Annotated in this window: 101 protein-coding genes and 4 pseudogenes (1 of these 105 running past the window's edge); 73 read left to right on the forward strand and 32 right to left on the reverse strand. The window is 71.7% G+C overall.

Annotated elements, in window-relative coordinates:
* Nucleotides 1-88: 88 nt before the first annotated feature.
* From AF335_RS22045 to AF335_RS22075, 7 genes are all read left to right on the forward strand, one after another.
* Nucleotides 89-733 (forward strand): HAD family hydrolase, encoded by a 645-nt coding sequence (locus tag AF335_RS22045; protein ID WP_102920204.1) that lies wholly within the window; start codon nt 89-91, stop codon nt 731-733.
* 246 nt (nt 734-979) lie between these two features.
* Nucleotides 980-2,152 carry an acetoin utilization protein AcuC gene (locus AF335_RS22050; RefSeq protein ID WP_102920205.1) on the forward strand — a complete coding sequence of 391 codons (1,173 nt, stop codon included), beginning with the start codon at nt 980-982 and terminating at the stop codon, nt 2,150-2,152.
* Nucleotides 2,153-2,385: 233 nt separating this feature from the next.
* On the forward strand, nt 2,386-3,201 hold the full coding sequence (locus tag AF335_RS22055) for a phosphatase (protein WP_102920206.1): 816 nt from the start codon (nt 2,386-2,388) through the stop codon (nt 3,199-3,201).
* Between the two features lie 128 nt (nt 3,202-3,329).
* Complete coding sequence (locus AF335_RS22060) at nt 3,330-3,539, forward strand: helix-turn-helix domain-containing protein (RefSeq protein ID WP_031145511.1); 210 nt, start codon at nt 3,330-3,332, stop codon at nt 3,537-3,539.
* 110 nt (nt 3,540-3,649) lie between these two features.
* Nucleotides 3,650-3,748, forward strand: a complete 99-nt coding sequence (locus AF335_RS22065; RefSeq protein ID WP_003948845.1) for a 30S ribosomal protein bS22 — start codon at nt 3,650-3,652, stop codon at nt 3,746-3,748.
* Nucleotides 3,749-3,988: 240 nt separating this feature from the next.
* On the forward strand, nt 3,989-5,035 hold the full coding sequence (locus tag AF335_RS22070; RefSeq protein ID WP_184743976.1) for an NAD-dependent epimerase/dehydratase family protein: 1,047 nt from the start codon (nt 3,989-3,991) through the stop codon (nt 5,033-5,035).
* Nucleotides 5,036-5,048: 13 nt separating this feature from the next.
* On the forward strand, nt 5,049-6,113 hold the full coding sequence (locus AF335_RS22075) for a lysophospholipid acyltransferase family protein (RefSeq protein ID WP_102920207.1): 1,065 nt from the start codon (nt 5,049-5,051) through the stop codon (nt 6,111-6,113).
* A 136-nt stretch (nt 6,114-6,249) separates the two neighbouring features.
* Here AF335_RS22075 and AF335_RS22080 read toward each other — a convergent pair whose 3' ends face one another.
* The 4 genes from AF335_RS22080 to AF335_RS22095 all read right to left on the reverse strand — a co-directional run bounded on the left by AF335_RS22080 (nt 6,250) and on the right by AF335_RS22095 (nt 10,359).
* Entirely contained in the window at nt 6,250-7,455 is a 1,206-nt protein-coding gene (locus tag AF335_RS22080) for a DUF5667 domain-containing protein (RefSeq protein ID WP_102920208.1), read from the reverse strand.
* 204 nt (nt 7,456-7,659) lie between these two features.
* A complete protein-coding gene (locus tag AF335_RS22085; protein WP_102920209.1) occupies nt 7,660-8,466 on the reverse strand; it encodes an ECF subfamily RNA polymerase sigma factor, BldN family in 807 nt (268 codons plus the stop codon).
* A 522-nt stretch (nt 8,467-8,988) separates the two neighbouring features.
* Nucleotides 8,989-9,954, reverse strand: a complete 966-nt coding sequence (locus AF335_RS22090) for an HAD family hydrolase (protein WP_102920210.1) — start codon at nt 9,952-9,954, stop codon at nt 8,989-8,991.
* Nucleotides 9,955-10,080: 126 nt separating this feature from the next.
* Complete coding sequence (locus tag AF335_RS22095; RefSeq protein WP_102920487.1) at nt 10,081-10,359, reverse strand: glutaredoxin family protein; 279 nt, start codon at nt 10,357-10,359, stop codon at nt 10,081-10,083.
* A gap of 374 nt (nt 10,360-10,733) precedes the next feature.
* On the opposite strand from AF335_RS22095, the gene AF335_RS22100 reads away from it, so the two are divergent.
* The 6 genes from AF335_RS22100 (at nt 10,734) to AF335_RS22125 (ending at nt 17,166) form a co-directional block, all read left to right on the forward strand.
* Complete coding sequence (locus AF335_RS22100; RefSeq protein WP_102920211.1) at nt 10,734-11,513, forward strand: redox-sensing transcriptional repressor Rex; 780 nt, start codon at nt 10,734-10,736, stop codon at nt 11,511-11,513.
* The gene (locus AF335_RS22105; protein WP_102920212.1) at nt 11,510-12,919 is read left to right on the forward strand and encodes a glutamyl-tRNA reductase; all 1,410 of its coding nucleotides are present in this window, start codon (nt 11,510-11,512) and stop codon (nt 12,917-12,919) included. Before AF335_RS22100 ends, AF335_RS22105 begins: the two co-directional genes overlap by 4 nt.
* The gene (hemC, locus tag AF335_RS22110) at nt 12,916-13,884 is read left to right on the forward strand and encodes a hydroxymethylbilane synthase (protein ID WP_102920213.1); all 969 of its coding nucleotides are present in this window, start codon (nt 12,916-12,918) and stop codon (nt 13,882-13,884) included. The genes AF335_RS22105 and hemC overlap by 4 nt, the downstream gene beginning before the upstream one ends.
* On the forward strand, nt 13,881-15,533 hold the full coding sequence (locus tag AF335_RS22115; RefSeq protein WP_102920214.1) for a bifunctional uroporphyrinogen-III C-methyltransferase/uroporphyrinogen-III synthase: 1,653 nt from the start codon (nt 13,881-13,883) through the stop codon (nt 15,531-15,533). Before hemC ends, AF335_RS22115 begins: the two co-directional genes overlap by 4 nt.
* The gene (hemB, locus tag AF335_RS22120; protein WP_102920215.1) at nt 15,530-16,528 is read left to right on the forward strand and encodes a porphobilinogen synthase; all 999 of its coding nucleotides are present in this window, start codon (nt 15,530-15,532) and stop codon (nt 16,526-16,528) included. The genes AF335_RS22115 and hemB overlap by 4 nt, the downstream gene beginning before the upstream one ends.
* Before the next feature lie 155 nt (nt 16,529-16,683).
* Nucleotides 16,684-17,166, forward strand: a complete 483-nt coding sequence (locus AF335_RS22125) for an ATP-binding protein (RefSeq protein ID WP_102920216.1) — start codon at nt 16,684-16,686, stop codon at nt 17,164-17,166.
* Between the two features lie 24 nt (nt 17,167-17,190).
* Here the strand turns inward: AF335_RS22125 and argS are convergent, their stop codons facing one another.
* Nucleotides 17,191-18,945, reverse strand: a complete 1,755-nt coding sequence (gene argS / locus AF335_RS22130) for an arginine--tRNA ligase (RefSeq protein WP_102920217.1) — start codon at nt 18,943-18,945, stop codon at nt 17,191-17,193.
* 144 nt (nt 18,946-19,089) lie between these two features.
* Here argS and lysS point away from each other — a divergent pair, with 144 nt between their 5' ends.
* Complete coding sequence (gene lysS / locus AF335_RS22135) at nt 19,090-20,850, forward strand: lysine--tRNA ligase (protein ID WP_221505808.1); 1,761 nt, start codon at nt 19,090-19,092, stop codon at nt 20,848-20,850.
* Nucleotides 20,851-20,923: 73 nt separating this feature from the next.
* On the opposite strand, the gene AF335_RS22140 is transcribed toward lysS, so the two are convergent.
* Both AF335_RS22140 and AF335_RS22145 read right to left on the reverse strand, forming a co-directional pair.
* Complete coding sequence (locus tag AF335_RS22140) at nt 20,924-21,637, reverse strand: DUF3558 domain-containing protein (protein ID WP_102920219.1); 714 nt, start codon at nt 21,635-21,637, stop codon at nt 20,924-20,926.
* A gap of 111 nt (nt 21,638-21,748) precedes the next feature.
* Nucleotides 21,749-22,603, reverse strand: coding sequence for a hypothetical protein (locus AF335_RS22145; protein WP_102920220.1), 855 nt, complete (start codon nt 22,601-22,603; stop codon nt 21,749-21,751).
* 164 nt (nt 22,604-22,767) lie between these two features.
* Here AF335_RS22145 and AF335_RS22150 point away from each other — a divergent pair, with 164 nt between their 5' ends.
* Entirely contained in the window at nt 22,768-23,961 is a 1,194-nt protein-coding gene (locus AF335_RS22150) for an RtcB family protein (RefSeq protein WP_102920221.1), read from the forward strand.
* 72 nt (nt 23,962-24,033) lie between these two features.
* Here AF335_RS22150 and AF335_RS22155 read toward each other — a convergent pair whose 3' ends face one another.
* The 3 genes from AF335_RS22155 to AF335_RS22165 form a co-directional block, all read right to left on the reverse strand.
* Nucleotides 24,034-24,414 carry a VOC family protein gene (locus AF335_RS22155; protein WP_102920222.1) on the reverse strand — a complete coding sequence of 127 codons (381 nt, stop codon included), beginning with the start codon at nt 24,412-24,414 and terminating at the stop codon, nt 24,034-24,036.
* Nucleotides 24,415-24,504: 90 nt separating this feature from the next.
* On the reverse strand, nt 24,505-25,272 hold the full coding sequence (locus tag AF335_RS22160) for an SDR family NAD(P)-dependent oxidoreductase (protein WP_102920223.1): 768 nt from the start codon (nt 25,270-25,272) through the stop codon (nt 24,505-24,507).
* A 413-nt stretch (nt 25,273-25,685) separates the two neighbouring features.
* A complete protein-coding gene (locus AF335_RS22165) occupies nt 25,686-26,021 on the reverse strand; it encodes a YnfA family protein (RefSeq protein ID WP_102920224.1) in 336 nt (111 codons plus the stop codon).
* 519 nt (nt 26,022-26,540) lie between these two features.
* Here AF335_RS22165 and AF335_RS22170 point away from each other — a divergent pair.
* The 3 genes from AF335_RS22170 (at nt 26,541) to AF335_RS22180 (ending at nt 28,460) form a co-directional block, all read left to right on the forward strand.
* A complete protein-coding gene (locus AF335_RS22170) occupies nt 26,541-26,924 on the forward strand; it encodes an STAS domain-containing protein (RefSeq protein ID WP_102920225.1) in 384 nt (127 codons plus the stop codon).
* 68 nt (nt 26,925-26,992) lie between these two features.
* Entirely contained in the window at nt 26,993-27,739 is a 747-nt protein-coding gene (locus tag AF335_RS22175; RefSeq protein WP_244927125.1) for an ANTAR domain-containing protein, read from the forward strand.
* A complete protein-coding gene (locus AF335_RS22180; protein ID WP_311775621.1) occupies nt 27,732-28,460 on the forward strand; it encodes a GAF and ANTAR domain-containing protein in 729 nt (242 codons plus the stop codon). The genes AF335_RS22175 and AF335_RS22180 overlap by 8 nt, the downstream gene beginning before the upstream one ends.
* Before the next feature lie 28 nt (nt 28,461-28,488).
* Here the strand turns inward: AF335_RS22180 and AF335_RS22185 are convergent, their stop codons facing one another.
* Nucleotides 28,489-29,076, reverse strand: a complete 588-nt coding sequence (locus AF335_RS22185) for a hypothetical protein (RefSeq protein ID WP_102920227.1) — start codon at nt 29,074-29,076, stop codon at nt 28,489-28,491.
* A gap of 198 nt (nt 29,077-29,274) precedes the next feature.
* Here AF335_RS22185 and AF335_RS22190 point away from each other — a divergent pair, with 198 nt between their 5' ends.
* The 9 genes from AF335_RS22190 (at nt 29,275) to AF335_RS22230 (ending at nt 39,752) form a co-directional block, all read left to right on the forward strand.
* Complete coding sequence (locus AF335_RS22190; protein ID WP_102920228.1) at nt 29,275-31,089, forward strand: recombinase family protein; 1,815 nt, start codon at nt 29,275-29,277, stop codon at nt 31,087-31,089.
* Nucleotides 31,090-31,283: 194 nt separating this feature from the next.
* A complete protein-coding gene (gene hemL / locus AF335_RS22195; RefSeq protein WP_221505809.1) occupies nt 31,284-32,591 on the forward strand; it encodes a glutamate-1-semialdehyde 2,1-aminomutase in 1,308 nt (435 codons plus the stop codon).
* Between the two features lie 8 nt (nt 32,592-32,599).
* Nucleotides 32,600-33,310, forward strand: coding sequence for a histidine phosphatase family protein (locus AF335_RS22200; protein ID WP_102920489.1), 711 nt, complete (start codon nt 32,600-32,602; stop codon nt 33,308-33,310).
* A gap of 170 nt (nt 33,311-33,480) precedes the next feature.
* Nucleotides 33,481-34,680, forward strand: a complete 1,200-nt coding sequence (locus AF335_RS22205) for a polysaccharide deacetylase family protein (RefSeq protein ID WP_102920230.1) — start codon at nt 33,481-33,483, stop codon at nt 34,678-34,680.
* Nucleotides 34,681-34,847: 167 nt separating this feature from the next.
* Nucleotides 34,848-35,471, forward strand: coding sequence for a TlpA family protein disulfide reductase (locus AF335_RS22210; RefSeq protein WP_102920231.1), 624 nt, complete (start codon nt 34,848-34,850; stop codon nt 35,469-35,471).
* Nucleotides 35,472-35,487: 16 nt separating this feature from the next.
* Complete coding sequence (locus AF335_RS22215) at nt 35,488-36,255, forward strand: cytochrome c biogenesis CcdA family protein (protein WP_102920490.1); 768 nt, start codon at nt 35,488-35,490, stop codon at nt 36,253-36,255.
* 5 nt (nt 36,256-36,260) lie between these two features.
* Nucleotides 36,261-38,003, forward strand: a complete 1,743-nt coding sequence (gene resB, locus AF335_RS22220) for a cytochrome c biogenesis protein ResB (RefSeq protein WP_102920232.1) — start codon at nt 36,261-36,263, stop codon at nt 38,001-38,003.
* Entirely contained in the window at nt 38,003-39,157 is a 1,155-nt protein-coding gene (gene ccsB / locus AF335_RS22225) for a c-type cytochrome biogenesis protein CcsB (RefSeq protein ID WP_102920491.1), read from the forward strand. The genes resB and ccsB overlap by 1 nt, the downstream gene beginning before the upstream one ends.
* Before the next feature lie 70 nt (nt 39,158-39,227).
* Nucleotides 39,228-39,752: an SRPBCC domain-containing protein gene (locus tag AF335_RS22230; RefSeq protein WP_102920233.1), complete on the forward strand. Its 525-nt coding sequence runs from the start codon at nt 39,228-39,230 to the stop codon at nt 39,750-39,752.
* Nucleotides 39,753-39,876: 124 nt separating this feature from the next.
* Here AF335_RS22230 and AF335_RS22235 read toward each other — a convergent pair whose 3' ends face one another.
* Nucleotides 39,877-41,304 carry an alkaline phosphatase family protein gene (locus AF335_RS22235; RefSeq protein WP_102920234.1) on the reverse strand — a complete coding sequence of 476 codons (1,428 nt, stop codon included), beginning with the start codon at nt 41,302-41,304 and terminating at the stop codon, nt 39,877-39,879.
* A 247-nt stretch (nt 41,305-41,551) separates the two neighbouring features.
* Nucleotides 41,552-41,875, reverse strand: coding sequence for a PLD nuclease N-terminal domain-containing protein (locus AF335_RS22240; protein WP_102920235.1), 324 nt, complete (start codon nt 41,873-41,875; stop codon nt 41,552-41,554).
* Between the two features lie 86 nt (nt 41,876-41,961).
* On the opposite strand from AF335_RS22240, the gene AF335_RS22245 reads away from it, so the two are divergent.
* Nucleotides 41,962-43,419 carry a menaquinone biosynthesis decarboxylase gene (locus tag AF335_RS22245; RefSeq protein ID WP_102920236.1) on the forward strand — a complete coding sequence of 486 codons (1,458 nt, stop codon included), beginning with the start codon at nt 41,962-41,964 and terminating at the stop codon, nt 43,417-43,419.
* A gap of 70 nt (nt 43,420-43,489) precedes the next feature.
* The gene (gene mqnP / locus AF335_RS22250; RefSeq protein ID WP_102920237.1) at nt 43,490-44,410 is read left to right on the forward strand and encodes a menaquinone biosynthesis prenyltransferase MqnP; all 921 of its coding nucleotides are present in this window, start codon (nt 43,490-43,492) and stop codon (nt 44,408-44,410) included.
* Between the two features lie 84 nt (nt 44,411-44,494).
* On the opposite strand, the gene AF335_RS22255 is transcribed toward mqnP, so the two are convergent.
* Complete coding sequence (locus AF335_RS22255) at nt 44,495-45,559, reverse strand: hypothetical protein (RefSeq protein WP_102920238.1); 1,065 nt, start codon at nt 45,557-45,559, stop codon at nt 44,495-44,497.
* A gap of 238 nt (nt 45,560-45,797) precedes the next feature.
* Between AF335_RS22255 and AF335_RS22260 the strand changes: the two genes are divergently transcribed.
* A complete protein-coding gene (locus tag AF335_RS22260) occupies nt 45,798-46,454 on the forward strand; it encodes a UbiX family flavin prenyltransferase (protein WP_376697884.1) in 657 nt (218 codons plus the stop codon).
* A gap of 3 nt (nt 46,455-46,457) precedes the next feature.
* On the opposite strand, the gene AF335_RS34780 is transcribed toward AF335_RS22260, so the two are convergent.
* Entirely contained in the window at nt 46,458-46,604 is a 147-nt protein-coding gene (locus AF335_RS34780; protein ID WP_170127783.1) for a hypothetical protein, read from the reverse strand.
* A 132-nt stretch (nt 46,605-46,736) separates the two neighbouring features.
* Here AF335_RS34780 and AF335_RS22265 point away from each other — a divergent pair, with 132 nt between their 5' ends.
* From AF335_RS22265 to AF335_RS22285, 5 genes are all read left to right on the forward strand, one after another.
* A complete protein-coding gene (locus AF335_RS22265; protein ID WP_087927490.1) occupies nt 46,737-47,192 on the forward strand; it encodes an Lrp/AsnC family transcriptional regulator in 456 nt (151 codons plus the stop codon).
* A gap of 90 nt (nt 47,193-47,282) precedes the next feature.
* On the forward strand, nt 47,283-48,446 hold the full coding sequence (gene mqnE / locus AF335_RS22270) for an aminofutalosine synthase MqnE (protein ID WP_087927491.1): 1,164 nt from the start codon (nt 47,283-47,285) through the stop codon (nt 48,444-48,446).
* 77 nt (nt 48,447-48,523) lie between these two features.
* On the forward strand, nt 48,524-48,811 hold the full coding sequence (locus AF335_RS22275; protein ID WP_102920492.1) for a DUF4229 domain-containing protein: 288 nt from the start codon (nt 48,524-48,526) through the stop codon (nt 48,809-48,811).
* A gap of 407 nt (nt 48,812-49,218) precedes the next feature.
* Nucleotides 49,219-50,547, forward strand: a complete 1,329-nt coding sequence (locus AF335_RS22280) for a dicarboxylate/amino acid:cation symporter (protein WP_102920240.1) — start codon at nt 49,219-49,221, stop codon at nt 50,545-50,547.
* A gap of 219 nt (nt 50,548-50,766) precedes the next feature.
* A complete protein-coding gene (locus AF335_RS22285) occupies nt 50,767-51,402 on the forward strand; it encodes a TetR/AcrR family transcriptional regulator (protein ID WP_102920241.1) in 636 nt (211 codons plus the stop codon).
* Nucleotides 51,403-51,492: 90 nt separating this feature from the next.
* Here the strand turns inward: AF335_RS22285 and AF335_RS22290 are convergent, their stop codons facing one another.
* Nucleotides 51,493-52,104 carry a hypothetical protein gene (locus tag AF335_RS22290; RefSeq protein ID WP_102920242.1) on the reverse strand — a complete coding sequence of 204 codons (612 nt, stop codon included), beginning with the start codon at nt 52,102-52,104 and terminating at the stop codon, nt 51,493-51,495.
* Between the two features lie 168 nt (nt 52,105-52,272).
* Entirely contained in the window at nt 52,273-53,613 is a 1,341-nt protein-coding gene (locus tag AF335_RS22295) for an NsdA family TPR-like regulatory protein (RefSeq protein WP_376697885.1), read from the reverse strand.
* A gap of 192 nt (nt 53,614-53,805) precedes the next feature.
* On the opposite strand from AF335_RS22295, the gene AF335_RS22300 reads away from it, so the two are divergent.
* Complete coding sequence (locus AF335_RS22300; RefSeq protein WP_170127784.1) at nt 53,806-54,114, forward strand: hypothetical protein; 309 nt, start codon at nt 53,806-53,808, stop codon at nt 54,112-54,114.
* A 69-nt stretch (nt 54,115-54,183) separates the two neighbouring features.
* Here the strand turns inward: AF335_RS22300 and AF335_RS22305 are convergent, their stop codons facing one another.
* Together AF335_RS22305 and AF335_RS22310 are read right to left on the reverse strand one after the other, a co-directional pair.
* Nucleotides 54,184-55,362, reverse strand: a complete 1,179-nt coding sequence (locus tag AF335_RS22305) for a lipase family protein (protein WP_102920244.1) — start codon at nt 55,360-55,362, stop codon at nt 54,184-54,186.
* 85 nt (nt 55,363-55,447) lie between these two features.
* Nucleotides 55,448-56,494 (reverse strand): AraC family transcriptional regulator, encoded by a 1,047-nt coding sequence (locus tag AF335_RS22310; RefSeq protein WP_102920245.1) that lies wholly within the window; start codon nt 56,492-56,494, stop codon nt 55,448-55,450.
* Between the two features lie 142 nt (nt 56,495-56,636).
* Between AF335_RS22310 and AF335_RS22315 the strand changes: the two genes are divergently transcribed.
* A complete protein-coding gene (locus AF335_RS22315) occupies nt 56,637-58,622 on the forward strand; it encodes an AMP-dependent synthetase/ligase (protein WP_102920246.1) in 1,986 nt (661 codons plus the stop codon).
* A gap of 169 nt (nt 58,623-58,791) precedes the next feature.
* Here AF335_RS22315 and AF335_RS22320 read toward each other — a convergent pair whose 3' ends face one another.
* Nucleotides 58,792-58,995 carry a cold-shock protein gene (locus tag AF335_RS22320; protein WP_087927498.1) on the reverse strand — a complete coding sequence of 68 codons (204 nt, stop codon included), beginning with the start codon at nt 58,993-58,995 and terminating at the stop codon, nt 58,792-58,794.
* A gap of 353 nt (nt 58,996-59,348) precedes the next feature.
* On the opposite strand from AF335_RS22320, the gene AF335_RS22325 reads away from it, so the two are divergent.
* A complete protein-coding gene (locus AF335_RS22325) occupies nt 59,349-60,200 on the forward strand; it encodes a menaquinone biosynthetic enzyme MqnA/MqnD family protein (protein ID WP_102920247.1) in 852 nt (283 codons plus the stop codon).
* Nucleotides 60,201-60,530: 330 nt separating this feature from the next.
* Here the strand turns inward: AF335_RS22325 and AF335_RS22330 are convergent, their stop codons facing one another.
* Nucleotides 60,531-61,559: an alpha/beta hydrolase gene (locus AF335_RS22330; RefSeq protein ID WP_376697888.1), complete on the reverse strand. Its 1,029-nt coding sequence runs from the start codon at nt 61,557-61,559 to the stop codon at nt 60,531-60,533.
* 242 nt (nt 61,560-61,801) lie between these two features.
* Here AF335_RS22330 and AF335_RS22335 point away from each other — a divergent pair, with 242 nt between their 5' ends.
* The 9 genes from AF335_RS22335 to AF335_RS22375 all read left to right on the forward strand — a co-directional run bounded on the left by AF335_RS22335 (nt 61,802) and on the right by AF335_RS22375 (nt 73,077).
* Nucleotides 61,802-63,586, forward strand: a complete 1,785-nt coding sequence (locus tag AF335_RS22335) for a serine/threonine-protein kinase (RefSeq protein WP_102920249.1) — start codon at nt 61,802-61,804, stop codon at nt 63,584-63,586.
* A 77-nt stretch (nt 63,587-63,663) separates the two neighbouring features.
* Nucleotides 63,664-64,860: a cyclic dehypoxanthinyl futalosine synthase gene (gene mqnC, locus AF335_RS22340; RefSeq protein ID WP_102920250.1), complete on the forward strand. Its 1,197-nt coding sequence runs from the start codon at nt 63,664-63,666 to the stop codon at nt 64,858-64,860.
* Between the two features lie 10 nt (nt 64,861-64,870).
* Nucleotides 64,871-65,431, forward strand: coding sequence for an imidazolonepropionase-like domain-containing protein (locus AF335_RS22345; protein ID WP_102920251.1), 561 nt, complete (start codon nt 64,871-64,873; stop codon nt 65,429-65,431).
* 98 nt (nt 65,432-65,529) lie between these two features.
* On the forward strand, nt 65,530-66,144 hold the full coding sequence (locus AF335_RS22350) for a Uma2 family endonuclease (protein WP_102920252.1): 615 nt from the start codon (nt 65,530-65,532) through the stop codon (nt 66,142-66,144).
* 392 nt (nt 66,145-66,536) lie between these two features.
* Nucleotides 66,537-67,235 (forward strand): demethylmenaquinone methyltransferase, encoded by a 699-nt coding sequence (locus tag AF335_RS22355; protein ID WP_102920253.1) that lies wholly within the window; start codon nt 66,537-66,539, stop codon nt 67,233-67,235.
* A gap of 370 nt (nt 67,236-67,605) precedes the next feature.
* Complete coding sequence (locus tag AF335_RS35170; RefSeq protein ID WP_102920254.1) at nt 67,606-69,918, forward strand: hypothetical protein; 2,313 nt, start codon at nt 67,606-67,608, stop codon at nt 69,916-69,918.
* Nucleotides 69,919-70,073: 155 nt separating this feature from the next.
* Nucleotides 70,074-71,357: a geranylgeranyl reductase family protein gene (locus AF335_RS22365; protein WP_102920255.1), complete on the forward strand. Its 1,284-nt coding sequence runs from the start codon at nt 70,074-70,076 to the stop codon at nt 71,355-71,357.
* 156 nt (nt 71,358-71,513) lie between these two features.
* Nucleotides 71,514-72,176 (forward strand): hypothetical protein, encoded by a 663-nt coding sequence (locus AF335_RS22370; protein WP_102920256.1) that lies wholly within the window; start codon nt 71,514-71,516, stop codon nt 72,174-72,176.
* A gap of 268 nt (nt 72,177-72,444) precedes the next feature.
* Nucleotides 72,445-73,077 (forward strand): hypothetical protein, encoded by a 633-nt coding sequence (locus AF335_RS22375; protein ID WP_102920257.1) that lies wholly within the window; start codon nt 72,445-72,447, stop codon nt 73,075-73,077.
* Between the two features lie 91 nt (nt 73,078-73,168).
* Here the strand turns inward: AF335_RS22375 and AF335_RS22380 are convergent, their stop codons facing one another.
* Complete coding sequence (locus tag AF335_RS22380) at nt 73,169-74,020, reverse strand: C40 family peptidase (RefSeq protein WP_102920258.1); 852 nt, start codon at nt 74,018-74,020, stop codon at nt 73,169-73,171.
* A 728-nt stretch (nt 74,021-74,748) separates the two neighbouring features.
* Between AF335_RS22380 and AF335_RS22385 the strand changes: the two genes are divergently transcribed.
* The 16 genes and pseudogenes from AF335_RS22385 to nuoN all read left to right on the forward strand — a co-directional run bounded on the left by AF335_RS22385 (nt 74,749) and on the right by nuoN (nt 90,731).
* Nucleotides 74,749-75,108 carry an NADH-quinone oxidoreductase subunit A gene (locus tag AF335_RS22385; RefSeq protein WP_058047631.1) on the forward strand — a complete coding sequence of 120 codons (360 nt, stop codon included), beginning with the start codon at nt 74,749-74,751 and terminating at the stop codon, nt 75,106-75,108.
* Nucleotides 75,109-75,121: 13 nt separating this feature from the next.
* Nucleotides 75,122-75,676: a NuoB/complex I 20 kDa subunit family protein gene (locus AF335_RS22390; RefSeq protein WP_102920259.1), complete on the forward strand. Its 555-nt coding sequence runs from the start codon at nt 75,122-75,124 to the stop codon at nt 75,674-75,676.
* Nucleotides 75,673-76,434 carry an NADH-quinone oxidoreductase subunit C gene (locus AF335_RS22395; protein WP_102920260.1) on the forward strand — a complete coding sequence of 254 codons (762 nt, stop codon included), beginning with the start codon at nt 75,673-75,675 and terminating at the stop codon, nt 76,432-76,434. Before AF335_RS22390 ends, AF335_RS22395 begins: the two co-directional genes overlap by 4 nt.
* A complete protein-coding gene (locus AF335_RS22400; protein WP_102920261.1) occupies nt 76,434-77,756 on the forward strand; it encodes an NADH-quinone oxidoreductase subunit D in 1,323 nt (440 codons plus the stop codon). Before AF335_RS22395 ends, AF335_RS22400 begins: the two co-directional genes overlap by 1 nt.
* Nucleotides 77,757-77,773: 17 nt before the next feature.
* Nucleotides 77,774-78,597 (forward strand): annotated as a pseudogene (gene nuoE / locus AF335_RS22405) (NADH-quinone oxidoreductase subunit NuoE).
* Complete coding sequence (gene nuoF, locus AF335_RS22410) at nt 78,594-79,982, forward strand: NADH-quinone oxidoreductase subunit NuoF (protein ID WP_102920262.1); 1,389 nt, start codon at nt 78,594-78,596, stop codon at nt 79,980-79,982. Before nuoE ends, nuoF begins: the two are co-directional and overlap by 4 nt.
* A 44-nt stretch (nt 79,983-80,026) precedes the next feature.
* A pseudogene (locus AF335_RS36270) lies at nt 80,027-81,589 on the forward strand (NADH-quinone oxidoreductase subunit G); the annotation flags it as partial.
* Nucleotides 81,523-81,897, forward strand: a pseudogene (locus tag AF335_RS36275) (NADH-quinone oxidoreductase subunit G); the annotation flags it as partial. The pseudogenes AF335_RS36270 and AF335_RS36275, both read left to right, overlap by 67 nt.
* A 262-nt stretch (nt 81,898-82,159) precedes the next feature.
* A complete protein-coding gene (locus AF335_RS36280; protein WP_280524641.1) occupies nt 82,160-82,480 on the forward strand; it encodes a molybdopterin dinucleotide binding domain-containing protein in 321 nt (106 codons plus the stop codon).
* Between the two features lie 35 nt (nt 82,481-82,515).
* Complete coding sequence (nuoH, locus tag AF335_RS22420; RefSeq protein ID WP_221505826.1) at nt 82,516-83,847, forward strand: NADH-quinone oxidoreductase subunit NuoH; 1,332 nt, start codon at nt 82,516-82,518, stop codon at nt 83,845-83,847.
* Nucleotides 83,840-84,424 carry an NADH-quinone oxidoreductase subunit NuoI gene (gene nuoI / locus AF335_RS22425; protein ID WP_244927126.1) on the forward strand — a complete coding sequence of 195 codons (585 nt, stop codon included), beginning with the start codon at nt 83,840-83,842 and terminating at the stop codon, nt 84,422-84,424. Before nuoH ends, nuoI begins: the two co-directional genes overlap by 8 nt.
* Entirely contained in the window at nt 84,421-85,242 is an 822-nt protein-coding gene (locus tag AF335_RS22430; protein WP_102920264.1) for an NADH-quinone oxidoreductase subunit J, read from the forward strand. Before nuoI ends, AF335_RS22430 begins: the two co-directional genes overlap by 4 nt.
* Nucleotides 85,239-85,538, forward strand: a complete 300-nt coding sequence (gene nuoK / locus AF335_RS22435) for an NADH-quinone oxidoreductase subunit NuoK (protein ID WP_102920265.1) — start codon at nt 85,239-85,241, stop codon at nt 85,536-85,538. The genes AF335_RS22430 and nuoK overlap by 4 nt, the downstream gene beginning before the upstream one ends.
* Before the next feature lie 12 nt (nt 85,539-85,550).
* Nucleotides 85,551-87,467, forward strand: coding sequence for an NADH-quinone oxidoreductase subunit L (gene nuoL, locus AF335_RS22440; protein WP_102920266.1), 1,917 nt, complete (start codon nt 85,551-85,553; stop codon nt 87,465-87,467).
* 1 nt (nt 87,468) lies between these two features.
* A complete protein-coding gene (locus tag AF335_RS22445; RefSeq protein WP_102920267.1) occupies nt 87,469-89,082 on the forward strand; it encodes an NADH-quinone oxidoreductase subunit M in 1,614 nt (537 codons plus the stop codon).
* Complete coding sequence (gene nuoN / locus AF335_RS22450; RefSeq protein ID WP_102920268.1) at nt 89,079-90,731, forward strand: NADH-quinone oxidoreductase subunit NuoN; 1,653 nt, start codon at nt 89,079-89,081, stop codon at nt 90,729-90,731. The genes AF335_RS22445 and nuoN overlap by 4 nt, the downstream gene beginning before the upstream one ends.
* 80 nt (nt 90,732-90,811) lie before the next feature.
* Here the strand turns inward: nuoN and AF335_RS22455 are convergent, their stop codons facing one another.
* The 3 genes from AF335_RS22455 to fahA all read right to left on the reverse strand — a co-directional run bounded on the left by AF335_RS22455 (nt 90,812) and on the right by fahA (nt 93,294).
* Entirely contained in the window at nt 90,812-91,312 is a 501-nt protein-coding gene (locus tag AF335_RS22455) for a hypothetical protein (protein WP_102920269.1), read from the reverse strand.
* A 117-nt stretch (nt 91,313-91,429) separates the two neighbouring features.
* The gene (locus AF335_RS22460; protein ID WP_102920270.1) at nt 91,430-92,113 is read right to left on the reverse strand and encodes a GOLPH3/VPS74 family protein; all 684 of its coding nucleotides are present in this window, start codon (nt 92,111-92,113) and stop codon (nt 91,430-91,432) included.
* Entirely contained in the window at nt 92,110-93,294 is a 1,185-nt protein-coding gene (gene fahA / locus AF335_RS22465; RefSeq protein ID WP_102920271.1) for a fumarylacetoacetase, read from the reverse strand. Before fahA ends, AF335_RS22460 begins: the two co-directional genes overlap by 4 nt.
* 352 nt (nt 93,295-93,646) lie before the next feature.
* On the opposite strand from fahA, the gene AF335_RS22470 reads away from it, so the two are divergent.
* The 6 genes from AF335_RS22470 to AF335_RS22495 all read left to right on the forward strand — a co-directional run bounded on the left by AF335_RS22470 (nt 93,647) and on the right by AF335_RS22495 (nt 101,196).
* Nucleotides 93,647-94,906, forward strand: a complete 1,260-nt coding sequence (locus AF335_RS22470; RefSeq protein ID WP_102920272.1) for a carboxylate--amine ligase — start codon at nt 93,647-93,649, stop codon at nt 94,904-94,906.
* 19 nt (nt 94,907-94,925) lie between these two features.
* Nucleotides 94,926-96,128 (forward strand): FAD-dependent oxidoreductase, encoded by a 1,203-nt coding sequence (locus AF335_RS22475; protein ID WP_102920273.1) that lies wholly within the window; start codon nt 94,926-94,928, stop codon nt 96,126-96,128.
* Between the two features lie 422 nt (nt 96,129-96,550).
* Nucleotides 96,551-97,561, forward strand: coding sequence for a polyprenyl synthetase family protein (locus AF335_RS22480; RefSeq protein WP_102920274.1), 1,011 nt, complete (start codon nt 96,551-96,553; stop codon nt 97,559-97,561).
* Nucleotides 97,562-97,894: 333 nt separating this feature from the next.
* On the forward strand, nt 97,895-99,187 hold the full coding sequence (locus AF335_RS22485) for a LolA family protein (protein ID WP_102920275.1): 1,293 nt from the start codon (nt 97,895-97,897) through the stop codon (nt 99,185-99,187).
* Between the two features lie 94 nt (nt 99,188-99,281).
* Nucleotides 99,282-100,322 carry an ABC transporter ATP-binding protein gene (locus tag AF335_RS22490; RefSeq protein ID WP_184743981.1) on the forward strand — a complete coding sequence of 347 codons (1,041 nt, stop codon included), beginning with the start codon at nt 99,282-99,284 and terminating at the stop codon, nt 100,320-100,322.
* Nucleotides 100,309-101,196, forward strand: coding sequence for an ABC transporter permease (locus AF335_RS22495; RefSeq protein WP_102920276.1), 888 nt, complete (start codon nt 100,309-100,311; stop codon nt 101,194-101,196). The genes AF335_RS22490 and AF335_RS22495 overlap by 14 nt, the downstream gene beginning before the upstream one ends.
* Before the next feature lie 208 nt (nt 101,197-101,404).
* Here the strand turns inward: AF335_RS22495 and AF335_RS22500 are convergent, their stop codons facing one another.
* The 7 genes from AF335_RS22500 to AF335_RS22530 form a co-directional block, all read right to left on the reverse strand.
* Complete coding sequence (locus AF335_RS22500) at nt 101,405-102,754, reverse strand: M28 family metallopeptidase (protein WP_102920277.1); 1,350 nt, start codon at nt 102,752-102,754, stop codon at nt 101,405-101,407.
* Nucleotides 102,755-103,048: 294 nt separating this feature from the next.
* Nucleotides 103,049-104,083: an EamA family transporter RarD gene (gene rarD, locus AF335_RS22505; protein ID WP_376697887.1), complete on the reverse strand. Its 1,035-nt coding sequence runs from the start codon at nt 104,081-104,083 to the stop codon at nt 103,049-103,051.
* Between the two features lie 209 nt (nt 104,084-104,292).
* On the reverse strand, nt 104,293-105,342 hold the full coding sequence (locus AF335_RS22510; RefSeq protein ID WP_102920278.1) for a 2-oxoacid:ferredoxin oxidoreductase subunit beta: 1,050 nt from the start codon (nt 105,340-105,342) through the stop codon (nt 104,293-104,295).
* The gene (locus tag AF335_RS22515; RefSeq protein ID WP_102920279.1) at nt 105,335-107,320 is read right to left on the reverse strand and encodes a 2-oxoacid:acceptor oxidoreductase subunit alpha; all 1,986 of its coding nucleotides are present in this window, start codon (nt 107,318-107,320) and stop codon (nt 105,335-105,337) included. Before AF335_RS22515 ends, AF335_RS22510 begins: the two co-directional genes overlap by 8 nt.
* Before the next feature lie 285 nt (nt 107,321-107,605).
* Nucleotides 107,606-108,265, reverse strand: a complete 660-nt coding sequence (locus tag AF335_RS22520) for a response regulator (RefSeq protein WP_280524643.1) — start codon at nt 108,263-108,265, stop codon at nt 107,606-107,608.
* A gap of 205 nt (nt 108,266-108,470) precedes the next feature.
* Nucleotides 108,471-109,790, reverse strand: a complete 1,320-nt coding sequence (locus AF335_RS22525) for a sensor histidine kinase (RefSeq protein ID WP_376697886.1) — start codon at nt 109,788-109,790, stop codon at nt 108,471-108,473.
* Nucleotides 109,791-109,968: 178 nt separating this feature from the next.
* A complete protein-coding gene (locus AF335_RS22530; RefSeq protein ID WP_102920281.1) occupies nt 109,969-111,210 on the reverse strand; it encodes a sensor histidine kinase in 1,242 nt (413 codons plus the stop codon).
* A 138-nt stretch (nt 111,211-111,348) separates the two neighbouring features.
* Here AF335_RS22530 and AF335_RS22535 point away from each other — a divergent pair, with 138 nt between their 5' ends.
* From AF335_RS22535 to AF335_RS35180, 4 genes and pseudogenes are all read left to right on the forward strand, one after another.
* Complete coding sequence (locus tag AF335_RS22535; RefSeq protein ID WP_087927533.1) at nt 111,349-111,744, forward strand: NADH-quinone oxidoreductase subunit A; 396 nt, start codon at nt 111,349-111,351, stop codon at nt 111,742-111,744.
* Nucleotides 111,735-112,406 (forward strand): NADH-quinone oxidoreductase subunit B, encoded by a 672-nt coding sequence (locus tag AF335_RS22540; protein ID WP_102920282.1) that lies wholly within the window; start codon nt 111,735-111,737, stop codon nt 112,404-112,406. Before AF335_RS22535 ends, AF335_RS22540 begins: the two co-directional genes overlap by 10 nt.
* Nucleotides 112,403-112,969: pseudogene (locus AF335_RS35870) on the forward strand (NADH-quinone oxidoreductase subunit C); the annotation flags it as partial. The gene AF335_RS22540 and the pseudogene AF335_RS35870, both read left to right, overlap by 4 nt.
* Nucleotides 112,970-114,685: 1,716 nt before the next feature.
* Nucleotides 114,686-115,343, forward strand: partial view of a complex I subunit 1/NuoH family protein gene (locus tag AF335_RS35180; protein ID WP_146045611.1) — the 5' portion only. The gene runs 308 nt beyond the window's last position; 658 of the gene's 966 nt are visible here — the first part of the coding sequence; its start codon is at nt 114,686-114,688; its stop codon lies off the right edge, out of view.

Raw genomic sequence — 115,343 nt, forward strand, 5'->3', positions numbered from 1 at the left:
GAGAGTAGGACGCCGCCGAACAATTTTTAGCCTCAGGCCCCGAGTTTTCACTCGGGGCCTGAGGCATTTTTGCGTTTAGGGTGACGTCATGCGCTATGACCTCGTCATCTTCGACAACGACGGTGTGCTCGTCGACAGCGAACCGGTCGCGAACACGATCCTCGCCGCATACCTCACGGAGCTGGGTCACCCCACCACCTACGAGGAGTCCCTCCGCGACTACATGGGCGCCGCGGTACACCGCGTCCACGACCTCGTACGGGAGCGGACCGGGCAGGAATTGCCGGCCGACTTCGACCACACGCTGCACTCGCGGACCTTCGCCGCGTTCGAGGAGCACCTCCAGCCGATAAAGGGTGCGGTCGAGGTCCTGGAGCTCCTCGTCGCCGAGGGAGTTCCCTACTGCGTGGCTTCCTCGGGCAGCCATGAGCGGATCCGGGTGGCACACCGGCGCACCGGCATGGACGAGTGGTTCGAAGAGGAATGGATCTTCAGCGCCGACGATGTCGACAAGGGCAAGCCGGCCCCGGACCTCTTCCTCCACGCCGCACGGTCCATGGGCGTCGCCCCCCACCGCTGTGCCGTCGTCGAGGACAGCGCACGGGGCGTCGAGGCCGCGGTGGCCGCGGGAATGGACGTCTTCGCGTTCACCTCCATGACCCCGCGCGACCGGATGCCCGGAGCCACCGCCTACTTCGGCGAGATGTCGGAACTCCCGCGGCTGCTGGCCTGACGGCCCGTTGATCCGTCGGCCTGGGTGGTGACGGCCGCGCGATGTCGATCCGCCGGCCCGGGGAGCGGCGGCCGCGCGATCCGGGTCGCGGAATGCCGGGCGGAAATGCCGGGCGGAAATGCCGAGCGGAATGCCGAGGCGTGCCACGGCGGCCCGCGCAATGGCGGTTCCCCCGGTCCTCGCGCCCGCGATCTTGTCGTACGCCCCCATCCTCCGGCCCCGGGTCCGCCCGCTACGGTGGCGGGCATGAGCGGCCGTGCACAGCTGATGTGGGACGAGGCGGTAACGGGCTACGACTTCGGCCCGGGGCACCCGATGGACCCGGTGCGTCTCGCGCTGACCATGAGGCTGGTCGAGGCGTTCGAGCTCGACCGGGCCCTCCGGGTCACCGCGGCCAGGCCGGCCGGGGAGTCGACGCTCCGGCTCGTCCACCGCGCGGACTACATCGCGGCCGTCCGCGCGGCGTCGGCGCACCCGGAGGCGGCCGATGGGTCGTACGGCCTCGGCACGGAGGACGTGCCGGCGTTCGCCGGGATGCACGACGCGGCCGCGCTGATCGCCGGCCAGTCCGTGGGCGCGGCGGAGGCTGTGTGGCGCGGTGAGGCGCTGCACGCCGTCAACTTCGCGGGCGGGCTGCACCACGCGATGCCCGGTGGCGCGTCCGGCTTCTGCGTCTACAACGACGCCGCCCTGGCCGTGGCCCGGCTGCTGGAGCTGGGGGCCGAACGGGTGGTCTACGTGGACGTCGACGTCCATCACGGCGACGGGGTCCAGGCCGCCTTCTGGGAGGACCCGCGGGTGCTCACGATCTCTCTGCACGAGCACCCTCGCACGCTCTTCCCGCAGACCGGGTGGCCCGAGGAGACGGGCGCCCCGGGGGCCGAGGGCAGCGCGGTGAACGTGGCCCTGCCGGCCGGGACGGGTGACGCCGGGTGGCTGCGGGCCTTCCACGCGGTGGTGCCCGAGCTGGTGGCCGCTTTCCGGCCGCAGGTGCTGGTGACCCAGCACGGTGCCGACACGCACTTCGAGGATCCGTTGGCCCATCTGGCGGTGTCGGTGGACGCCCAGCGGCTGGTCGCCGAGGCGTGCCACGCGCTGGCCCACGAGCACACGGGCGGCCGGTGGGTGGCCCTGGGCGGTGGGGGGTACGCCGTGGTGGACGTCGTGCCGCGGTCGTGGACGCACCTGGTGGCCGTCGCCGCCGGCCGGCCGTTGCCGCCCGGGTCGGCGGTGCCGGAGGAGTGGCGGGCCGAAGTGTTCCGCCGTACGCGGCAGTTGGGCCCGCTGCGGATGACGGACGGCCGGACGCTGGAGTGGCGGGACTTCGACGACCACGGGTACGACCCGGCGGACCGGTTGGACCAGGCGATACTGGCGGCGCGGCGGGCCGTGTTCCCCGCGCACGGGCTGCTGCCGTGAGCCGGCCGGGCCCCGTGGCGCCGGGCTCGCCCATGGGCGCGGGGCCAACGGAGGCCCTGAGGCTCGCTGTGCGCGTGTGACGGGTGTGCCACCCGGATGGACGTACGCCTTGTGTTGCCGGTGCCCTCAGAGTGGCCTGTGGGGCTTGCTTACTTGCCGGTCCGTTAGGCCACGCGTGGGAACTCCGGGGTGAACTTCGGTATGCCGCCCGGGCGTCCGCCAGCATCGGTCCTGTGTTGAGCCCCGGCACCTTGCGTGCCCATCTGCTGGCCGCCCGACTGGCCGGCCCCGTGGCGACGACCCGGGAGCGGAGCCTTTGCCGGTACCGCATGTTCGTGGCCCGGGACCCCCGGGCACTGATCGGTCTGGAGCCCGAACGAGACTGGCTCCTGGGGGATTTGTTACAGCTGATGGGCCGAAGATGCGGGGTTTCGGCCGACCCGAATCATGCTTCGGGGCAGGATGTGATCGACCCCGATCGTACGATCGCGGCACTCGATGCCTTCGCGGACCGGCTCGCGACGGTGGCAGCGACAGGCGCACCGGTGCTGCTCGGCACCGGGCACCCCCACCGACTCCTGGGTTTCTACGCCGGGTTGGCCGCCGGTCTCTCGGCGAAGGGATGCACTGTCCTCACCCCGGCGCAGGGTCGAAGTGTCGACATAACGACCCGGTTCGGGGTACGCACTTACAACCTTGACTACGTTCGAGGCGTCGCGCTGGTGCGTGAACCCGGCGCACGGGGGGCGGGAAGTGAGCCCGGCGCACATACCCATTCGCCGCTCCCGCTTCGTATGGTGCTGGCCGCCGCGATGGACGGCGACGGGCCGCTCCCGGCCCTGGTCGTGGGGGACCACGGATGGGTCTGCGGGGCAGGTCAGCTGGGCATTGAGGCCATTGGGCTGGCGGACTCGGACGACCCCGCGCCGTTCGTCGGGGAGGCCGAGGGGCGGCTGTCCGTCGTGGTTCCGCTTGATGACACTGTGCGGTCTGATTACTACCGACCGCTTACTCGCTATGTACTCAATCGAGCGTGTCTGTCACAGTAGGCGGCCGATGGCTGCTCCTCTTCCCCACTCGCATCACGCGCCCCTAACCTGGGGAGTGAGCGCGCAGCGACGAGGAGTCACCGGAGGGGAAGCCGGTGCGCGTCATGTGCGGAAGGTTCAGGTGTGTCATGGCTGCTGGCGAGAGGCCTCTCAACGAGGTCGTGTTCCTGACCGTGGCGGAAGTCGCCTCGGTGATGCGAGTGTCCAAGATGACCGTGTACCGCTTGGTGCACAGTGGTCATCTGCCGGCGATCCGGGTGGGAAGGTCGTTCCGGGTCCCAGAGCAAGCGGTGCACGAGTACCTCCGGGAGTCCTACGTGGGGGTGGAAACAGCCTGACGGGGACCTCGGATTACGCTGTTCGCCCGGTGCCGGGTAGGCTGGCCCGATGTAGGTCGTGTGGGCTCGGACGCCCCGCACCGAGTGAATCGATGTAAGCGAGGGTAGTCGTGGGCTCTGTTATCAAGAAGCGGCGCAAGCGGATGGCCAAGAAGAAGCACCGCAAGCTGCTCAAGCGCACGCGTGTTCAGCGTCGCAACAAGAAGTAAGCAGCGCCGCTGTGCTCGACCCGCAGCCCTTCCACCGCTCAGGCGGTGGGAGGGCTGCGGTGCGTTGCGGTGCGTAAAGCTTTCGCTACGGCTTGAAATGTAGCTCCGTGCAGCGGCCGGTCATCACAGCGCAACAACGACCCGCTACGGTGGCCGCGGCAGCACCACTCGTGGCGCGACGCGACGGGCCCGAGTGATCCGAGCAAGCCGGGGCATGGGCGGGGAAGGAAGGCGCTGATCTTGGGCAAGGTCGTGCTCGTCACCGGAGTCGCACGGCAGCTGGGGGGCCGCTTCGTCCGCCGCATCCAGCGCGAGCCCGACGTGGACCGGGTCATCGGGGTGGACGCGATGCCACCCGAGCACCATCTCGGCGGGGCCGATTTCCTACGGGCGGACATCCGCCATCCCACGATCGGCAGACTTCTGGCCGAACACCGTGTCGACACCGTCGTCCATATGGACGTGAACGGCACCCCTCTGGGCAAGCGCGGCAGCCGGGCCACGGTCAAGGAGACCAACGTCATCGGCACCATGCAGCTGCTCGGCGCCTGCCAGAAGACCCCGTCCGTGAAGCGGCTCGTGGTGAAGTCCAGCACCAACGTCTACGGGTCCGCGCCCCGCGACCCCGCGATCTTCACCGAGACCACCCCGCCCAAGTCGCTGCCCAGCGGAGGCTTCGCCAAGGACGCCGTCGAGGTCGAGGGCTATGTGCGCGGGTTCGCGCGCCGCCGGCCCGACGTGGCCGTGTGCGTGCTGCGCTTCGCCAACATCCTCGGGCCCCGCGCCGACTCCCCGCTCACCCAGTACTTCGGGCTGCCCGCGCTGCCCACGGTGCTGGGCTTCGACCCGCGGCTGCAGTTCGTCCACGAGGACGACGTCATCGAGGTGCTGCGGACAGCCGCCGGCGAGCCGCGCCGTGGCACATTGAACAGCGGCACCTTCAACATCGCGGGCGACGGGGTGCTGCTGCTCTCCCAGGCCGCCCGGCGCCTCGGACGGCCCACCCTGCCGTTCTTCCTGCCGACCGTCACCTGGGTCGGCTCCGCACTGCGTTCGGCCGGCATGACGGACTTCTCGCCCGAGCAGATCCGGCTCCTCACCCATGGCCGTGTCGTCCGGACCACCCAGATGCGCGAGACGCTGGGCTTTGAACCCCGCTACACCACCGCGGGAGCCTTCGAGGACTACGCGCGCAGCCGGGGCCCGGGGCTGCTGCCACCCGCCACCCTCGCCCGTACCGTCGACCGGATCGCCGCGGCCCTGCCTGCCGGCCGTGGCCAGAACTGAGGAGCGCACCACGATGGCGGACGCGAAGGTCATCCCGTTCGGTGAGGAGCCGCGGGCCAAGCGGAAGGGCAAGCGGGTGGCCCGGGCCCGTACGGACCGCACATCGGCCCTCGCGCCCGTCGGGAGGGTCCTGACGCAGGCCGCGCCCGAGCCGGACACCGAGGCGCCCACGGTCCCCGCGCAGGCGGGCCCGGCGGAGAGCGGCCGGGGCGGGGCCGGGTCGCCGGAGCGGGACGGCGGGGGATGGGACCGCAAGCTGGCCCACGGGCTGAGCTTCCTGCGCCGGCGGATCACCGGCGAGTACGAGGTGGACGACTTCGGCTACGACCAGGAGCTCACCGACCAGGTCGTGATGTCCGCGCTCCGCCCGCTGTACGAGAAGTACTTCCGGGTCGAGGTGAAGGGCGTCGAGAACATCCCGGAGAAGGGCGCCGCGCTGATCGTCGCCAACCACTCCGGCACGCTGCCCGTCGACGGGCTGATGCTCCAGGTCGCGGTGCACGACCACCACCCGGCGGGGCGGCACCTCCGGATGCTGGCGGCGGACCTGGTCTTCGTCCTGCCGGTGGTCAACGAGATCGCCCGCAAGCTCGGGCACACCCTCGCCTGCGCGGAGGACGCGCAGGAGCTGCTGGAGCGCGGCGAGGTGGTCGGGGTGATGCCGGAGGGGTTCAAGGGGATCGGGAAGCCGTTCTCGGAGCGGTACAAGCTGCAGCGCTTCGGGCGGGGCGGCTTCGTCCAGACGGCACTGCGTGCCGGGGCGCCGATCGTGCCCTGCTCGATCGTGGGCGCCGAGGAGATCTACCCGATGGTGGGCAACTCCCGGACCCTCGCCCGGCTGCTCGGGATCCCCTACTTCCCGCTGACGCCCACCTTCCCCTGGCTGGGGCCGATGGGCGTGGTGCCGCTGCCGACGAAGTGGACGATCCAGTTCGGTGAGCCGATCCCCACGGACGGGTATCCGCCGGAGGCGGCGGACGATCCGATGCTGATGTTCAACCTCACGGACCAGGTGCGAGAAACGATTCAGCACACGCTCTACAAGCTGCTGGTCCAGCGGCGGTCGGTGTTCTTCTGACCGGGGTTCCGATCGGGTTCTCCCGATCGATCGGCCATGACCGGCCCTGAGCGGTGGTCGGTGCGCGGCGGCCGGTGTTCTTCCGGAGTCCGAGGGAAGAACACCGACCGCCGGGGCGGCGGCCGGTGGCGCTGCCCTATTTCTCTTCGTCGCCCTGGATGCCGAGGCCCGGAAGGATGTCCGGGAGGAGCGGCGGGATGGTGATGTCCGGCTGCTTGGACTGCTTGCCGTCCTTGCCGCCGTGCGTCGGCCCGGACGAGGTGGGGCCGACGGGGCTGGGCGGGGGCTGGAGCAGCCCCGTACCCCCGATGAGGCCCTCGTGGTCCTCATGGCCGCCGGGGGGCGCGCCGCGCCGCTGGCCGTGGCCGCCGGGGCCCTTGCCGTCGGACTCCGCGGCCGTCTGGGACGGCGGGGCGGAGTGGCCGGCCCGGCCCGAGGTGCCGTGGGAGGACGCGCCGGGGCGGGGCTCGGAGGCGTGCTTGCCCGGGGCGGTGGGCAGCAGCGACCGCAGCGGGCCGACCTCATGGTCTATGGCCGCCATCAGCGAGCTGACGTCGTCGCCGACGTCGGACAGCTGGACCGGGAGCTTGTCGCGCAGCTGGCTCCAGCCCTCGCGGTGCAGCGCCGTGAAGGACGAGAGGCGCTGGATGGGGGCGAGGGAGCGGTCCCGCTTGTACGCCTGGTGGAGCAGGCGGTGGCCCTCCGAGACGTCGTGGCGCATCCCGGAGAGGGTCTTGCGGATCTCGCCCAGGGCCTCGTGGTCGAGGGGGCCCGAGCGGCCGCGCTCCAGGAGGCGGCGGGCCTCCTGGAGGCGGGTGGCCGCCTGGTCGAGCAGCATCCCGCCGCGGTCGGAGTCGTCGTCGGCGAGGCCGAGGCGGAAGTCCTCCATGCCGCGCTTGAGTGGATAGAGGTGATCGCCCGGCAGCGCGCTGGAGCTCGCGGCGGCGACGCCGCCGAAGGCGCCGGCCGCCACGCCGACCGTGAGCCCGCCGGCCGCGAGCCCCTTGGACCAGCGGGAGCGCGGCTTGAGGCGGTTGAGCGCGCGGTGCGCGCCACGCTTCGACGAGCGGCCCGAGCGAGGCTCGGGGATCCCGGCGGACCCCTCGGCGAACTGGGTTTCCATGGCGGCGATCAGCCGCGCCCGCTGGACGGTTCTGGTCTCGGGGTCGAGCTCGGGCGCGGGCAGGCCGCCGAGCTCTCCCACCAGTGCCAGCAGCTTGCCCTTCTCGGTGTCGTCCACCGATGGGCCGGGCTGTGTGGCCGCCGCGCCCTGGAGTTCCTGGTCCTCCAGGGCCTGGGCGAAGGCGTTCGCCCGCCGGTGCGCCGAAACGTTCGCGATCACAGGCGGCACCTCCTCTCGTCATGACGGTCGACTCCCCTGAAAACCTGGAGGGTTGCACGCCATGAGCGCATCCACTCCTTCGAGTGAGTGGCTACGGGCATGGCGTGACCGCAGGGAGTCTGCATCCCGCACAACGAGCGGCGCGGCGGCCGGGTTACGCGCGCTGGGAGATGTGACCGCCGGTGAGTGAACGGGCGCACCGGGTCAGCGCGCGTCGTCCGGGAGGAGGCGGGCCAGCGTGCGCACCGCGCGGTACTGGAGGGTCTTGATGGCGCCTTCGTTCTTCCCCATGACGCGGGCGGTCTCGGCGACCGAGAGGCCCTGGAGGAAGCGCAGGGTGACGCACTCCTGCTGCTGGGGATTGAGCTTGCGCACCGCTTCCAGGAGTGCGGCGTTGGACAGGGATTCCAGGACGGAGTCCTCGGGGCTGCGCTCGACCTCGTTGGCGTCGAGCATCTCGCCGGTGGTCACCTCGAGCCGGAATCTCGAGGACTTGAAGTGGTCGGCGACCAGGTTGCGGGCGATGGTCACGAGCCAGGCGCCGAAGTCGCGGCCCTGCCAGGTGAAGGTGCCGATGCGGCGCAGGGCGCGCAGGAACGTCTCACTCGTGAGGTCCTCGGCCGTGGCCCGGCCGCCCACGCGGTAGTAGATGTAGCGGTAGACCGTGTCGGCGTACTGGTCGTAGAGCCGGCCGAAGGCTTCGGCCTCGCCGGCCTGGGCCCGCTCGACCAGGTCGAGCATGCGGGCGCTGTCGCTGTCGGCGCTCGGGCGGCGGGTGGTCGTGGGCGCCGTGGACGTACCGGAGCCGGCGCCCCGGCGGGCGCGTCTGCCGACCGCGGCACCGCTCTCGGCGAGGGCGTAGCAGGGCCCGGCGTAGCGGGGACCGGCGGGGACGGGTGTGGCGAAGGCAGGGACGGCGTACGCGGTGGGGACGAAGCCGCGCAGACGGTCGAGGACCGTTGCGCGCAGCGTAGCCAGGCCCGAGGCGTCAACCCCGACGTGTGGGTACACGGGACTCCCAGAGGCAGAGCTTCCATCACGTGCAGTACGGGACCGTTCACTCGTCGTAGGGACAAGGGGGTACCGGTTTGCGTCTGAGGAGAATAACGCTTCGTACAGGCAGCACTACACCGAGTTGCTCAAATCACCGTTTCCGTTCGATCTCTTACCTCTTGGTGACCGATCAAATATCGAACTATGAAAGGAAGTTGACCAGATTTGGCAAGGGTGTGGCCGAATGGGCAGCGTGTTGTGGCAATCCGGGCAGGGGATGACTGAGGGGGGCCGTGTGAGGGTATGAAGACAGGATTGCCTGAGAGTGACGGGTGATTACGCACCGTGTTCGATGGGCCGGGTGGCCGTCGCTCTTCGGTGGCGCGATGTGAGTGTTCCGCGTTGACGCCCGTCAGTGCGGGCCGGAGCCCGTCGGGCGCCCTCCCGGGGGCCGCCCGCGTTCCCGCCCCTGGCCCCGCCCCCGGTCCCGTCGAAGGCCCGGAGGGCGCGCCGGTCCGGCCGCGCTCCCGGGCCCGGTCGTCAGCGCCGGCGGCGGTGCAGGGCGATCGCCGCGGCGGCGCCGCCCGCGAGCGCGCCGACGCCGGCCGCGGCCGGGATGCCGACCTTGGCCGCCTTGCGGCCCGTACGGTAGTCGCGCAGCCGCCAGCCGTGCTCGCGCGCGTGCTTGCGCAGCCGGCCGTCGGGGTTGACGGCGTAGGGGTAGCCGACGAGCGACAGCATCGGGATGTCGTTGGCCGAGTCGCTGTACGCCGCGCAGCGGGCCAGCTCCAGGCCCTCGGCCGCGGCCAGCGCCCGGACGGCCTCGGCCTTCGCGGGGCCGTGCAGCGGCTCGCCGACGAGCTTGCCGGTGTAGACGCCGCCGATGGACTCGGCGACCGTGCCCAGCGCGCCGGTCAGGCCCAGCCGGCGGGCGATGATCGTCGCGGTCTCGATGGGCGCGGCGGTGACCAGCCAGACCTTCTGGCCCGCGTCCAGGTGGGCCTGGGCGAGCGCCCGGGTGCCCGGCCAGATCCGCTCGGCCATGTACTCGTCGTAGATCTCCTCGCCGATGGACATCAGCTCGGAGACGCGGTGGCCCTGGACGATGGACAGGGCGCTGTCGCGCGCGTCCTGCATGTGCTCGGGGTCCTCGACGCCCGCGAGCCGGAACCACGCCTGCTGCCACGCGAAGCGCGCCAGCTCGCGCTTGCGGAAGAAGTGCCGCTTGTAGAGGCCGCGGCCGAAGTGGAACAGCGCGGCGCCCTGCATGACCGTGTTGTCGAGGTCGAAGAAGGCGGCCGCCCGTACGTCACCGACGACGGGGAACTCGGGCTCGGCGGGGGCCCCGGCCTCCGCGGTCTCCTCCGCGGCGCGCGCGGCGGCCTCCGCGGCCTCCTCGTTCTCCTGCGCGGACTTGCGGGCTGCCTCCGCCGCGGCCTCGCCGGCCAGCACGCTGCGTGCCGTGGCGGAGCGCCTGCGCGGAGTGATCCATCCCAGTGCGGCCATATGGGGAGCATAGCCAGTGTGTTCGGGGTAACCGGAGCCGGGACGACTCGGCGGTGTGAACATCCTGCGACGGTCCCGTCACTCCCCGCGCGCCGGAGGGGCCGGTGCGCCCCGCCGCCCCGCGGGTCAGCCGCCCAGCGCGCGCCGCAGCCGTGCCGGGTCGACCCGCCAGAAGTCGTGCTGCGCGCCGTCGACCAGGATCACCGGGATCTGCTCCCAGTACTTGCGGTGAAGTTCCTCGTCCCGGGTGATGTCCTTCTTCTCCCAGCGGGCGCCCAGCTCGCCGCAGACCTCGGTGATGACGGCCTCGGCGGCGTCGCAGAGATGACAACCGGGCTTGCCGATCAGGGTGACCGTGCTGTCGGCGGGGTTCTTACGGGCGCGGCGGCCCAGCAGCGGAGTCATGGCGGTCATTGTGCCGCGCCCGTCCGCCGAGGATCGAAACGTCCCGAATGGGTGCCTGAGTCGACTACCATCATGTGTCGATTTGTCGGTGAGTGGGTCAGGGAGACGGGGAGTGTGGGCGCGTGTTCCCGTCGGTGCACCCCGGGTGTCGGGCCCGCTCGCGCGGCTCCCTCGAACGCGGCCTTCCGCTTGGTCGCGGGGGTGCGGCCGATGGTTCCCGGATCCGGTCGAAACTCCGCGTGACGCCGGTCACTTTGCCCGGACAAAGCGGACACCATCTTTGTGCACGCGTTCACAAAGGCATAGCCTGCGTTCGACGGGGCGGTCCTGGGACGAGGTGCCGCCCGCAGCCCCGCTCTACCCGCAGGAGCACCGTGGCAACTGGCCGAACTCACCGACCGGCGACCCGAAGCCGAGGGATTCCCGAGGCCACCGTCGCCCGGCTACCGCTGTATCTGCGTGCACTGACGGCGCTCTCCGAGCGCTCGGTGCCCACGGTCTCCTCCGAGGAACTCGCGACCGCTGCGGGCGTCAATTCCGCCAAGCTCCGCAAGGACTTCAGCTACCTCGGCTCGTACGGCACCCGCGGTGTCGGCTACGACGTCGAGTACCTCGTCTACCAGATCTCCCGTGAGCTCGGCCTGACCCAGGACTGGCCGGTCGTCATCGTCGGCATCGGCAACCTCGGCGCCGCGCTCGCCAACTACGGCGGCTTCGCCTCGCGCGGGTTCCGTGTCGCGGCCCTGATCGACGCGGACCCGGCCATGGCCGGCAAGCCGGTCGCCGGGCTGCCCGTGCGCCACACCGACGAGCTCGAAGCGATCATCAGCGACAACGGCGTGTCGATCGGCGTCATCGCCACCCCCGCCGGCGCCGCCCAGCAGGTCTGCGACCGGCTCGTCGCCGCCGGGGTCACCTCGATCCTCAACTTCGCGCCCACCGTCCTCTCCGTCCCGGAGGGCGTGGACGTCCGTAAGGTCGACCTCTCCATCGAGCTGCAGATCCTCGCCTTCCACGAGCAGCGCAAGGCCGGCGAGGACAGCGCGTCCGCCGCCGCGACGGCGTCGGCCGCCCGCTCGGGTGCGGGCGGCGTCCGCTCCTCGGCGAGCCGGAAGGGCCCGGACGGGGATGTCCCCGCCGTGATGCCGGCATGAGCCTGCTGGTCGTCGGACTGAGCCACCGCAGTGCGCCGGTGAGCGTGCTGGAGCGCGCCGCCCTCACGCGTGACGCGCAGGCCAAGCTGGTCCAGGACACCCTCGCGGCGGAGCCCGCCACCGAGGCGACGGTCCTGGCCACCTGCAACCGCATCGAGCTCTACGCCGACGTGGACAAGTTCCACGCGGGCGTCGCCGAGCTGTCCACGCTGCTCGCCCAGCACACGGGCGTCGGACTGGACGAGCTCACTCCGTATCTTTACGTGCACTACGAGGACCGGGCCGTCCACCACCTCTTCTCGGTGGCCTGCGGGCTGGACTCCATGGTCGTCGGCGAGGGCCAGATCCTCGGCCAGATCAAGGACGCCCTCGCGCTCGGCCAGGAGCTGCACACCGCGGGCCGGCTGCTGAACGACCTCTTCCAGCAGGCCCTGCGGGTCGGCAAGCGCGCCCACAGCGAGACCGGCATCGACCGGGCCGGGCAGTCCCTGGTCACCTTCGGGCTGGAGCAGCTCGCGGCCGGCGGCGCCGTGCCCGAGTGGGCTCTGGGCAAGCGCGCCCTCGTCATCGGCGCGGGTTCGATGTCCTCCCTCGCGGCGGCCACGCTCGCGCGCGCGGGCGTGGCGCACGTGGCCATCGCCAACCGCACCGCCGAGCGGGCCCGCCGGCTGGCCGCGATCCTCACCGAGCCCGGCGGCCCCGGAGCCGCCGGCTTCACGGCCGAGGCCGTGGAGATGACCGCCGTCGCCGAGGAGCTCTCCCGCGCCGACGTCGTGGTGTCCTGCACGGGCGCGACCGGCCTGGTGCTGACCGCCGAGGCCGTCCGGGGCGCCCTCGCGGCCCGTACCGCCGGCGCCGTCGTGCCCCGGCAGAACGGTGACGCGAAGGCCGTGCGCCTCGCGCTGCTCGACCTCGCCATGCCCCGCGACATCGACGCCGCCGCCCACCGCATCGAGGGCACCCGGCTCGTCGACATCGAGTCGCTGGCCGAGGCGTCCGCCGACGCGCCCATGGCCGCCGACGTCGACCAGGTGCGCACCATCGTCTCGGACGAGGTCGCCGCCTTCGGCGCCGCCCAGCGGGCCGCGCACATCACCCCCACCGTGGTCGCCCTGCGCACCATGGCCGCGGACGTCGTCGCGAGCGAGATCGCCCGGCTGGACGGCCGCCTGCCCGACCTCGACGACAAGCAGCGCGCGGAGATCACGCAGACCGTGCGCCGCGTCGTCGACAAGCTCCTGCACGCGCCCACCGTGCGCGTCAAGGAGCTGGCCGCCACCCCCGGCGGCGCCGGCTACGCCGACGCGCTGCGCGAGCTGTTCGACCTGGACCCGCAGGCGGTCGCCGCGGTCAGCCGGGCCGACTCGCGCGCCGACACGCACACCACAGCACGGGAGCCAGCATGACCGACACCTCTACGCGCCCGCTGCGCCTCGGCACCCGCCGGAGCAAGCTCGCCATGGCCCAGTCCGGGCAGGTGGCGGAGACCGTGCGGCAGCTGACCGGCCGCCCCGTGGAACTGGTCGAGATCACCACCTACGGCGATGTCTCGCGTGAGTCCCTCGCGCAGATCGGCGGCACCGGGGTCTTCGTCTCCGCGCTGCGCGACGCGCTGCTCGCGGGCGAGATCGACCTCGCGGTGCACTCGCTGAAGGACCTGCCGACCGCGCAGCCGGACGACCTCGTCCTGGCCGCGATCCCGGTCCGCGAGGACCCGCGCGATGTGCTGATCGCCCGCGACGGGCTGACCTTCGAGCGGCTGCCGAAGGGCGCCCGGATCGGCACCGGTTCGCCGCGCCGCACGGCGCAGCTCAACGCCTGGGCGCGGTCGCTCGGCCTCGACATCGAGACCGTGCCGATCCGCGGCAACATCGACACCCGCGTCGGCTTCGTCACCGACGGAGAGCTGGACGCCGTCGTGCTGGCCGCCGCGGGTCTCGCCCGAATCGGTCGGACCGAGGACATCACCGAGTTCCTCGACCCCGACGCAGTTCTGCCCGCCCCCGGCCAGGGGGCCCTGGCAGTCGAGTGCGCAGCCACCAACGCGCAGCTCGTCGCCCGGCTCGCCGAGCTCGACGACCCGTACACCCGGGTCGCCGTGACCGCCGAGCGATCCCTGCTCGCCGCCCTGGAGGCCGGCTGCTCCGCACCCGTGGGTGCGTTGGCCGACCTGTTGGTTGACGGGCAGGTTGTCACCGAAATGCGCCTGCGCGGCGTCGTCGGCTCGACCGACGGCAAGACGCTGGTGCAGCTGTCCACCACCGGCCCCGTGCCGTCGTCCAGCGAAGAAGCCGTGGCCCTGGGCCGCGAGCTCGCCGCAGCGATGCTCGACAAGGGTGCGGCCGGTCTTATGGGGGAGCGAGCACTTTGAACCCCACCGCCCCGAACCACCCCGTGCACGGGCACGTCACCTTTCTCGGTGCCGGCCCCGGAGACCCGGGACTGCTGACGCTGCGCGCCGTGGAGGCACTCGCGGCAGCGGACGTCCTGATCGCCGATCCGCAGGTGCTCGACGTGGTGCGCGTGCACGCGCGCGCCCATGTGGACATGCCTGCGCAGACGGTTACTGATGAGTCATCAAAAACCGCTGGCGTCCCCGCCCTTAGGGACACCGCCAATCTTGTCATGACGGCCGCGCGCAGCGGCAGGCGGGTCGTCCGTGCCGTCCTCGGCGACCCCGGTCTCGACGGCCACGCGGCCGACGAGATGCTGTCCTGCGCCACCGAGGGCATCACCTTCGAGGTGGTGCCGGGCGTCGCCACGGCCGTCGGCGTGCCCGCCTACGCCGGAGTGCCGCTGCGCGACGGCAAGGGCCGCGCGGACGTCCGCTTCGTCGACGCCCGCACCGCCTCGGCCACCTGCTGGGCCGAGGTCGGCGCGAGCGAGGTCACGGCCGTCGTCTCGACCACCCTCGACTCGGTCGTCGCGGCCGCCGCCGAGCTGGTCTCCGCCGGGCGCAGGCCCGACACCCCGATGACCGTCACCGTCGCCGGCACCACCACCCGCCAGCGCACCTGGACCGCCACCCTGGGCAGCCTCGCCCAGGTCCTCAAGGCGGCGAAGGTCCTGCCGTCCCCGGACGGCGGCCAGCCCGTCATAGCCGTGGTCGGCGAGCGCAGCGCGGCCGCGCAGCGCGACCCGCTCTCGTGGTTCGAGTCCAAGCCGCTGTTCGGCTGGAACGTCCTCGTGCCGCGCACCAAGGAGCAGGCCGCCTCGCTCTCCGACCAGCTCCGTTCGTACGGCGCCGTGCCCAGCGAGGTCCCGACCATCGCGGTCGAGCCGCCGCGCACTCCGCAGCAGATGGAGCGCGCGGTCAAGGGCCTGGTCACCGGCCGCTACGAGTGGATCGCCTTCACCTCCGTCAACGCCGTCAAGGCGGTGCGCGAGAAGTTCGAGGAGTACGGGCTCGACGCGCGCGCCTTCGCCGGCATCAAGGTCGCAGCCGTCGGCGAGCAGACCGCCAGGTCGCTGGTCGAGTTCGGTGTGAAGCCCGACCTGGTGCCCAGCGGCGAGCAGTCGGCCGCCGGTCTCCTGGAGGACTGGCCGCCCTACGACCCGGTCTTCGACCCGATCGACCGCGTCTTCCTGCCGCGCGCCGACATCGCCACCGAGACCCTGGTGGCGGGCCTGATCGAGCTGGGCTGGGAGGTCGACGACGTCACCGCCTACCGGACCGTCCGGGCCTCGCCGCCGCCGGCCGAGACCCGTGAGGCGATCAAGGGCGGTGGCTTCGACGCGGTGCTGTTCACCTCGTCGAGCACCGTGCGGAACTTGGTCGGCATCGCCGGCAAGCCCCACAATGTCACCGTCATCGCCTGCATCGGCCCGGCCACCGCGAAGACCGCGGAGGAGCACGGCCTGCGGGTGGACGTGCTGTCGCCCGAGCCCTCGGTGCACAAGCTCGCCGAGGCGCTCGCGGACTTCGGCGCGGCCCGGCGAGACGCGGCCCTGGAGGCCGGCGACCCGGTCACGCGCCCCAGTGAGCGGCGGCCCGGATCGCGTAGAAGGGCACGGAGTTGAGCACCACTTACGGCACGTTCCCGGGGTCCCGTCCCCGGCGCCTGCGCACCACCCCCGCCATGCGCCGCATGGTGGCGGAGACCCGGCTGCACCCGGCCGACCTGATCCTTCCCGCCTTTGTGCGGGAGGGCGCCCGGGAGCCGGTGCCGATCTCCGCCATGCCCGGGGTCGTCCAGCACACCCGGGACACGCTGCGGAAGGCGGCCGTCGAGGCGCTGGCGGCCGGGGTCGCCGGGATCATGCTCTTCGGCGTGCCCGAGGACGCCAAGAAGGACGCGGCCGGCACCGCCGGCACCGACCCCGACGGCATCCTCCAGGTCGCCATCCGGGACGTGAGGGCCGAGGTCGGCGACGACCTCATCATCATGTCCGACCTGTGCCTGGACGAGTACACCGACCACGGCCACTGCGGGGTCCTCGACGCCGCGGGCCGGGTGGACAACGACGCCACGCTGGAGCGCTACGCCGAGATGGCGCAGGTCCAGGCGGACGCCGGCGTCCATGTGGTCGGCCCCAGCGGCATGATGGACGGTCAGGTCGGCGTCGTCCGCGACGCGCTCGACCAGACCGGCCACGAGGACGTCTCGATCCTCGCCTACACCGTGAAGTACGCCTCCGCGTTCTACGGCCCCTTCCGGGAGGCCGTCGGCTCGTCGCTCCAGGGCGACCGCAAGACGTACCAGCAGGACCCGGCCAACGTCCGGGAGTCGCTGCGCGAGCTCGCGCTCGACCTCGCCGAGGGCGCGGACATGGTCATGGTCAAGCCGGCCCTGCCGTACCTGGACGTCCTCGCCAAGGTCGCGGAGGCCGTCGACGTGCCGGTCGCCGCGTACCAGATCAGCGGCGAGTACGCGATGGTCGAGGCCGCCGCCGCCAACGGCTGGATCGACCGCGACCGGGCGATCATGGAGACCCTCACGGGCGTCAAGCGCGCCGGGGCGAACATGATCCTCACCTACTGGGCGACCGAGGTCGCGCGGCGGCTCGGGGCTTAGGGGCACCGGGCGCCGGAGTCACGGCGAGGAGCCGGGGGCGACCGTATCCGTACGGTCGCCCCCGGCTCCTCCCGTTCCCGGCCCGCTCCCGCCACGGCGGGCGAGCCGATGCTCTACGGTGTGTGCCACGCCACTCACGCAACGGAGGCGCGGGCATGGGCGACGACCCGGAGAACGACTCCGAAAAGGCAGACTCGGAGCAGGGCGGTCCGGGACCGGACGGCCCCGAGGAGGCCGACGACTGGGAGTACACCCTTCAGGTCCCCCGCGACCCACTGGCCCCCTGCATCGCACGGCGCACCCTGCGCACGATCTTCCAGCAGCACGGCTTCGCCGCCGTGGCGGACACCGCCGAGCTGCTGACCTCCGAACTGCTCACCAACGCCTACCGCTACTCCGACGGCCCCGCCTCGGTGCGGGTGCGGGGCGAGGGGGAGCGGGTGCGGGTGAGCGTCTGGGACACCAACCCCAAGCTCCCGGCGCCGGTCCGGGCCGTGCCGCCGGACGGCGAGGCCGAGCAGGGGCGCGGGCTGGGGCTGGTGTCGACGTGCGCCGACAGCTGGGGCGGCTTCGCGCTGCGGGACCAGCCGCAAGGGCTGGTCGGCAAGCTGATGTGGTTCGAACTGGGGGCGGGCTGACCCGCCCGCCCCCGGTGGGGTGCTTCAGAGCTGCTCGGGCGTCCGGATGCCCAGCAGCGTCATGCCCTGGCGCAGAGTGCGGGCCGTCAGGTCGCACAGGAAGAGGCGGTTCTCCACCTGCTCCGGCGTCTCCGCCTTGAGGACCGGGCACTCCGCGTAGAACGTGGTGTAGAGCGAGGCCAGCTGGTAGAGGTAACCGGCCAGCTTGTGCGGCTCGTAGGAGGCCGTGACCTCGGCGAGGAGCTCGCCGAACTGGTCCAGGTGCATGCCCAGCGCACGCTCGGCCGGGGCCAGCGCGAGCTCCGGGTGGGCGGCCGGACGGGCCTCGCCCGCCTTGCGGAGGATCGACTGGATCCGGGCGTAGGCGTACTGGAGGTAGACGCTGGTGTCGCCGTTGAGGGACACCATCTGGTCCAGGTCGAACTTGTAGTCGCGGGAGACGGACGTGGACAGGTCCGCGTACTTCACCGCGCCGATGCCGACCTGGGCGCCGCGCTCGGCGATCTGCTCCTCGGTCAGGTCCTGGGCCTTCTCCCGGACCACGGCCGTGGCGCGGTCGATCGCCTCGTCGAGCAGGTCGACCAGGCGGACCGTCTCGCCCTCACGGGTCTTGAACGGCTTGCCGTCCTTGCCGAGGACCGTGCCGAAGCCGAGCTGGACGGCCTTGACGTCGTCGGTCAGCCAGCCGGCCCGGCGGGCGGTCTCGAAGACCATCTTGAAGTGCAGGGACTGCCGGGCGTCCACCACGTACAGCAGGGTGTCGGCCTTGAGGTTGCCCACCCGGTCGCGGATCGCGGACAGGTCCGTCGCCGCGTAGCCGAAGCCGCCGTCGGACTTCTGGACGATCAGCGGCGAGGGGTTGCCGTCCGGGCCCTTGACGTCGTCGAAGAAGACGCAGAGCGCGCCGTTGGAACGGACGGCGACGCCGGACTCCTCCAGCAGGCGGCAGGTCTCGGCGAGCATGTCGTTGTAGCCGGACTCGCCGACGATGTCCTCGTCGCGGATCTCCACGTCGAGCTTGTCGAAGACCGAGTAGAAGTAGATCTTCGACTCGTCGACGAACCGCTGCCACAGCGCGAGGGTCTCCTCGTCGCCCGCCTGGAGGTCGACGACCCGGCGCCGGGCGCGGGCCTTGAACTCCTCGTCGGAGTCGAAGAGCGTCCGCGACGCCTTGTACAGCCGGTTGAGCGAGGACATGGCCTCCTCGCCGGAGACCTCGCCCTCGTGGTCCAGCTCGTGCGGGTGCTCGATCAGGAACTGGATGAGCATGCCGAACTGGGTGCCCCAGTCGCCGATGTGGTGGCGGCGCACGACCTTCTCGCCGGAGAACTCCAGGATCCGCACGACGGCGTCGCCGATCACGGAGTTCCGCAGGTGGCCGACGTGCATCTCCTTGGCCACGTTCGGCTGGGCGTAGTCGATGACCGTGGTGCCCGGGGCCTCGGCGAACGGCACGCCCAGGCGGTCGTCGGCGGCGCGCGCGGCGAGGGTCCGCACGATCGCCTCGTCGGTGATCGTGATGTTCAGGAAGCCGGGGCCCGAGACCTCGACATCCTTGATCAGGTCACCGGCGGGCAGGCCTTCGACGACCTTCGCCGCCAGCTCGCGGGGGTTGCCCTTCAGCTTCTTGGCCAGCGCCAGCATCCCGTTGGCCTGGAAGTCGGCCCGGTCGCTTCGTCGCAGCAGCGGGTCGGCGGTGCCGGCCTCCGGCAGGGCCGCCGAGAGGGCCTCCGCGAGGCGCTGGTGGAGCGAGGAAGCGAGGGAGGGAACCGAAGCCATGGGGTGGGTGCCATTCCGGTAGGCGGCATGAAGGTCCCCCCGAGTATCCCATGCGTGTACCACGGCCCCCCGGCGATTTCGCCGCACCCCGGGCAACCCCGGGGCCCCGCCTTTCGTCTGGGACAATGGTCATGCCAGGACCGTATGGAAGGAAGTGCCGTGGCTCAGGCTCAGAGCACCGAGGCCGACTGGGTCTCCCGTTTCGCCGACGAGGTCATTGCCGAAGCGGAGCGCCGCGCCCCCGGCAAACCCATCGTCGTGGCCTCCGGGCTCTCCCCCTCCGGCCCCATCCACCTCGGCAACCTCCGCGAGGTCATGACCCCGCACCTGGTCGCCGACGAGATGCGCCGCCGCGGGCACCAGGTCCGCCACCTGATCTCCTGGGACGACTACGACCGCTACCGCAAGGTGCCGAACGGCGTCCCCGGCATCGACGAGTCCTGGGCCGAGCACATCGGCAAGCCGCTGACCTCGGTCCCGGCCCCGGCCGGCTCGGCGTACCCGAACTGGGCCGAGCACTTCAAGGCCGCCATGGTCGAGGCGCTGGCCGAGCTCGGCGTCGAGTACGACCCGATCAGCCAGACCGAGCAGTACACCTCGGGCGTCTACCGCGAGCAGGTCCTGCACGCGATGAAGCACCGCGGTGACATCGACGCCGTCCTCGACCAGTACCGGACGAAGAAGGACCCCGCCGCGGCCGGCAAGAAGCCGCAGCAGAAGCAGCAGAAGCCGGTCGACGAGGCCGAGCTGGAGGCCGCCGAGGGCTCCGGCGCCGCCGCCGAGGACGACGGCAGCGGCTCCGGCGCGGGCTACTTCCCGTACAAGCCGTACTGCGCCGTCTGCGAGCGTGACCTCACCACCGTCACCTCCTACGACGACGAGTCCACCGAGCTCGCCTACACCTGTGTGTGCGGGCACTCCGAGACCGTCCTGCTCAGCGAGTTCAACCGCGGCAAGCTGGTCTGGAAGGTCGACTGGCCGATGCGCTGGGCCTACGAGGGCGTGATCTTCGAGCCCTCCGGTGTGGACCACTCCTCGCCCGGCTCGTCCTTCGTCGTCGGTGGCCAGATCGTCCGCAAGGTCTTCGGCGGCGAGCAGCCGATCGGCCCGATGTACGCCTTCGTCGGCATCAGCGGCATGGCCAAGATGTCCAGCTCCAAGGGCGGCGTCCCCACCCCGGGCGACGCGCTGAAGATCATGGAAGCGCCGCTGCTGCGCTGGCTCTACGCCCGCCGCAGGCCCAACCAGTCCTTCAAGATCGCCTTCGACCAGGAGATCCAGCGGCTCTACGACGAGTGGGACAAGCTGGAGTCCAAGGTCGCCGACGGCACGGTGCTGCCCGCCGACGCCGCCGCGTACGCCCGGGCCGCCCGCACCGCCGCCGGTGAGCTGCCGCGCACCCCGCGCCCGCTGCCGTACCGCACGCTCGCCTCGGTCGTCGACATCACCGGCGGCCACGACGAGCAGACCCTGCGGATCCTCGCCGACCTGGACCCGGCCAACCCGGTCACCTCGCTGGACGAGACCCGGCCCCGGCTCGACCGCGCCGAGCACTGGATCAACACCCAGGTCCCGGCCGAGTCGCGCACGGTCGTCCGCGCCGAGCCCGACGCCGAGGCGCTCGCCGCCCTCGACGACGAGGCCCGCGCGTCGCTGCGGCTGCTGCTCGACGGCCTCGACGACCACTGGTCGCTCGACGGCCTCACCACGCTCGTCTACGGCGTGCCGAAGGTCCTCGCGGGCCTGACGCCCGACGCCAAGCCGACGCCCGAGCTGAAGGTCGCCCAGCGGACCTTCTTCGCCCTGCTCTACCACCTGCTGGTCGGCCGGGACACCGGCCCGCGACTGCCCACGCTGCTCCTCGCCGTGGGCGCGGACCGGGTGCGCAAGCTGCTGGCCGCGTAACACCCCGCGGCAAAGGCGGAGGGCCGCCACCCGGTGTCACCGGGTGGCGGCCCTCCGCCTTTGCGGCCCCGCGCTACTTCTTGTTCGCCTCGGCGACGGCCGTGACGGCCTCCTTCGCCGCGGTCTGCGCGTTCTTCATCAGGCCCTCCGCGTCGGGGTTCTTCGCCCCCTGGTAGCCCGCGCCGCTGTACTTCACGGTGATCACGACATTGGCGGTGCGGGTGACGACGATCGCGTTGCGGTAGTCGTCGTCGCTCTTGCGGTAGTCCGAGGCCACGCTGTTCGCCTCGTCGCCGATGCCGGAGACCTTCTCCGTCTTGGCCTCCTTGGCGCCGTCCTCGGTGGCCGCCTTGGTGGTCCGCTGGGTGACGAACGCCTGGGCGCGCTTCTCGCCCGAGCCCAGGGCCGGGTCGGCGGCGAAGCGCTTCAGGGAGACCGTCAGGGTGCGGAACTGCATGTCCTTGGGGTCCTCGTCGTCGAGGCCGTTCCAGAAGCAGCTCGCCGAGTCGTTGGAGTCGGAGGCGGGGAGCGGGTCCCCCTCCTTCTTCTTCGCCTTCGGCACGATCGAGTCGATCGTCTTCTCGGTGATGGTCTTGCACACCTCGGGCAGCTTGGTGAACGTCGCCTCCTTGACGGACGGCGAGGCGCTGGGCGTCGCCGCCGCGGAGGGCGTGGCCGAGGACTTCTTCTTGTCGCCGGAGTCGTCCGAGCAGCCGGTGGCGACGAGCATCACCGGTACTGCGGCGCAGGCGAGGATTCGGGCGAGTCGCGGGGCTGTTCGGTGCATGGGTCCTTCGCTCGTTCAGGTTCGAGGGCGGGCCGGGCTGCGCCCGGGTCTGGTCGGCACGCTACGCGGCCGACGCACGGCGGTGGTCGAAGTGGGACGTTACTCGCCGGGCTAATTGCCGAAGTGCCCCGCGTCGAGTTCCCGGGCCAGGGCGTGCGCCCTGCCCTGGAGGTCCTCGCTGCTGGGGACGCGCTGCCGGTCGGTCGACCACTGGTCGTAGGCGATGGTCACCAGGACGTTGGCGGACCGGAAGACGATCGCGATGTCGCGGTGCACCCCGGAGCCCGTGGTGCTCAGCTTGTCGTCGACGAACGCCTCGTCGCCGAGGTCGTCGAGGGCGCGCGGGGCCAGCCCGGCGGGGGAGCCGGAGGGCGGGCCGGACGGGGACGGGGAGGCCGTGGTGCTCGGCTTGCCGGACTCCGCGCCGCCCTGCGGGTGCGCGCCGGAGCTCGTGCTCGGGCTGCCGGAGGAGGGGGCCGGGGTGGCGGTCGAGGAGGCCGAGGAGGTCGCGGCCGGGATGTGGGCGGCGGTGGCCTCGCGGGCGTAGAGCTGCCGCGCGCGCTGCTCGTCGCTGACGCCGGGCTGGTACGACACCACGCGCTCGAAGTCGACCGACAGGTGGCGGGTGCCCTCCGGGGTCTCCAGCCGCCAGCGGCAGCCGACGCGGCGGTCGGTGTCGTAGGTGATGGCGGCCTGGCCCTTGTAGACCTTCTCGATCTCGGCCTCGCTCTCGTCCTCGCCGGCGGGGAGCAGGCGGCGGAGCGTGTCGCGGTTGACGTAGCCGCAGGGTTCGGGGAGGCCGCGGTACTTGCCGGGCTCGCCGGCGGGGGCCGAGGAGCCGGGGTGGCCGGGCTTGGAGTCGTCGCCTCCGCCGCCGGCGCCGGAGGCTCCGCTGCACGAGGTGAGGCCCGCGGTGAGCACGGCCGCCACCAGCGCGGCGGCCGGTGCGTACGCCCTTCGCTGCACTGTCCGTGGCCCCTCTCGCCCGAAAACGTGTTGCCGCCGGTCCGGCGGCGGCTGGACAGTATGTCTACCGCACGTGCCGCCGCGTCTGCCGGTTCGCTGTCGTGAATCGTGAGATTTGTCCGGCTTTTGCGTTATCTTTCTTTTATGGGGTAATGGGGAAAATCATGTCCTACACCGAGGTGCCCGGCGCCCGGGTTCCGATCCGCATGTGGGCCGACCCGGCCACGGTCGAGGGCGTCGCCATGCAGCAGCTGCGCAATGTCTCGACCCTGCCGTGGATCGAGGGCCTCGCGGTGATGCCGGACGTCCACTTCGGTAAGGGCGCCACGGTCGGCTCGGTGATCGCGATGCGCGGCGCGGTGTGCCCGGCGGCGGTGGGCGTGGACATCGGCTGCGGGATGTCGGCGGTGAAGACGTCGCTGACCGCGGACGACCTGCCCGCCGACCTGTCGCGGCTGCGCTCCCGGATCGAGCAGGCGATCCCGGTGGGCCGTGGGATGCACGACTCCGCGGTGGACCCGGGTCGGCTGCACGGGCTGGCGACGGCGGGGTGGGACGACTTCTGGGGGCGGTTCGACGGGATCGCGGAAGCGGTCAAGTTCCGTCAGGAGCGGGCCACGAAGCAGATGGGAACGCTTGGATCCGGAAATCACTTCATTGAGTTCTGTCTCGATGAGACGGGTTCGGTCTGGCTGATGCTCCACTCCGGCTCCCGGAACATCGGCAAGGAGCTCGCCGAGTACCACATCGGCCAGGCCCGGAAGCTGCCGCACAACCAGGGCCTGATCGACCGCGACCTCGCGGTCTTCGTCGCGGACACCCCGCAGATGGCGGCCTACCGGCACGACCTGTTCTGGGCGCAGGAGTACGCCAAGCACAACCGCGAGCTGATGATGGCGCTCTTCAAGAACGTGGTCCGCAAGGAGTTCGCCAAGGCCGCGCCGACCTTCGAGCAGGTCATCTCCTGCCACCACAACTATGTGGCGGAGGAGCGCTACGAGGGCATGGACCTGCTCGTCACCCGTAAGGGCGCGATCCGCGCCGGCAGCGGGGAGTTCGGCATCATCCCGGGCTCGATGGGCACCGGCTCGTACATCGTGAAGGGCCTCGGCAACACGGCCTCCTTCAACTCCGCGTCCCACGGCGCCGGCCGCAGGATGAGCCGCAACGCCGCGAAGAAGCGCTTCACCACGCGGGACCTGGAGGAGCAGACGCGCGGCGTGGAGTGCCGTAAGGACGCCGGCGTGGTCGACGAGATCCCCGGCGCGTACAAGCCGATCGAGAAGGTCATGGAGCAGCAGCGGGACCTCGTCGAGGTCGTCGCGAAGCTGAAGCAGGTCGTCTGCGTCAAGGGCTGACGCACGGGAAGGGGCCCGGCATCCGCGGTGGGTGCCGGGCCCCTTGCGCGTGGGCCGCGCGGGCCGGGTGTGTCAGGCGTCCTGCTGGTACCAGCGCAGCTCGACCGTGTTGCCGTCCGGGTCCTGGACGTAGAGGGACTGGCCGTCGCCGCGGGCGCCGAAGCGGGAGCCGGGGCCGTCGGTGACCGTGAAGGTGCCGGAGTCGATCACGGTCTGCCAGTCGAGGGGCTCGACGACCAGGCAGATGTGGTCGACGTTGGACTCGCCGCGGTCGCGGGCGAACAGGTCGATGATGGTCGTGGGCGAGACGCGGACCGAGGGGAAGGGCACCTTGCCCGCACGCCACTCGTCCACCCGGACCGGCTCCAGGCCGAGCGGGCCGGTGTAGAAGGCCAGCGCCCGCTCGACGTCGGTGACGTTGAGCACCAGGTGGTCGAAGCCGGTTACGCGCATGGGATTCCCCTTTCCTAGGGATTCACGGGGCCGTCCCCCCAGGACGGCCGCCGCATGAACGTAACCCTTAATGATCTTCTGCGCGAGGGTTTACAGCTCGCGGTGGACCTTGCGGTTGGCGGCCTGGGCGCGCGGGCGGACCACCAGGAGGTCGACGTTGACGTGCGGCGGGCGGGTGACGGCCCAGGCGACGGTGTCGGCGATGTCCTCGGCGGTCAGCGGCTCGGCCACGCCCGCGTAGACGGCGGCGGCCTTCTCCTCGTCGCCCCGGAAGCGGGTGACGGCGAAGCCCTCGGTCTTCACCATGCCGGGCGCGATCTCCACCACGCGCACGGGCTCGCCGCACAGCTCCAGGCGGAGGGTCTCGGCCATCGCGTGGGCGCCGTACTTGGCCGCGACGTAGCCGCCGCCGCCCTCGTAGGTGGCGAGGCCGGCGGTGGAGGAGACGATCAGGACGGTGCCGCCGTCGGGGGCGGTGCGCAGGCGGGGGAGCAGGGCCTGGGTGACGTTGAGCGTGCCGAGGACGTTGACCTCGTACATCGTCCGCCAGTCGGTGGGGTCGGCGGTCGCGACGGGGTCGGCGCCGAGGGCGCCGCCGGCGTTGTTGATCAGGACGTCGACGGCCGGGAAGGCGTCGAGGAAGGCGCCGAAGGCGGTGACGGCGGCGCGGTCGGTGACGTCGAGCTCATGGGCGACGGCCTTGTGACCCGCGGCGGTGAGCTCGGCGGCGAGCGCCTCGATCCGGTCGCCGCGCCGGGCGGTGAGCACGACGCGGTAGCCCTCGGCGGCCAGCCGGCGGGCGGTGGCGGCGCCGATTCCGCTGCTCGCGCCGGTGATGACTGCGGTGCGGGTGCTCATGAGGGGCCTCCTGGGGCGCAAGCGACGTGGCAGATCCGTGCGCAGGATATGCGGCGGGTGTGCCGGGGGCGGCGGCCGCCCGTGGTGTTCCGGCCGGGGCGCCCGGGGTGTCCGTGGCGGCCGTACGCGGGGGCCCTGGCGGTCGTAAGAGGGGCCCTGGCGGTCGTACGCCGGTGCCTCGGCGGTCGTACGTGGGTGTCCGGGGACGGTCGTGTCTCGGGCCGGGGGTCCGTGGCGGCCGTACGCGGGGGTCCTGGCGGTCGTACGCCGGGGCCTTGACGGTCGTACGTGGGTGTCCGGGGACGGTCGTGTCTCGGGCCGGGGGTCCGTAGCGGCCGTACGCCGGGGCCTCGACGGCCGTTATGCCGGTGTCCGGGGAACGGCCGTACCTCCGTGTCCGCGGCGGGCGTCCGTCAGCGGTCGCGGGGGACGTACATGATGATCGCGACGCCGATCAGGCAGACGAGCGCGCCGAGGACGTCGTAGCGGTCCGGGCGGTAGCCGTCCGCGACCATGCCCCAGGCCAGCGAGCCCGCGACGAAGACCCCGCCGTACGCGGCGAGGATGCGGCCGAAGTCGGCGTCGGGCTGGAGCGTGGCGACGAAGCCGTAGGCGCCCAGGGCCACGATCCCGGCGCCGATCCACGCCCAGCCCCGGTGCTCGCGGACGCCCTGCCAGACGAGCCAGGCGCCGCCGATCTCCAGCAGCGCGGCGAGGACGAAGAGGGCGACGGAACGCAGGGGGAGCATGGCAGAAGGCTACGACCGGCCCGGGACCGGCAGGGGCGGGAGGCGGGCCGGGGAGCGAACGGACCGGCCGGAGGCCCACCCTCCCCTGGCGGGGACACCGGCCGGTCCTTCCTCGACCGCGGAGGGACCGGCAGGGGCGGGAGGCACCCGGAGCGTCCGCGGGAGGGTGCGGCCGGGGGCCGGGGCCACGGGCGTCACCCTAGGGCACGGGCGGGCCCTCCGGAAGGCGGCCCGGGCCCGGCGGCGAGAGTCTCGGCCAACCCCCGACGGGGGCCGCGCCGACGGGGGGCCGCGCGGAAACATGCGTAGGGCGGACCTCGTCACCCAACCACGGATCGCCCCCGGGCACGGTCGAATTCCGACGTTTTTCATACCTTCAGGGGCCTGGAGGCATGGCCCCTTCTGAGGAAAGACCGTGGGCCATACCTTTGCAGGAGCCACCCCGGACCCTGGTGGCGGCGGTGCCCGAGGAGCTGGCTCCCGGGGCCGTCCGGCCTGGTCCGAGCGGGGGAAATCGTCATGACGGAGTGGCAGGGCGCGGCCAGGATCCGTGTGGTCGGCCGGTGGGGCGTGCTGGAGCTGGCGGGTGAGGCCGATGTGGCGGCCGTGCCGGAGATGGAGGCACTGCTCCTCCGGCTCGTGGCGCTGGGCAAGCCCGTCGTCGTGGTCGACCTGCGGCAGGTGACCTTCTTCGACTGCGCCGTCCTGGGCGCGCTGTACCGGGCCCGGGGCGGGGTGCTCGCGGCGGGCGGCGCCTTCGAGGTGCTGTGCACCCGGCCGTGGGCGCTGAAGGTCATGCGCGTGGCCGGCCTCCTGGAGGTCTTCCGGCCCGTCGCCTCGCTGACGGATCTGGCCGATCTGGAGGACCTCGACGGCAGCCCCCGCAAGGGCACCCGGGCGTAGGGTGAAGACGGCGGGCCGCTCGTTCCGGGCGGCACGTATCGGACAGGCCCGGGAAGCAGGTGCCGGCGGTGGCGACCAGCACGGGCATGGCCCGGGTGCTGCGCGAGCTGTCCTCGCGGTCGGGCCCGGGACCGATCTGCGGGGATCCGCTGGAGTGCGCCCGCGTCCTGGGCGTGGACGGCGTGGCCGTCTCCCTCGTCACGAGCGGTGCCCTGAGCGAGCTGGTGTGGTCGTCCCCGGGGGCCAGCGAACGCCTTGAGGACGAGCAGTACACGCTGGGCGAGGGCCCGGGGGTGGACTCCGTCAGCTCCTGCGCGGTGGTCGTGGAGCCGGATCTGGCGCGGGTCCGCCCCGACCGGTGGCCGGTGCTGCTGCCCGCGCTGGCCGGGCTCGGTGTGGGCGCCGTCTTCTGCTTCCCGTTGCGCATCGGCGGTGTGTGCCTGGGCGTGCTGACCGCGCAGCGGGCCGTGCCGGGCCCGCTGACGGCGGCCGCGATGGACGACGCCCTGATCCTGTCCGCCGCGGTGACCGCGGTGGTGCTGGACGGCGGTGCGCGGGCGGAGACGCTCGCCACGGCCGAGTCCGGGGCCCCGCTGCACCGGGCCGCGGTCCACCAGGCCAGCGGCATGATCAGCGTCCAGGCGGGGGTGACCGTCGCCCAGGCCCTGATCCTGCTGCGGGCCCACGCCTACCGCCATGAGACGCCTCTGCTACGGGTCGCCGAGGACGTGGTCGCCCGCCGTCTGCGCTTCCGACACACTGGTGACGGGCCGGACCCGTCTTCGAGAAGAAAAGGGGATGATGGCCATGGCTAGCCAGCAACGCACGCTGGAGATCCTGGTCGAGGCCGTGGACTCGCTCATCGACGACTTCGACTTGATCGACTTCCTGCACAGGCTCGCCGCCCGCTGTGTCGAACTGCTCGACATCGACGCGGTCGGCGTGATGATCGTCGACCCCTTCGGCGAGCTCCAGGTCATCGCCGCCTCCGACGAGCACACCCGGCTGCTGGAGCTGTTCGCCCTCCAGCACGACCAGGGGCCGTGTGTGGAGTGCTACCGCACCGGGCACGCCCAGCTCGACATCGATCTGGAATCCCCCCGGGTCACAGCCGAATTCGGGCCCTTCGCCGCCCGCGCCCGGGAGGCCGGCTTCCGGACCACCCACGCCATCCCCATGCGGCTGCGCCACCAGATCATCGGTGCGGTGAACCTCTTCCACTCCCGCGCCGAGAAGCTCTCCGAGTCCGACGCCCAGCTGGCCCAGGCGCTGGCGGACGTGGCGACGATCGCCATCCTTCAGCAGCGCACCATCGAGCAGGGCAATGTCGACAAGGCGCAGTTGCAGGCCGCGCTGCACAGCCGGGTGGTCATCGAGCAGGCCAAGGGAGTGCTGGCCGAGCGCTGGCAGATCGGCCTGGACGCGGCGTTCGAGGCCCTGCGGAGCTATGCCCGTCCCCGCCGGCTGCGGCTGGCGGACCTCGCCCAGCAGGTGGTCCAGGGCACGCTGGACACCGCGGAGCTCGCGCCGCGCTGAGCCGCCGGGGCCCCGGGTCCGGCCGGGATCAGGGCCAGACGAGGCAGTAGGGCTGGTGGCCGTTCTCGTGCAGGCGGCGGGAGAAGTCCTGCCACTCGCGGAGGAGCTGGTAGACGGTGAACGCGTCACGCGGGCCGCCGCGGTCGGGGACCGTGGACCAGATGAAGGCCGCGGCGCCCACCGCCTCCTCGCCGACCCCGCGCAGTGGGTCGACCACGGTCATGGGGAGTTTGACGACCGCGTAGTCGGGGTGGAGGACGACCAGTTCGAGCGGGGGGACCTTGTGCAGGGGTATGCCCTCGATGCCGGTGAGCACCATGGCGGCGACCGTTTCCGGCTTGATCCTGGTGAACATGCCGCCCATGCCGAGCTCGTCGCCGCCGAGTTCCTCCGGGCGCATGGAGATCGGGACGCTGGCCGCGGCCGCACTGTTGGGTGCCCCGAAGTATTTGTAGGTCACCCCCACCCGGCCACCACTCCTGCTGATCTCCGTGCCGTCCACGCCGGGCGTGCCGTCTTCTTCGCGCCGGCCCCTGTGGCGCCCCCTGCGGGACCTCTGGGCTCGCTCGGGGCCCAGGTCATCGGTGCCCTCGCCCAGTCCGCCACCGCGATGCATATCTCCACCCGACCGCTTTTTTACGCAGGGCAGCCCCCGCCGCGCAACCCGATCATCGTCTCAGAGACCTCCCCCGTGAAGAGCGCGCGAAACGCCCGAGGGCGAGTCCCCGGCAGGCTCTGAGACCATGGCTAGCGTGAGCTACCCATATGATGCCCAAGCTTCGCATGGTTGAGGTAGTTGGGGTAGTGTCCCAACATGCCGGCAAACTCGAAAGCTGGGCACCCGGAGCACGTCTCTACCGCGCTCCGGGTAGCAGCAGGGTATACCCGTCAGTCGAAGAAGAAGACCGACAAGTCGGAAGCCAGTCCGCAAACGCAGGACCAGGCCACGGAAAGAAAAGCGCGAGACCGGGGCTGTAGTTTCGCGGGGCATTATCGCGATATCGGCGTATCCGGTTACGATCCGGGCGCGAAGCGAAAGAATTACGAGCGGCTGCTCAATGATTGCCGCACCGGGAAAATCCAAGAAATCGTCGTATTCAACGTCACTCGGTTCTCCCGCCGGGAGCCGAAGGATGCGATTCCTGTCGTCCTTGAGCTGTTTTCGCTCGGGGTCACCATCACTTCCGTCTCCGAAGGATCCTTCTCCTCTGCCAGCACGATGGAACTCATCATGCTGATCATGAGGTTGGACGCTGCCCATCAGGACAGCAAGAACAAGAGCGAAGCCATATCCGGCGCCAAGCGTCTGGCGAAGAATCTGGGTGGCTGGACGGGCGGAACTCCCCCGTACGGCATGGAGAGTTATCCCGAATCCGTGACTCGGATGGTGGACGGGAAGCCCGTGACCGTCACGATTCGATCGCTCCGCCCTGTGGCGCGGAAACCGGACGGAACGGACCCTGCCAGCGTGGTCCTGCGTGTCGTGGATCGGATCTTCGACTTCAAGAGTCGCCCATGGGCCGGAAAGAAGAACGCTCACCCCGCTTCCCCCGGAGGTATCGGCACCTGGCTGAACCGGACCGGTGTGCCGAGCCGGAAGGGCACCGGGTGGCGGAACCCCACCGTGAACCGGATGCTCGCCGACCCTCGATTGGCCGGGTTCGCGGCCGAGCCCCTGTATCGGAAGGACAAGGACGGGAACCCGACGCGGACGCTGGACGGCTACAGGATTCTCCGTGACGAGGAAACGGGTGATCCGATCGTCATCGGAGAAGCGCTCATCCCGCCCGCCCGCTGGTTTGAATTGCAAGAATGGCTGTCCGAGAAGGAATGGTTGTCCGGGCGCACCAGTGCCGCCGATACGTCACGGTCGGAATATCTGCTGACTGCCATGGACGTACTCAAATGCGAGTGCGTTCGCCCCCTCACGGGGTCGCCGGGCATCTATAAGTGCTCCCGGGCCAAGGGCGTGCAGGTGCCCGGTGAGCATGTGGGCGGTCTCACCATCAACCAGAAGGAAGTGGACGAGCACGTTGCCCGCCGGATCATGGCCGTCCTCATGGCGGCGCAGGATGATCCGGAGCCCGAGATTCTCGACATCCTGGAGGAAGCGGCGCGCCGTCTCGCCCAGGTGCGGGAACAGCCGGAAAGGCGGGGCGAACGCGCTGCGCTCATGGGGGAGCGCACGGACGTCACCAACGCCATCAAACAGCTCTACGACGATCTGGACTCGGGCATCTATGCCGGCCGGATCGGCCGGGCCCGCTTCCTGAGCGACAAGGAGCGTCTCGAAGGCCGTTTGGAGGCCATCGAGCGTCGTATCGGCGAGGTGGGAGGTCCGGAGCGGCCGGCGCTGCCCATCGAGCAGTGGACGGCGAGTGAGGACGGCGACCCCTTGGGCCCGGGATCTTGGTGGGAGACAGCGGCCGTCGCCGACCGTCGGCTGTTGGTCCGACTGTTCGTCGACGAGGTCCGGGTGGCCAAGGCGACGTACCGGGGTGGGACCAAGCGTGTGTGCCGGGCGGCGGAGCGCGTGACGGTACGGATGGCCCGGCGGCAGCGGAAGGACTGCGTGAGACCCGGCAGCGGCGGCCCCATGCCGACCGTGCCGTATGAGGCAGGGACGTAACCTGTCGGCATGGCGAATCAGTACGTAGCAGGGGCTCCGGAGGGCCCGCCCGGGGTCGGCCTGACCACCCTGCCGGCGGCGGTCCGGGCCGCGGCTCGCGCGTGCGGCCAGCAGGTCCTTCGGGACGTGAGTCAGAGCAAGTCGTGGGCGAACGGAGCGCACCAGTGAATGAAAAGCCGCAGGTCAGGCCCGAATTGCCCTATGCGTATGAAGCGCCGGTCTCGCAGAGCCTCTTCGACCGCGCGTCTGCCGTGACACCCGGTGGCGTGAACTCTCCGGTGCGCGCGTTCCGGGCCGTGGGCGGTACGCCCCGGTTCATGGTGTCCGGTAAGGGTCCGTACCTCACGGACGCCGACGGCCGGGAGTATGTGGACCTCGTGTGCTCCTGGGGTCCGATGATCCTCGGGCACGCGCGTCCCGAGGTGATCGCGGCCGTTCAGGAGGCCGTGGCCCGCGGTACGTCCTTCGGCACGCCCGGCGAGGGCGAGGTCGCGCTGGCCGAGGAGATCGTCGCCCGGGTCGAGCCCGTGGAGCAGGTGCGCCTGGTGTCGTCGGGCACCGAGGCGACCATGTCGGCGATCCGTCTCGCGCGGGGCTTCACCGGCCGGGCCAAGGTGATCAAGTTCGCCGGCTGCTACCACGGCCATGTGGACGCGCTGCTGGCCGCGGCCGGCTCCGGCGTGGCGACGTTCGGGCTGCCGGACACGCCCGGGGTGACCGGCGCGTCCGCCGCCGACACGATCGTGCTGCCGTACAACGACCTGGAGGCCGTGCACGAGGCGTTCCACGCGCACCCGGGCGAGATCGCCTGTGTGATCACGGAGGCGTCGCCGGGCAACATGGGCGTGGTGCCGCCGCGCCCGGGGTTCAACGAGGGCCTGAAGACAGCCTGTGCGAAGAACGGCGCGCTGTTCATCTCCGACGAGGTGATGACGGGCTTCCGCACCAGCAAGGCCGGCTGGTACGGCGTCGACGGGGTGAAGCCGGACCTGCTGACCTTCGGCAAGGTCATGGGCGGCGGCTTCCCGGCGGCGGCGTTCGGCGGCCGGGCCGATGTGATGGGCCACCTGGCCCCGGCGGGCCCGGTCTACCAGGCGGGCACGCTCTCGGGTAACCCGGTGGCGACGGCGGCGGGCCTGGCCCAGCTGCGGCTGCTGGACGACGCGGCGTACGAGAAGGTGGACGCGGTCTCCGCGGAGATCCGGGGGCTGGTGACCGAGGCCCTGACCAAGGAGGGCGTGGCGCACCGCCTCCAGGTGGCGTCCAACATGTTCTCGGTGTTCTTCACCGACCGCGAGGTGCTGGACTACGAGCAGGCGAAGGCGCAGCAGGCGTTCCGCTTCAATGCGTTCTTCCACTCGATGCTGGCGCAGGGCGTGTATCTGCCGCCCTCCGCGTTCGAATCCTGGTTTGTGTCGACGGCGCACGACGGCGCCGCGATCGAGCGGATCGCGGTGGCGCTGCCGGCCGCGGCCCGGGCGGCTGCCGAGGCGACGGAATGATGGACGGTATGACCAGCGATGTGAACGGGGCCCGGAGGGCCAAGGGCGACGAGCTGACCGTCGTCCATCTGATGCGGCACGGCGAGGTGCACAACCCGGAGGGTGTGCTTTACGGGCGCCGGCCCGGGTACCACCTGTCGGAGCTCGGGCTGCGGATGGCGGACCGGGTGGCGGAGCACCTGGCGGGGCGGGACATCACCCATGTGGTGGCGTCGCCGCTGGAGCGGGCGCAGGAGACGGCGCTGCCGATCGCCAAGGCGCACGCGCTGGACCTGGCGACGGACGAGCGGCTGATCGAGGCGGAGAACGTCTTCGAGGGCAAGACGTTCGGCGTCGGTGACGGCGCGCTGAAGAAGCCGGCCAACTGGAAGTACCTGACGAATCCTTTCCGCCCTTCGTGGGGCGAGCCGTACGTCGAGCAGGTCGTGCGGATGATGGGTGCGCTGGGTGCGGCGCGCGATGCCGCGCGTGGTCACGAGGCCGTCTGTGTGAGCCATCAGCTGCCGATCTGGATCGTGCGGAGTTTCGCGGAGCGGCGCCGGCTCTGGCACGACCCGCGTAAACGTCAGTGCACGCTGGCGAGCCTGACGACGTTCACCTTTAGGGGGGACAAAATCGTGTCGGTGGGCTACAGCGAGCCGGCCCGGGATCTGGTTCCCGCGCACCTTCTCGCGGGCGCGAAGCCGGTAAAGGGCGGGGCCAAGGCGTTCGGCGCCTGAGAGTAAGGCATGGGCCGGAGTTTCGCGGCTTGAAGCATAAAGTCCGGTAAGTCTCCGTAAAGACCGGCAAAAACGCGCAACCGCTCTGCTCGGCGCGCCCTCTCACGCAATGTCGTTTTATATGGACGACAAGATGCGTAGGGGGCACGTCGAGCAGGGACGGAGACGATATGCGCGACATCAGCCGACGAGGTCTCCTCGGCATGGGTGTGGGAGCGGCCGCCGCGGTGGGCGTCGCGGGGTGCTCCTCCTCCCCGGCCGGCGTCGACGATCCCTCGGCGAAGGCGAGCCAGCGGGCGAAGGCCAGCCCGATCGGCGACGGGTCCACCGCCGACGCCGGAGCCCAGCCCAACCAGCCGCCCAAGCCGGAGCGGCTGGAGCCGGGACAGCGGCCCCCGCAGTTCGTGATCTTCTCCTGGGACGGCGCGGGCGAGGTCGGGAACGGTCTCTTCCCGCGCTTCCGGGAGCTGGCGCGGGACCACGGGGCTCGGATGACGTTCTTCCTGTCCGGGGTCTACTGCCTCCCGGAGTCCAGGAAGAATCTCTACAAGCCGCCCAACAACCCGGTCGGCGCATCGGACATCGGCTATCTGACCGATGCCCACATCAGGTCGACGCTGGAGAACCTGCGCGCGGCGTGGCTGGAGGGGCACGAGGTCGGCACCCACTTCAACGGGCACTTCTGCGCGGGCTCCGGCTCGGTCGGGAACTGGACGCCCGAGGACTGGGAGTCCGAGATCGAGCAGGCCGTCTCGTTTGTCACCGAGTGGCGGACGAACACCGGATTCAAGGATCTGGAGCCGCTCCCGTTCGATTACCGCAAGGAGCTCGTCGGCGCCCGTACGCCATGTCTGCTGGGGCAGGACAATCTGCTGCCGACGGCGGCGAAACTGGGCTGGCGGTACGACGCGAGTTCGCCGGGCGGCCTTCAGATGTGGCCCAAGAAAAGGCAGGGCCTCTGGGATCTGCCGTTGCAGCAGATACCCTTCCCCGGCCATTCGTTCGAAGTCCTCTCGATGGACTACAACATCCTGGCCAATCAGTCGAAGAACACCACCCGGGGACCCCGAGCCAACTATCCGGACTGGCGGCGGCAGGCGACGGATTCGTACATCGCGGGCTTCGATCGCGCGTACGAGACGAACCGGGCGCCCTTCTTCGTGGGCAACCATTTCGAGGAGTGGAACGGTGGCATCTATATGGATGCCGTCGAAGAGGCGTTCAAATACATAGCCGACGACAAGCGCAAGGACGTCCGGGTGGTCTCCTTCCGGCAGTTCGTCGACTGGCTGGACGCCCAGGACCCGGAGGTCCTGCGGGGGCTGCGCAAGCTGGACGTCGGGCAGAAGTGGCGGGCCCGTATCGACTGAGGCGCCGGCGGGGGCGGCAGGGGGCGGCAGGGGTCCTAGGGGGCGAAAGGCGTGAAAGGCGGGCGGAGAGGGGGCGACGGGCCGTCGTACGGCGGCCTCCGACCCGTTCGAGGGGACCCGGAGGGGGGTGCGGAAGATCCCTAAACGGACCATGCGAAACTTTTCACATGAGTGCCTGCCGCGCCTTTCGACGCCCTGTCCCACGCCGGCGTACCACCCTGCCGGCCGTCTTCGCCGCCGTCGCGGCCATGGCCCTGACCGCCTGCGGTTCGGGCGAGAACCCGAAGAGCGGGGGGCAGACGCAGTTTGTGCAGGGCGCGGGCGGCGTCAGCGTCGTCAACGACAAGAGCGCCCGGCAGAGCGCTCCCGGGCTCGACGGCAAGACGCTGGAGGGCAAGGCGCTCGACCTCGGCAAGGAGTACAAGGGCAAGATCGTCGTCCTTAACGTCTGGGGCTCCTGGTGCTCGCCCTGCCGGGCCGAGGCCAAGAACCTCGTCACGGTCGCGGGCGACTACAAGAGCAAGGGCGTGGAGTTCGTCGGGCTCAACACCCGCGACGCCGACCCCGCCCCGGCGCTCAAGTTCGAGAAGGAGTTCGGGGTCCCCTACCCCAGCTTCTACGACTCCGCGGGCGAGCTGCTGCTGCGCTTCCCCAAGGGCAGCCTCAACCCCCAGTTCATCCCCTCGACCGTCTTCATCGACCGCGACGGCAAGATCGCGGCGCGGGCCATCAAGGCACTGAGCGAGGAAGAGCTGCGCAAGACGCTCGACCCGCTGGTCGCGGAGAAGTGACCTCGTGACCCCCGTGATGACCACCCTGGCGGCCAACGCCGGGGACATGAACCAGACCGTCCTCACCGGGGCGCTGCTGCTCGCCCTGCCCATCGCGGTACTGGGCGGGCTCGTCTCCTTCTTCTCGCCGTGCGTCCTGCCGCTCGTACCCGGCTACCTCTCGTACGTCACCGGGGTCGGCGGCACCGACCTCGCCGAGGTCAAGCGCGGCCGGATGGTCGCCGGCGCGTCCCTCTTCGTCCTCGGCTTCAGCGCGGTCTTCGTCTCCGGCGGCGCCCTCTTCGGCAACTTCGGCTACGACCTCCAGCGCTACCAGCACGTCATCAGCAAGGTCCTGGGCGTCCTCACCATCGTGATGGGCCTCGCCTTCATGGGCCTGCTCTCCCGCTTCGGTCAGCGGGAGTTCCGCTTCCACCGCAAGCCGGCGATGGGCCTGGCCGGCGCGCCGCTGCTGGGCGCCATGTTCGGCGTCGGCTGGGCGCCCTGCGTGGGCCCGACGCTCGCCTCCGTGAACCTGCTGGCGATGAACCAGGGCAGCGCCGGGCGCGGCGCGCTGCTGATGTTCGCCTACTGCCTCGGCCTCGGTGTGCCCTTCATACTCGCCGCGGTGGCCTTCCGGCGCGCTCTCGGCGCGTTCGGCTGGGTCAAGCGGCACTATGCGTGGGTCATGCGGACCGGCGGTGTCATGCTCGTCGCGGTCGGTGTGCTGCTCCTCACCGGCGCCTGGGACCACATCATCGGCCAGCTGCAGGTGTGGTCCAACTCCTTCGTCCCCGAGGTCTGATCACCATGGCCAAGACAGAGACAACGCCCCCCGCCGAGGACAAGGACGTGGGCGCCGCGGGCTCCCGGCTGTCCACGGCCCCGGCCGAGGAGGCGGGGCAGTCGGTCCCCGGCTCGTTCGGCGGCGTCCGCAAGCCCGGCGCGCTGGGCATGCTCGCCTGGTCCGGCCGCGAGGCCGTCGGCTGGGTGCGCTGGATCTGGCGGCAGCTGACCTCGATGCGGGTCGCCCTGATCCTGCTGTTCCTGCTGTCGCTGGCCACCATCCCCGGCTCGCTGATCCCGCAGACCAGCATCGACGCGGTCAAGGCCGAGAACTGGCGGAAGGCCCACGAGACCCTCGCGCCGGTCTACGACAAGCTCGGGCTGTTCCACGTCTACAGCTCGGTGTGGTTCTCGGCGATCTACATCCTGCTGTTCACCTCCCTGATCGGCTGCATCGTCCCGCGCACCTGGCAGTTCGTCGGCCAGCTCCGCGGCCGCCCGCCGGGTGCGCCGCGCCGGCTGAACCGGCTGCCCGCGTACACCACCTGGCGGACCGAGGCCGAGGCCGGGCAGGTGCTGGCGGCGGCGGAGAAGCTGCTCAAGCGGCGGCGCTTCCGCGTCGAGCGCTCCGGTGACTCCGTCGGCTCCGAGAAGGGCTATCTGCGCGAGGCCGGAAACCTCCTCTTCCACATCTCCCTGATCGTGATGCTGGTGGCCTTCGCCTCCGGCCAGCTGTGGAAGTCCGAGGGCCAGTCGCTGATCGTCGAGGGCAAGGGCTTCTCGAACAAGCTGGCGCAGTACGACGACTTCAAGTCCGGCTCGCTCTTCGACTCGGACGACCTGGAGCCCTTCAGCTTCTGGCTGGACGGCTTCGAGGCGACGTACGAGCGCACCGGCCCCCAGCGCGGCACGCCCCGGACCTACGAGGCGCACGTCAGCTACCGGGAGCGCCCGGGCGCCCCGCTGCGCAAGCAGACGATCAAGGTGAACGAGCCGCTGGAGGTGGCCGGCTCCAAGGTCTTCCTCATCGGCCACGGCTATGCGCCGGTCGTCACCGTCAAGGACGGTCAGGGCGACATCGCCTTCCGGGGCCCGGTGCCCTCGCTGCCGCTGGACGGCAACATCACCGAGACCGCGGTCATCAAGGTGCCGGACTACCGGGACAAGGACAACAAGCCGGACGACTTGGGCTTCCAGGGCTCCTTCGTGCCCACCCTCGACCTGTCGACCGAGTCGATGAACTCGCAGTTCCCCGCCCTGGACAACCCGCACCTGGTGCTGACCGCCTACCACGGCAGCCTGGGCCTGGACTCGGGGCTGCCGCAGAGCGTCTACCGCCTCGACGTGTCCAAGATGAAGCAGTTCAAGAAGCCGGACGGCCGTCCCTTCGCGCAGGCCCTCAAGGTCGGCGACAAGATGACCCTGCCGAACGGCGCGGGCACCCTGGAGTTCGACGGCATCAAGCCGTGGGCCACCTTCCAGGTCTCCCAGCAGCCCGGCAACGAGGCCGCGCTCGGCGGCGCCGTCGCCGCGCTCGTGGGCGTGGCCGCCTCGCTGTTCATCCAGCGCCGCCGGGTCTGGGTGCGGGCCGTGGCCGGCCCCGACGGGCAGACCGTCGTCGAGGTCGCGGGCCTCGGCCGCAGCGAGTCCGCGCGGCTCCCCGAGGAGCTCGCCGACCTCGCCGTCGCCCTCTACCCCGACGCCCCGCCCGTCACCACGCCCGACCCCGCAGATTCCGCTGATCCCTCCGAAGGAGCGCGCGCGTGATCCCCATCGCTGCCGCAGCCAACGAGAACATGGCGAACCTCAGCAATGTGCTGGTGTACTCCGCCATGGCCGTCTACACCCTGGCCTTCCTCGCGCACATCGCGGAGTGGGTGTTCGGCAGCCGCAGCGCGGTCGCCCGGACCGCCGCCGCGATCACCACCGAGGCGAAGGCCGCCACCGCGTCCGCCGCGGGCGCCCAGGGGGGCGGCGGCACGGCGGTCCTGGACCGTCCCAAGGTCGTCACCCGCGCCGTCGCCGGCGGCCGGGACGTCCCGGACGGGCCGGGCGCCGCGGGCACCAGCGAGAAGGGCGACGTCTACGGCCGGATCGCGGTCTCGCTGACCGTCCTCGGCTTCCTCCTCCACGCGGGCGGCGTGGCCACCCGCGCGCTCTCCGTGGAGCGGGCGCCGTGGGGCAACATGTACGAGTTCTCCACCACCTTCGGCATGGTCGTGGTCGCCGTCTACCTCGGTCTGCTGATCGCCGGGAAGAACGTGCGCTGGCTCGGCCTGCCGCTGGTCACCACCATCCTGCTCGACCTGGGCCTGGCCGTCTCGGTGCTCTACACCGACAGCGACCAGCTGGTGCCGGCCCTGCACTCGTACTGGCTGTGGATCCACGTCTCCTGCGCGATCATCTCGGGTGCCTCCCTGTGGGTGGGCGCGGCCTCGACGCTCTTCTACCTCTTCCGCAACGGCTACGAGGAGCGCCTGGAGCAGGGCTACGTCGGCACCGACGGCCTGAACCGCCTGCTGGCGGAGCTCCCGGCCAAGGGCCGCGGGATCCTCCGCTTCAAGGCGAAGGTCGCCAAGGGCACGGACACCTTCGTGATGCGCCTGCCGTCGGCGGCCACCCTCGACAAGTTCGCCTACCGCATCAACGCGACCGTCTTCCCGCTGTGGACGTTCACGATCATCGCGGGCGCGATCTGGGCCGAGGCCGCCTGGGGCCGCTACTGGGGCTGGGACCCCAAGGAGGTCTGGTCCTTCATCACCTGGGTCGCCTACGCCTGCTACCTGCACGCGCGCGCCACCGCGGGCTGGAAGGGCCGCAAGGCCGCCTACATCGCGCTGTTCGCCTTCGCCACGTACATCTTCAACTACTACGGCGTAAACATCTTCGTCACCGGCAAGCACTCCTACGCCGGCGTCTGAGCCCCCCGTACCGCCCAGAGGCCCGTCTCCCGCCGCGCGGGAGGCGGGCCTCGGTGGTAGAGCTGGACCCATGGAGATCCCCTCCCTGTACGGCAGGTCGGAGAAGCGGAACGCCGACGACCACCTGCTCCGCTACGAGCTGTCGCTGTCCTTCCCGGTGGCGGAGGTCTGGCAGGCCGTCGCGACCCCCGAGGGCCTGCCGACCTGGCTGGCCGCCGCCGACCCCTTCGACCAGCGTGAGGGCGGCGCGATCACGCTGCGCTGGCTCAACACCGACCCCGAGGGCCACGCCACGGTCGCACCCGGCCGGGTGACCGCGTGGCGGCCCCAGCGGGTCGCCGAGTACACCGTCGAAACCCACGGCCGGATCCGCTTCGAGCTGGAGCCCGCGCCGTCGAGCGTCGGCGGGACGCTGCTGCACTTCACCAATGAGCTGAACTGCTCCGAGAGCGTCCGCCTGGACTGCCTGGCGGGCTGGCACCACCACTTCGAATACCTGCTGGAGGCGCTGGCGGGCCGCCCCGCGGACTGGTCGGGCTGGACGCTGGAACGCTGGCGCAAACTACGGGCGGAGTACGAGCTGAGGGGGTCGTAGGGCGCGCCGCCTGGGGGAGCCCGAGGACCGGGGTCCGGGGCGGAGCCCCGGTTACGGGAAGGGGCGGGTAGGGGAAAACCGCCGGAGGCGCCCCTGCCGCACCCGCCCCCCCGCCCACCCGGGGTCACCTCCGCGGCCGCGACCCCGCCTCCTGCACCGGGAACTCCTGCGCCGCCCCCGGCAGCTTCGGCTTCGGCAGATTCGCGACGTCCCACCGCGCCTGTTCGAGCCGGGCCTCCGTGTCCCGGGGCAGCGCGGGCGGCGTCGCCCCGGCGCCGGAGAAGCCGAAGGCCGAGGTCAGGTCGCCGAAGGCGGAGCGCCGCCAGTCGCTGATGTTGGGCTCCTCGACGCCCGTCCAGCGCTCCAGGAAGCGGAGCACGGAGGTGTGGTCGAAGGGGTCGCCGGCGGCCCAGCCACCGACCGTCCACGGCGAGACGATCAGGCACGGCACCCGGAAGCCGCCGCCGATCGGCAGCCCCTTGACGAACTCGCCCGCGGTGCCCGCCGGGGGCACCGGCGGCGGCACATGGTCGAAGAGCCCGTCGTTCTCGTCGTAGTTCAGGATGAAGACGGTCTTCCGCCAGACGGCGGGGTTGTCGGCGATGGCCTCGATCTTCTTGGCGACGAAGTCGGCGCCCGCCGCCGGCAGGTACTTCGGGTGCTCGGACTGGGCCGCGGTCGGGATGATCCAGGACACCGCCGGGAGCCGGTCGTTCCGGGCGTCGTCCTCGAAGGTGCCCTCGGGCAGCCGGCGCATGCCCCGCTCGTACAGCGGTTCGCCCGCCTTGGCCTCCTGGAACGCCTCGAACTGCTCCAGCATGTTGCAGCCGTAGTTGTCCTGCTGCTGGTAGACGCGCCAGCTGACGCCCTTGGCCTGGAGCCGTTCGGCGTAGGTGGTCCAGCGGTAGGGCCTGGGGGCGAGGTTGTCGACGACCGGGCCGCCCCGGGTGCCGCCGGGGTCGATGGTGCCGGTCATCCAGTAGAGCCGGTTGGGCCAGGTGGGGCCGAAGACCGAGCAGAAGTAGTTGTCGCAGAGGGTGAACGCCTCGGCGAGGGCGAACTGGAAGGGGATGTCGTCGCGGGTGTGGTAGCCCATGACGTACGGACCGTTCGCGCCGTCGGCCTTGCGGTGCGCGGGCATCCAGCGGTCCATCCGGCCGCCGTGCCACGCCTCGTGCTGCACCGACCAGGCGTGGCTGGTGGACGGGATGGCCTGGGCGCTGCTGCGGCGGGTGTCGAGGTGGAACGGGAGCAGATAGCCCGCCGGGTTCCGCTCGTCCGGCTGGTGGAAGACGGAGCGGCCGTCCGGCAGGGTCAGGGCGTCCGGGTCGGAGAAGCCCCGGACGCCCTTGAGGGTGCCGAAGTAGTGGTCGAAGGAGCGGTTCTCCTGCATCAGCAGGACCACGTGTTCGATGTCGCTCAGCGAGCCGCTGCGGGCCGGTCCGGCCGCGACGGCCCGCCGCACGCTCGGCGGCAGCAGCGACAGTGCCGCGGCGCCGCCGACCGCGCCCGCCGCCGTGCCGAGGAGTCTGCGTCGGGTCATGTCAGGCATGCGTGCCCCTCTCCCTGGAGTCGCGTGGGGCCTCAGTCTTGCCCGTAGGACTCTTCCGGCACGCCCGTGCAGGGGGCAGGAGGGGATGCGTGAACGCTGCGCCAAATGGCTGTGGAGGTGCGGTAGTTGGGCCCCTGGCCGAGCGCGACGGGCCCGGCGCCCGCTGTGGAGCTACCCGATCGGGGGACGCCCGGCTACGCCGGACGGCCGTCCGGGGCTCCGGTGCCCGTCCCCCGGACGGTCGCGGTCAGACCGCGGGCGGGGCCTCGCCCCGCGGGCCGCCGGCGCCGCCGTCGTCGTCCCGCTTGAGCGACCTGAGGAACTCGGGGTTGTCGTCGGGCGCGACCCACCGCTGCCCGCCGGCCGTGCCCCGGCCGCCCGCCGCGGCCCGCGGCCGCCCCGCGATCAGCCAGGCGACCGGCCCGATCAGCACCTCGCCGAAGAGCAGGATGACAAACACCCAGGCGATCTTCGGCAGGCCGCGGACGTCCTTCTCGGGGGTGTTCAGGCAGTCGATGAAGGCGTAGATCCACAACGCCAGGATCAGCAGGAACGGCAGATACCTGAGCATGGCGGCGGACTCCCCGGTACGGCGGTACAGGCCGCTGGGCGGCCCCGATACCGGTCCAGGGTAGTCCGTGCCCGATACTGGAACGCATGGCTTACGACGATCTCCGCTCGTTCCTCCGGGCGCTGGAGCGCGACGGCGACCTCAAGCGCATCAAGGCCGAAGTCGACCCGTACCTGGAAATCGGGGAGATCGTCGACAGAGTGAACAAAGCGGGTGGTCCCGCGCTGCTCTTCGAGAACGTCAAGGGCGCGGCCATGCCGCTCGCCATGAACGTCTTCGGCACCGACCGCCGGCTGCTCAAGGCGCTCGGCCTGAAGTCCTACGACGAGATCAGCGAGAAGATCGGCGGCCTGCTCAAGCCCGAGCTGCCGCAGGGCTTCGTCGGCATCCGTGAGGCGTTCGGCAAGCTGGGCTCGATGGTGCACGTACCGCCGAAGAAGGTGAAGTCCGACAGCGCCCCGGTCCAGGAAGTGGTCCTCACCGGCGACGACGTCGACCTCGACCAGCTGCCGGCGCTCTTCACCTGGCCCGAGGACGGCGGCTCCTTCTTCAACCTCGGCCTCACCCACACCAAGCACCCCGAGACCGGCGTCCGCAACCTCGGCCTCTACCGCCTCCAGCGGCACGACAAGCGCACCATCGGGATGCACTGGCAGATCCACAAGGACAGCCGCAACCACTACCAGGTGGCCGCCAAGCGCGGTGAGAAGCTGCCCGTCGCGATCGCCTTCGGCTGCCCCCCGGCCGTCACCTACGCCTCGACCGCCCCGCTCCCCGGCGACATCGACGAGTACCTCTTCGCGGGCTTCCTCTCCGGCAAGCGGATCGAGATGGTCGACTGCAAGACGGTGCCGCTCCAGGTCCCCGCGGGCGCGGAGGTCGTCATCGAGGGCTGGCTGGAGCCCGGCGAGATGCTCCCGGAGGGCCCCTTCGGCGACCACACCGGCTTCTACACCCCGCAGGAGCCCTTCCCGGCCCTGCGCATCGACTGTGTGACGATGCGGCGGCGCCCGCTGCTCCAGTCGATCGTGGTCGGCCGGCCGCCGACGGAGGACGGGCCGCTCGGGCGGGCGACGGAGCGTTTCTTCCTGCCCCTGCTGAAGATCATCGTCCCGGACATCGTGGACTACCACCTGCCCGAGTCCGGCGGCTTCCACAACTGCGCGATCGTCTCGATCGACAAGAAGTACCCCAAGCACGCCCAGAAGGTGATGCACGCCATCTGGGGCGCGCACATGATGTCGCTGACCAAGCTGATCATCGTGGTGGACAGCGACTGCGACGTCCACGACCTCCACGAGGTCTCCTGGCGCGCCCTGGGCAACACGGACTACGCCCGCGACCTCACGGTCGTGGAGGGTCCGGTCGACCACCTCGACCACGCGTCGTACCAGCAGTTCTGGGGCGGCAAGGCGGGCATCGACGCCACGGCGAAGTGGCCCGAGGAGGGCTACACCCGGGACGGCGGCTGGCCGCGGATGGTCGAGTCGGATCCGGAAGTCGCCGATCGGGTGACGAAGCGTTGGAAGGAGTACGGGCTGTGACCCGTGGGCCGATGACAGTGGGGAGCGCGGGATTCCCCCGGCGCCGCCGGAGCGATGCGGGGTGCGGGCTGTGACCTCTGCGGCCGAAGGGGTCCTCGGACCCGGGCCCGCGCCCGCCGGGGGCAAAGTGCGCGCCTTCCTGCGCCTCGTGCTGATCGAGCACTCGATCTTCGCGCTGCCCTTCGCCTACATCGCCTCGTTCACGGCGATGTTCCAGGAGTACGGCGACATCCACTGGACGCGGCTGCTCCTGGTGACCGTCGCCATGGTGGGCCTGCGGACGTTCGCGATGGCCTGCAACCGGATCATCGACCGGGAGATCGACGCCCGTAACCCGCGGACGGCGGGCCGCGAGCTGGTCACCGGCGCCGTCTCGGTGCGCTCGGCCTGGACCGGCGCGCTGATCGCCGTCGTCGTCTTCCTGGGCGCGGCCGCGCTGCTGAACCCGCTGTGCCTGGCGCTGGCCCCGATCGCCGTCGTGCCGATGGTGGTCTACCCGTACGGGAAACGATTCACCGACTTCCCGCACGCGATCCTCGGCCTGGCCCAGGCGATGGGCCCGGTCGGCGCATGGCTGGCGATCACGGGCACGTGGTCGTGGGACGCGGTGATCCTCGGGCTGGCCGTGGGCGTCTGGATCGGCGGCTTCGACCTGATCTTCGCCTGCCAGGACGTGATCGCCGACCGTGCGCACGGGGTGAAGTCCACGCCGGCCCGCTTCGGCGTCCCGGCCGCGCTGTACGGCGCCCGCGCCTGTCACGCGGTCACCACGGCCCTGCTGGTCTGGTACGCGCTGGCCACGGACGCGGGGGCGTTCTTCTGGGTGGGCCTCGCGGTGGTGGCGGTGGCGTTCGTCTATGAGCACACGATCGTCAAGCCGCATGACCTGTCCCGCCTGAACCGGGCATTCTTCAGCGTCAACGGGTTCATCGGAATTGCCCTTTTCGTGTGCGCGCTGCTGGACCTCCTGGTGCGCGGCCTGACCGTCTGACCGGCCCGCGCGCAAGCGAAAGGGCGGCCCGCCACGGAGGCGGGCCGCCCTTTTCGCTGTGCGCAGGGGCTCAGGTCAGGGGGTTCAGATCCCCATGCCCGAGTCCTTGCCGCCGCCCATCTTGTCGCTGAAGAGCAGCATGGCCGCGCCGATCAGGTCCTGCGGCTTGAGCTCCTTGGCGCCGGCCGGGGCCTGGATCTTGCCCGCGCCGCCCTTGATGCCGAGGGTCAGCGGGAGCTCGCCCTTGACCTCGTCGTCGAGCTGCGCGATGTCGACGGTCAGGGTGGAGACCATGCCGTCGCGCACGCCGACGTCGAGGGTGACGTCCTTGTTCTTGAGCTTGTCCAGGTCGCCGTCGACCTTGTCGCCCTTGCCCTTGCTGCCGAGCTTGTCCTGGAGCGGCTTGAGGCTCTTGTTGAGGTCGTCGGCGAACTTCTTCGCCGGAACGGTGACCTTGACGTGGTCGGCGCCGTTCTTCTTGCCCGCGTCCTTGAAGGTCGCGTTGCCGTCGAGGGACTTCTGCAGCGCGTCGAAGAGCTGCTTCTGGTCCTTCGGGTCGAGCTTGGGCTTGTCCTCGGACTTGCCGGACGCCTTGCTGAACGCCTCGAAGGACTTGGTGTCCATCCCGACCCACTCGCCCTTCAGGGCGCCCTTCACGGAGTCCATGGAGGACGGGAGGGTGTCGGCCTTCTTGGCGAGCTCGTCGAAGTCGGGGCGGCTAGAGGACTTGGCCGGGGCCTTCTTGTCGACCTTCGCGGCCAGGTCGCCGATGCCCTTGAGGTCACCGCGGAGGTAGACCTTGCTGGCGCCGATCGCGCGGACCTCGACCAGCGGCTTGCCGTCCTTCATGCCCAGCGCGAACGACCCCTCGCCGTTCTCGTCGTCGGCCTCGACGTCCTTGAGCGGCTTGTCGAAGCTCACGGAGTAGGAGAGGCGCAGATCGGCGAGCATGTCGGCGTGCTCCCGCTTGAAGTCCTTCTGGTCCTTCATCGCGGTGAAGATCTTGTCGGCGCTGGTGTCGAAACCTATCTCGGCGCTGAGCGACTTCTGCCTGCTGAGCTTGTCGAACGCCTGCTTGACCTTGGCGTCCGGGCTGAGGCTGGCGTCCCCGCCGTCGCAGGCCGCCGTACCGGCGGTGAGTGCGGCCACGCAGCCGACAGCGGCGAGAACCTTGCGCTTCCTGTGGATGATGAGCTCCCCGTGTGAGGGCCGTCCGGTGGGACGGCGGAAAAGACAACTGAATACAGTCCGAATAATCATGTCAAAGGACTTTCCGGGCGTGGTCCCGGCCCAGGACTGCGGCGGGGAGTGCCCGGCGGCTGCGACTAGGCTCGGAGCCGTGGAGCCGTACGAACACGTAACGCAACGTCAGGAACGCCGCCCTTGGGTGGTCGGTGTCTCCGGCGCGTCCGGGACGCCGTACGCGGCCGCCGTGCTGCGGGGGCTGCTGGACGCCGGTGAGGCCGTCGACCTGGTGGTCAGCAGGGCCTCGCGGCTGACGCTGCTGGACGAGACCGGGATCGCCTTCCGGGACGCGCACTGGCGCGAGGACCTGCGGAGCTGGCTGGAGCGGGGCGCCGACGGCAAGCCGCACTCCTTCGCCGCGGAGATGGCGGACCCGGCCCTCGCGGACGTGCGGTACTGGCCGGCCGGTGACCTCGCGGCCGGTCCGTCGTCCGGTTCGTACCCCGTCAAGGGGATGCTGATCGTCCCGGCGAGCACGGCCTGTGTGGCCGGGGTGGCGCTGGGGCTGTCGAAGGACCTGCTCCAGCGGGTGGCGAGCGTGACGCTCAAGGAACGCCGCCCCCTGGTGGTCGCGGTGCGGGAGACCCCGCTGAGCGGACAGACGCTCAAGCAGCTGGTGGCGCTGGACGAGGCGGGCGCAGTGGTGCTGCCCGCCTCTCCGGCGTTCTACGCGGGTGCGACGCACATCCAGGACCTCGTGGACTTCGTCGCCGGGCGGGTGCTGGACGCGGCGGGTGTGCCGCACCAGCTCTACCGCCGGTGGAGAGGGGAGCTGGGTGAAGCTCGCTCCCCGGGGTGAGGGTCAGCGCTTGCGGGCGCGGGCGGTGCGGGCCGCCGCCTTGCCCTGCGGGGCCTGGCGCTCGGCGGTGGCGGGCTGGTGGGCACCCGAGCGGTTGGCCAGGTCCTGCAGCTCGCGCATACGGGCGTAGGCCATCTCGATCGTGTACACGGGAAGATCACTCCTGAAGGATCGTCGTTGATCTAGGGATCTGAAGAGAGATTCACAGGTCGTGAACCCCTGTATGCCTTAGATTCTACATGCAAAGCGACGAGTTCGCTGATTATTGAAAGGTGCCAGGTTATGGACGCGGTGGACAGGCAGCTCATCCAGGCCCTGCGGGAGAACGGCCGGGCCTCGTACGCGGAGCTGGGCCGGCTCGTGGGCCTCTCCGGGCCGAGCGTCACGGACCGGATCAACCGCCTGGAGGCGGCCGGGGTGATCACCGGCTACCGCGCGACCGTCAACGCCGCCTCGCTCGGCCTCGGCGTCACGGCGCTCATCGGCATCCAGCTCTCCGACGCGGCCGACCACGAGGACGTGGCGCGGCGGCTGCGCGACCTGGAGGAGATCGAGGACTGCTGGTTCATCGCGGGCGACGACTCGTACATGCTCAAGGTGCGCGTCGGCGACGTGGACGGCCTGGAGCGGACGATCCGCCGGCTGTCGGGGACCAAGGGCGTGAGCCGGACCCGTACGACGATCGTGCTGTCGACCAAGTGGGAGAACCGGGTCGGGGAGCTGCCCGAGGAGGTCTGACCGGGGCGGGGGGTTGGCCGGGGGAACCCGGAGCGCTAGGCGTAGGCTCGACAAGGTTGCAGAAGCGGATGTATGGGAGAGGCGGACGCAATGGACGCTGGGCTCAAGCGTGAGCTGGAGGACAAGGTCTTCGCCGGGGAACGGCTGACCCGTGAGGACGGCATCGCCCTCTACGAGTCCGACGACCTGGCGTGGCTGGGCGGGCTCGCGCACCACGTCCGCACGCGGAAGAACGGTGACGTCGTCCACTTCAACGTCAACCGTCACCTCAATATGACCAACGTGTGCACCGCGTCGTGCGCCTACTGCTCGTTCCAGCGCAAGCCGGGCGAGAAGGACGCGTACACGATGCGCATCGAGGAGGCCGTCCGCCTCGCCAAGGCGATGGAGAACGAGAACCTCACCGAGCTGCACATCGTCAACGGCCTGCACCCCACCCTGCCGTGGCGGTACTACCCGCGCTCGCTGAAGGCCCTCAAGGAGGCGCTGCCGAACGTCTCCCTGAAGGCGTTCACCGCCACCGAGATCCAGCACTTCGAGAAGATCTCCGGGCTGCCCGCCGACGAGATCCTCGACGAGCTGATCGACGCCGGTCTGGAGTCCCTGACCGGCGGTGGCGCCGAGATCTTCGACTGGGAGGTCCGGCAGCACATCGTCGACCACGACACCCACTGGGAGGACTGGTCGCGCATCCACCGCCTCGCGCACAGCAAGGGCCTCAAGGGCCCCTGCACCATGCTCTACGGCCACATCGAGGAGCCGCGCCACCGCGTGGACCACGTGCTGCGCCTGCGTGAGCTCCAGGACGAGACCGGCGGCTTCCACGTCTTCATCCCGCTGCGCTACCAGCACGACTTCGTGGACATGAAGGACGGTAAGGTCCGCAACCGCCTCCAGGCGCGGACCTCGATGGCCACCGGTGCCGAGGCGCTGAAGACCTTCGCGGTCTCCCGGCTGCTCTTCGACAACGTCCCGCACGTCAAGGTCTTCTGGGTGATGCACGGCGTGCAGACCGCTCAGCTCGCCCTCCAGCACGGCGCGGACGACATGGACGGCTCGGTCGTCGAGTACAAGATCACGCACGACGCGGACAACTACGGCACGCCGAACAAGCTGACCCGCGACGACCTGCTGGAGCTCATCCGCGACGCGGGCTTCCGGCCGGTCGAGCGCAACACGCGCTACGAGATCATCCGCGAGTACCCGGGCCCGGACGCCTCCCTGCGCGAATCGCCCCAGGCGATGCGGGTGTGACCGGTGGCCCCGGTCGTGCTTGACTGGAGCCGTCCGTAGTGACCCTTTCGGTTGCCGTTGAGAAGAAGGTCCCGTCCGTGAGCAGCAAGAAGTTCGCCTCGCTCCGCTACACCGCCTCGCGTGTCGCCCTGCTCGCCGCGTGCTTCGCCGTCGTGTGGGTGCTCTGCTACCTGCACGTCGTGCCGCTCGGCGCGAACAACTCGAACCTCGTCTGGATGGTGCTGCTCGCGCTGATCCTCTCCGCGCCGCTCAGCTGGGTCCTGCTGCGCAAGCAGCGTGACGCCATGTCCGAGCAGATCGTGGAGCGCGTCGACCGCGCGAAGGCCCGGATGGCCGCCACCGCCGGCCAGGAGGACGGGGTGTAACCCTCGTCACAACCGCTTCGCCGCCCCGCCCTGGAGTCACCGCTCCACGGCGGGGCTTCGGCGTTTTCCGGCGCCTGCCGGGCCGTTCCGGACCCCAGGAGTCCACATCTGCCCAAAGAAGAGCTTTGAGTCCCTCAAAGTTCGAGTGTTAACGTATTGGACATGAAGACAGCAGCAGCGCAGCGATCCCTCACGAGCCACGTGCTCGTGGCGCGCCTGCACGTCGATCTTTGCCGCTGCGTCTCCGCGGCCTGTTGCCGCCGCTGACCTATGTCGCCCGCGGCCAGAACCTTGGGGGCACCTCCCGGCGAGAGCCGGGTGAGTACGGACCTCCTCACTGGCGCGTTACGCCCTTTTCCTGACTTGATCCCCCAGCCGACGCTGGGCGGTACCCCCCGGAGTTTCCGTTGCCATCTACGCCCACGTCCTCCCCGGCGTCCCTGCGCGGGCGCATACCCAAGGTCCCGTTCTGGGCCCAGATCCTGCTCGGCCTGGTGCTCGGCGCCCTGCTCGGCTGGGCCGCCAAGAGCGGTGACGTCCACTGGCTGGAGGTCACCCTCGACAAGATCGGCAGCATCTTCGTCCAGCTGCTGATGGTCGTGATCGCGCCACTGGTCTTCTTCGCCATCATGGTGTCGATCACCAATCTGCGGAACGTCTCCAACGCCGCCCGGCTGGCCACCCGCACCCTGATGTGGTTCATGATCACCTCGCTGATCGCGGTGGTCATCGGTCTCGCGATCGGCCTGCTCACCGACCCGGGTTCGGGCACCGGCCTTACCGCGGCCGACGGCAAGGAGCCCAAGAAGCACGGCTCGTGGCTGGACTTCCTCACCGGGATCGTCCCCACCGACGTCATCACGCCGTTCACCGAGCTGAACGTCCTCCAGATCGTCTTCATGGCCGCCGCCGCGGGCATCGCCATCCTCCAGGTCGGCGACAAGGCCAAGCCCGTCCTCGACCTCAGCCAGGCCGCCCTGGAGCTGCTCCAGAAGGTCCTGTGGTGGGTCATCCGGCTCGCCCCGCTGGGCAGCCTGGGCCTGGTCGGCACGGCCATCGCCACCTACGGCTGGGACCTGATCGGCAAGTACGCGACCTTCACCGCGGACATCTACGTCGGCTGCGCCATCGTGATGTTCGGCGTCTACCCGCTGCTGCTGGCCACGGTCGCCAAGGTGAACCCGCTGCAGTTCTTCAAGGGCGCCTGGCCCGCCATCCAGCTGGCCTTCGTCTCCCGCTCCTCCGTCGGCACGATGCCGCTGACGCAGAAGGTCACCGAGCGCCTCGGCGTCCCGAAGGAGTACGCCTCCTTCGCGGTGCCCTTCGGCTCCACGACCAAGATGGACGGCTGCGCCTCGATCTACCCGGCGATCGCCGCGATCTTCGTCGCGCAGGTCTTCGACGTGAACCTGGAGATCCGGGACTACGTCCTGATCGCCTTCGTCTCCGTCATCGGCTCCGCCGCCACCGCCGGTCTGACCGGCGCCACGGTGATGCTGACCCTGACGCTCTCCACGCTGGGCCTGCCGATGGCGGGCGTGGGCCTGCTGCTGGCCATCGACCCGATCGTGGACATGATGCGCACCGCGACCAACGTGGCCGGCCAGTCCGTCGTCCCGATCCTGGTCTCGGCCCGCGAGGGCATCCTGGACCGCAAGGCGTACGACGCGGCGACCGCGTCCCCGCTGGAGCCGGTCCCGGGCACGGAGCCGGTCCCGGCCGCCGCGGCGGCCTGACGGGCCTTCGGTACCTCCGGTACGGGCTGGCCTGAATCTTGCGGTCGGGCCGGTTCGGCCTGAACCTCACTCCCGGGCGTCCCTCCTCCCCGTAACATTACCTGCCGGTAATGTAGCGGGGGCGGAGGGACGTTTGTCGTGAATGCTGCACGAACTGACGCTGCTGAGGCCGGGATGACGGCGAAGCCCAGGCCCAGGCCCAAGCCCAGGATCAAGCGCATGCCGCGCGAGGTGCGCGAGCGCCAGATGGTCGACGCGGCCGTGGAGGTCTTCGCGCGCCGGGGCTACCGCACGGCGTCGATGGACGAGATCGCCGAGCTGGCGGGGGCCTCGAAGCCGCTCGTCTATCTGTATCTGAACTCGAAGGAAGACCTCTTCAGCGCCTGCATACGGCGCGAGGCCGAGGCCCTGATCGCCGCCGTCCGGGCGGCCGCCGATCCGGCCGCCCCCGCCGACCGGCGGCTGTGGCACGGGCTGCGCGGCTTCTTCGCCCACACCGCCGCCCACCCCGACGGCTGGGCGGTCCTGTACTGCCAGGCCCGCAGCCACGGGGAGCCGTTCGCGCTGGAGGTGGCCGCGCTGCGGCAGCGGCTCGTCGACGTGGTCACCCAGCTGATCGCCGACACCGCCCGCGACGGCGGCTGCGTGAAGCCCCTGCCCGGCGAGGAGGTCTCGGGCCTCGCCCACGCGCTGGTCGGCGCGGCGGAATCGCTGGCCGGGTGGTCGAACGCGCGCACGGGGTCCGGCGGCCCCGGGCACTCCGACCGGGAGGCCGCCGAGACGCTGATGAACCTCGCGTGGGCGGGGCTGGAGAACCTGGCGAACGGGCGGCGCTGGGCGCCGGCCCGGCCGTAGCCGGAGGCCGGCCCGACACCGGTCCGCCGCCCCTCGGCCTCCCCGGCCCGGCCGCTCCCCGCCGCCCGCGGCCGGGCCACCCCTCGGGCCTCAGCCCTCGGCGCCCTTGCGGCGCCGGGCGGCGAGCAGTCCCGCGCCGCCGAGGACACCGGCCGCGGCGAGCGCCCCGCCGACGAGGCCGGGGTCGGTGTCCGAGTGGGACGCGGGGGCCTCGCCCGCCGCGACGCCGCCCTTGGGCAGCTTCTTGCTGCCGTCGGTCTTCGCGTCGCCCTTCGCGTCGCCCTTCGCGTCGCGCCGCACGGGGGCCGCGGTGCCCTTGGCCGCGTCGCCGCTCCCGCCCCGGTCCTTCTTCTTGTCGTCCGTCTTGCCGTCCTTTTTGTCGTCGCCGCCCTGGGTCCTGGCGGTCACATGCGTGCCGTCGAAGTGGACGTAGATCCCGTCGGTGTAGCTCTGGCCCTTGGAGAGCACCGCGAAGACCTTCCCGGTGCCGATCTCCTTCAGATACGCCTTGCCGTTCTTGATCTCGGCCTCCATGCCGCCGCCGATGTCGACGGTCCGCCCCGCCGGCTGCCCGCTGCCGCCCGCCGGGGCCGGTGCCGGGCTCCCGTCGGTGGCGAACGCCGCGGTGGGTACCGCCACCACGCCGGCGAGGACGGTGGTGGCTACGGCGGTGCGGAGTGCGGTGCGAGTGGTGGTGTTCATGGGGCTCTGCTCTCCTTACGGAGTCCGTGTGTGCCGCCTGTGCGGCGGCCCGACACCACAAAAGTTATTTCGGGCACATCGGTACACGTATCGGTAAAAAGGGCAGAGCGGGGTGGGTCGTAAGGACTAGGTCAGGGCCGGGTTGTCAGCCTGAGGGGCGGAATCCGGTCATACGGCGACGGGGTGCCGCGCGGCCATGGCGCGGTCGTAGAGCTCCCGGGCCTTGGGGTTCTTCAAGTAGGGGCGGAGGGAGGAGCGCATGATCCCGACCCGCTCGTCGCACCGCTGGGACTGGACCAGCGGGTAGTCGTCGAGCACGCGGTGCCAGGTCTCGCAGGCCGCCTCCAGGTGCCCGATCTCCAGTTGCCGCTCGGCGAGGTAGCACTGCTGACGTACCCGCGCCCGGCGGTAGACGCTGTACCGCAACGCGTCCGCCTCCTGCATGGACTTGATCGATCCGCGTACGTCGCCCAGCTCGTACCGCACCTGACTGACGTGGTACTGGAGCGACGACGGGTCGTAGGAGCCGAACGCCTTCTCCTGGGATTCGGCCTTCTCCATGGCGACCTCCGCCTCCCCGATGAACCGCAATGCCTCGGTCCGGTGGCCCGACCGGGCCGCCGCGTGTGCCTGCTGCCCGGTGAGGAACGCCCGCATCCTGGGCCCCGCCTGCGGCGAGGCCGCTGCGGCCGCGTCGGCGAGCCGGCTCGCACGGGGTCCGAAGCCCAGATCCACGGCCTGGACGCTCATGCCCCGGAGTGTGGTGCAGTAGGTCAGGTGGTCGCCTGCCTGGCCCGCCAGTTCGAGGGCCTTGACGTAGTACCGCTGCGCGAGCCCGTGGTGCCCCTCGTCGACGGCCATGTACCCCGTCAGGTAACAGAGGTCGGAGGCCGCCGACAGCATTCCCTTGCGTACGTCCTCGGGTGCGTCGGCACGGAGATAGGCGGCGACGGTGTTGACGGCGAAGGCAGCGGCCATCGGACGGGCGTGCCGCCCCCCGAACTGATCGTCCAGCTCGGAGACCCGCTCGGTCATGGCGACCACCATGTCCACCTCCGGCCACCCGATCCGCGCCGCCCGCCCCGACCGCACGGCCTCGGCCCGGCCGACGACGTCCTGCCAGCCCGGGATCGTCAGCGCCACGGAGAACAGCCCGGCGCCGAGGACGCCCCGCCGGGACGGGTCCATGTCGAGCCGTCCGAGGTCGACGAGCCCCTCGACCGTGTCGCCAGGGGTGGACGGACCTCCTTCCGGCGCGGGCAGCCCCGCCTCGGCATGGGTCACCGGGCGGGCCAGCTTGCGGGACAGGGCCTCCAGGATCAGGGGCCGTACCGCCTTTCTGGGCAGAGTTCCGCCCAGCCAGTGGTGCACGGAGGATTCGTCGTACTTCACGGGGGTGCCGGTCTCGGTCCCCAGCCTGTTGACCGCGAGGGCGAACTGACGGTACGTCCAGCGGCTTTCGGTGAGGAGCCGGGCCAGGCCCTCGTTCTTCCGATCTCCCACGCCGATCAACTCCACGTGTCCTCGCGGGTTTTCAAGGCATTCAAGTCGCGGTGCTCCGTCCAACGGTACCGCTCGGTCACGCCGTGCAGTTTCCTCTGTGTAACCGCAGGTCGGACAGCATCTCGCAGGAGGATCGGCTCCGTGACGTACCGAGTGGGCGCATATGTGGTGGACACGCGGGAGGGCAGAGTGGCCCAAGTGATCGGGCACAGAGGCGGTCGTGTGCAGGTGCGCATGCCCGGCGGCGGGCTCGTATGGGAGGTGCCCCCGTGCGCGCTGCGCCCGGCCCTGGGCGAGGAGCGGGAGGCGATGCGGTTCCTCGCGAACAGCGATGCCGTCCGCCCCTCACCCGAGGGAGTGAAGGGCGGACGGCGCTGCGAGGACTGCGACGCGCTGAGCGCCGCCTGGCGGTCGGCGTCGGTGGCGGGGCAGTACACGGACACGGCCGTGGACGCGCTGATCAGGTTCCGCAACCACTGGCGCCTGGAGCACGGGGCACCGGCCTGAGCCCACGGGCCGGGTGTGCCGCCGCGCGCCGGGTCCGGGTGGATCCGGCGCGCGGCGGCCCGCGGCCGGTCAGGCTCCGCAGTTGCCGTTCGTCGGGCGGTCGGCGAAGCGGTCCGCGAGCCAGTTCGCCGCCGGGATCGACTCGGTGATCACGCCCAGGACGTGTTCGCCGAGGGGGAGGGACTTCCACTGGACGTTCGCGTTCCTGGCGCACCAGTCGGCGCGGAGCTGCTTGCCGACCTCGTACGGGATCAGCTCGTCGACGACGCCGTGGTAGAGGTAGACCGGGCGGTCCGGGGCGTGCCGGCCGAGGTCGGAGGAGCGCAGGACGCGCTGCCAGTCGGGTTCGTAGAGCGGGTTGCGGACGGTGACGTCGGAGATCTTCTTGAAGAGGCCGGCGACCGCGTCGATCGCCACGCACCGCTCGCGCAGCAGCTGGATGAAGTGACGGCCCTTGTCGTTGAGGTAGCGGTCCAGGTCCAGTTCGGGGTAGGCCGCGTCCTGGCCGGCCGCCGCCATGAGGACGAGGCCCGCGCCGATGCCGCCGTTGTTGTAGTCGGCGGTCTTGAGCAGGTCGGCGGGGACGCCACCGGTGGCCGTGCCCTTGACGTTCAGCTCGGGGGCGTAGGAGTCGTGCAGCTCGGCGGCCCAGCTGGTGGCCTGGCCGCCCTGCGAGTAACCCATGATCCCCACCGGGGCGTTCCGGGACAGGCCCGCCTCCGGCAGCCGCAGCGCCGCGCGCGCCGCGTCGAGCACGGCCTGGCCCTCGGCCCGGCCGACGGTGTACGTGTGCTCGCCGGGGGTGCCGAGGCCCTCGTAGTCGGTCACGGCGACCGCCCAGCCGCGCAGCGTGAGCTGCTGGATGAGGTTGGCCTCCAGCGTCGTGCCGTACGGGAAGCCCGCCGACGGCGCGCACTGGTCGCCCAGGCCCACGGTGCCGACGGCGTAGGTGACGAGCGGGCGCGGGCCCGTTCTGCCGTCCTGGGGCACGATCACGGTGCCCGAGACGACGTTCGGGGTGCCCTTGGCGGTGGTGGAGCGGTAGGTGATGTGCCAGGCCCTGGTGTTGGTCGGCTGGCCGGGCAGCGGGTGGAAGGAGGTGGGGGCGGAGCTGACGACGTCCCCGGGGGACTTCGCGGCCTCCGCCCGCCGCTCGGCCGAGGCCGTGGTCGATGCCGTGGCCGTGCCCGCCCCGACCGAGACGGCCAGGGCGGTGACGGCGGTGAGGACGATGGATCGCAAGCGCATACGGCTCTCCCGACTGTCCATGGCGGTGAGTCAGTTGAGGGTGACCGTAGTGACTGCGGCGTCAGCACGGAGTTGACCGGGGAGCTCAGCTTTGCTGACCCGGCCGCCCCCGGCCGGTCTCCTCCAGCAGCCGGTAGGCCCCCGGAGTGGTGCCCGTCCAGCGCCGGAAGGCCCGGTGGAAGGCGGTGTCCTCCGAGAACCCCAGTCGCGCCGCCAGCTCCGCTATCGGCTCCCGGCCCTCCAGCAGGCTGCTGACCGCGGCCTCCTGCCGCACCTGGTCCGTCAGCCGCCGGTAAGAGGTGCCCTCCTCCCGCAGCCTGCGGCGCAGCGTCGCCGGGCTCACCGCGAGCAGCGACGCCAGCTGGGCCACCTCCGGCAGCCGGGCGGCCCGCCTCTCGCGCATCGCCAGAACGAGTGAACGCCGTACCTGCTCCGCGACGGTCGTCCCGTACTCCCGGCGGCTGAGCAACTCGGCGGGCGCCCGCCGCAGCAGCTCCTCCAAGGCCGTCTCGTCCTGGACGAGCGGCGCGGCCAGCCAGCGCGGATCGAAGCCGGTGCCGGTGCGCCGGGCGCCGAAGCGCACCGGGCAGCCGAACAGCTGGTCGTACTCGCTCGCGTACGGGGGCGCCGGATAGGCGAACTCCGCCCAGCGCAGCGGGATCCGCCGGCCGATCAGCCAGCTGGCCAGCCGGTGCCAGATGACGATCAGACACTCGGTGAGGAACCGGCCCTCGGCGAAGCCGCGCAGATCGCTGCGGACGGCGAACACCACTTCGCCCTCGGCGCGTTCGAGGACGAGGTCCGGGCCGCCGGGGAACAGCCCGTAGAAGCGGGTGCCCCGCTCCAGCGCGCCGCCGAGGTCCCGGCAGGCGACGCAGGCGTAACACATCATGGCGAAGGTGCCGGCCCGGCTGGGCGCCGGGCCGAGGCCCAGGAACTCGTCCCCGGTGGCCCGGCGCAGGGCCGTGACCAGCCGGGCGAACTGCTCGGGGGTGACCCGCGCCCGGTCGTCGCCGACGAGCAGCGGGGGTATCCGCGCCCCCTGGAGCAGGGGCACGGTGTCGATGCCGAGGCGGCGGGCGCCGCCGAGGGCGGCTCGCACGTAGTGCACGGTGATCGTGCGACGGCTCATGCGAAGACGTTAGCCCGGTTGAGCGTTGGGGTCAGCGGTGCTGACGGTTCCGGTCATGGTCGAATGTCTGACCGGGTTCCTAGCGTCATGGATGTCCTCAATGGCCGGACAGGCTTGAGTTTCAAGCTTTTTGGGAGGCGTCATGTCGCGGCAACGACCCCGCACGCTCGCTGTCCTCACGGAGTGGGCGGCCGAACGGTACGGCGGGGCACCGGCCTTGCGGTTCCGGTCCCACGACGGGGGTGGCGACGGGGGCGGGGGCGGCGGCTGGACCGACGTCGGCTACACGGCGCTGCGCGAGTCCGTACGGGCGGTGGGGCGCGGTCTCCTGGCGCTGGGGGTACGGCCCGACGACCGGGTGGCGATCCTCGCCGAGACCCGGCCGGAGTGGACCCACGCGTACTACGGCGCGCTGGCCGCCGGGGCGGTGATCGTTCCGGTCTACCCCACGGCGGGGGAGGAGGAACTGGCCTGGGTGCTGGCCGACTCGGCGGCGTCGGTGGTGATCTGCGAGGACGCCGCGCAGGCGGAGCGGGTGGCGGCGGTACGGGCGAAGCTGCCGGAGCTGCGGCATGTGGTGCTGATGGAGGGTGGGGGTGGGGGTGATGCCCCGGCCCCGGGCGAGGGTGGCAGTGATGCTTCGGTCCCGGGTGGGGGTGGCAGTGACGCTTCGACCCAGGGCATGGGTGGCCGTGACGCTTCAGGCCCGCGCGCTTCGGCCCCGCCCGCCGGTGGCGGTGACGCCATCGCCCCCGGCGCCCCCGGCCGGGACACGCTCGTCCTCGGTGCGCTGCCCCGCTCCGTGCCGGCCGAGGAGCTGCTCGCGCGGGCCGCGGCCCGGCGGCCCGAGGACGTCTGCTCCATCGTCTACACCTCCGGCACCACCGGCCCGCCCAAGGGCTGCCGGCTCACCCACGGCAACCACGCCGTCGTCGACGACGCCTCCGCCGAGCTGCTGGGCAGCGAGGAGGGCGACGTCCTCTATCTCTACCTCCCGCTCGCCCATGTCTTCGCCCAGCTCGCCCAGCTGTCGGCGCTCGTCCAGGGCCGTACGCTCTGCTACTTCGGCGGCAGCGTCCAGCGCGTCGTCGCCGAGCTGGCCGAGGTCGCACCGACGCACCTGCCGTCGGTGCCCCGTCTCTTCGAGAAGGTGTACGCCGGGGCGCTGTCGGTGGCCGAGGCCCGGGGGGCCGGGGAGCGGGCCCGCTTCGACGAGGCGATCCGCACCGGCCTGGAGGTCGCCGAGCTGCGCGCCAGGGGCGCGGAGCCCGGCGGCGCGCTGCTCGCGGCCTGGAAGACGGCGGACGAGGAGCTCTTCGGGCACGTCCGGGCGGCCTTCGGCGGCCGGCTGCGGGTGGCGATCACCGGGGCCGCGCCGATCGCCCCGCGCGCCATGGAGTTCCTGCGGGCCTGCGGGATCACGGTCTTCGAGGGCTACGGCATGACGGAGTCCAGCGGGGTGATCACGCTCAGCCACCCGGGCGGGCTGCGGGCCGGGACGGTGGGCAGGCCGGTGGACTGCTGCGAGGTGCGGATCGCGGAGGACGGCGAGGTGCTGGCCCGCGGCCCGGGGATCTTCGCCGGCTACCACGGGGCCCCGGAGGCGACCGCCGAGGTGCTGGACCCGGACGGCTGGCTGCACACCGGCGACGTGGGGGCCTTCGACGGGGACGGCTTCCTGAAGATCACCGGCCGGAAGAAGGACCTGGTGATCACCTCGGGCGGGAAGAACCTCGCCCCGGCACCGGTCGAGTTCGCTCTCCAGCAGTCACGCTGGATCTCCCGCGCGATCATGATCGGAGACAAGCGGCCGTACCCGGTCGCACTGCTCACCCTGGACGCCGAGGAGATCGCGGCCTGGGCGGTGCGCGAGGGCCTGCCGCCCCTGGCCAGACCGGCCCAGCACCCTACCGTACGGGAGCTCTGCCGAGAAGCGGTCGACATGGCGAACGAGCAGCTCTCCGGGCCCGCCCGGATTCGCGCGTTCGCGATTATCGACGACGACTTCACGGTGGCCGACGGATCACTGACACCCACCCTGAAAGTACGTCGCGCGGTGATCGCCGAACGCTACGCGAGCGAGATAGACGCCCTCTATCAACATCATTCGGTCAGAAGTGAAAAATAAGCGTCAGAATTTCACGTTTAAGTGAAAGGCGAGCGAACGTGAGGTGAAAAAAGGCAGGAGCCCTGCCACTTCGCCGGAGAAGGCGAGGACAGGGCTCCTTGGGTACAGCATGCGACCGCGATCGGTCGGTGCGGCAGCACCCTCGGATCATGAAGATCCGGTGGGGTGACTACTGCGGGGTGACGTTCTCCGCCTGCGGGCCCTTCGGACCCTGCGTGACGTCGAAGGTGACCTGCTGGTTCTCCTCGAGGGAGCGGAAGCCAGCGGCGTTGATCGCGGAGTAGTGGACGAAGACGTCGGGGCCCCCGCCGTCCTGGGCGATGAAGCCAAAGCCCTTTTCAGCGTTGAACCACTTCACGGTTCCGGTAGCCATAAAGCCCTCCTTGGGCCAAAGGGTTGCCCTGCTCCAGAACCTGCGAGAAGTCTGAAAACTACAAAAGCCTGCGGGGTCACATGCTCCGCAGGCTCTGTACTGCAAGGGAAACCAAACTGCAACTTGCGGCGAGCCTAGCACGCGAGGTTCTCACTGGGAAAGAGTCGAAGATCACGCTGTCGGATGGTTTTCCCGCTCTCCGGACCGGAAAAGATCGACGGTCGGGCACCGGGCGTGGCGACGGTCCGGCACGGGTCCCGGAGAGGTCCCGGAGAGGTCCCCGCGCCGGTCCGGCGGGCGCGCCGCGTACCCCCGCTCCGGCCGTCCCGGCGCTCCGGGGCTAGCCTCCAGATGTGGACAATTCAGCCTCAGCCCGCCCCCGCGTCGGCCACATCCAGTTCCTCAACTGCCTTCCCCTCTACTGGGGGCTCGCCCGTACCGGCTCGCTGCTCGACCTCGACCTGACCAAGGACACCCCCGAGAAGCTCAGCGAGCAGCTGGTCCGCGGCGATCTGGACATCGGTCCGGTCACCCTGGTCGAGTTCCTGCGGAACGCGGACGAGCTCGTCGCGCTGCCGGACATCGCGGTGGGCTGCGACGGCCCGGTGATGTCCTGCGTGATCGTCTCGCAGCTGCCGCTGGACAAGCTGGACGGGGCGCGGGTCGCCCTCGGCTCCACCTCGCGGACGTCCGTACGGCTGGCGCAGCTGCTGCTCGCCGAGCGGTTCGGCGTGACGCCGGACTACTACACCTGCCCGCCCGACCTGAGCCTGATGATGCAGGAGGCCGACGCCGCCGTGCTCATCGGCGACGCCGCCCTGCGGGCCTCGCTGCACGACGCGCCCCGGCTGGGGCTGGAGGTGCACGACCTGGGCGAGATGTGGAAGGAGTGGACGGGGCTGCCGTTTGTCTTCGCGGTGTGGGCCGTCCGCCGGGACTACCTGGCCCGCGAGCCGCACATCGTCCACAAGGTGCACGAGGCGTTCCTCGCCTCCCGGGACGTCTCCCTGGACGAGGTCGCCAAGGTGGCCGAGCAGGCGGCCCGCTGGGAGGCGTTCGACGCGGAGCTGCTGGAGCGCTACTTCACGACGCTGGACTTCCGCTTCGGGCCGGAGCAGCTGGCGGGCGTGACGGAGTTCGCGCGGCGGACGGGGCCGACGACGGGGTTTCCGGCGGATGTGCGGGTGGAGTTGCTGCGGGCCTGACGGGGTCCTGGCGTGGTCCGGCCGGGGCCCCGGGCGGGCCGGGTACGGGGACGGCGCCGGGCCCGGGGGAACAGGCCGGGGCGGCGCCGTGGGGTTCTGGCGGGTGCGGGTGGGTGCGGGTGGGTGCCGCTGCGCGGGGCCTTTTCCCCTACCCGCCCCTTCCCGGAACCGGGGGCTGCGCCCCCGGGCCCCCTTTTCCGCGCTCCGCGCGGTGTCCTCAATCGCCGGACGGGCTGATTTCAGCCCGTCCGGCGATTGAGGACAATTCGGGAAGGGGCGGGCTGGGGAACAAGCCCCGCGCAGCGGCACCCGCCCGCGTACCGCGTCGCGTCAGGGCGAGACCGGCCCCACCATGTGATCGCTGATCCACTTCATCGAGCTCGCGTCCATCCCCTGGATGTACGTCTTCGCGTTGTGGCTACCCCCCTGGATGACCTCCAGGTTCGTGTGCACCGGCCCCTTGTTGCCGTACGTCGCGATGAACTTGTCCACGTGCGGGATGACGCTGCTCTCCTTCGTCCCGTACTGGAAGGCGAGGTAGACGTCCGGCCCCTTGCGGGCGATGAGGTCCTTCGCCAGCAGCTCGGGGTTGTTCTCGTTCTTCTCCTTCTCGTGGCCCTTCCACAGCGGGGAGTCCGGGACGATGTCCGGGCCGGAGGCGATCACGGCCTTGAACTTGTCCGGGTGCTTCAGGACGGCCTTGAGGCCGGCGAAGGCGCCGGAGGAGGAGCCCATGAAGGCCCAGCCGTCGCGCGACTTGACCGTGCGGAAGTTGGCCTTGATCAGGTCCGGGACGTCCTCGGTGAGCCAGGTGCCCATCTTGGGCTGGCCGGGGATGTCACTGCCGTCCCAGTAGAGGCCGCCGTCGTCCGGCTTGGGGTTGAGGACCGGCATGGCCAGGATGAACGGCTTGCCCTTGCCCTCGTTGTACCACTTGGTGATCGACGACTCGAGGTGCAGACCGCCGTCGTCCATCCAGTAGTTGTTGGGGAAGCCGGGGCCGCCGGGCAGGGCGACCAGGACCGGGAAGCCGCTCTTGGCGAACTGCGGGTCCTTGTACGCCTTGGGGGCCCAGACCCACACCTTGCCCGTGAAGCCGGACTTCTTGCCCTCCAGCTTGGTGACGGCGACCTGGGTGCCGTCGGAGAGCGTGCTGGTGTTCTTGAACTCGGCCGTGGGGCCGGTCGGCATCAGCACCTTGGAGTCCGCGGGCTGCGCACCGTTCGCCCCACCGGCCTGGCCGCCCGCGGCCTGGTCCTGGCCGAAGCTGACCGGCTGGCCCTTGTCCGAGAACGGACCGATCTTGAAGTAGTTCAGGACGCCGGCGGTTATCAGCCCGAGCACGGCTATGGACGCCACGACGATGGTCCATCGTTTGGCGCGGGATGCCCGGCGGTGGCCTTGGGACTGGTAAGCCCCATGGGGATTCGAATGCGTCATCGCGTCGCTCCGGATGATGCTGCTGCCCCGAAGGACATGACGGTTTGTTCCGCCCTTGTGGATGAGTGGAACGGGCCCGGGGGTTCCTGGGACGCCCAGTGAATTGAGTCATAGGCTGAAAATCGGGCCGGGAGGCCCCGACGGGGGAGGCGAAGGTCCCGATGCAGCCATTGCTGGCGGAAGACCCGCAGGTCATCGGCGCGTACCGACTGCTCGGACGGCTCGGTGCGGGCGGTATGGGGCGGGTGTACCTGGGGCGCAGCGCGGGCGGCCGTACGGTCGCCGTCAAGGTCGTGCACCCGCACTACGCCCTCGACGAGCAGTTCCGGGCGCGCTTCCGGCGCGAGGTCCGGGCCGCGCGCCGGGTGGGCGGCTCCTGGACGGCGCCGGTGCTGGACGCCGACCCGGAGGCGGCCGTGCCCTGGGTGGCCACGGGCTATGTGGCCGGGCCCTCGCTCACGGAGGCGGTCCAGGAGACCGGGCCCCAGCCCGAGCCGACCGTACGGGCCCTGGGCGCGGGTCTCGCGGAGGCGCTGGCCGCGGTCCACGCGCTGGGTCTGGTGCACCGTGACGTCAAGCCGGCCAATGTGCTGCTGGCCCTGGACGGCCCCCGGCTGATCGACTTCGGTATCGCGCGGGCCACGGACGCCACGGCCGCGCTCACGGCCACGGGCGCCTCGATCGGCTCGCCCGGCTATATGGCGCCCGAGCAGATCCTCGGCCAGGAGGTCACCGGCGCGGCCGACGTCTTCTCGCTGGGTGCCGTCCTGGCCTACGCGGCCTCCGGGGAGCCCCCCTTCCCCGGCGACAGCTCGGCGGCCCTGCTCTACCGCGTCGTCCACGAGCCGCCGGTGCTCGGCCCCGGTCTGACGGGCGAGCTCCGGGCCCTGGTGGAGGAGTGCCTTGCCAAGGCGCCCGGAGAGCGGCCCGCCCCGGCCGAGCTGGCCGCCCGGCTGGCCCCCGGGGGCGGGGTACGGGCGCTTGTCCGGCACGGCTGGCTGCCCGCGCCGCTCCTGGAGCGGGTGAGCCGGCGGGCCGTGGAGCTGCTGGACCTGGAGGCGGAGGGCCCGCTGCCGGGCGGTACGGGCGCGCCCGGGGGCTTCGGGCCGCAGGGTTCCTCGTACGGGCCGGATTCCTCGTACAGGCCGGATCCCTCGTACGGGCCGGATTCCCCGTACGGGAACGGGGGCGCCGGCACCCCGGGGGCGTCGGGCGTGGTGGGTTTCGGGCCGCCCGACCCGTCGTACGGCAGGGGGCTCGCGGACGCCCCGCCGGTGCCCGCCCGGCCGGAGACTCCGCAGGACGGGAAGCAGGACGGGAAGCAGACCGGGAAGCGGGACGGGCAGGCGGCCGGGAAACGCCTCGCGCTGTCCGCGGCCGCGGGCGGCGGCAAGGCCGGCCGGCACAAGCTGAGCTGCACCGTCGTGGTGTCCGTCGCGGCGGCGCTGGCCTTCGCGACCACGATGGCGTTCGTGTTCGACCTGCTGCCCGGCAGCGGGGGAGGCAAGGACAAGGCGGGGAGCGCCGGGTCGGCGGCGAGCTCCCCCTCCGCCCGCCCGTCGGACGGCGGCCTGGGCGCCGACTCCCCCGCCGCCGACGTGCCGAAGGCGTTCCTCGGCAGCTGGAGCGGTTTGGTCCGCCAGTCCGACGGCACGCCCAACGGCACCCTGGTCGCGGTCATCACCAGCGGCTCCAAGGGCGCCTACGTGGCCCGTACGACCTACTCCGCGCTGGGCGTGGAGTGCCGGAGCAAGGCCAGACTCACCGCTGCCACTGACACCCGGATCACCCTGGAGGAGGTCTCCGACGGCGCGCCCGGACCGGTCTGCACGGGCGACAAGGCGCAGATCACCTTCACCGTCGTGAAGGACGGCGAGCTCGCGTACGCCTCCGAGGACGCCCGGGGCGGGAAGCCCACCGCCACTCTCACCAAGGAGAGCGGCTGACCGGCCGCCCTCAGCTGCCGCACGGGCCTGGCGTAGGCTGAACCGTCGTGTCAAACCCCCTCCGAAGGGACGCCCCGGTGACCGAGAACGCCGACCTCCAGTCCGTCCTCGACCGCGCTGCCGCCGGTGGCCGCATCACCCCCGAAGAGGCGCTCGACCTGTACCGGTCCGCGCCGCTGCACGCGCTGGGCACGGCCGCCGACGCCGTGCGCCGCAAGCGCTACGCGGGTGTCGAGCACATCGCGACGTACATCATCGAGCGCAACATCAACTACACGAACTCCTGCGTCACCGCGTGCAAGTTCTGTGCCTTCTACGCCCCGCCGAAGAGCGACAAGGTCTGGACCCGGCCGCTCGACGACATCCTGCGCCGCTGCGCGGAGACCGTCGAGCTGGGCGGCACGCAGATCATGTTCCAGGGCGGTCACCACCCGGACTACGGCGTGGAGTACTACGAGGAGCACTTCTCGGCGATCAAGAAGGCGTTCCCGCAGCTCGTCATCCACTCCCTGGGCGCCTCCGAGATCGAGCACATGTCGCGGATCTCCGGCGTGAGCGCCGAGGAGGCCATCCGCCGCATCCACGCGGCCGGCCTCGACTCCTTCGCGGGCGCGGGCGCCGAGCTGCTGCCGGAGCGGCCGCGCAAGGCCATCGCGCCGCTGAAGGAGTCCGGCGAGCGCTGGCTGGAGATCATGGAGATCGCCCACAAGCTGGGCGTCGAGTCGACCTCCACCATGCTGATGGGCACCGGCGAGACCAACGCCGAGCGGATCGAGCACCTGCGCATGATCCGTGACGTGCAGGACCGTACGGGCGGCTTCCGCGCCTTCATCCCGTACACCTACCAGCCCGAGAACAACCACCTCAAGGGCCGCACCCAGGCGACGATCTTCGAGTACCTGCGGATCATCGCGGTCGCGCGGCTGTTCCTCGACAACGTCGCCCACATCCAGGGCTCGTGGCTGACCACGGGCAAGGAGATCGGCCAGCTGTCGCTGCACTACGGCGCGGACGACCTCGGGTCGATCATGCTGGAGGAGAACGTGGTCTCCTCCGCGGGTGCCAAGCACCGCTCCAACCGGATGGAGATCATCGACCTCATCCGCAAGGCGGGCCGGGTCCCGGCGCAGCGTGCCACGACCTACGAGCACCTGCTCGTGCACGACGACCCGGCGAACGACCCGGTCGACGACCGCGTGGTGTCGCACCTGTCGTCGACGGCGATCGAGGGCGGCACGGCCCACCCCGAGCTGAAGATCGTCCAGGCGAGCTGACGCGCGGCCGATGTCCACGGTCCACCGCGTCCGCGCCGTCCGGCCGACGGCGGACGGCGAGCTCCTCCGGGCGCCCGGCGGCTACGCCGTCGCCGTCTCCGGCGACCGGATCACGGCCGTCGGCCCGTATGAGCGGGTGCGCGCGGAGGCGGGCGAGCACGCCCGGGTCCGGGAGTGGGACGGCGTCCTCGCGCCGGGCCGCTACGAACCGGAGGCCGCCGCGTATCTGGAGGCCATGTACCACCCGGACCCCCGCGAGGCGGCCGAGCTGGGCACCGAGCCCCTGACCGGGGCCGCGCTGGCGGCCCTGGAGATGACGGACACCCGCTGGGGCCACAGCGCCCGGCGCGGCGTCCAGCGCCTGCTGGCGGCGGGGACGACGGCCCTGTCGGGCCCGTTCACCCGCCCGGCGGTCCGCACGGCCGTCGAGCGCTCCGGCATCCGGGTGCTGCCGGCGGCCCGCCCCATGACGCTGACGGTCCCCGGCCCGGCCGACTTCGCGGTGTTCGCGGAGGACGGCGGGGCGCTGGTGACGGTCCTCGGCGGGCGGCTGGTGTTCCGGCGGCGCTGAGGCGGCGTCGAGACGGCGTGGAGGCCCGTTCATTACTTCGGGTGACGCTACCGTCGTATAGGGGACCGTGATCCGCACCTACGTCCAGACTCACGTCCATGGGAGCAGTGATGACCGGCGAACGGCTGGAGAAGGCCACTCCTGAGAACTGGATGTTCCCGCCCGAAGAGGGCTGGACGGTGGACCAGGTGGAGGACCTGGAGCTGCCGTTCGACTGGGAACTCATGGACGGAGTGATCGCGGTTCGGGGGCGGACGGTCGTATGGCACAACTTCGTGCGGCGAAGGATCGAGAGGCATCTGGAAGATTGCCTGGCTGATCCTTACGCCGTGCTGTCGGAGCAGTGTGTGTTCATCGACAGCAACAACAGTCCGGTTCCCGACGTCGTCGTCTTCGACAAGCGGGGCCTCGACCTCTTCGAGGCGAAGTACGTCCCCGTGGAGAAGGCGGTCCTCCTGGTCGAGGTGGTGTCCACGGGCTCACGCCATGACGACCGCGTCCGTAAGTCCGCCATGTACGCGGCGGCCGGAGTGCGGAACTACTGGCGTGTGGAGCGTGGGGACGACGGCCTCCCCGAGGTGCACGAGTTCTGGCTCCACAAGGAGACGGGCCAGTACATCTCGTCCGTCGACCGCCCTGTGCACCTGGGCAAGCTGGAGACCGACCGCCCCTTTCCCGTCGCCATCGACCTGGCGAGCTTGGTCGACCTCTGACCGGCCCGGCGCGGCAGCCTCATCAGTGATCCGTAAGGACGCCACCTCCACTCGTCAGGACCGCATTAAGAGGAGCCCTTCCTACCGTTTTCGCCCCGCAGGATGGACACCGCGGGGACGGCCGCTTCGGCCGCTTCGCGATGCGAACCGTGGAGGACCCAGGCAACGGACGGACGCCGGGTCGTAAGGGCGCGCACCGTCTGCCGGGGGGTTGGGCGGGTGCCGGGGGGCGGGGGTCCCCGGGACGGCGCAGTCGGCATCGTGAGGCGGCCGCCTCCGGGGGGTGGGAAGCGGCCGGACCTCGTCCAAGGGACCGCCCGGCCGGAGCACCCGCCCGGTGCCCGTGGCGCCCCCGTGCTCCCCGGGGAAGGCGCCGGGTGAACAATGGGGGAGTGACCCGAGCATCCCTGGACAAGCAGCCGCACGAAGTCGCCGCGATGTTCGACGACGTGGCGGCGAAATACGACCTGACCAACGACGTGCTGTCGCTCGGCCGGGCACGCTCCTGGCGGAAGGCCGTCGCGCGGGCCGTCGACGCCCGGCCGGGGGAGAAGGTCCTGGACCTGGCGGCGGGCACGGGCACCTCGTCGATGCCGTTCACCGCGGCCGGCGCGTACGTCGTGCCCTGCGACTTTTCCGTGGGCATGCTGCGCGAGGGCAAGAAGCGCAACCCGTGGCTCCCGCTCACCGCGGGTGACGCCACCCGGCTCCCCTTCGCGGACGGCGTGTTCGACGCCGTCACCATCTCCTTCGGGCTGCGCAACGTCCAGGAGACCGACGCGGCGCTGCGCGAGATGCTGCGGGTGACGAAGCCGGGCGGGCGCGTCGTGATCTGCGAGTTCAGCCAGCCGACATGGGCGCCGTTCCGCACGGTCTACAGCGAGTACCTGATGCGCGCGCTCCCGCCGGTCGCGCGGGCCGTCAGCAGCAACCCCGACGCGTACGTCTACCTCGCCGAGTCGATCCGCGCCTGGCCCGACCAGCCGGCGCTCGCCGCGCGGCTCCAGGACGCCGGCTGGGCGAAGGTCGCGTGGCGCAACCTCACCGGCGGCGTCGTCGCGCTGCACCGGGGTACCAAACTCCCCGCGTGACGCCAGGGGTTCCAGGGCTCCGGCGGTGGCTCCGACGGTTCTGAAGGGGACCGGGCAGGGCTCGGCGGACGGGGCCGGACGGGTCCTGTGAGGCTTGTGGCGGTTTGGAGCGGCTTGCGGGGCGAGGGGCGGTAGCCCTCCGGCGGTTGTCATGGGCAGGGCGCGCCAAGTCGATACGATCATGCTCCCCCCACCGCACGACATTGCCCGAGCCCCGGAGCGCCCTATGCCGTCGTCCTGTCCTGCCTGTGGTGTCGCGTCCACCGCGGACGCGCGCTTCTGTATGAAGTGCGGGCACGAACTCGCGGAACCGGCGACGGCTCCCGCTGCCCAAGGCGCCGCCCGGAGCGCCGCCCAAGCCGCCCCGGCCATGCCCCCCGGCCCCCCGAGACCGGATCAGCCACCCGTACCCGGCGGCCCCCCTCCGTTCACCCCGGGGCACGCGCCCGCGCCCGGGCCCGCCGCGCTCTTCCTGCGGCGCGCCTTCGGCGGCGGCTGGGCCGGTGCGGCACAGGCCGTGCTGTGGCCGACCGGCCTGCTGCTCGTCCTCGCGCTCCTCGCGTCGATCCCGGCCCCCGACTCCTACTCGATGGTGGGGCTGCACACCTGGAGCGACCGCTTCCAGAGCGCGCTCGCGGTCCTGATGCAGGGCCTCGGCGGCACCCTCGACTTCGAGACGAAGCGCGGCGGCGGGCTCGTCACCCTCTTCCTCAAGGGCAACGGCTCGGTGTCCGCGTGGCCCCTGACGGTGACGCTGCTGTGGGCGGCGGCCCTGGCCTTCGGCGCGCGCCGGCTGCGCCGCACCCGCCCGCCGGGCGCCGGCGGCGGCGCGGAGGACACCCTGCGGATCGCGCTGCTGAGCGCGGCGGTGGTGCTCGTACTCGGCCTCATCGGCCAGCCCGACCTCGACGGCCTGTCGGTCTCCACGACCCCGGTCCTCGCCGCCCTGTTCGGCTGCGCGCTGGCGGGCGCGGTGAGCGGCGCGGTGCTCTGCCGCGACGAGCTCGCCGCGCGTCTGGGCGCCGGCGGACAGCTGGTCATGAGGGCGTTCGGCACGGCCCTGCGCGCCCTCGGGCTGTCGGCGGCCCTGGGCGGCCTGGTGTCGTTCGTCGTCCTCGCGGCGCACGCGGACGACGGCGCGGACTGGACCCTGGCGCCCTCGCTGCTGTTCCTGGTCAACATGGGCCTCATGGCCCTCGGTCTGGCGTGGGGCGCCGACCTCGAAGCCACCGTGAGCGACCACGACGCCCGGGAGACCGGCGGCTTCGGCCTCTCCGAGCTCGGGCACGCCGCCGGTGGCTGGGCGCAGGCGGGCGCGCTGGCCGGCGGCGTGGTCTGCGCCCTGATCCTGGCCGCGCTGGTGGCGCGGCGCTCCGCGGACCGGCGCGAACAGGCGCTGGCCGGCGGCTTCTTCCTCGCCTCCTTCTGGCTGCTGGCCTTCGTCGCCGGCTTCTCGATGAACATGTCCGCGGGCACCACCTTCGGCTTCGGCCGCACCCGCTCGATGGACATGGAGTACGGGGCGGACCAGGGCGAGCTGCTGCTCTTCGGGATCCTGTGGACGGCGGGCGCGGTGCTGGCGGCCGCGTTCCTCTTCCGTACGTCCCGGCCCACGGGCCCCGGCGGATTCGCCGGGCTCGCACCCGGGCTCGCGCCCGGCTACTCCGTACCGCCGATACCGCGGTCCTTCCCGGGCACCCCGGCGGCGCAGCCCTTCCCCGGTGCCCCGGCGGCGCCCCCGCTGCCCGTCACGCCCCCGGCGCCGCCCGCGCCGTTCGTACCCTCCGCGCCCCCCGCGCCCGCCACCCCTGCGCCCGGCACGCCCGCCGCGTTCGGCACGGCTCCCACCCCCACGCCCCCGTCGCTGCACCGCACCGGCCCCGGCACCGGCTTCACCACGCTGCCGGCGGCCCCGCCCGCCCCCGGCGGCCGCTCCCTGAAGTGGGTGGCGATCGCCCTGGCGGCCTTCCTGGTCGGCGGCTCGGTGGCCGGCGGCGTCCTGCTCACCCGGGGCAAGGACGGCAAGCACGACAAGGCCGCCACGCAGGAGGACAAGAACCTCGACCCGGCGCCGTTCGAGGCGCCGCCGTCGCCCGCGCCCTCCACCTCCCCCCTCCCGTCGCCTTCGGCGAGCCCCTCCGCGTCGCCCTCCGCGAGCCCTTCCGACAGCCCGTCGGCGAGCCCCTCCGACAGCGCCTCTCCCACGCCCTCCGGCTCCCCCTCCGAACCGGTCGTGCTCCCGGGCGGTTTCGAGAAGGTCAGCGACCCGCAGGGCTTCAGCATGGCGATCCCGGGCGCCTGGCGCCGGGACGACAAGGGCGGCGGCCAGATCGACTACGCGTCCCCCAACGGCGACGCGTTCCTCCGGGTGGGCGTGCTCAAGAGCGGCGGGCAGAGCTCGTACGACCACTTCGGCGAGCTGGAGAAGACCGTCGGGAAGAAGCCGGACTACAAGCGGGTCGCCCTGGACCGGAACACCTTCCAGGGCCGCCCCGGCGCCCGCTGGGAGTTCACCTGGACCGAGAAGGGCACCGGCCGCACGATGCACGCCGTCGACCAGGCGTACGTGACGGAGTCCGGCACCGAGTACGCCGTGTTCTACCAGGGCTACGACGACCGCTGGTCCGGCGGGCGGAAGGTCTTCGACCAGGCCCTGGAGCACTGGTCCGTCGACCACGAGTGACCTGTCGGCGGGTCACGGCCCGGCCGTGACCCACCGGGGCGGGTACGGCATGGGCGACCCTTCTCACTTCGCCGTATCCGCCCCCATAGACTTCTCATGTCCGGTGCCCGGCCTGACCGGCGCACGCACACCGCCGAGCTACGGGAGTCCCCACCGTGACCGAGTCCCCTACCGAACACAGCGCAGATGTGATCGTCGTCGGGGCCGGCCCGGCCGGCTCCACCACCGCCTATTACCTGGCGAAGGCGGGCCTCGACGTCCTGCTGCTGGAGAAGACGGCGTTCCCCCGCGAGAAGGTCTGCGGTGACGGCCTGACGCCGCGCGCCACCAAGCAGCTCGTCGCGATGGGCATCGACATCTCCGAGGAAGCCGGCTGGCTGCGCAACAAGGGCCTGCGCATCATCGGCGGCGGCGTCCGCCTCCAGCTCGACTGGCCGGAGCTCGCCTCCTTCCCGGACTACGGACTGGTCCGCAAGCGCGACGACTTCGACGAGCAGCTCGCCCGGAACGCCGAGAAGGCCGGCGCCCGGCTGTACGAGCGCTGCAACGTGGGCGCGCCGGTCATCGACGACCGCACCGGCCGCGTCACCGGCGTCCACGCGAAGCTCGGCGAGGAGAAGACCCCGGTCACCTTCCACGCCCCGCTCGTCGTGGCCGCCGACGGCAACTCCACGCGGCTGTCGCTCGCCATGGGCCTGCACCGGCGCGACGACCGCCCGATGGGCGTGGCCGTGCGCACGTACTTCACCTCGCCGCGCCACGACGACGACTATCTGGAGTCGTGGCTGGAGCTGTGGGACCGGCGCGGCCCGCAGGACCGGCTGCTGCCCGGCTACGGCTGGATCTTCGGCATGGGCGACGGCACGAGCAACGTCGGGCTCGGCGTCCTCAACACCTCCGACTCCTTCAAGGAGCTGGACTGGCGCGAGGTCCTCAAGGCGTGGTGCGCCTCGATGCCCGAGGACTGGGGCTACACCCCGGAGAACATGACCGGCCCGATCCGCGGCGCCGCCCTGCCGATGGCCTTCAACCGCCAGCCGCACTACACGCGCGGGCTGTTGCTCGTCGGCGACGCGGGCGGCCTGGTCAACCCCTTCAACGGCGAGGGCATCGCGTACGCCATGGAGTCCGGGCAGATCGCCGCGGACGTCATCACCCAGGCGCACGCCCGCGCCTCGTACGCCCAGCGCGAGCTGGCCCTCCAGCGCTACCCGAAGATCCTCAAGGACACCTACGGCGGCTACTACACGCTCGGCCGCGCCTTTGTGAAGCTCATCGGCAACCCGAAGATCATGAAGCTGGCCACCGAGCGCGGTCTGACGCATCCGCTGCTGATGAAGTTCTCGCTGAAGATGCTGGCCAACCTGACCGACCCGACGGGCGGCGACGCGATGGACCGCATCATCAACGGGCTGAGCAAGGTGGCTCCGCGCTCCTGAGAGGCCAGGCCGGAGGGGGCGGCGGGACGTTTCGCCAAGAGATTCACCCTTTCGGGCAACTTTCGTCCTGTTTCGGCGTGTTGGCTTTACGGAAGTAACGAGGTGAGTCCGCTCCCGCTCGGGGCGGGGCGGCTCTCTCGTGAAGGGAATCCGTTCATGCCGCACGCCGCGCACCGTCCTTCCCTCCGTGACTCCCGCCGCCGCGCCGGGCGGCTCGCCGCGGCGGCGGCGCTGTCCCTGTCCGCCGTCGCCCTGGCGACCCCGGCGCACGCGGCGTCGTCCTGCGAGGTCAACGGCGTCACTCAGATGGGCCCGGCCATCAACGGCACCGCGGGCGCCGACGACATCGTCTGCTCGTCCGTCGACGCGGTGACCGTCGTCGACTCCATGGGGGGCGACGACACGTTCATCCTCACCGGGCCGGTGGACGGCCGGATCCGCATGGGCGACGGCAACGACCGCGTCGCGCTGGAGAGCACCGCCGAGCTGACCGACCGCGGCGAGATCGACGGACAGGGGGACCAGGACGGGTTCGACATCAGCGGCAAGGTGCTCGGAGCCGTGCGCGGCGGTCAGGACAAGGACCGCATCCTCGTCTACAAGGGCGCCACCATGGGGTCGAGGACCGACCTCCGCGGCGCCAAGGGCGACGACGTGATCGACGTGGAAAGCTCCGTGGTGGTTCAGGGACTGGTCGAGGGCAACGAGGACAACGACGACATCCGAGTAGGGGACAACGAGGGCACGGTGGACGGCGGCCCGGGCACCGACCACTGCGTCGTGCTCTCGGGCAACCTCCCGGACAACTGCGAGTCCTGATCCCCCTGTCCCGCGCCCCTTCCGGGCTCCATGGACCCCCTGTCGGCCCGACCGGAGAGGAGACCGTTTGCACAGCGGAAGACCGGCGGCTGGCCGCCGCCACATAACCCCGCCCGCCGTGCGAACAGCCCCCGCACGGCGGGCGGTTCCCTGCCCCGGTTCACCCCTTTGTGTGGCGTATATATCGCTTTGAGGGGGCGGCTTCCGGGGAGGCTCCGGGGGCGGCCGGGCCTCCGGGGGCTCCGGAGCCGCTTCCGGGGAGCCGAGGGTGAAGGGGGCGGTGGCCGTGCCGCACGCCAGGAGAGACACCGCACGAGCCGTCAGGGCCGCGCTCCGGCGCGCCGCCCTCGTCGCGGCGCCCGCCCTGACGGCGCTGCTGGCCCTGGCGGTCGCCCCGTCCGCCGCGCCGGCCCCGGCCGGCGGCCCGACGGTCTGCACGGTCGACGGCATCCTCCAGCCGGGGCCCGACGTCCTGGGTACCGAGTCCGCGGACCGGATCGAGTGCTCCTCGGTGGCGGCGGGGCACGTCGTCGACGGGCTCGGCGGCGCCGACGTCCTGACGCTCACCGGGCCCGTGGAGGGCGACGTCCGGGGCGGGCGGGGCGATGACACCCTGCTGGCCCTGCCGGGCGGCGAGGAGGCGCCTCGCGCCGGTCTGCACGGCGACGAAGGGAACGACACCATCCGGTTCGCGGACGGTGTCGAGGTGTCAGGGCTGGTGGACGGCGGCGAGGGGGACGACCGGATCGTCGTCCGCGGCACCCTCACCCGCTCCGGCCAGATCTTCGGCGACGGGGGAGACGACGACATCCACGTCCACAACAACCAGGGCTTCGCCGACGCGCGGCCCGGCGCGCGGGACCTCTGCCTCGCCGACATGGGCAACCCCTGCCCGCGCTGACGGGCCGCCGGGCGCCGCGGCCGGACACACCGGAGGCCGCCGTCCCGAGCGGTGGGAGCGGCGGCCTCCGGTGATGCCGGTGCGGGGTGGGTCACATGACGCGGACGGCACCCGTGGGCGGGGAGTAGCTGAGGTCGCGCTCGACCACGCCGGTGCTGGGGTTCTGCGCGCCGATGAACTTGCCGCCGCCGATGTAGACGCCGACGTGGTACGCGCTGCCCGCGGCGCCCCAGTAGAGGACGTCGCCGACCTGGAGGTTGCTCAGCGAGACCTGGGTGCCCGCGGTCGACTGGTCCTGCGAGACGCGCGGCAGGTCGATGCCGATCTGGCTGTACGCGGCCATGACCAGGCCGGAGCAGTCGTACGAGGACGGGCCGGTGCTGCCCATCACATACGCCTTGCCGACCTGCGCCTGGAGGAAGGAGACCAGGGTCGCGGCGCTGCCGGTGGCGTTCGACGACTTCGAGCCGGTCGACGTGGAGGCGGCCGCGGCGGCGTCCTCGGAGGTGCTCGCGGCGGACTTGGCGCTGAGGCTCTTGCGCTCGGTGGCACGGGAGGCGCGGGCCTCCTCGGCGTCGCGCTTCTCCTGGGCCTCCGCGGCCTTCTTCTCGGCCTCGGCCTTGCGGTCGGCCTCCTGCTTGGCCTTCTTGGCGGCGTCGCGGGCCGTGTCGGCCGCCTTGTCCTGCTCCGCGCGGACCGTGTAGTCGAAGGCGGTCTGCTGGGTGGCCGCCGCGCTCTGCGCGATGGAGGTGGCCAGGGTCGCGTTGACCGCCGGCATCTCCATGGTCGACTCGACGGGCTTCTCGGCGGCGGTGGCGGAACCGGCACCCGCCACGGCCAGAGTGCTGAGGACGCCACCGGCGACACCAGTGCGGACGACCCACGACTGGGTGGCCGTACGACGGGGCTTCCGGTGGCTGGTTATATGCGCGTTGGGGGACATGGAACAACGGACTACCAGTACGCGCTGGTTGAGTTCAACAAAAGTGACGTGCGCCACAATTAGCATGTACGCGCCGAAAATTCGGGCATTTGATCACGGGGACGTCACGGCCCCGGGCGGGTCGCCGATCGTCAACAGGCGCCTCAGCACGGTGTTTGGCCGCCGAAAGGGATCACTGGCCGCTCTATCACTCTTGCGGCTCACGTGTCGAGGCTACCCAGGGAATCCGTCTCCCGAACCTCTTCCCGCGTGGCGCAGCTCACGCCCCGCCCGTCCCTGGAGTGCGCTCGTGAACCGGGTCGCGAACCGGTGCCCGGGAGTGGCCGGCGGCTGTCACCGGCTCAGCGAACGGCCGTTCTTTATCACTTGACGGTCCGTAAGGCGAATTTGTGTGCACGTGGCATCTCTTGATAGGGGCGCACGCCCGCCACCTGCGCCAGAGCCCTGAAATGTCACCTCTGGTGATCACTCGGGCGCTTCGCGTACGAAGATCGCCGCTCATCCGACTTGATGATCGTTCGTCAGGTGGTGGAGATCACAAACACGGTGGCGCACCCCGTGTCGCAGATCACAGGCCGACGGGCATAGGATGCGTGCGACCCGGGCTTGTGAACTGCCTCACATATGGGTGATCTTCGCGACGATCGCCCGCGAGCTCCCAGAGGGCGGTGCGCCCGCCGGGGTCCGGCAAGCCGGCAGTCAGCGTCGACTGGAAGGAGCGAGGAGCGGTGAACGCCTACGCGCCCATCCTCGTACTGGGAGCCCTCGGGGCAGGCTTCGCGATCTTCTCCGTGGTCATGGCCTCGCTCATCGGGCCCAAGCGGTACAACCGCGCCAAGCTCGAAGCCTACGAGTGCGGCATCGAGCCCACCCCGCAGCCCGCCGGCGGCGGGCGCTTCCCGATCAAGTACTACCTGACGGCGATGCTCTTCATCGTCTTCGACATCGAGATCGTCTTCCTCTACCCCTGGGCCGTCACCTTCGACGCCCTGGGGCTCTTCGGGCTCGTGGAGATGCTGCTCTTCGTGCTCACCGTCTTCGTCGCCTACGCCTACGTCTGGCGCCGCGGCGGCCTGGAATGGGACTAGGGGGCACCACTCAATGGGACTCGAGGAGAAACTGCCGAGCGGCTTCGCGCTGACCACGGTCGAACAGGCCGCCGGCTGGGTGCGCAAGTCCTCCGTCTTCCCGGCCACCTTCGGACTGGCCTGCTGCGCCATCGAGATGATGACGACCGGCGCGGGCCGCTACGACCTGGCCCGCTTCGGCATGGAGGTCTTCCGGGGCTCCCCGCGCCAGGCCGATCTGATGATCGTGGCGGGCCGGGTCAGCCAGAAGATGGCGCCCGTGCTGCGGCAGGTCTACGACCAGATGCCCAACCCCAAATGGGTCATCTCCATGGGCGTCTGCGCCTCCAGCGGAGGCATGTTCAACAACTACGCGATCGTCCAGGGCGTCGACCACATCGTGCCGGTCGACATCTATCTGCCCGGCTGCCCGCCGCGCCCCGAGATGCTGATGGACGCGATCCTGAAGCTGCACAGCAAGATCCGGGGCGAGAAGCTCGGCGTGAACCGCGAGGCGGCGGCCCGCGAGGCCGAGGAGGCGGCCCTGGCCGCGCGGCCCCTGATCGAGATGAAGGGCCTGCTGCGGTGAGCGACCCCAAGAGCACCCCGAACGACACCCCGGGGAACGGCCCCGGTCCCGGCGAGGACGTCAACGCCCAGGGCCTGCCCGGCCAGCGCGGCGACCAAGGCGAGGCCATCCGCGTCCAGCACGGCATGTTCGGCGCCCGGAACGGCGGGGACACCTCCGGCTACGGCGGCCTCGTCCGGACCGTAAGGCTGCCGGGCGACACCTCGCGCCCTTACGGCGGCTGGTTCGACGAGGTGGCCGACGAACTGGAGGGCGCCCTGGAGGAGCAGGGCCTCGTCCCGTCGAACGCCGTCGAGAAGACGGTCGTCGACCGCGGTGAGATCACCTTCCACATCGCCCGCGAGCACCTGCCGCGCGTCGCCCGCACCCTCCGCGACGACCCGGCGCTCCGCTTCGAGCTGTGCACGGGCGTCAGCGGAGTGCACTTCCCCGAGGACAAGGGACGCGAGCTGCACGCCGTCTACCACCTGCGCTCGCTCACCCACAACAGGCTGATCAGGCTGGAGGTCGGGGTCCCCGACGCCGATCCGCACCTGCCGTCGGTCGTCGACGTCTACCCCACCAACGACTGGCACGAGCGCGAGACGTACGACTTCTTCGGCATCGTCTTCGACGGCCACCCGGCACTGACGCGGATCATGATGCCGGACGACTGGCAGGGCTTCCCGCAGCGCAAGGACTACCCCCTCGGCGGCATCCCCGTCGAATACAAGGGCGCCCGGATCCCGGCTCCGGACCAGCGGAGGTCGTACACCTGATGAGCACATCCCATGCGAGCCCCCGCGACACCACCGAGGGCACCGTCTACACCGTCACCGGCGGCGACTGGGACGAGATCGCGGCGGCGGCCCAGCGGGCCGACGACGAGCGGATCATCGTCAATATGGGCCCGCAGCACCCCTCCACCCACGGTGTGCTCCGGCTCATCCTGGAGATCGACGGCGAGACCGTCACCGAGGCCCGCTGCGGCATCGGCTATCTCCACACCGGTATCGAGAAGAACCTCGAATACCGCAACTGGACGCAGGGCACCACCTTCGTCACGCGCATGGACTACCTCACCTCGTTCTACAACGAGACGGCGTACTGCCTGGGCGTGGAGAAGCTGCTCGGCATCGAGGAGCAGATCCCCGACCGGGCCACGGTCGTCCGCGTGATGCTGATGGAGCTGAACCGTCTCTCCTCCCATCTGGTCTGCATCGCGACCGGCGGGATGGAGCTCGGCGCCACCACGATCATGATCTACGGCTTCCGGGACCGCGAGATGATCCTGGACCTCTACGAGCTGATCACCGGCCTGCGGATGAACCACGCGTACATCCGGCCCGGCGGGCTCGCGCAGGACCTGCCGCCGGGCGCGGTGGACGCGGTGCGCGAATGCGTCAAGAAGATGCGCCGGAACCTCCCCGAGTACGACAAACTCGCCACCGGCAACCCGATCTTCAAGGGCCGGATGCAGGACGTCGGTTACCTGGACCTCGCCGGCTGCCTCTCGCTCGGCGCGACCGGCCCGGTGCTGCGCGCCGCGGGCCTGCCGCACGACCTGCGCAAGGCCCAGCCCTACTGCGGCTACGGCACCTACGAGTTCGACGTCCCGACCGCCGACACCTGTGATGCCTACGGGCGGTTCCTCATCCGCCTGGAGGAGATGCGGCAGTCCCTGCGGATCGTCGAGCAGTGTCTGGACCGGCTGGCGCCCGGCCCGGTCATGGTGGCCGACAAGAAGATCGCCTGGCCCGCGCAGCTGGCCCTGGGGCCGGACGGGCTCGGCAACTCCCTCGACCACATCAAGAAGATCATGGGCACCTCCATGGAGGCCCTGATCCACCACTTCAAGCTGGTGACGGAGGGCTTCCGGGTGCCGCCCGGACAGGCGTACGCGGCGGTCGAGTCACCCAAGGGCGAGCTGGGCGTGCACGTCGTCAGCGACGGCGGCACCCGCCCGTACCGGGTCCACTTCCGCGACCCGTCCTTCACCAACCTCCAGGCCATGGCGGCGATGTGCGAGGGCGGCCAGGTCGCCGACGTCATCGTGGCGGTGGCGTCCATCGACCCCGTGATGGGAGGCGTCGACCGGTGAGTGATGTCCAGCTGGGAATGCCCCGGCTTCCCGCGCCCGACTATCCGGCCGACGTACGGGCCCGGCTCGACGGGGACGCCAAGGAGGTGATCGGCCGCTATCCCGACGACCGGAGCGCGCTTCTGCCGCTGCTCCACCTGGTCCAGGCGGAGGAGGGGTACGTCACCCGGACAGGCATCCGCTACTGCGCCGAGGTCCTGGGCCTGACCGTCGCGGAGGTGACGGCGGTCGCCACCTTCTACACCATGTACCGGCGCGAGGCGGGCGGCGACTACCAGGTCGGGGTCTGCACCAACACCCTGTGCGCGGTCATGGGCGGCGACGCCATCTTCGACGGCCTCAAGCGCCACCTCGGCGTCGGCAACGGCGGCACCACCACCGACGGCAAGGTCACCCTCGAACACGTCGAGTGCAACGCGGCCTGCGACTTCGCGCCCGTGGTGATGGTCAACTGGGAGTTCTTCGACAACCAGACGGTGGAGAGCGCCATCGCGCTCGTCGACGGGCTGCGCGCCGGCCGCCCGGCCTCGCCCACGCGCGGGGCGCCCCTGTGCACGTACCGGGAGACGGCCCGCATCCTGGCGGGCTTCCCCGACGAGCGGCCCGGCGCGGTCGAGGCGAGCGGCGGGGCCGGGCCCGCGTCCCTGGCGGGGCTGCGGCTGGCCAAGGGGAGACCGGCCCGGCCCGGGTGGGCCCGCCGCGCGGCGCGCCGCCGGGCGGGAGCGCGGACGCCGGCACCGGCCCCGCGGAGCACCCCGGCTCGCACGACGCGCCGCGGCAGACGCCGTCCGCCGACCCGGGGCACCCCGCCGGGCCGGCCGGCGAGGAGGGGGAGGGATGACCATGGCACCCGCGAACGAGGGCACCCCCAGGCCGCAGGCGGGGGCGGAGGCCGGCCCCGAGAAGCTGCTCGCGCCCGTGCTGAGCGCGCACTGGGACGAGCCCCGGTCCTGGACCCTGGAGACCTATCTGCGGCACGACGGCTACGCGGGGGCGCGCAGGGCGCTGGCGATGCCCCCCGACGAGGTGATCGCCTATGTGAAGGACGCGGGGCTGCGCGGCCGCGGCGGCGCGGGCTTCCCGACGGGGATGAAGTGGCAGTTCATCCCGCAGGGCGACGGCAAACCGCACTACCTCGTCGTCAACGCCGACGAGTCGGAGCCGGGCGCCTGCAAGGACATCCCGCTGCTCTTCGCCTCGCCGCACTCCCTCATCGAGGGCATCGTGATCGCCTGTCACGCCATCCGCTCGGAGCGGGCCTTCGTCTATCTGCGGGGCGAGGTCGTGCCCGTACTGCGCAGGCTGCACGAGGCCGTCCGCGAGGCGTACGAGGCGGGCTACCTCGGGAAGAACGTGCTGGGCTCGGGCCTGGACCTGGAGCTGACCGTGCACGCCGGGGCCGGCGCGTACATCTGCGGCGAGGAGACCGCGCTCCTCGACTCGCTGGAGGGGCGCCGCGGCCAGCCCCGGCTCCGGCCGCCCTTCCCCGCCGTCGCGGGCCTCTACGCCTGCCCCACCGTGGTGAACAACGTCGAGTCCATCGCGTCGGTGCCCGCGATCCTGCACCGGGGCAAGGAGTGGTTCCGGTCGATGGGCACCGAGAAGTGCCCCGGCTTCACCCTCTACTCCCTCTCCGGTCACGTCGCGCGCCCCGGCCAGTACGAGGCGCCCATGGGCATCACCCTGCGCCAGCTGCTGGACATGAGCGGTGGCATCCGGCCCGGCCACCGGCTGAAGTTCTGGACCCCCGGCGGCTCCTCCAGCCCCATGTTCACCGAGGAACACCTCGATGTGCCGCTGGACTTCGACAGCGTGGGCGCCGCAGGCTCGCTGCTCGGCACCAAGTCGCTCCAGTGCTTCGACGAGACCACCTGCGTCGTCCGGGCCGTCACCCGCTGGACCGAGTTCTACGCGCACGAGTCCTGCGGGAAGTGCACCCCCTGCCGCGAAGGCACCTACTGGCTCGTCCAGTTGCTGCGCGACATCGAGGACGGCAAGGGCCGGCGGGCGGACCTCGACAAGCTCGCGGACATCGCCGACAACATCAACGGCAAGTCCTTCTGCGCCCTGGGCGACGGCGCCGCCGCGCCGATCCTCTCCTCCCTCCAGCACTTCCGCGCCGAGTACGAGCGGCACATCACGGGCAGGTGCTGCCCCTTCGACCCGGCCGCGTCGACCCTGTGGGCCGACGGACCGAAGAACTTCCACCTGGAGGTGAACGCATGACAGTCACCACGTCTGCCCCCTCCGGAGGGGGCGAGGTGGTTCCGCCGGAGGACCTCGTCTCCGTCACCATCGACGGCATCGCGCTCTCCGTCCCCAAGGGGACGCTGGTCATCCGCGCCGCCGAGTTGCTCGGCATCGAGATCCCGCGGTTCTGCGACCACCCGCTGCTCGACCCGGCGGGCGCCTGCCGGCAGTGCATCGTCGAGGTCGAGGGCCAGCGCAAGCCGATGGCCTCCTGCACCATCACCTGCACCGACGGCATGGTGGTCCGCACCCAGCTCACCTCGTCCGTCGCCGAGAAGGCGCAGCGCGGGGTGATGGAGCTGCTGCTCATCAACCACCCGCTCGACTGCCCCGTGTGCGACAAGGGCGGCGAGTGCCCGCTGCAGAACCAGGCGATGTCCGCCGGGCAGGCCGACACCCGCTTCGAGGGCCGCAAGCGGACCTTCGAGAAGCCGGTGCCGATCTCCACCCAGGTGCTGCTGGACCGCGAGCGGTGCGTGCTGTGCGCGCGCTGCACCCGCTTCTCCCAGCAGATCGCGGGCGACCCGATGATCGAGCTGCTGGAGCGCGGCGCCCTCCAGCAGGTCGGCACCGGCCAGGACGTGCCCTTCGAGTCGTACTTCTCGGGCAACACCATCCAGATCTGCCCGGTCGGGGCGCTCACCTCGGCGGCGTACCGGTTCCGCTCCCGCCCCTTCGACCTGGTCTCCTCGCCGTCGGTGTGCGAGCACTGCGCGGGCGGCTGCGCCACGCGTACGGACCACCGGCGCGGCAAGGTGCTGCGCCGCCTGGCCGCCGACGACCCCGAGGTCAACGAGGAGTGGGTGTGCGACAAGGGGCGCTTCGGCTTCCGCTACGCCCAGCGGCCGGACCGGCTGACCACCCCGCTGGTGCGGAGCGCGGAGGGCGTGCTGGAGCCCGCGAGCTGGCCGGAGGCGCTGGCGGCCGCGGCCGGGGGACTGGCCGCCGCGCGGGGCCGGGCCGGGGTGCTGACGGGCGGCAGGCTGACCGTCGAGGACGCCTACGCCTACGCCAAGTTCGCACGGGTGGCCCTGGCCACCCATGACGTGGACTTCCGGGCCCGGGTGCACAGCGGTGAGGAGGCCGACTTCCTGGCGGCCCACGTCGCGGGGCGCGGCCGGGACCTCGACGGTACGGGCGTGACGTACACGGCGCTGGAGAAGGCGCCCGCGGTGCTGCTGGTCGGCTTCGAGGCGGAGGAGGAGGCGCCCGGCGTCTTCCTGCGGCTCCGTAAGGCGCACCGCAAGCACGGCCAGCGGGTCTTCGCACTGGCCACGCACGCCACACGCGGTCTCACGAAGGCGGGCGGCACGCTGCTGCCGGCCGCGCCGGGCACCGAGACGTCCTGGCTGCGGGCGCTGGCCGACGGCACCGGCCTGGACGCGGCCGGGCAGGCGGCGGCCGGGGCGCTGCGCGGCGAGGGCGCGGTGATCGTCGTCGGTGAGCGGGCGGCCGGTGCGCCGGGCGTGCTGACCGCCGTGCTCGCCACCTCCGCCGCGACCGGTGCGGCCCTGGTGTGGATCCCGCGCCGGGCCGGGGAGCGGGGCGCGCTGGAGGCGGGGCGCTGCCCGGGCTGCTGCCCGGCGGGCGGCCCGCCACCGATCCGCGCGCGCGGGAGGAGACGGCGGCCGCCTGGGGCGTCGCCGAACTCCCGCGCGGCACCGGCCGGGACACCGGGCAGATCGTCGAGGCCGCGGCCGGCGGCGAGCTGGGCGCCCTGCTCGTGGGCGGTGTGGAGGTCGCCGACCTGCCGGACCCGCGGCGGGCGCGCGAGGCGCTGGCCGCCATCGGCTTCCTCGTCAGCCTGGAGCAGCGGCCCGGCGAGGTGACGGACCGGGCGGACGTGGTGCTGCCGGTCGCCGCCGTGGCCGAGAAGGCGGGCACGTTCCTGAACTGGGAGGGCCGGGCGAGGCCCTTCGAGGCGGCCGTCCGGCCCGAGCACCTGGCCCGGGCCGCCCTGCCGCCGGACGCCCGGGTGCTGAACATGCTGGCCGACGCCATGGACGTACGCCTGGCGCTGCCGGACACCGGCGCCGTACGGGCGGAGCTGGACCGGCTCGGGCCGTGGCGCGGCGCCCACGCGGCCGCCCCGCCGAGCCGGACCGCCCGGCCCCGCGGCCGGGCCGGGCGAGGCCCTGCTGGCGGGCCACCGGATGCTGCTCGACCTGGGCCGGCTCCAGGAGGGCGACGACGCGCTGGCCGGCACCCGGCACGAGGCGCTCGCCCGGCTGTCCGCGACCACGGCCGCGGAGGCCGGGGTGCGCGACGGGGAGCCGCTCGCGGTGACCGGCCCGGTGGGCACGGTCCGGCTGCCGCTGCGGATCACCGCCATGCCGGACCGGGTGGTGTGGCTCCCGCTGAACTCCGTGGGCGGCGGCGTCGCCGGTGATACGGGGACCCGCCCGGGTGAGCTCGTACGGATCGGCCCGGCCGCCGGCGAGGACACCGGAACCGAGACACCGGAGGCGCGGTAGTGAACGCTTACCAACTGGCCGCCGAGGACCTGTCGATGTTCGGCCGCGACCCGTGGTGGCTGGTCGTCGTCAAGGCCGTCTTCTGCTTCGCGTTCGTCATGGTGACCGTGCTGTTCTCGATCGTCTGGGAGCGCAAGGTCGTCGCGTGGATGCAGCTGCGCATCGGCCCCAACCGGCACGGGCCCTGGGGGATGCTCCAGTCCCTCGCCGACGGCATCAAGCTGATGCTGAAGGAGGACGTGATCGTCAAGCGGGCGGACAAGGTGGTCTACCTCCTCGCCCCCGTCGTCGCGGCCATCCCCGCCTTCATGGCGATCGCCGTGATCCCCTTCGGCCCGGCGGGCAACGAGATCTCGATCTTCGGCCACCGGACCACGATGCAGCTGACCGACCTGCCGATCGGCGTGCTGTACATCCTCGCCACCGCGTCGGTCGGCATCTACGGCATCGTGCTCGCGGGCTGGTCCTCCGGGTCGACGTACCCGCTGCTCGGCGGTCTGCGCTCGTGCGCCCAGATGATCTCGTACGAGATCGCGATGGGCGTCTCCTTCGCGGCCGTCTTCCTCTACTCCGGGTCGATGTCGACCTCGGCGATCGTGGCGGCGCAGCACGACCGCTGGTACGTCCTGCTGCTGCCGGTCTCCTTCCTGATCTACATCGTGGCGATGGTGGGCGAGACCAACCGGGCGCCGTTCGACCTGCCGGAGTCCGAGGGCGACCTGGTCGGCGGCTTCAACACCGAGTACTCGTCCATCAAGTTCGCGATGTTCATGCTGGCCGAGTACGTCAACATGATCACGGTCTCGGCCGTGGCGGTGACGCTGTTCCTCGGCGGCTGGCGGGCGCCGTACCCGGTCTCCGCCTTCTGGGAGGGCGCCAACCACGGCTGGTGGCCGCTCCTATGGTTCGTGATCAAGCTCCAGCTGCTGCTGTTCTTCTTCATCTGGCTGCGCGGCACGCTGCCGCGGCTGCGCTACGACCAGTTCATGAAGCTGGGGTGGAAGGTCCTCATCCCCATCTCGATGGTGTGGCTGATGCTCGTCGCGGCCGTACGGGCGCTGCGGAACGAGAACTACGACTTCCAGCGGATCGTGCTCTACGTCGGTGGCGCCGTGGTGGCGGTCCTGCTGCTGTCGTTCGTGGCCGACGTCTTCCGCGGCCGGGGCGAGGAGCCGGAAGCGCCCGCCGGGGAGCGGGAGTTCGACCCCATGGCGGGCGGCTATCCCGTGCCGCCGCTGCCCGGTCAGACCCTGCCACCGGTGCCGCGACGGCGGTCGCGGCACGACCGCGAGCTCATTGTCAGTGGTGGCGTCGATACTGTCAGTGACGGTCCCCGAGACGGAAAGGAGGGGGCTGACGGTGCCTGACTTCCAGAACCCCGTGGCCGGCTTCGGCGTGACCTTCAAGGCCATGTTCAAGAAGCGGCTGACCGAGCAGTACCCGGAGGAGAAGAAGCACACGGCGCCGCGCTTCCACGGCCGCCACCAGCTCAACCGCCACCCGGACGGCCTGGAGAAGTGCATCGGCTGTGAGCTGTGCGCATGGGCCTGCCCGGCGGACGCGATCTATGTGGAGGGCGCGGACAACACCGAGGAGGAGCGCTATTCCCCGGGCGAGCGCTACGGCCGCGTCTATCAGATCAACTACCTCCGCTGCATCCTGTGCGGGCTGTGCGTGGAGGCGTGCCCGACCCGCGCGCTCACGATGACCAATGAGTACGAACTGGCCGACACCAGCCGCGAATCGCTCATCTACACCAAGGAGGAGCTGCTCGCGGGCCTGGAGGAGGGCATGGTCGACACACCGCACGCGATCTTCCCGGGCATGACCGAGAAGGACTACTACCGGGGCCTGGTCTCGGAGGCGGCGCCGGGCACGGTCCGGCAGCCCGCCGTCTCCGAGGGCGAGGCGCCCGCGCCCACGGCGGAAGGGGCGGACGCGTGAACACCGCCGCCACGGCCACCTCCACGGGCGAGGCGGTCCAGTTCTGGATCCTCGGGATCGTCGCCGTGGCCGGGGCGCTGGCCACGGTCCTGATGAAGAAGTCCGTGCACAGCGCCCTCTCGCTGGCCGGCACCATGATCGTCCTAGCGGTGTTCTACCTGGCCAACGGGGCGTATTTCCTGGGCATCGTCCAGGTCGTGGTCTACACCGGCGCGATCATGATGCTCTTCCTCTTCGTGGTCATGCTCGTCGGCGTCACCGCCGCCGACTCCCTCAAGGAGACCATCAGGGGCCAGCGGTGGCTGGCCGCGCTCTGCGCGCTGGGCTTCGGCATCCTGCTGATCGCCGGCATCGGGAACGCCTCGCTGAAGGAGTTCGCCGGCCTCGGCCGGGCCAACTCCGGGGGCAATGTGGAGGGCCTCGCCGCCCTCATCTTCACCAAGTACGTCTTCGCCTTCGAGATCACCGGCGCCCTGCTGATCACCGCGGCCGTCGGGGCGATGGTGCTCACCCACCGCGAGCGCACCGAGCACGCGGCCACCCAGCGCGAGCTCTCCGAGCGCCGGGTGCGGACGGGCAGGCAGGTCCCCCCGCTGCCCGCCCCCGGCGTCTACGCCCGGCACAACGCCGTGGACGTCCCCGGCCTGCTGCCGGACGGCACCCCGTCCGAGCTCACCGTCAATCCCACCCTGCGCGCCCGCGGCCAGATCCGCGATGTCTCGGGCGCGGCGCTCCAGGAGCTGGCCGCGCTGGAGCAGCGCGCGCAGGAGTGGCGCGAGCACGGCCGTAGCGAGGACGCGAAGGGAGTCGGCAAGTGAATCCGGTCAACTACCTCTATCTGGCGGCCCTGCTGTTCACCATCGGCGCCACCGGTGTGCTCATCCGGCGGAACGCGATCGTCGTCTTCATGTGCGTCGAGCTGATGCTGAACGCCTGCAATCTGGCGTTCGTCACCTTCTCCCGGCTGCACGGCAATCTGGACGGCCAGATCATCGCGTTCTTCACGATGGTGGTGGCCGCGGCCGAGGTCGTCATCGGTCTCGCGATCATCGTGACGATCTTCCGTTCCCGCCACTCGGCGTCGGTCGACGACGCGAACCTGCTGAAGCTGTAAGGGGACGGTGACGTGGAGAACCTCATCGGATTGCTCGTCGCCGCACCGCTGCTCGGCGCCGCCGTGCTGCTGTGCGGCGGGCGGCGGCTGGACCGCTCCGGGCCGTGGGTGGGCACGCTGCTCGCCGCCGTGTCCTTCGGGCTCGGCGTCGTGCTCTTCGCGGACATGCTCGGCCGGAGCGGCGAGGACCGGACGCTCACGACCACGGTCTTCAGCTGGGTGCCGGTCGGCGGTTTCCGCGCCGACGTGGGCTTCCAGCTCGACCAGCTGTCCATGACCTTCGTCCTGCTGATCACGGGCGTGGGCACGCTGATCCACCTTTACTCCGTCGGCTATATGGAGCACGACGAGCGGCGCCGCCGCTTCTTCGGCTATCTCAATCTGTTCCTCGCCGCGATGCTGCTGCTCGTCGTCGCCGACAACTACCTCCTGCTGTACGTGGGCTGGGAGGGCGTCGGCCTCGCCTCGTATCTGCTGATCGGCTTCTGGCAGCACAAGCCGAGCGCGGCGACGGCGGCGAAGAAGGCGTTCCTCGTCAACCGCGTCGGCGACATGGGCCTGTCCGTCGCGATCATGCTGATGTTCACCACCTTCGGCACCTTCGCCTTCGGGCCGGTCCTGGACGGCGCGGAGGCGGCGGGCGAGGGCAAGCTGACGGCCATCGGGCTGATGCTGCTGCTCGCGGCCTGCGGCAAGTCGGCCCAGGTGCCGCTGCAGAGCTGGCTCGGTGACGCGATGGAGGGCCCGACCCCGGTCTCGGCCCTCATCCACGCGGCGACGATGGTGACCGCCGGCGTCTATCTGATCACCCGCTCCGGGGCCGTCTTCGACGCGGCGCCCACGGCGCAGGCCGCGGTCGTCACGGTCGGCGCGGTCACGCTCCTGTTCGGTGCGATCGTCGGTTGTGCCAAGGACGACATCAAGAAGGCCCTCGCGGGCTCCACGATGTCCCAGATCGGGTACATGATCCTGGCCGCCGGGCTGGGCCCGGTCGGCTATGTCTTCGCGATCATGCACCTGGTCACCCACGGCTTCTTCAAGGCCGGGCTGTTCCTGGGCGCGGGCTCCGTGATGCACGGTATGAACGACGAGGTCGACATGCGGCGTTACGGCGGCCTGCGGAAGTACATGCCGGTCACCTTCGTCACCTTCGGCCTCGGCTATCTCGCCATCATCGGCTTCCCCGGCCTCTCCGGCTTCTTCTCCAAGGACAAGATCATCGAGGCGGCCTTCGCCAAGGGCGGCACGGAGGGCTGGATCCTCGGCGGCGCGGCCCTGCTGGGCGCGGGCATCACCGCGTTCTATATGACACGCGTGATGATCATGACCTTCTTCGGTGAGCCGCGCTGGCAGCCGACGGCATCCGACAGCGGCTCCGCCGCGGGGTCGGGCGCCCCGCACCCGCACGAGTCGCCGAAGACGATGACGGTCCCGATGGTGATCCTGGCCTTCGGATCGGTCTTCGCCGGCGGGCTGTTCAGCATCAACGACACCTTCCTGAAGTGGCTGGAGCCCGTCACCGGCCATGCCCACGGCAATCCGCCGGTCAGCGCGCTCACCGTCACCGCCGCCACCATGGTGGTGCTGGTCCTCGGCGTCGCGCTCGCCTGGGCGCGGTACGGCAGGCGGCCCGTCCCGGTCACCGCCCCGCGCGGCAGCGGGCTCACCCGCGCCGCCCGCCGCGACCTGTTCCAGGACGACTTCAACCACGTCGTGCTGGTGCGCGGCGGCGAGCACCTCACCCGCAGCCTGGTCTATGTCGACCACACCCTGGTCGACGGCGTCGTCAACGGCACCGCGGCCTCCGTCGGCGGCCTGTCGGGCCGGATGCGCAGGCTGCAGAACGGCTACGCACGCTCGTACGCCGTCTCGATGTTCGGCGGTGCGGCGCTGCTCATCGCCGCGACCCTGCTGATGAGGGCGGTCTGATATGTCTTTTCCCCTGCTGACGGCCACGGCCGTGGTGCCCGCCGTCGGCGCGGTCGCCACCGCCGCGGTCCCGGCCGCGCGGCGGGCCGCGGCGAAGTGGCTCGCGCTGGGCTTCTCGCTCGCCACGCTCGTCCTCGCGGCGGTCCAGCTGGTGCGCTTCGACCCGGACGCGGCCGGGCCCTTCCAGCTCACCGAGTCGCACGCCTGGATCAAGGACTTCGGCGTCCGCTACGAACTGGGCGTGGACGGCATCGCGGTCGTCCTCATCGCCCTGACCGCGCTGCTGATCCCCTTTGTGATGCTGGCGGGCTGGCATGACGCCGACCCCCTCGAAGGGTCCTCGCCCAACCGGCGCTGGCGGCCCACCCAGGGCTTCTTCGCGCTGATCCTGATGGTCGAGGCGATGGTGGTGATCTCCTTCGAGGCCACCGACGTCTTCCTCTTCTACCTCTTCTTCGAAGCCATGCTGATCCCGATGTACTTCCTCATCGGGGGCTTCGGCGACCGGGCCGGGGAGCGGTCCGAGGAGGAGACCGCGGCCCAGCGCAGCTACGCCGCGGTGAAGTTCCTGCTCTACAACCTGGCCGGCGGGCTGATCATGATGGCCGCCGTCATCGGGCTCTACGCGGTCACCGCCGACCAGCTGGGCACGGGCACCTTCTCGCTCCAGGAGATCGTCCAGGCCCGCGTCGACGGCCGGCTGGAGCTGCCCCCCGTGACCGAACGGGCCCTGTTCCTCGGCTTCTTCTTCGCCTTCGCGGTGAAGGCGCCGCTGTGGCCGCTGCACACCTGGCTGCCCAACGCCATGGGCGAGGCCACCGCGCCCGTGGCCGTCCTGATCACCGCGGTCGTCGACAAGGTCGGCACCTTCGCGATGCTCCGCTTCTGCCTCCAGCTCTTCCCCGGGGCCTCCAAATGGGCCACCCCGGTGATCGTCGCCCTGGCGCTCGTCAGCATCGTCTACGGCGCGCTGCTCGCGGTGGGCCAGCGGGACATCAAGCGCCTGGTCGCCTACGCCTCGATCTCGCACTTCGGCTTCATCGTGCTGGGCATCTTCGCGATGACCACCCAGGGCCAGGGCGGCGCGACGCTCTACATGGTCAACCACGGGATCTCCACGGCCGCGCTGATGCTGGTCGCGGGCTTCCTGATCTCGCGCCGCGGCTCCCGGCTCATCGCGGACTACGGCGGCGTCCAGAAGGTCGCGCCGGTCCTCGCCGGCACCTTCCTCGTAGGCGGTCTGGCCACCCTGTCGCTGCCGGGGCTCGCGCCCTTCGTCTCCGAATTCCTCGTCCTGGTCGGCACGTTCAGCCGCTATCCGGCGGCCGGGATCATCGCCACGGTGGGCATCGTGCTCGCCGCGCTCTACGTCCTGGTGCTCTACCAGCGCACCATGACCGGGCCGGTGACGGAGGGCGTGCGCGGGATGCCCGACCTCCGGGTGCGCGAGCTGGTCGTCGTCGCCCCGCTGATCGCGCTGCTGCTCTTCCTCGGCGTCTACCCCAAGCCGCTGACCGAGATCATCGACCCCGCGGTGGGCCACACGATGTCCCAGGTCGAGAAGTCCGACCCCAAGCCCGATGTTCCTGTGAACGAAGCGGAGGCCGCGAAGTGAGTTCCGCAGCATCCGTCCACAGCCTGTGGACGGCCGCGGCCGACGCGCCGCAGAAGATCCCGGCCCCGCACATCGAGTACGCCCAGCTGTCCCCGACGCTGATCGTGCTCGGCGCCGCCGTCCTGGGCATTCTCGTCGAAGCGTTCCTTCCCCGGCGAACCCGCTACCCCGCGCAGCTGCTGCTGGCCACCGTCGGGCTGGTCGCCGCCTTCGCCGCCGTCATCGCCCTGGCCGCCGGGGGATACGGCACGGACAAGGCGCACATCGCCGCGATGGGCGCCGTCGCCGTCGACGGCCCGGCGCTCTTCCTCCAGGGCACCCTCCTGCTGGCCTCCCTGATCGCCGTGTTCACCTTCGCCGAGCGGCGGCTGGACCCGGCGGCGCACGGCCGGCGCGTCGACTCCTTCGCCGCGCAGGGCGCCGCCGTCCCGGGCGGCGAGGCCGAACAGGAGGCGGTCAAGGCGGGCTTCACCACCACCGAGGTGTTCCCGCTGGTGCTCTTCGCGGTCGGCGGCATGCTCGTCTTCCCCGCGGCGAACGACCTGCTGACCCTGTTCGTCGCCCTGGAGGTCTTCTCCCTCCCGCTGTACGTGCTGTGCGCGCTGGCCCGCAGGCAGCGGCTGATGTCGCAGGAGTCGGCGGTCAAGTACTTCCTGCTCGGCGCGTTCTCCTCGGCGTTCCTGCTCTTCGGCGTCGCGCTGCTGTACGGCTACGCCGGCACGGTCTCCTACGCGGGCATCGCCGACGTGGTGAGCGGCACCACCCGGTCCGTCGATCCGGCGCTCGCCTCGACATCGGGCAACGACGCCCTGCTGCTCATCGGCGGCGCGCTGGTGCTGATGGGCCTGCTCTTCAAGGTCGGCGCGGTCCCGTTCCACATGTGGACGCCCGACGTCTATCAGGGGGCGCCCACGCCCGTCACGGGCTTCATGGCCGCCGCCACCAAGGTCGCCGCCTTCGGCGCCCTGCTGCGGCTGCTCTATGTGGTCCTGCCCGGTCTGCGCTGGGACTGGCGGCCGGTGATGTGGGGCGTCGCGATCGTCACCATGGTGGTGGGCGCGATCGTGGCCGTCACCCAGACCGATGTGAAGCGGCTCCTGGCCTACTCCTCCATCGCCCACGCAGGGTTCCTCCTCGCCGGTGTCACGGCCGCGAGCCCGGACGGGATCTCCTCCGTCCTCTTCTATCTGGTCACCTACGCCTTTGTGACGCTGGGCGCGTTCGCCGTGGTGACGCTCGTCCGCGACGCGGGCGGCGAGGCGACACACCTGTCGAAGTGGGCCGGGCTCGGCCGCCGTTCGCCGCTCGTGGCAGCCGTCTTCGCGGTGTTCCTGCTGGCCTTCGCGGGCATCCCGCTGACCAGCGGCTTCGCCGGGAAGTTCGCCGTCTTCAAGGCCGCGGCCGAGAGCGGGGCGACACCGCTGGTCATCGTCGGTGTGCTGTCCTCGGCGGTCGCCGCGTTCTTCTATGTCCGGGTGATCGTGCTGATGTTCTTCAGCGAGCCCAGGCCCGACGGCCCGACCGTGGCCGTGCCGAGCGCGCTGACCTCCACGGCCATCGCCGTCGGCGTCGCGCTGACGGTGGTGCTCGGCGTCGCGCCGCAGTACTTCCTGGAACTCGCGGGCCAGGCGGGCACGTTCGTCCGCTGACCGGCGCCCCCGTACGAGACCGCCGCCCGGCGCCCCCCGAGGAGGGGCGCCGGGCGGCGGTGTTCGTTCCCGCGGGTGGCTCAGCCGAGCTTGCCGGGGAGGCCGGCCGCCGGCTTGCCGTCCACGCCCACGGCCTTCTTGAAGGTGTCCTCCGTGCCGGAGGCCCAGGCCACCGTCAGGGAGGCGGCGTCGGCGCGCTTGACGGTGCCGGAGGCGTACTGGGCGCCTTCCTTGCACTTGAAGGCGAGGGTCACCGGCTTCGCGGAGTCGTTCACCATGCCGGTGCAGGACTGGCCCGCGCCGCTGAGCATCGCGGTCCTGCCCGCGAAGGACAGCACCAGGAAGCTGTTGTCCTCGAGCTTGCCCTTCTTCCAGCCGCCGGCGAGCTTGGCGGCCGTGACATCGCCGCCGGACGCGGCCGGGGCCTCGGCCGGTGCCTGGCTCGGCGCCTTCGGCGCGTCGGCCGGCGGGGTGGCCTGGGCGGGCTTGTCGCCGTCGCCCTTCTTGCTCTCGCTGCCGCAACCGGTCATCAGCACAGCGGCGATGATCGCCGCCCCCGTGATCTGTACTGCCTTGCGCACGTGCGCCCTTTCGTCCAAGCGGATCTGGGCATGACAAGTTAGCAGCCTTGGTCACGGGCTCCGGAACCTTGTGTTCAGCCCCGGCCCCCGGCCCCGGCCCCGGCCCCGGCCCCGGGTTCAGTCCCCGCCGCCCCCGCCGTCACCGCCACCGGAGTCGCCCCCGCCGCTGCCGCCGTCCGCCCGGTCCCGTTGCACATTGCGGTGCACCGCCTGGGCCGCCCAGTCGGCGCCCACGAGCCGCCGCATGGCCTTGCGCTCGGCCCGCATGTCCCAGCCCGGGTACAGCCGCCCGGCCGTGCCGGCCGCCGAGACCAGGGCGGCCAGCGAGCGCGAGCGGGTGTCGGGGAAGCCCGCGACCCGGGCCGCGTCGAAGCGCTGCCGCACCGACGTCGTCAGATCGACCGGTCCCACGGGGTAGCGGTTGTAGGGGAAGACGCCGAGGAACCGCCGGCGGTCCACCCGCAGCGCCCGCAGCTTCACCAGCCGCGTCAGCCAGGGCTCTTCCAGGTGCCGGGCCGCCTCGCGCACCCAGCGGTGCGTCTTCGGGCCCCGGGCGCCGGCCGCGGGCAGGCTCGCCGTGGCCATGGCCAGCAGCGGGTCCCGCGGACCGGCCGGGGAGAGCACGACCGGTCGCCCGTACTGCTCGTTCACATGCCCGAGCAGCCGGAGTTCGGCGAGCACGGCGCCGGCCACGCCGTACTCCAGGGCCCCCGGCGTGCACAGCCGCCGGCCGTCCTCCGGATGGAAGCAGAGCAGCAGCAGTTCCTCGGGCAGCGTGAGGCCGGGGGTGTCCGGGGTCATGACGCGGCGGTCTCCCGCGCGGGCACGACACGGCCGGTGACCTCGCCGAGGCCGATCCGGGCGCCGCCGGGGCCGGGCGCCCAGGCGGTGAGGGTGACCTCGTCGCCGTCCGCCAGGTAGGGGCCCTTGCCCTCGGTGAGCTCCAGCAGGCAGCCCCGCTGGTCCGGCTCGGGGCCGCTGACCGTGCCGGAGGCGTAGAAGTCGCCGGTGCGCAGGGAGGCGCCGTTGACCGTCATATGGGCGAGCTGCTGGGCGGCCGTCCAGTACATGGAGGCGAACGGCGGCCGGGAGACGGTCTCGCCGTTGATCGTGACCTCGATGCGCAGGTCGATGCCGCCCGGCTCGGCGGCGGAGTCGTCGAGGTAGGGCAGCAGCGGGTACGTGCGCTCCGGCGGCGCGGTGCGGGCCTCGTCGAAGGCGTCGAGCGGGGTGATCCACGCGGATACGGAGGTGGCGAAGGACTTGCCGAGGAACGGGCCGAGCGGGACGTACTCCCACGCCTGGACGTCGCGCGCCGACCAGTCGTTGACCAGGCAGACGCCGAAGACGTGCGCCCGGAAGTCGTCGAGCGCGACGGGGGTGTTCGCGGGCGCGGGGGTGCCGACGACGAAGCCCACCTCGGCCTCGATGTCCAGGCGCAGCGAGGGGCCGAAGGACGGGACGGCGTCGCCCGGGGCCTTGCGCTGGCCCCTGGGGCGGACCACCTCGGTGCCGGAGACCACGACCGTACCGGCGCGGCCGTGGTAACCGATGGGCAGGTGCTTCCAGTTGGGCGTGAGGGGCTCGCTGTCCGGGCGGAAGATGCGGCCGACGTTGGTGGCGTGGTGCTCGCTGGCGTAGAAGTCGACGTAGTCGGCGACCTCGAACGGCAGGTGCAGCGTCACGTCCGCCAGCGGGACCAGGGGGCCGTCGGCCAGCCAGTCGCGGACCTCGGCGCGGACCGCCTGCCAGACGGGCCGGCCCGCGGCCAGCAGCGGGTTGAGCGTCGGCCGGTCCAGCAGCGCGGCGTGCGCGGAGCCGTGGGCGGCGGCCGCGGCGGCGGCGTCGAGCACCCGGTCGCCGTAACGGACGCCGATCCGGCGGCGGTCCGGTGCGTCGGGGGTGCTGAACACGCCGTACGGGAGGGTGGCCGCGCCGAAGGGGTCGCCTTCGGCAAGCTCGCGGGGGCTCTGCTGGGACATGGGACGCAGCCTCGCTCTCTCCTGGACGCTCCTGGGAGCCTGGTGGCCCCGGTGCCGGGCCCGTGCCCACATTACGTGCTGGTGGCCGCCAGACAAGGGGTGGCCGGACGCCTCTTCGACCGGGCGCCGCCGGGTGCGCCCGGCGTGCCCGGAGTGCGACGCGCCGGTTGCGCGACCCCGTTCCGGGGAGTCCCCGGACGAATGCGCCCCGCCCGCCCGAACCGCTGTCCGACCGCTCACTAAAGAGCTAGCAATGTCCGGTAACTCCTTGCTGGAGGCGGCGATTCCGAAGTAGCGTCCTAAGTCGGGTCACGCACAGTGGGGGGGCCGCTGCGGCTGGTGGCCGAGGGGGATGCTGGTGGCGAGCAGGAGCACGCCCATCGCGGCGGACCGGACCGTTCCAGGGCTGATAGTCAAGATCGGCAACTACCCCCTGCACCACGGTGGTGTCGGTGCGATCCGCAGCCTCGGCAGACTCGGCGTCCCGGTCTACGCCGTCACCGAGGACCGCTGGACGCCCGCCGCCGCCTCGCGCTATCTGCGCGAGGGGTTCGTCTGGCCCACCACGGGCGTCGAGCGGCCCGAGGTGCTCGTCGAGGGGCTGCTGAGGATAGGGCGCAGGATCGGCCGCCCGAGCGTCCTGCTGCCCACCGACGACGAGGCCGCCGTGCTGATCGCCGAGCACGCGGAGCAGCTGTCCGGGACCTTCCTCTTTCCGACCGTGGAGCGCGAACTGCCCCGCAGGCTGGCGAGCAAGAAGGGGCTGCACGAGCTCTGTGTGGAGCACGGGGTGCCCTCCCCGGAGGCCCTCTTCCCCACGTCGTTCGAGGAGATCGAGGAGTACGCGACCCGCGCCCGCTTCCCCCTCGTCGCCAAGAACCGGGAGGCGTTCGAGCGGCGCCGCAAGCCCGCCGTGCACGGCACCACCCGGATCGGCGGCCCCCGGGAGCTGCTGGCCCTCGCGCGCGGCTGGGGCCCGGCGCCCGGCGTGATCCTCCAGGAGTACCTGCCCCGCGAGCAGGCCGAGGACTGGATCGTGCACGCCTACTTCGACGGCCGGAGCACCCCGCTGGCGATGTTCACCGGGGTGAAGGTCCGCTCCTGGCCGCCGCACGCGGGCATGACGGCCCACGCCTATGTGGTGGAGAACCCCGAACTGGCCGACATGGCCGCCCAGTTCATCAAGCAGATCGGCTTCTGCGGCATCATCGACCTCGACTGGCGGTTCGACCGCCGGGACGGCCGGTACAAACTCCTGGACTTCAACCCCCGGATGGGCGCGCAGTTCCGCCTCTTCGAGAGCACCGCCGGCGTCGACGTCGTCCGGGCCCAGCACCTGGACCTGACCGGCCGCGCGGTCCCGGAGGGTGAGCAGCTCGACGGCCGGCGGTTCGTCGTGGAGAACATCGACCTGCCCGCCCTGCTCGCCTACCGCCGCAGCGGCTACACCACCCCACACGCTCCCGCGCGCGCCACCGGCACGGAGCTGGCCTGGGCCGCGCGGGACGACATCAAGCCCTTCTTCACCATGCTCGCCCGGTTCGTGCGGCCGGGCGTGCGGCACCTGTGGCAGCTGTGGCGCTCCCGCCGTGCCGCTGCCGTCGTCGAGTAACACCCTGGGAGGGGAATCCGTGGCACTTCCGGTAGCAGTCATCGGAGCCGGACCGTACGGTCTGTCGACAGCCGCCCATCTGAGGGCGCACGGCATGAGCACACGCGTCTTCGGCTCGCCGATGGTGAGCTGGCGCGAGCACATGCCCGTCGGCATGCTCCTGAAATCCACCCCCGTCGCCTCCAGCATCGACGCCCCGCAGCCCGGCCACACCCTCCTCGACTTCTGCCGGAGCACCGGCGAGCGGCGGTACGAGTCGGACTGGGACGCCATCCCGGTGGACACCTTCGCCCGTTACGGGCTGTGGTTCCAGGAGCGGCTGGTGCCCGATCTGGAGCAGGTGCGGGTGGTCTCCGTGGACCGCCGGGCCCAGGGCTTCGAGCTGAAGCTGGACTCCGGGGAGCAGTTCGCGGCCCGTGCGGTGGTCGTCGCGACGGGCCTGAGCGGGCTCGCGACGCTGCCGCCCGAGCTGGCCGCGGCGGTGCCCGAAGGCCCCTCGGCGAGCGGTCCGGTCTCGCACAGCTCGCACCACCGCGACCTGTCCCGGTTCGCCGGCAAGGACGTGGTCGTCGTGGGCGCCGGGCAGTCGGGCCTGGAGACCGCCGTGCTGCTGGCCGACGCGGGGGCCGCGTCCGTGCGGGTCGTCGCCCGCCGGAGGGGAGCGGTCCGGTTCGGTGCCGCGCCGGACGGCCAGTCCCCGCGCAAGCCCGACACCCCGTTCGGCCGGGCCTGGTCGCTCTACGCCTTCTCGTATTACGCGGACGGTTTCCGCCATCTTCCGGCGCCGACCCGGAAGTACCTCGTCCAGCGGGTGCTGGGCCCGCTGGGCGCCTGGTGGCTGCGCGACCGCTTTATCGGCCGGGTCCAGGTCTCCGAGGGGAAGCGGATCGTCCGGGCACGGGTGGACGAGGGCCGTCCGGTGCTCACCCTCGCCGGGGAGGGCGGTCTGACGGAGGGCGAGCTCGCCGCCGACCACGTCGTGGCCGCGACCGGCTACCGCATGGACCTCGGTGCCCTGGACTTCCTCGGCCACGGGCTGCGCACCCGCCTCGTGGCCGCCGCGGGCGGCCCCCGGCTGGGCCCCGGCTACCGCTCCTCGGTGCCGGGCCTGTTCTTCACGGGCCTGCCCGCCGCGGCGAGCTACGGCCCGGTCATGCGGTTCGTCTGCGGCACGGAGTACGCGTCGCCGCGCCTGGCCAGGGCGGTGGGCGCGCTGGCGTAGCGGACGTGTGGTGCGGGTGCCCGGCCGCCGGAGGGCACCCGCACCACACGCGTGCCCGGCCGCCGGAGGGCCGTGCCCGGGTCCGCCGCCGCAAGGGGCCATGACCGGCCGGGCGCCCCGGCCTTCACCCGGCGCGAGGGCCGCCCGGGCGGACCGGGCACATGGCCGAAGGGCCGCACCGAGGGGGTGACCGGCCCACCGGTACGGCGGGATACTCCTGCGACGGCGGCGCGTGACCGCCGTGGCGGCCGGCCGTCGGAACGCGACGGCGTGTGACGGGGTGTGACGGGAGACGGCGGCGGAGAGCGATCGAAGAGGCAGGCGCCCACGGTGATCGACAGCCGACCGGATACGCTGACTTTCGGTAGAGACAGCGACACATCGACAATCCCCGTGTTCGCAGGCAGACAGGAGTACCCCTCGTGACCGTCGTCGGGCCTTTCGGGCTGAGCGTGCGGGACCAGGCTCTTGAAGCCGATGTCCAGGCCGGTCTGGCCGCTGTCGAGGAGGGCCTCCTGGAGGCCACCAAGAGCGACGTGCCCTTCATCACCGAGGCCGCGCAGCATCTCGTACGGGCCGGTGGCAAGCGGTTCCGGCCGCTGCTGGTGATGCTCGCCGCCCAGTTCGGCGACCCCTACGCACCGGGCGTGGTGCCCTCGGCCGTCGTGGTCGAGCTCACCCACCTGGCCACGCTCTACCACGACGACGTCATGGACGAGGCCGAGGTGCGGCGCGGCGTGGACAGCGCCAACGCCCGCTGGGGCAACTCCGTGGCCGTCCTCACCGGGGACTTCCTCTTCTCCCGCGCCTCGCACATCCTGGCCGACCTCGGCCCGGAGGCCGTCCGCATCCAGGCCGAGGCGTTCGAGCGGCTGGTGACGGGCCAGATCCTGGAGACGGCCGGCCCGCGCGACGGCCGCGACCCCATCGAGCACTACCTCGACGTCATCGCCGGCAAGACCGGCTCGCTGATCGCCGTCGCCGGCCGCTACGGCGCGATGATGTCCGGCGCCGACGAGCGCACGATCGACATCCTCACCCACTACGGCGAGCGCCTCGGCACCGCCTTCCAGCTCGCCGACGACGTCCTCGACATCGCCAGCGACTCCCACGAGTCCGGCAAGACCCCCGGCACCGACCTGCGCGAGGGCATCCCCACCCTGCCCGTGCTGCACCTGCGCGCCCAGGCCGCCGCCACCGGCGAGCCCGGTGACCTCCAGCTGTGCGAGCTGCTCGACGGCGACCTCACCGACGACACCCTGCACGCCGAAGTGCTGCGCCGGCTGCGCGCCCACCCGGCCCTGGAGCAGGCCCGCCGCGACACCATCCGCTACGCCCAGGAGGCGCGGGCCATCCTGGCCCCGCTGCCCGACTGCTTCGCCAAGGCCGCGCTGGAGAACCTCTGCGACGCGGTCGTGCACCGCGCGGGCTGACCCGCCCGCGCCGGCCCGCCCGTCCGGGCCCGGCAGCCTTGTGGCACCTGTGCACGCTGTCGCCTCCAGGCGCCTCCCGGTGCCCCCGGGAGCGCCGGGTCCCCCGTCCGGGTGGCGCCCCCTTAGGGGGAGTCATACCCGAGAGGTACGCGGACTTGATCCCGTCGGCTGATGACCCGGCGGGGTGGGGTTTGGTGGAATCGAGAGCGTCATGAGCCGGGGAAAAACCTCCGGTTCCCCGTTCCACCGCCGAGCGGCCGGGCCACAATGAGCCTGGGGGGTGGGCGAGTGCAGGACGCGTGAAGGCCGCCGCCGACGACGGAGGTACAGCAGATGGCACGGAACGAAGCGCACCAGAGCAACGCGGGGTCCGAGGACTCCGCAGCGGGCATACCGGGCGCGCGGGGGCGTCGTAAGGCCGTCCGCTACGCCGTGCCCGTCGCGGTCGCCGGTGTCGCGGCGGCCTCGATCGGGATCGGCTCCGCGCTCGCCAGCAGCGGCGACCCCGACCTGCCGAAGATCAGCGCCGAGGAACTGATCGCCAAGGTGGCCGAGTCGGACGTACAGCGGATGTCCGGCTCGGTGAAGTTCAGCACCGACCTGGGCCTGCCGTCGCTGCCCTCGGGCATCTCGCTCGGCGGGGGCGCCAAGGGCGGCGAGGGGAAGGACGGGGATGTCTCCCCGCAGGCCAAGCTCACCGAACTCGCCTCCGGTACGCACACGCTGCGCGTCGCCGTCGACGGCCCCGACAAGCAGCGGCTGTCGATCGTCGAGCGCGCCGCCGAGTACAGCCTGATCCGCAACGGCGACCAGGTCTGGGCCTACGACAGCGGCAGCAACACCGTCCACCACTCGACCGCGCCCCACGACAAGGCCGGGAAGAGCGGGCGGGACGCCAAGGGCGAGGCGCTGCACGGCGCCTCCCCGCAGGAGCTCGCGAAGAAGGCCCTCGACGCCGTGGGCGACTCCACCTCCGTGGCCGTCGACGGCACGGCCAAGGTGGCCGGCCGGGACGCCTACCAGCTGACCGTGAAGCCCAAGGCGGCCGAGTCCACCGTCGGGGCCGTGCGGATCGCCGTGGACGCGAAGACGGGCACGCCGCTGAAGTTCACCCTGGCCGCGAAGAGCGGGGGCAAGCCGGTCGTCGACGCGGCCTTCACCAAGGTCGACTTCGGCAGGCCCTCCGCGAGCACCTTCGACTTCACCCCGCCGAAGGGCGCCAAGGTCACCGAGGACAAGGACTTCGAGGGCCGGGCCGGGCACAAGGGCGCGCGCCCCGGCGAGGCCGGGGGGATGCCCGGCCTCGCCGGTCTCACGGGCTCCTCCGGGGCGCCCGGTTTCGAGGTCCTCGGCAAGGACTGGGCCTCCATCGCCCACTTCACCGTCCCCAAGGACCTCGGCAAGGCCGCCGACAAGGCAGCTGACAAGGGCGCCGGCAAGGCGGGCGGCGCGGGCAAGAGCGCCCCGGACGGCGGCCTGTTCGAGAAGTTCGGCAGCAAGGTCTCGGGCCCCTTCGGCTCGGGCCAGATCTTCTCCACCCGCCTCGTCAACGCCCTGATCACGGACGACGGCGAGGTCTATGTGGGCGCGGTCACCAAGGACGCACTGGTCGCCGCGGCCAAGTAGGCGGGCTCTCGCCCACCCGCCCCCGCCGCCCGGTGGCCAGGTGCCGCCGGGCGGCGGAAGGCGTCGTACGGCCGGAAGACGGAAGGGGACCCCGGTGGAGGAGCTGCCCGCTCGGAGCGAGGGGCCGGTGAGCGCGCCGGGGGAGCCCGGCGCGGCCCCGGCCCCCGCCGCCGTCCCACCGCCGGGTGACGCCGCGCTGGAGGCCCGTGGGCTCACCAAGCGCTACCGGGGCGGACAGCTCGCCGTCGACCGCCTCGACCTCAGGGTGCCGCGCGGCAGCGTCTTCGGCTTCCTCGGGCCCAACGGCTCGGGGAAGACCACCACCATCCGGATGGCCATGGGCCTGATCGAGCCGACCTCGGGCACCGTCGAGGTGCTGGGCGAGCCCATGCCGCGCGGGGTCCGCCGGGTGCTGCCCAGGGTGGGCGCCCTCATCGAGGGGCCCGCGCTCTACGGCTTCCTCTCCGGCCGCGACAACCTCGTGCGCTTCGACGCCGCCGATCCCACCGCCGACCCCCGCACCCGCGCGGCCCGGGTCGGCGCGGCCCTGGACCGGGTGGGGCTCGTCGCCGCGGCGGGCAAGAAGGCCCGCGCGTACTCCCTCGGCATGAAGCAGCGGCTCGGCCTGGCCGCCGCCCTGCTCCGGCCGCGCGAGCTGCTCGTCCTGGACGAGCCGACCAACGGCCTCGACCCGCAGGGCATGCGCGAGATCCGCACCCTGGTGCGCGAGCTCGCGGCCGACGGCACCACCGTCTTCCTCTCCTCGCACCTCCTCGACGAGATCGAGCAGGTGTGCACCCACGCCGCCGTCATGGCCCAGGGGCGGCTCCTCGTCCAGGGCACGGTGGCCGAGCTCGCCGGACGGGCCGCCTCCGCCCGCGGCCGGCTGGCCGTCACCACCCCCGACCCCGCGGACGCCGTCCGGATCCTCAAGGAGCACGGAGTGACCGATCTCGTGGCCGCCGTCGACCGGGTCACCGGCGAACTGCCCGGCCGGGACGCCCCCGACCTCGCCGACCTCAACGCCGCGCTGGTCGGTGCCGGGGTCCGGGTCCGGGCCTTCGGGCGGGAGCGGGTCTCGCTGGAGGACGCGTTCGTGGCGCTGACCGGGGAGGGCTTCGATGTCGCGGGCTGAGCGGCAGGCGGCGCCCGCCCCGGCGGCCCGGGAGGCGTACCCGCTCCGGCGGCTGTCCCTGTTCCGCAGCGAGATCGGCACGGTCTTCCGGCGCTGGCGGACCCTCGCCCTGCTCGGCGTGCTCGCCGCCGTGCCCGTCCTCGTCGGCATCGCGGTCAAGGTCGAGACCGGTGACGGCGGCACGGTCGGCCACGGCGGGGAGGGCCCGGCCTTCCTCAGCCAGGTCACCAACAACGGCCTCTTCCTGGTCTTCACCTCGCTCGCCGCGACCCTGCCCTTCTTCCTGCCGATGGCCGTCGGGGTGGTCGCGGGCGACTCCCTCGCCGGGGAGGCGGCCTCCGGCACCCTGCGCTACCTCCTGGTCGCGCCGGTCGGCCGCACCCGGCTGCTGCTCGCCAAGCTCACCTCGACGCTGGTGTTCTGCCTCGCCGCCACCATGGTCGTCGCGGTCTCGGCGCTCGCGGTCGGGGCGCTGCTCTTCCCGCTCGGCGACATCACGCTGCTCAGCGGGACGACGGTGTCCTTCGGCGAGGGGCTGCTGCGGGCGCTGGCGGTCGCCGGGGCGGTGGCGCTGTCGCTGGCGGGCATCGCGGCCCTGGGGCTGTTCGTCTCCACGCTGACCAACAGCGGGATAGCGGCCATGGCGACCACCGTGGGCCTGCTGATCACGGCCCAGATCGTCGACCAGTTCCCGCAGCTGGAGGCGGTGCAGCCGTATCTCTTCCCGCACTACTGGCTGAGCTTCGCGGACGTACTGCGCCAGCCGGTCTACTGGGACCAGCTGCTCGACAACTTCCGCCTTCAGGCGCTTTACGCGGCCGTCTTCGGCTCGGCGGCGTGGGCACGCTTCACGACGAAGGACGTCACGGCTTAGGGGGTTGCCGCCGCACGGGGCCTGTTCCCCACCCCGCCCCTTCCCGAACCGGGGCTCCGCCCCGGGCCCCGGTCCTCAATCGCCGGACGGGCTGAAATTCAGCCTGTCCGGCGATTGAGGACACCGCGCGGCAGCGCGGAAAAGGGGCCCGGGGATCTCCCCGGTTTCGGGAAGGGGCGGGGCTGGGGAAAATCCCCGCCCCACCCACCTAGAACGTCAGCTTCCAGCTGTCGATGTACCCCGTGTCCTGCGCACCGATGTCCTGGACGCGAAGCTTCCACGTCCCGTTGGCCGTCTCCCCCGACGCGTCCACGGTGAACGTTTCGATGACGTTGTCCGCCGAGTCGCTGCCGTTGGAGGACTTCAGCCGGTACGCGCGCCCGCTCGGCCCGACGAGGTCGACGACCAGGTCACCGCGCCAGGTGTGCTTGATGTCGACCCCGACCTTGAGCGCCGAGGGCGCGTTGCCGGTGCGGCCGGTGACCGCGATCGAGGACTCGACGGGCGCGCCCGCGTCCGGGATCGCGACGTCCGTCGTGTTCTCGAAGGTGGTGCCGCCCGGCTCGGTGGTGCCGCCGCTCAGCGTCCACACGGCGTACGCGATGGCGTCGCTGTTGAGGTCGAGCGCGGTGTCGTTGATGTTCGACGTGGTGTCGCAGGAGGAGTGGTAGCAGCGGTCGAACGCCTGGCCGGCGGTGCCGCCCCACTTCTGGGCCTGCGCGCTGGACTTACGGGTCTCGGCGCCGCTGAACAGCCCGCCGACGCGGATGCCCGCGCTCTTGAACGGGGCGTGGTCGGAACGGCCGTCGCCCTCGGTCTCGATCTCGGTGGAGATGTTCTTGGCGGCGAACCAGTTCTTGAAGACGCCCTCGAGCGCCGGGTCGTCGTCGTAGACGAAGTAACCCGGGTTGGGCGAGGCGAGCATGTCGAAGTTCAGATACCCGTCGATCTTCGAGCGCTCGGCGGCGGGCAGGTTGTTGACGTAGTACCGCGAGCCGACCATGCCCAGTTCCTCGGCGCCCCACCAGGCGAAGCGCAGGTGCTTGGAGGGCTTGTAGCCCTCGCGGGCCACGGTGAGGGCGGTCTCCAGGATCGCGGCCGAGCCGGAGCCGTTGTCGTTGATGCCCGGCCCGGCGGAGACCGAGTCGAGGTGGGCGCCGGCGAAGAGCACATGGCCCGCGTCGCCGCCGGGCCAGTCGGCGACGAGGTTGTAGCCGGTGCTGCCGCCGGAGGTGAACTGCTGGACGGTGGTGGTGAACCCGGCGGCGTCCAGCTTGCCCTTCACATAGTCGATGGACGCCTTGTAACCGCTGCGGCCGTGCGCGCGGTTGCCGCCGTTGGCGGAGGCTATCGACTGCAGCTGGGACAGGTGCGCCTTGACGTTGGCGAGGGAGATGTCGGGCGCGGCGGCCTTGGCGGGGGCCTTGGCGGCGGTGGGGTCCGCCAGGGCCGTGCCGGAGGCCGCGCCGAGCAGGGTCGCGGTGAGAGCCGCGCTGGTGGCCAGGAGGGCCACGGCACGAGATCTTCGGGGCAGGGTTGGTCCGGTGAGCTCAAGCATGGGGGGCTCCCAACTCCATTTGACGTGGCCATGATGTTGGGGGTGCCCCGAAGGTGCGTCAAGGGCGGATTTCGGACACGGGACACCGCTTTCCGGATATCGGGCGGCCCCGTACCGGTGCTGAGCTGTGATTTCTGTGCGCCCTGTGGCAGTTGTGACTTCTGGGTTAAAAGTTGCGCCCGGGCCGACTTCTGGTGAACTCCCGGTCGGCTCCCGGCCGTGCCCGGGCGCCGCGAGGAGCGCCGCCGACGGGAGGTGCCGGGGGGCGCCGGGAGACGCCCGAGGTGCCGTGCCCTACTTCGCCACGGCGCCCGTTTCGGGTTCCGCGGCTCCGGGTGCCGCGGTGGCGTTCGCCGGAGCGTCCGTTCCGGCGGCCGACTCGCCGTCCCGTACGCCCTCCGCCCTGTCCCGCGCGTTCCGCAGCTCCGCCCGCGCGGCCCGGGCCGCCCGTGCCGCGTCCCAGGTGAGCAGCGCCAGCGCCAGCCAGACCAGCGCGAAGCCGGCCCACCGCTCGGCGGGCATCGCCTCGTGGAAGACCACGAGGCCCAGCACGAACTGGAAGACGGGGGTGAGGTACTGCACCATCCCGATCACCGACAGGGGCAGGCGCACCGCCGCCACGCCGAAGCAGATCAGCGGCAGCGCGGTGATCACGCCGGTGCCCATCAGGAGCAGGGCGTGCCCGGGGCCCGTGGCGGTGAAGGTGCTCTTCCCCTGTGCGCCGAGGAAGAGCAGGAAGCCCAGCGCGGGCAGGAACTGCACGGCCGTCTCGGCGGCCATCGACTCCAGCCCGCCCAGCGCGACCTTCTTCTTGACCAGGCTGTACGCGCTGAAGGTCAGCGCCAGCGTCAGCGCGACCCACGGCAGCTTGCCGTAGCCGATGGCCAGCACGACGACCGCGGCACCGCCGACGCCCACCGCGGCCCACTGCGTCGGGCGCAGCCGCTCGCGCAGCACGAGCACGCCGACGGCGATGCTGACGAGCGGGTTGAAGAAGTACCCCATCGACGCCTCGATGACGTGTCCGGAGTTCACCGCCCAGATGTAGGCGGCCCAGTTGGTGGAGATGAGCACCGCGCCGAGCGCCACCATCCCCAGTCGCCTCGGCTGCCGCAGCAGCCCGGGTATCCAGCTCCAGCGGCGTGTCACGGCCAGCACCACCAGGACGGCGGCGAGCGACCACACCATGCGGTGGGCCAGGATCTCGACCGCTCCGGTCGGCTCCAGCAGGGGCCAGTAGAGCGGGAAGAGGCCCCAGATCGTATAGGCGGCGACCGCGCAGAGCAGACCTGCGCGGGTCTCGTTGCGAGGGGTGGGCGGCGGCAGCACGGGTTCCTCCCGGAGGGCGGGGCGACGTCGACCTTGCGAAGGTAGCGCCGCTCACCGGGTGGTGTCATGTCCGTATCGAATGACGGTCATGACAGCGCCCGGCCCCGCGTAGGGGAGGGGTGCCGGGGGCGGGCGGGGCGGACGCATGCGAACGGCCGGGCCCCCGTTCGTTCGGGTCGCCCGGCCGTTCCGCGGTGCGTGCGTGCCGGCTAGCCGACGACCGTCCAGGTGTCGTTGCCGGTGAGGAGTGTGGTGAGGTCGCCCTTGCCTTTTTGTTCGACTGCTGTTTCGAGTTGGTCGGACATGAGGGTGTCGTAGACGGGGCGTTCGGTGCTGCGGAAGACGCCGATGGGGGTGTGGTGGAGGGTGTCGGGGTCGGCGAGGCGGGAGAGGGCGAAGGCGGTGGTGGGGGACGGGGTGTGGGCGTCGTGGACCAGGATGTCGGCTTCGTTCTCGGGGGTGACCTCGATGACGCGGAGGTCTCCGGTGGCCCGGTCGCGGATGACGCCCTTGGTGTTGTCCGTGCCGAAGCGGATGGGGTGTCCGTGTTCGAGGCGGATGACGGCTTCTTGTGCCTGGTCTTTGTCTTTGAGGGCTTCGAAGGCGCCGTCGTTGAAGATGTTGCAGTTCTGGTAGATCTCGACGAGGGCGGTGCCGGGGTGTTCGGCGGCCTGGCGCAGGACCTCGGTGAGGTGTTTGCGGTCGGAGTCCACGGTGCGTGCGACGAAGGAGGCTTCGGCGCCGATCGCCAGGGAGACGGGGTTGAAGGGCGCGTCGAGGGAGCCCATCGGCGTGGATTTGGTGATCTTGCCGACTTCGGAGGTGGGGGAGTACTGGCCTTTGGTGAGGCCGTAGATGCGGTTGTTGAAGAGGAGGATTTTGAGGTTGACGTTGCGGCGGAGGGCGTGGATGAGGTGGTTTCCGCCGATGGAGAGGGCGTCGCCGTCGCCGGTGACGACCCAGACGGAGAGGTCTTGGCGGGAGGAGGCGAGTCCGGTGGCGATGGCGGGTGCGCGTCCGTGGATGGAGTGCATCCCGTAGGTGTTCATGTAGTAGGGGAAGCGGGAGGAGCAGCCGATGCCGGAGATGAAGACGATGTTCTCTTTGGCGAGGCCGAGTTCGGGCATGAAGCCTTGGACGGCGGCGAGGATGGCGTAGTCACCGCAGCCGGGGCACCAGCGCACCTCCTGGTCCGACTTGAAGTCCTTCATGGACTGCTTGGCCTCGGCCTTGGGCACCAGCTTCAGCGCCTCAGTCATTGATGGCCTCCTTGAGAGCCGTGGCGAGCTGCTCGGCCTTGAACGGCATGCCGTTGACCTGGTTGTACGAGTGGGCGTCGACCAGGTACTTCGCGCGGATCAGCGTGGCGAGCTGGCCGAGGTTCATCTCCGGGACGATCACCTTGTCGTATCGCTTCAGCACCTCTCCCAGGTTCTTGGGGAAGGGGTTGAGGTGGCGCAGGTGGGCCTGGGCGATGGGGGCGCCTTCGGTGCGCAGGCGGCGGACGGCGGCGGTGATGGGGCCGTAGGTCGAGCCCCAGCCGAGGACCAGGGTCTTCGCGCCGTGGGGGTCGTCGACGTCCAGGTCGGGGACCTCGATGCCGTCGATCTTGGCCTGGCGGGTGCGGACCATGAAGTCGTGGTTGGCCGGGTCGTAGCTGATGTTGCCCGTGCCGTCCTGCTTCTCGATGCCGCCGATGCGGTGTTCGAGGCCGGGGGTGCCGGGGACGGCCCAGGGGCGGGCCAGGGTCTGCGGGTCGCGCTTGTACGGCCAGAAGACCTCGGTGCCGTCGGCGAGCTCGTGGTTGGGGCCGGTCGCGAACTGCACGCGCAGGTCGGGCAGCTCGTGGACCTCGGGGACCCGCCAGGGCTCGGAGCCGTTGGCGAGATAGCCGTCGGACAGCAGGAAGACCGGCGTCCGGTAGGTCAGGGCGATACGGGCCGCGTCCACGGCCGCGTCGAAGCAGTCGGCGGCCGTGCGCGGTGCGACGACGGGCACGGGGGCCTCGCCGTTGCGTCCGTACATGGCCTGGAGGAGGTCGGCCTGTTCGGTCTTGGTCGGCAGGCCGGTGGAGGGGCCGCCGCGCTGGATGTCGACGATCAGCAGCGGGAGCTCCAGCGATACCGCCAGACCGATCGTCTCGCTCTTGAGCGCCACCCCGGGACCCGACGTCGTGGTCACCGCCAGCGAGCCGCCGAAGGCCGCTCCGAGTGCCGCGCCGATGCCGGCGATCTCGTCCTCGGCCTGGAAGGTGCGCACGCCGAAGTTCTTGTGCTTCGAGAGCTCGTGCAGGATGTCCGAGGCCGGAGTGATCGGGTACGAGCCCAGATACAGCGGCAGGTCAGCCTGGCGGGCGGCGGCGATCAGGCCGTAGGACAGGGCCAGGTTCCCGGAGATGTTGCGGTACGTGCCGGACGGGAACGCCGAGGTCGCGGGCGCGACCTCGTAGGAGACGGCGAAGTCCTCGGTGGTCTCGCCGAAGTTCCAGCCGGCGCGGAAGGCCGCGACGTTCGCCTCGGCGATCTCGGGCTTCTTCGCGAACTTCTTCCGCAGGAAGGACTCGGTGTTCTGCGTGGGCCGGTGGTACATCCACGACAGCAGACCGAGGGCGAACATGTTCTTGCTGCGCTCGGCCTCCTTGCGGGACAGGCCGAAGTCCTTGAGCGCCTCGATGGTCAGCGTCGTCAGCGGGACCGGGTGGACGCGGTAGGCGTCCAGCGAGCCGTCCTCCAGCGGGGAGGTGGCGTAGCCGACCTTGGCCATGGGGCGCTTGGTGAATTCGTCGGTGTTGACGATGATCTCGGCGCCGCGGGGTACGTCGGCGATGTTGGCTTTGAGTGCGGCGGGGTTCATGGCGACGAGGACGTCGGGGGCGTCGCCGGGGGTGAGGATGTCGTGGTCGGCGAAGTGGAGCTGGAAGCTGGAGACGCCGGGGAGGGTGCCGGCGGGGGCGCGGATCTCGGCGGGGAAGTTCGGCAGGGTCGACAGGTCGTTGCCGAACGACGCGGTCTCCGAGGTGAAACGGTCACCCGTGAGCTGCATGCCGTCACCCGAGTCCCCCGCGAACCGGATGATCACCCGCTCGAGCTTCCGTACCTCCTTGGCGCCGGACCCCTCCGAGGGGTCGCGCCGGGGAGCGAGGAGCGACGGATCGCGCTCCGCCGCGGGCGGGGCGACCCCACCCGGCTGCTCGGCTGGTTCGGCCTGTTCGGCCGGGCTACTGACCTGGCTGGTCACTGCTTCGGACCTCCCTCATGGCGGCGGCGCGCACACGGTGGTGCCGACCGGCTTACCCATGGCCATCGTACGTGGGTAAGGGTCGCCTACCCGGGATGGATCGGAAGATCGAATCGACGATGCGGCAGCCTTATATCGGGATAATGTGGGTTTTTACGGTCGTTCGGTCCTTCGGTGGGAAGACGTCCCCCACTAGTCCTTTGGTTCTAGGCCCTTCCCGGCCCCCGCGCCCGGCGGACCCCTCCGACCTGGACACCTTCCATGGCCGCGCGATCCGGCCGACGATCATGACCGGAGGTGTGTCAGCACGGCCAGCACCCGGCGGTGATCCCCGTCACTAGGGGAAAGCCCAAGCTTCAGGAAGATGTTGCTGACGTGCTTCTCGACGGCGCCGTCGCTGACCACCAGCTGACGGGCAATTGCGGAATTGGTCCTTCCCTCGGCCATCAGACCCAGGACCTCGCGCTCCCGGGGCGTCAGCCCGGCCAGCACGTCCTGCTTGCGGCTGCGGCCCAGCAACTGCGCCACCACCTCGGGGTCCAGGGCAGTGCCGCCCCGCGCGACCCGCACCACGGCGTCCACGAACTCACGGACCTCGGCCACCCGGTCCTTCAGCAGATAGCCGACGCCCCGGCTGCTGCCGGCCAGCAGCTCGGTGGCGTACTGCTCCTCCACGTACTGCGAGAGCACCAGCACCCCCAGCTCGGGGTGGTCCCGGCGCAGCCGCACGGCGGCCCGTACGCCCTCGTCGGTGTGGGTCGGGGGCATCCGCACGTCCGCGACGACCACGTCCGGCAGGGCGTTCTCGGCGGCGAGCTCGGCGATGACCTTGAGCAGCGCCTGTGCGTCGCCGACGCCCGCCACGACGTCGTGCCCACGGTCCGTCAGGAGCCGGGTCAGGCCCTCCCGGAGAAGCACCGAGTCCTCGGCGATGACGACCCGCACCCTGTCTTCCACCACGATCACGACCTCCGGCCCCCTGTACCGGCGCCTGCCGCCGGTTCACGCTGCAACCTTCCCAGCATCGCAGCAAACGGGGCGGGGTGTGGGGAGCGGCAGGGGGCGCGGGGATCGTTCGGCGCGCCCCGCGCGGTGAGCCCGTCTGCGGGCGGCCGGAGGATCCGGCCGCCCGCAGGCGAGGAAAGGGGGGTCAGCCCCGCCAGGGCAGCTCCGCCGTGACCGTCGTCGGGCCGCCCACGGGGGAGGCCACCACCAGGAGGCCGTCGACCGAGTCCAGCCGCTCGGCGAGACCGGCCAGCCCGCTGCCCGCCTCGGTGGACGCGCCGCCCTGCCCGTCGTCCGACACCTGGAGCATCACGCGCTGCCCCGAGCACCACACGTCAACGCGCCCCGAGCGGGCCCGGCTGTGCTTGCTGATGTTCTGGAGGAGTTCCGAGACGGTGAAGTAGGCGATGCCCTCGATCGCCGCCGCCGGGCGGGTCGGCAGGTCCACCTCGACCGTCACCGGGACGGTGCAGCGCGCGGCCAGCGCGGAGAGGGCCGGGCCGAGGCCGCGGTCGGTGAGGATGGCGGGGTGGATGCCGCGGGCGAGGTCGCGGAGCTCCTGGAGGGCGAGCTTCACCTCGCCGTGTGCCTCGTCGACCATCCGGGCCGCCGCCTCCGGGTCCTCCTCCAGCTTCTCCTTGGCCAGCCCGAGGTCCATGGCGAGCGCGACGAGCCGGGCCTGGGCCCCGTCGTGCAGATCCCGCTCGATACGGCGCAGGTCCGCGGCGGCGGTGTCCACGACTACCCCGCGGTCCTCCTCCAGCTCCCACACCCGGGTCGCCAGCCGCGACGGCCCCAGCAGGCCCGTCACCAGCATCCGGTCCACGTACGCCATGCCGCGGACGACCCACGGGGTGGCCAGCACCACCACCAGGCCGACGGCGCTGGTGACCGCGATCTCGAAGGGGCTGTCGACGTAGAGGGCGAAACCGTCGGAGTCGCCGTACAGCTGCATGCCCGGCTGCCCCCAGTACGTCGGGTACAGCCACGCGTAGAGCGGGTAGAGGAACAGCAGCCAGCCCAGGGCCCACAGCGTCAGCGACACGCAGAACGCCGTGATGGCCCACGGCATGTGCACCAGCGCGTAGAGCAGGTGCCGCCAGGACGTGCCGCTCTTGAACAGCGCCGTCATCCAGGCCATCGGCCCGCTGCGGCCCTTGCCGGGGCGTACGGGCTCGGGCTCGGCCACCTCCAGGCGCAGCAGTCCGCGCGCCCGCGCCCGTTCCACCGCGCCCAGCGCCCGCGCCCCGGCGAGCGCCCCGGCCAGTACCGGTACGCCCAGGAAGGTGATGAGCAGTCCGACGCCCGCCGTCGTCATGGTGATCGCGAAGGCGAAGCCGATCACCGACAGCGGAAGGCTGAGCAGGAGATAGAGGAACTCCCGCCAGGTGCGGCCCTCCAGCGGTGCGCGCAGCACGGCGGGCACCCGGTGGGCCCGGGGTGCTGTCGCCGGTCGGTAATTCATGGCCATCTCCTCGTCCGATCTCCTCGATCGCGTCCGTCCGCGTCCGACGGCGTCTCTTCGCGTCATGCGCGCCGCTCCATGTCCCAAGGCTCGCGGACGGCCGTGCCGCGGACCATGGAGCGCGTCGGTGTCCCGGGGGTGGGGCTTTCCCCACCCCCGGCGGGGTGCGTACGGCCGGTCAGCCCGCCGCGCGGTCGCGCCACGGCAGCTCGGCCGTGATCACGGTGGGCCCGCCCGCCGGCGACTCCACGGTGAGCAGCCCGTCGACCGAGCCCAGCCGCTCGGCGAGACCGGCCAGCCCGCTGCCGCCCTCCGTGGACGCGCCGCCCTGCCCGTCGTCGCGCACCTGGATCAGCAGCCGCTTGCCGTTCCGCCACAGCTCGACCTCGGCCGAGCGGGCCCGGCTGTGCTTGCTGACGTTCTGGAGGAGCTCCGAGACGGTGAAGTAGGCGATGCCCTCGATCGCCGCCGCCGGCCGGGAGGCCAGCTCCGCCGAGACCGTCACCGGCACCGTGCAGCGCCCGGCCACCGACGACAGGGCCGGGCCGAGGCCACGGTCCGTGAGGATCGCCGGGTGGATGCCGCGGGCGAGGTCGCGGAGCTCCTGGAGGGCGAGCTTCACCTCGCCGTGCGCCTCGTCGACCATCCGGGCCGCCGCCTCCGGGTCCTCCAGCAGCTTCTCCTTGGCCAGCCCCAGCCCCATGGCGAGCGCGACGAGCCGGGCCTGGGCCCCGTCGTGCAGATCCCGCTCGATACGGCGCAGATCCGCGGCGGCCGTGTCCACGACCACCCCGCGGTCCTCCTCCAGCTCGGCGATCCGCCGCTCCAGCTCACTGGACGGGCTGAGCAGCCCGCGCACCATCGCCCGGTCCACGTTCGACATGGCCCGTGCCAGATGGCCCAGCACCGGCCAGGCGACGAAGAGCGACACCAGCGTGAGCGCGAAAGTGAGAACGCCCCATGGCAATCGGATGAACGCGTACAGCGTGCCGCGCCACGCCACCGGGTCCTTCAGGGCCGTCCACAGCCACGGGAAGAAACCGGAGTCGCGGCGCTGGCGCGACAGCGGGCTCGGCTCGTCGATCCGCACCCCCAGCAGCCGACGCGCGCGGGCGCGCTCCCACCGCCCCAGCGCCCGCATCCCGAGCAGGCCGGCCGCCAGCATCGGCAGACCGACGACCGTGACGGACAGCAGGGCGCCCGCGTAGAGCCAGACGGACACGTAGACGAAGCCGAGCAGCCCCACCGGGAGGTCGAGCAGCAGGTGTGCCACTTCCCGCCACGTCCGGGCGTCGAACGCGAAACGGGCGGGCGGCAGGCGGTCGCCGCCGTCCTGCGGGGAGGTGCCGTGCGGGCCCCGGGGAAGGCCACGGCCGGCCGCGCTTTTCACGGCTTTTCCGGTCATACTGCTGGCGGTCATGGTCCTAAGCCTGCATGGCCGGAGTGGGCCGCCGCCATGGGGGCCGTGGGTGGTGAGGGGTGGGGATAACCCCACCAGGGCCTAGACTCCCGTGCGTACAGATCGTCGAACACGCGGGACAGGGAGCGAGGGGCGGACGTGCCGGAGGCCGGTGTCCACATCGCGGCGGACTACTTCCACAGCTATTCCGTGGTCGGCCTGCTCGCGGTCGTCGGCGTGCTCTTCGTGGCCGTCGCCTTCACGGCCGGCAGGCTGCTGCGGCCCGTCGTGCCGACCCCCGAGAAGCTCCTGACGTACGAGTGCGGCGTGGACCCGGTCGGCGAGGGCTGGGCGCACACCCAGATCCGCTACTACGTCTACGCCTTCCTCTACGTGATCTTCGCCGTCGACTCGATCTTCCTGTTCCCCTGGGCGACGGTCTTCGCCGCGCCCGGATTCGGCGGCGCGACGCTCGTGGAGATGTTCATCTTCCTCGGCTTCCTGGCCGTGGGCCTGTTGTACGCATGGAAGAAGGGCGTCCTGGAGTGGACGTGACACCCCCGGCACCCCCCGTGGACCTGCCCGAACCGCGCCGTCTCGGAGTGCTCTCCCGGCTCGCCCCCGAACCCATGAAGGTGGTCCTGAACTGGGGCCGCCGCTACAGCCTGTGGGTCTTCAACTTCGGCCTGGCCTGCTGCGCGATCGAGTTCATCGCCGCGTCCATGGCCCGCCACGACTTCATCCGCCTCGGCGTCATCCCCTTCGCACCGGGCCCCCGCCAGGCGGACCTGATGATCGTCTCGGGGACGGTCACGGACAAGATGGCGCCCGCGGTCAAGCGGCTCTACGAGCAGATGCCCGAGCCGAAGTACGTCATCTCCTTCGGCGCGTGCTCGAACTGCGGCGGCCCGTACTGGGACTCGTACTCGGTGACGAAGGGCGTGGACCAGATCATCCCGGTCGACGTCTACGTACCGGGGTGCCCGCCCCGGCCCGAGGCGCTGCTCCAGGGCATCCTCAAGCTCCAGGAGAAGATCGCGGCCGAGTCGCTGGGTGAGCGGTATGCCGCCGGAGGCGGGGCACCGACGCCGGTCGCCGCGCTGAAGAGCGGCCTGGTGGCGCCGCCGCCCGCACCGGGTACCGCGGAATCCGGTACCGATGGTTCCACCACCACGGATTCCGCCTCCGGCGGCGATTCCGGGGAGGCCGAACGATGAGCGAGCCCACCGACCCGGACGCGCAGCGTCCGGCCCCCGCTTCGCGCCCCCCCAAATCCGACAATATTCATCACTCCGAGAGCTCTCCGCGACCCGAGGCCGCCGATGCGGCTTCGCAGGACGAGACTCCCGGACCTGTTGCCGAGTCCGCCGCCGAGGCGACTGCGCCGGCCGTCGGCTGGTTGCCGCACCCCGCGACCGAGCTGTTCGGCGAGGGCGCGAGCGCGGCGGAGGCGTACGGCCTCCTCACGGTCGACGTGCCCGCCGGGGCGTGGATCGCCGCGCTGGAGACGGCGCGCGCCACGCTCGGCTGCACCTTCTTCGACTGGCTGAGCGCCGTCGACGAGCCGGGCACGGGCTTCCGCGTCTGCGCGCACGTCGCCGCGCTGCCGGGCACGGCCGGTGCGGGCGTACGGCGGCTGATCGTACGGACCACCGTGCCGCACGACGCTCCGGCCCTGCCCACGGCGATCGGCGTCTACGCCGGGGCCGCGTGGCACGAGCGCGAGACGCGCGAGATGTTCGGCGTGGAGTTCGAGGGTCACCCGGACCCGTCACCACTGCTGCTCCCGGAGGGCTTCGAGGGCCACCCGCTGCGCAAGGACTTCGTCCTGGCGGCGCGGGTCGCGAAGGCGTGGCCGGGCGCGAAGGAGCCGGGCGAGTCCGAGCACGGCGGCCCGAAGCGCCGTCAGATGCTCCCGCCGGGCGTCCCCGACCCCAACGAGTGGGGCCCCCTCAAGGGCCAGCTGCCCCCGGCCCCGGCCCGCCCGACCCGAGCGGCCCGCCCGGCGGGCGACCGCCCGGTGCGGCGCGCCCGTACGACGGACGAGGGCTCGGCGAGCCAGCCGGAGGCGGCGGCTCCGGCGCGCCGTGCGCGCAGCGCGAGCGAGGGTTCCGCGAGTCAGGCGGAGGGGACGGCGGCTCCGGCGCGCCGTGCCCGGTCCGCGAGCGAGGGTTCCGCGAGTCAGGCGGAGGCGGCGCCGCGCCGTACCCGCAGTGCGGGCGACGGCTCGGCGAGCCAGGCGGCGGCCCCGGCGGCCGGCCCGCGGCGTGCCCGCAGCGCGAGCGACGGCTCCGCGAGCCAGCAGCCGACGGCGGACGGGCAGGCGGGTACGGACCAGCCGGGCCCGGCCCGCCCCCGTACGGCCCCGGCGTCCTCCGACGCCCCCTGGCACCACGCCCGCCCGGCCTTCGACGAGAACCCGGAAAAGGCGCCCACGCCCCCGACGCCCGCCACCGAGCCCCGGCCGACCACACCGGAAGCCGCAGTCGCCGAGCCCGGCACCGTGCCGCAGGCGCCTGGCCCCGGTGAGGGCCGGCCCGCCGCGAGTCCGGAAGCCCCGGCGGCCGAGCCCGCCGAGGCTCCGACCGGCTCCGGCCCGACCGCCGAGCCCCGGCCGACCACACCGGAAGACGCAGTCGCCGAGCCCGGCACCGCGCAGCAGGCGCCTGGCCTTGGTGAGGGCGGGCCCGCCGCGACTCCGGAGGCCCCGGTGGCCGAGCCCGCTTCCGCGCCGCGGACACCGCACATCCGTGAGGATCAGGCTGCCGCGCCGGAGGACGGCGCGGGCGCCGGTCCCGCCGGGTCCCGGCCCGCCGTGGCTCCGGAGCTCCCGGCGGCCGAGCCCGCCGTGGCTCCGGCGACGCAGACGCCCCCTGCCCGCGAGGGCAAGCCTGCCCCGGCCGCCGAGCCGGGCACCGCGCCGCAGGCGCCTGACCCCCGTGAGGACCAGGCCGCCGCCGCGCCGGAACCCGCCGCCGCGCCGGAACCCGCCGCCGCGCCGGAACCCGCCGCCGCGCCGGAACCCGCCGCCGCGCCGGAACCCGCCGCCGCGCCGGAACCCGCCGCCGCGCCGGAACCCGCCGCCGCGCCGGAACCCGCCGCGGACGCGGGCGCCCGGTCCGCTGAGCCCGCCGAGCCCGCTGAGCCCGCCGAGCCCGCTGAGCCCGCCGAGCCCGCCGTGCCCCCGGCCGGGTCACGGCCCGTGGAGCCCGGCGACGGGGCGCGAGCCCCGGCCGCGCCCCCGGCCGCGCCCCGGCCGCGCCCCGGCCGCGCCCCGGCCGCGCCCCGGCCGCGCCCCGGCCGCGCCCCCGGCCGCGCCCCGGCCGCGCCCCGGCCGCGCCCCGGCCGCGCCCCGGCCGCGCCCCGGCCGCGCCCCGGCCGCGCCCCCGGCCGAGGCCGGCCAAGCCGGCCGGCAGGGCGAACCCACCGACCCCACCCGCGGCGAAGCCGCGCACGGCACCCCCGAAGACGAACCCCCCGCCGGAGGCGACCCCGCATGAGCGACACTCTCGACGTCGTCCTGCGCCTGCTCGCCGTGTTCGTCGTCTTCCTCGTGCTGCCGCTCGCCATCGGGCAGACCGAGCACAAGGTCATGGCCCATATGCAGGGGCGCCTCGGACCCATGTACGCCGGTGGGTTCCACGGCTGGGCCCAGCTCGTCGCCGACGGGGTCAAGTTCGCGCAGAAGGAGGACGTCGTCCCCGCGGGCGCGGACCGGCGGATCTTCCAGCTCGCGCCCGCCGTGGCGCTGCTGCCGTACCTCCTCGTCCTCGTCGCCATCCCGGTCGGGCCGGGCAACGCCGTCGGACAGGTCGTCGACGCGGGCATCTTCTTCGTCCTCGCCGTCATGGGCGTCGGCGTCCTCGGCTCGCTGATGGCCGGCTGGGCGTCCGCCAACAAGTTCTCGCTGCTCGGCGGCCTCCGCACCGCCGCCCAGCTGATGGCCTACGAGCTGCCGATGCTGCTCACCGCCGCCTCGGTCGCCATGGCCGCCGGCACGGTGTCCCTGCCCGGCATCGTGGACGCCTTCCACTGGTGGTGGGTGCCCTGGCAGATGGTCGGCGCGGTCGTGTTCTTCATCGCCGGCCTCGCCGAGCTCCAGCGCCCGCCCTTCGACATGCCCGTCGCCGACTCCGAGATCATCTTCGGCGCGT

Source organism: Streptomyces eurocidicus, from assembly GCF_002891295.1.
GTDB classification, from domain to species: Bacteria; Actinomycetota; Actinomycetes; order Streptomycetales; family Streptomycetaceae; genus Streptomyces; species Streptomyces eurocidicus.

Coding starts and splice junctions, on each gene's coding strand:
- AF335_RS22510 (WP_102920278.1), bottom strand. CDS start 105,342: ATGACTGAGGCGCTGAAGCTGGTGCCCAAGGCCGAGGCCAAGCAGTCC.
- AF335_RS22150 (WP_102920221.1), top strand. CDS start 22,768: ATGTCCTACACCGAGGTGCCCGGCGCCCGGGTTCCGATCCGCATGTGG.
- AF335_RS22390 (WP_102920259.1), top strand. CDS start 75,122: ATGGGACTCGAGGAGAAACTGCCGAGCGGCTTCGCGCTGACCACGGTC.
- AF335_RS22230 (WP_102920233.1), top strand. CDS start 39,228: ATGGAGATCCCCTCCCTGTACGGCAGGTCGGAGAAGCGGAACGCCGAC.
- nuoF (WP_102920262.1), top strand. CDS start 78,594: ATGACCATGGCACCCGCGAACGAGGGCACCCCCAGGCCGCAGGCGGGG.
- AF335_RS22315 (WP_102920246.1), top strand. CDS start 56,637: ATGTCGCGGCAACGACCCCGCACGCTCGCTGTCCTCACGGAGTGGGCG.
- AF335_RS22235 (WP_102920234.1), bottom strand. CDS start 41,304: ATGCCTGACATGACCCGACGCAGACTCCTCGGCACGGCGGCGGGCGCG.
- resB (WP_102920232.1), top strand. CDS start 36,261: ATGGCCAAGACAGAGACAACGCCCCCCGCCGAGGACAAGGACGTGGGC.
- AF335_RS22500 (WP_102920277.1), bottom strand. CDS start 102,754: ATGCTTGAGCTCACCGGACCAACCCTGCCCCGAAGATCTCGTGCCGTG.
- AF335_RS22190 (WP_102920228.1), top strand. CDS start 29,275: ATGCCGGCAAACTCGAAAGCTGGGCACCCGGAGCACGTCTCTACCGCG.
- AF335_RS22160 (WP_102920223.1), bottom strand. CDS start 25,272: ATGAGCACCCGCACCGCAGTCATCACCGGCGCGAGCAGCGGAATCGGC.
- AF335_RS22290 (WP_102920242.1), bottom strand. CDS start 52,104: ATGAACACCACCACTCGCACCGCACTCCGCACCGCCGTAGCCACCACC.
- AF335_RS22095 (WP_102920487.1), bottom strand. CDS start 10,359: ATGACTCCGCTGCTGGGCCGCCGCGCCCGTAAGAACCCCGCCGACAGC.
- AF335_RS22470 (WP_102920272.1), top strand. CDS start 93,647: ATGCTGGTGGCGAGCAGGAGCACGCCCATCGCGGCGGACCGGACCGTT.
- AF335_RS22180 (WP_311775621.1), top strand. CDS start 27,732: ATGGCTAGCCAGCAACGCACGCTGGAGATCCTGGTCGAGGCCGTGGAC.
- AF335_RS22495 (WP_102920276.1), top strand. CDS start 100,309: ATGTCGCGGGCTGAGCGGCAGGCGGCGCCCGCCCCGGCGGCCCGGGAG.
- AF335_RS22305 (WP_102920244.1), bottom strand. CDS start 55,362: ATGCGCTTGCGATCCATCGTCCTCACCGCCGTCACCGCCCTGGCCGTC.
- AF335_RS36280 (WP_280524641.1), top strand. CDS start 82,160: ATGCTGCTCGACCTGGGCCGGCTCCAGGAGGGCGACGACGCGCTGGCC.
- AF335_RS22485 (WP_102920275.1), top strand. CDS start 97,895: ATGGCACGGAACGAAGCGCACCAGAGCAACGCGGGGTCCGAGGACTCC.
- AF335_RS22125 (WP_102920216.1), top strand. CDS start 16,684: ATGGGCGACGACCCGGAGAACGACTCCGAAAAGGCAGACTCGGAGCAG.
- AF335_RS22320 (WP_087927498.1), bottom strand. CDS start 58,995: ATGGCTACCGGAACCGTGAAGTGGTTCAACGCTGAAAAGGGCTTTGGC.
- AF335_RS22215 (WP_102920490.1), top strand. CDS start 35,488: ATGACCACCCTGGCGGCCAACGCCGGGGACATGAACCAGACCGTCCTC.
- AF335_RS22185 (WP_102920227.1), bottom strand. CDS start 29,076: ATGCATCGCGGTGGCGGACTGGGCGAGGGCACCGATGACCTGGGCCCC.
- AF335_RS22075 (WP_102920207.1), top strand. CDS start 5,049: ATGGCGGACGCGAAGGTCATCCCGTTCGGTGAGGAGCCGCGGGCCAAG.
- AF335_RS22400 (WP_102920261.1), top strand. CDS start 76,434: ATGAGCACATCCCATGCGAGCCCCCGCGACACCACCGAGGGCACCGTC.
- nuoH (WP_221505826.1), top strand. CDS start 82,516: ATGTTCGGCCGCGACCCGTGGTGGCTGGTCGTCGTCAAGGCCGTCTTC.
- AF335_RS22265 (WP_087927490.1), top strand. CDS start 46,737: ATGGACGCGGTGGACAGGCAGCTCATCCAGGCCCTGCGGGAGAACGGC.
- argS (WP_102920217.1), bottom strand. CDS start 18,945: ATGGCTTCGGTTCCCTCCCTCGCTTCCTCGCTCCACCAGCGCCTCGCG.
- AF335_RS22445 (WP_102920267.1), top strand. CDS start 87,469: ATGTCTTTTCCCCTGCTGACGGCCACGGCCGTGGTGCCCGCCGTCGGC.
- AF335_RS22170 (WP_102920225.1), top strand. CDS start 26,541: ATGACGGAGTGGCAGGGCGCGGCCAGGATCCGTGTGGTCGGCCGGTGG.
- AF335_RS22370 (WP_102920256.1), top strand. CDS start 71,514: ATGCCGCACGCCGCGCACCGTCCTTCCCTCCGTGACTCCCGCCGCCGC.
- lysS (WP_221505808.1), top strand. CDS start 19,090: ATGGAAGGAAGTGCCGTGGCTCAGGCTCAGAGCACCGAGGCCGACTGG.
- AF335_RS22155 (WP_102920222.1), bottom strand. CDS start 24,414: ATGCGCGTAACCGGCTTCGACCACCTGGTGCTCAACGTCACCGACGTC.
- AF335_RS22245 (WP_102920236.1), top strand. CDS start 41,962: ATGGCTTACGACGATCTCCGCTCGTTCCTCCGGGCGCTGGAGCGCGAC.
- AF335_RS22335 (WP_102920249.1), top strand. CDS start 61,802: ATGCAGCCATTGCTGGCGGAAGACCCGCAGGTCATCGGCGCGTACCGA.
- AF335_RS22060 (WP_031145511.1), top strand. CDS start 3,330: ATGGCTGCTGGCGAGAGGCCTCTCAACGAGGTCGTGTTCCTGACCGTG.
- AF335_RS22345 (WP_102920251.1), top strand. CDS start 64,871: ATGTCCACGGTCCACCGCGTCCGCGCCGTCCGGCCGACGGCGGACGGC.
- AF335_RS22165 (WP_102920224.1), bottom strand. CDS start 26,021: ATGCTCCCCCTGCGTTCCGTCGCCCTCTTCGTCCTCGCCGCGCTGCTG.
- AF335_RS22210 (WP_102920231.1), top strand. CDS start 34,848: ATGAGTGCCTGCCGCGCCTTTCGACGCCCTGTCCCACGCCGGCGTACC.
- AF335_RS22200 (WP_102920489.1), top strand. CDS start 32,600: ATGACCAGCGATGTGAACGGGGCCCGGAGGGCCAAGGGCGACGAGCTG.
- AF335_RS22205 (WP_102920230.1), top strand. CDS start 33,481: ATGCGCGACATCAGCCGACGAGGTCTCCTCGGCATGGGTGTGGGAGCG.
- AF335_RS22310 (WP_102920245.1), bottom strand. CDS start 56,494: ATGAGCCGTCGCACGATCACCGTGCACTACGTGCGAGCCGCCCTCGGC.
- AF335_RS22240 (WP_102920235.1), bottom strand. CDS start 41,875: ATGCTCAGGTATCTGCCGTTCCTGCTGATCCTGGCGTTGTGGATCTAC.
- AF335_RS22090 (WP_102920210.1), bottom strand. CDS start 9,954: ATGGCCGCACTGGGATGGATCACTCCGCGCAGGCGCTCCGCCACGGCA.
- mqnE (WP_087927491.1), top strand. CDS start 47,283: ATGGACGCTGGGCTCAAGCGTGAGCTGGAGGACAAGGTCTTCGCCGGG.
- AF335_RS22530 (WP_102920281.1), bottom strand. CDS start 111,210: ATGACCGCCAGCAGTATGACCGGAAAAGCCGTGAAAAGCGCGGCCGGC.
- AF335_RS22525 (WP_376697886.1), bottom strand. CDS start 109,790: ATGAATTACCGACCGGCGACAGCACCCCGGGCCCACCGGGTGCCCGCC.
- hemC (WP_102920213.1), top strand. CDS start 12,916: ATGACCGACACCTCTACGCGCCCGCTGCGCCTCGGCACCCGCCGGAGC.
- AF335_RS22380 (WP_102920258.1), bottom strand. CDS start 74,020: ATGTCCCCCAACGCGCATATAACCAGCCACCGGAAGCCCCGTCGTACG.
- AF335_RS22050 (WP_102920205.1), top strand. CDS start 980: ATGAGCGGCCGTGCACAGCTGATGTGGGACGAGGCGGTAACGGGCTAC.
- AF335_RS35170 (WP_102920254.1), top strand. CDS start 67,606: ATGCCCCCCGGCCCCCCGAGACCGGATCAGCCACCCGTACCCGGCGGC.
- AF335_RS22045 (WP_102920204.1), top strand. CDS start 89: ATGCGCTATGACCTCGTCATCTTCGACAACGACGGTGTGCTCGTCGAC.
- AF335_RS22140 (WP_102920219.1), bottom strand. CDS start 21,637: ATGCACCGAACAGCCCCGCGACTCGCCCGAATCCTCGCCTGCGCCGCA.
- AF335_RS22285 (WP_102920241.1), top strand. CDS start 50,767: ATGCCGCGCGAGGTGCGCGAGCGCCAGATGGTCGACGCGGCCGTGGAG.
- fahA (WP_102920271.1), bottom strand. CDS start 93,294: ATGTCCCAGCAGAGCCCCCGCGAGCTTGCCGAAGGCGACCCCTTCGGC.
- AF335_RS22105 (WP_102920212.1), top strand. CDS start 11,510: ATGAGCCTGCTGGTCGTCGGACTGAGCCACCGCAGTGCGCCGGTGAGC.
- AF335_RS22460 (WP_102920270.1), bottom strand. CDS start 92,113: ATGACCCCGGACACCCCCGGCCTCACGCTGCCCGAGGAACTGCTGCTG.
- AF335_RS22350 (WP_102920252.1), top strand. CDS start 65,530: ATGGGAGCAGTGATGACCGGCGAACGGCTGGAGAAGGCCACTCCTGAG.